Below are 113,353 nucleotides of genomic sequence, written 5' to 3'. Positions count from 1 at the left end.
CGAGCTGGTCTACGAGTGTGTGCAACCGACGCCCATGATGCTGATGTTGAACACACACTATTCGCACGCCAAAGAAGTGCTGAGTCCGGATCTGCTGACGGTCGATCCGCCCGTGCCGATCGGCCAGTATCGCGACGGCTACGGCAATCTGTGCAGCCGGATCGTCGCACCGCCGGGTCGGCTGGCCCTGTCGACGATCGCGGTGCTCGAAGTGCCGTCCGAACCCGAGCAGCGGCCGCCGTTCGTCGAGCAGCATCCGGTCGAAGCGCTGCCCGACGACACCCTGATGTTCCTGCTCGGCAGCCGTTACTGCGAAACGGATCTGCTGTCCGACTTCGCCTGGCAGATGTTCGGCACGTTGCCGCTGGGGCGCGTGCGAGTCGAGGCGATCTGCGACTACGTGCACAACCACATCGTTTTCGGCTACGACTTCGCGCGTCCGACCAAAACGGCCTGGCAGGCGTGGCAGGAGGCCAAGGGCGTGTGCCGCGATTTCGCGCATCTGGCGGTGACCTTGTGCCGCGCCATGAACATTCCGGCGCGCTACTGCACCGGCTATATCAGCGACGTCGGCGTGCCGCCGCCTTATGCGCCGATGGATTTCGCCGCCTGGTTCGAGGCGTACGTCGGCGGCTGCTGGCAAACCTTCGACCCGCGCAATAACGTGCCGCGCATCGGACGCGTACTGATGGCGCGCGGCCGGGATGCGGCGGATGTCGCGATAAGCAATGCGTTCGGTGCCACGGAACTGGTGAAATTCAACGTGATCTGCGAGGCGGTGTGAGGGCTTAGGCTCTTCGATGAAGGCGGCACGTGTAGCGCACCCCATGAAGCGCCACAAAAGCCGCGGCGGCGAGGCAAAAAAAGCCTAAAGTTTCATCTGCGAAGTGCCGAAAAAAGAGTCACCTCGCGCTGTTCGCCGCACGCTTCGCCCCATTCATCAGGATCACGTTCCATGCGTCTTACCTTCGCCACGGTTGTGGCTATTCTGCTTGCCGCGTCGCCGGCCTCGGTTCTGCAGGCCAAGCCGACCGAGCTGGCGTCCATCGCGGTCAGTCTGGTCGTGCAGGAAACCTGCGTGATCCAGTCCACGGAAGCCGCCATTACCGTGGCCAATCAGCCGGCGGTGGACTGTCTGCACGGCGCGCCGTTCCAGATTACCCAGGCGGGTTTCGATCCGGTCGCGCCCATTGCGCCGCTCGAAAAGTCCGCGGGCGCGCCGGTCGAACTAAGCTTTCTGCCGGAAACCCGGCAAACCACGGTCTGGACCGTCAATTTTTGACGGTTTTTCATGCCTTGAAACAGCCGCACGGCTGACTATTCCTTGCCTCAGAAGCTGATGGTCGCGGTGATCGTGTCGCTGTAGTTGCCCGGCATCGGCGTACTTTGTGCCGGTACGCGTCCATACACGTTGATCGAGACGGCGTTGCCGCTTCCCGTGCCGGTCGGCATGGTCGTGCCGGCGGTGCCGTCGCCCCACGCGGTCGTGAACGCCGAATCGGTGTAGAGCTGGTAATTCACGCTTCCGCCGCCACCCACGCGCTGCATTTGCCGCGCTGCCACGTTACCGCTCGAACCGGCGCTCAGCGCGATCCGGTAGGCGTCGCCATTGGTGCAGCGCGCGGTGATCGCGCCGCTCGCGCTGAGCGTCGAACTCAGTACGCCCGTCGCCGCAAAGCTGAGATTGGTGGCGCTGATGAGGCAGTTGTTCACCACGGTCGCGCTCGCCGTGAAGGCGAATGACCCGCCGCTCGACGTCAGCGCCGCGCATCCCGGCGACAGTAGCAGGAAAAAGCCGTAGTTGAGCGAGGTCTGGCTCAGCAGCTGCGTGTAGGCGGTGTTGGCGTTGCCGGTGGTCGGCACGGTCGGCTGGTTGGCGGCGACGAGGCCGTAGAACGTCACGGTCGCGGTGGCGGTGTTGCCGGTCGCCGGTTTGTCGAGGATCAGCGAGATCGGCGTGGTGCCGAGCGCGGTCGACCCCCACGGCACCGAATGCGCGGCATCCTGGTACAGGCCGTAAGCAAGCTGGCTGCTGCCGCTCGACAGAACGCGCGGCGTCGTGCCGCCCATGTTCAGGCAAACCTGGACACTCGGCGTCAGTGTGATGGCGGGCCACGTGCAGGAAATGCCGACCGTGCCGGTTGCGGCCACGGCGCCGAGGGCGATCGGGCTCACGTTGCCGAAGCTCAGCGCCGTGGGGCTCGCGGTGCACGTCTGCGCGCTCGCCCGTTGCGGCAGCGCGCCGAGCAGCACGCACACCACCACGAAGACGATGACACGCAGCAGCCGTTTCATCGCGCCGCCGCGGAACTCGTCGCGGCGCTGCCGCAGGTGAGGGGGCCGAGCGTGGGCAGGCTGTTGTCGGCGGGACGCTCGTAGTGGAACTCGACGCTGCAGCGCGTTGCGCCGGTTTCGATCTCCAGATGGTTATCGGCTTGCAGATGTTCGATGAAGGTCAGACCGTCGTAGCCGACGATCGTGTCGCTGCCGCTTTCGACGTGATGCACTCGCGTGCCCGGCGGCAGCAGTTTGCCGTCGGCGCCCTTGAGGATCAGCGAGGCGGCGCTGTAGCGCGACACCCTGAAGCTCGCCAGCACGCCCGCGTGCGACTTCGGCACGAGGTCCATCGTGGTGGTGTCGATGCGGGCGTTGGCGGGCAGGTTCATGCTGTCGATCGCGACCTGGTTGTGCTGGTAGGCGTTCAGGTCGGGGATCAACAGATGGCCGTTACGGTCGGTCGTGCCGATCACGCGGTTTTCGTGCAGCACGGGCACGCCGGCCACGCCGTCGGTGGACACCAGCGCGAAACCATCGTCGATGCGCCGCGCCGGCTGGATGCTGTTGTCCATCAGCACGACGGCGCCGGTCACATCCAGCGAGGCACTGGCGCGGCGGTCGATGTCCTGCGCGACCGCCGTCACTTCGCCGTATTTGCCGAGATACTGCGCCTGTGCCTGACGGTACGGCACCGCGCCCGTGCCGCCTGCCTGCACGCCCCAGCCCCAGCCGCCCGCGTAATCGGGCGGGCGTTGCGCGTTCACGTTGTAGGTCGACTGGCCATTCTGCCGGCCGATGTTCGCGTTGATCGAAGTGTTGTTGCCGAGGCCGATGCTCGCGCTCAGAAAGACGCCCTGCGCGTCGTGCTGCAGAAAATCCTTGTAGGTGCTCAGCGTGAGCGAGGCGAGATTGCCGAGGTTCAGCGTGTAGGAAAGCGAGCCGATGCGCGACGCAGGCGCGCCGGGATAGCGATAGCCGATGTAGCTGAGCGAGACGGTCTGACGGCTGAAGAAGGGCAGCGCGAGCGTCACGCGGTCGGTGGCGGTCGGCACGGGCGTACCGTCGCTGGCGGCGAGGTCGCCGTAATTGCCGTAGGCGCGCAGCGTTTGCGCGTCGATCGAAAAATACGGTTCGATCAGCTGATAGCCGATGCCGGCCTGGGTCCCGCTCAGTTTGCCGACGCTCGCCGACAGCGAGCCGCTCACCACGCCGGCCATGCCCAGCCGCACTAGCGCACCGGCGCCCGCGTTGGCGAGTCCGGGCGTGGCTTCCGCGTGGCCTTCGACAGTCAGCGTGTCGCTCACGCCGCGCCGCGCAGAGCCGCTCACTGCCGGACGCGGATCGTAGGAAAACGAATCGATGCCATAAGCGCGGCGCAGGAAGCCCGCTTCGAACGAATAGCTCGACAGACCCGCCGCGAGCATGCGCGTGTCCACGTAAAGCGGCAACGAAGTCGAGATCGTGCGGCCGAGCGCGTCGTGCGTGATGACGGTCGCCTCGCCGGCGCCGGTGATGCCCGGCACGTTGTTGACGATGAACGGCCCGCTCGGCACGTTGCCGGTGAACTGCCGCACGTTGTTGACGTACAGGTCCACCGACGACGGCACGACGGCGGTGCCCGACAAGGTCGGCACCGGGAAGGTCACGAGATCGGGGCGCAGCGCGAAGTTGCTGCGCCACTGGAAACCGCCGATGCGGATCGAGCGGCTCCAGTCCAGCGACGACGTGATGGTGTCGCCGACCTGCGTGGTGCTCAGCGTGGCGGGATTCGACGTGCTCCACGAGGTGTCGTATCGCACGTAGCGGTGCAGGTCGCGATACAGGTAGGCGATGCCGGTGTTGCTCAGTACGCCGTTCGAATCGAAGTAACGCTCTTCGCTCCAGAGCGCGAGTTGCGCGTTGGTGTCCGTCTGGGCGAAGGCGTCGTAGTTGATCAGAAAGCCGCGCGACGCGCTGGCGTTCGGCGTCTTCGACAACTCGCGCGTGTCGAACGTATAGGGCTTGCGAATCGCGTCGGGCACCTGCAGGTCGATGCTCTGGCTCGCGGCGTCGTAGCGGTAATGCAGGCCCGGAATGCGGTCGAGTTCGATGGAGGCGGTGCTGGTCAGCCCGAGTTTGTCGATCGCGACGCCGATTTCGCCGAGATCTTCGCCGCTTGCGCTGAGCCGTCCGCCGGCCTCGTGAAAGCGCACGATCAAGGAGGTGCGCTGGCCGTTGAGCATCACTTCCAGATACAGGTCACGGCCCGGGACGCTGCCCGCCGAACCGGACGACGCGGGCGCATCGGGGCCAGCGGGCGCGGCGGTGTGCGTGCCGCCGGCGGAAGCCGCGGTCGCTGCGGGCGTCTGCGCGCGGGCCTTCGGTGCGCTCAGCATGGCGAGCATCGTTGCAAGCGCGATAGCATGCAAAGTCCATCCATGACGTATTCGCCGTCGTGTCATTCTCATTGTTCGCGTGGCGGTGCATCGTGTCGGTTCCCGTTGACCCGCTTGCCGGCGCGGTCGGCTCGGCCGCGTGCATGGCGCGGCGCTAGTCGAGGTTCACCACGGCTTCGGCCGGCAGCGAATTGACGGCGGCGCGTACCTTCAGCGGACCGTTCTGGCCGGCGTTGTCCGGCAGCGTGACGGGCCAGTGCCGCGCGCGTCCGGCGAGCGCGTAGCCGAGCAGTCCCTTGTTGATCTGCCAGGTGTTGCCGGCCTTGTCGATCAACTGCACCGCGGCGATCTGCGCGCGCTTGTTGCCGGTGTTGTCGACGCGCAGCAGCCAGCTTTGCGCGTTGTGCGACAGATGCCACGACAGCTTCGGCTGGCCGATGTCGGCGGCCGGCTCGACGAACACCGGCACCGAATAGCGCAGGCGGATGGTCACGCCGCTGGTTGGCGCGGCATCCGGCTCGGGCAGTTCGTCGATCAGCACGCGATAGCCCTGTTCAACGGCGGAAGACGCGGTGTTCGTGCGCACCAGCCGCACCAGTTGGTCGGCGTGTCCGGCAATCTGGATCAGCGGCGGGCTGGCCACCAGGTCCTGCGTGGGCGTCAGCGTGTCTTCGCCGCTCGCCTGGTCCCAGCGGAATACCCGCACCTGACCGAACAGCGGCTTTTCGCCGGGGTTTTTCAGCGTGATGCCGGTGGCGTTCGCGTCGGCCTGCATATCGACCATGACCGGCGAGATCTGCAAGGTTGCCGCGAGCGCCGGGGCAACTGCCAGCCATCCCACGCATGCGGCCGCGAGCGGCAGTAAGCGGTCAGCGCGCATGGCGCTCGTGCGCCGCCGGGTCAAAAGTAGACCGTGGCGGTGACCGTGGTCTGGTAAGTATCCGGTTTAGGCGTGGTTTGCGACGGCACCTGGCCGTACACGACGATCGATTGCGCCGACCCGCTGCCGGTCCCGCTCACCGTATTCGTGCCCTGCGTGTTGCCCCACAAGGTGGTGTGCCCGGCGTCCTGATACAGCTGGAAGCCGACCGTGGTGGCGGTGTTGCCGGTGGCGGTGCCGGCCATCAGACGGCTGGTGACGGAGGAGCCGGTGACCGTTCCCGCGTCGAGCCCGACGTTGTAAGGCGTCGTGTTGGTGCAGGTGACGGCGACCGTGGTCTGCTGGTTGATCGCCGTGGCCAGCACGCCGTTGCTGCCGAAGTTCAGCGGATTGGCGCTGATCGAGCAATTGGCGGTCAGCGTGAGGCTGACGGTGAAGGTGGCGGTGGCCGTGCCGTTGGAGTAGACCGCTGCGCGAGCGAGTTGCAGCGGTACGCCGAACATCATGGCGACGACGAGGCTGGATGACAGCAATTTTCGTTTCATCATGAAACCTCTCAGTCCGACACACGGATTTTTATCATTTGCATGGAATGGCGAATCAAACCGGCCAGATAGCGGGATTTATTCGCGGCCCTATTCCAGCGGTGCCATGAAATTATTCGGGTCACCGTCGCATTTGTTGAAATGAGTCTACACCACAGATTCTTCATCATACAAATCTGGCTGAATAAAAATTGTGGTGTATTCGGCGAAGAACCGCGCCGTGCGTGCGTGTCAGGCAAGCGTTTGTGAATTTATTTCTGATTCTGGCATTAGGGAAATACCTGATCGAGGTATTTTTTTCTAATCGTGCGTACGAGAAATTTGTAAATAATTTCGAATTCACCGTGAAATGCTTATGCGAATCGGGTGGGTGATTTAATGCTGAATGATTCGATTAAAGCCGTGTTGATTGAAAATCAACCGCGCAGGCGAGTCAGCGCGTCGCGCTGTGTTCCGCTTTGGTCTGCTGCGGCAGGTTAGGCCGTGTCGGTTCGCGATTGCAAATTCCGGCGCGGCAACGAAACGCGAGGCAATGAAAGTATTCGCCGAGCGCCAGCGCGCGTTTGCGCCGCATCAGTGCAGAGCCGAGCGCGACCGCCGCGCCCATGCCGCCCATTGCCGCCGAGAGCGCCACGATCAGCCAGCCTGTTTGCGTGCGCGCGGAAAACACGCCGACCAGCAGACCCGCGAGCGGCTGGGTCATGTTGTTGAGCAGGATGATGACGCCCGTGGTCTTGCCGTAGTCCTGCGCAGGGATGATTTTCTGCCGTTCGCTGCGTATGTAGACGCTGAACATCTTGTCGAAGCCGACAATCAGCAGGAAGCCGAGCGCGTAGCCCCACGGCGCAGGACTCAGCCCGGCGATCACGCCGCCCGCGCAGATCGCCATAAAGCCGAAGCGGCCGAGCGTCGGCGCGGGCAAGGTGGTACGTGCCACGGTCAGCAGAACGAGCACCGTCGCGATCGCGCCCGCCGTCTGCAATCCGGCGTAGTAACGCGGCGACTGCGCGTGGATGCCGGTCACCATGGCGGCGGATGTCGCCAGCGTGACGCCGATCACCAGGTTTTCGGCGGCGGCGAGCAGCACGATGCGTTTGAGTCCCGGCAGAACCAGCACGTGACGCAAGGCGACCACCAGCGCATCGAAGATCGGCCGCACGAAGCGGCCCTTCGCCACGGCCGGCGGTTCGATGGGCACGAAGCGGCTCGTGCGTTGCCACAGCAGCAGGGCGGCATCGGCGATCAGAAAGAGACCACCCGTGCCGGCGACCACCCATTCCCAGCGCCACACGGCCAGCATCGCGGCGGCAAGCATTGGGCCGAGCACGAAACCCAACTGGTCGGCGAGTTGCGAGTACGCCAGCACGCGCTGAAACTGCTGCGTGCTGAAGATCTGCGGCAGCATCACTTCACGCGCCACCAGCCCCTGGCTCGTCAACACACCGCACAGCGCCGACAGCGCGATCAGCCAGCCAATGCCGCCGAACAATGCGTAAGCGAGCACGCCGCCGAAACAGGTCAGCGCGCGCACGGTCTGACTCACGCGCATCAGACGCAGCGGCGAGACGCGATCGCATAACGCGCCGAAGAACGGAAACACCAGATAGCGCGGCAGCGTCTCGACGAAAAACGCGAGACCGGACCACGACACCTGATGCGTGGTCTGAAACACGACGAGCGGCACGAGAAACAGCAGAATCTGATCGGCGAGACGCGCGACAAACAGGGAGTAGAAAAAAGCCTGATGAGTGAGGCGCACAGTGGAGGATCGCCGATGACAGGTCGAGACCGATCGTATCAAATGACGATGCCCCGCGTTTGCGGGGCATCGTCGGGGACTGCGGTTCATTGCGGCGTCAGGCGCCGCGATACGCCTGTTCGAGTTGCGCGATATCGAGTTTGACCATCTGCATCATGGCCTTCATGGTGCGGCTCGCCTTCGCGGAATCGGGGTCTCGCAGCATGTCGCCCAGTGCGTCGGGCACGATCTGCCACGAGACGCCGAAGCGGTCCTTCAGCCAGCCGCATTGCCATGGCGTGCCGCCGTCGAGCAGCCGGTTCCAGTAGCTGTCGATTTCCTCCTGCGAACTGCAATGCACGAACAGCGAAATGGCCGGCGTGAACGTGAAGTTCGGGCCGCCGTTCAGCGCCATGAACTCCTGACCTTCGATTTCGAACGTGACCGCGAGCACGTCGCCTTTCGGACCGGGACCGGCGTCGCTGTAGCGCATCGTGGAGGCAATGCGCGAGCGGCCGAAGACGCCCGTGTAGAAGTGGGCGGCTTCCTCGGCGTTGCCGTCGAACCACAAACAGGGTGCAATCTTTTGCATCAGGTCTTCTCCTTTGCAGAGATCGGCAGGGTTGGCGGAGTCGGCACGGCGCGCACGTCGTGCGCGCCGGCCTGGCGGCTCATTTCTGACCGCACTCCATGTTGCGCATGTTCTGCTGGATTTGTTCCGCGGTCAGGTCCTGCTTGTGCGTGGCAATCGACCAGCGATGGCCGAACGGATCTTGCACCTGGCCGTAACGGTCGCCCCAGAACATGTCGGTGACGGGCATCGTGACCGTGGCGCCGGCTTCGACCGCCTGCTTGAAACGGGCGTCCACGTCTTCGACATACTGGTGAATCGTGACCGGCGTGCCTTTCAGCGAAAGCGGGCCGAACGCCTGATGTTCGGGCCATTCGTCGGTCAGCATCAGCATGGAATCGCCGATTTTCAGGCACGCATGCATGACCTTGCCGCCGGGACCGGGCAGGCGAAACTGTTCGACGGCATCGAAAGCCTTGGCGTAGAACGCGATCGCCTCGGCGGCGTTGGCGCAGATCAGGTGCGGCGTCAGCGAATGCATTCCCTCGGGGATCGGTTTGACAGCGGGGCTGGACATGACGGCGACTCCTTGAAGTAACGGGTTCGTGAGTTGAAAGGCCGGTGACATGCGTAGCCGCAGCACATCTCGCCGCGCGCACCAGACGGATCGAACGCGGCAAGCCCGGCCTTCAACGTTACGACGACTGGACGGCCGGGAGATCGACACTCCGGAAAAAATATTTTTGCGGAGTGTCGATGATGATTGGAGACGGCTGCTAGCCAGCCGGATTGTCGTCGTCGGAGGGCGTGGCACTCGCGCCGGCCGGTGCGCCGAGAATGCTGATCTGGAACGTCGGCGTGCCGGCCAGCGATTGCAGCGCCGCGTCTTCCGGAATGTGTTCGAAAAGCGGCAGGATCACCGATCCGCCGATCACCGCGCGACGGCTGTTGTCGGCGGGGCGCAGACCCCAGACGTCCTGATACACCACCGGCACGGTCGTGCCGTTGCGCGTGGTGTTGCCGATATACAGCATCACGTGGCCGCCGATGTAGATCAGCGTACGGAATGCGACGCCGTGCTGGGCGAGATAGTCGAGCCGCTGCGCCGGTGTGGACGCCGACAGGTCGATCATGCGTCCGGCGCTCATCTGCGTCGACGAATGGCGCGGCAACCAGACGCCGAAAGTCGCGAAAATGCTCTGCAACTCCGACGAACAGTCGTTGTAGAAGCCGCTGTTGCCCCAGCCGTAGGGCCGTCCGATCAGCGCTTTCATCAGCATCGCGAGATGGCGCGGCGTGGCGGCGAGCGGCGTCGGCGCGATCTGCGTGCCGTTCAGTGGCGCGGTGCGGATCAGCGCCTGACCGTCGACGTCGCGCACGGGGATCAGCACGGTGCGCAAGGCGGCGGCCGGGTCCGTGGCCGAAGTCGGCACGGCTGGCGACGCGTCGATTTGGCCCGGCGGCCTGGCGAGCGTGCCGCTCGCGAGCGGCAGCAGCGTGCCGGCCGGCGCGTCGAAGCGGAACACGCCGCGGCTGTCGCTTATCGGCGCCGACGCCGTGATGACCGCGCCGAGCGATCTGGCGGCCGCCGCGCGCCAGCTGTCGATGAAGCGGCTGTCGGTCATGCCGACGCCTTCGCTGCGCACCCAGCCTTGCACGTCGGGCGTCTGCACGTATTGCCACGCGCCGTCGACGCTCGTGCCGAGCACGTAAAGCGGCGTGCCGGGTCGCACCGCGGAGATCTGCAGATTGTCGAACGGATAACCTTCGCCGGCGAGGCGATGGTCGTAATAAGACGGGTCCATGGTCGGCAATTCGCGCACCGGCAGGTTGCCGGTGGCGATGGCCCGGCGCTGCGGCTGATACGCGACGGTCTGACCGAACTGCGCGACGTTCATGTTCTGCGCAATCGCGTCGATCCACGCCTTGTCGTGCGGACGGAAGTTCTCGCCGTAGCCGAGCGCGGCGCCGCTTTTGCCGTCGTTGTCGAAGCGCTCGAGGCGGCGCTGCTGCAATGCGGCGATGTCGGCGCCCTGCTGGCGATAAACGCGCAGCGTGACGTAGGCCGGGTTCCAGGGCGACGGCGCGTTCGTGCCGGTGCCGAAGTAACGCGCAAAGAGGGCGCGCAAATGCGCCTGCTGCTCGACTTCGCTCAGAAACGGGGTGTCGTAGCCGGCGCTGTCCGGTTCCAGCCAGTGATCGACGTTCTGGTCGTAGCCGGTCATGGGAAACAGCGAGACGGTGTCGGCCGGAACCGGCGTGACATGCGGCGTCGCAGGATTGCTGCACGCGCCGAGCAGGGCGAGCACGGCCAGCGCACTCACGGCAAGGCCCGATCTGGCGCGCGCGGCAAGCGGACGGCGGCGGACATCCGTGGATCGGGCAAGGCGGAGCAGGTCGTCGACAGGCATGGGTTTCGGCGATAAAGGTCCAAGGGCTGGATGATACGGTGTCGCACCGCGCCCCGGGGCGTTGGCGTGTCGCAACGTTATGAGTACGTTGTCGTCACGCTTTTGTGCTTTCATTGAGATAAGACTGCCCGATCGCGGTCGCGGCGCGCTTTTCAACGCACGCCGCGCGTGCCGCCGGTCGCCGGCGTTTCGATCCGCTCAACATATTGCCCCGCGCTGTCCGCACGGGGCGCCAACATCAGGGGAACACCATGAAAACCAGCGCACGCAACCATTTCGCCGGCGAAGTCACCGAAGTCAAGCATGGCGCGGTGAACGACGAAGTCATTCTGCGCAGCGACAACGGCCTGGAAATCGTCGCGGTCATCACGCACGGCAGCGCCAGGACGCTTGGCCTCGCCGCCGGCAAGAAAGCGTTCGCGCTCGTCAAGGCATCGTCGGTGATCGTGATGGTCGACGTGGCGAAGAATCAGGTGTCGGCGCGCAACTGCATCGCCGGCACGGTGTCGGCCGTGACCAAGGGCGCGGTGAATTCGGAAGTCACGATCGACGCCAACGGCGCGCAGATCGCCGCCATCATCACGAACGAAAGCGTCGAGCGCCTCGGTCTCGCGAGCGGCAAGGCGGCAACGGCGATCTTCAAGGCGTCGAGCGTGATCGTCGGCGTCGAGTAATACGCCTCGCGCGGAGATGCGTCGGCGAGACCGGCGCATGTCTGCCCGACGGTGTGCGGGAAGAATGAAGGGAACGAAGCAGGCGCGCAGCGAGCCATGAGCGTTTTTCCGGCTTGCTTTAAAATGCAGGGCTTGCCGTTCCTCATTTGCCTTCATTCACGGACGCCGTCATGTTCGAAGTTTCCTCCGCCTCGCACCTTCCCAAAGCCGCGCAATACGAAGAACTGGTCGCTCAGGCGCGGTCGCTCCTCGCCGGCGAAACCGACTGGATCGCGAATGCCGCGAATTTTTCGTCGTTCGTGTTCCATTCGTTGAGCGATCTGAACTGGGCCGGCTTCTACTTCCACGACGGCCAGGAACTCGTGGTCGGTCCGTTTCAGGGCAAGCCCGCCTGCGTGCGCATTCCACTCGGCAAGGGCGTCTGCGGCACGGCTGCGCAAACTCGCCAGACGCAAGTGGTGCGCGACGTGCACGAATTCCCCGGCCACATCGCCTGCGATTCCGCTTCGCAGTCGGAGATCGTAGTGCCGCTCGTCGCACCGGACGGCACACTGATCGGCGTTTGGGACGTCGATAGCCCGAGCGTTGCGCGTTTCGACGCGGAAGACGCGAAAGGCATGGAAGCACTCTGCGCGGTCTTTATCGAAGCAGCATTGCCGCGCAGCGCCGCGGCCTGATCTCCCTTTGCACCGCGGCGTTTGCCGTGCATCGACCGGGCGCGACGCGTCCGGTCCGCGCGTCGAGTCTCCTGACGTCGCGCGCTTTCGTCGATCGCGAGCTTGGCCGCCGCGACTCGCATCCGGTGCAAACACCGTAAAAAACTTCAATCAGTATTTCCCGCACACCCATCGCGGCGATTTGGCGCGCGCGGGAAAGCCGCTATCATAGGCACGGTTCGCCAAACATCGGACGAACTGGCCGGCCTTGTCAAATCGTGCCGTCGGCGTCGAAAACGCGAAAAAACCGCTTGAAAGCGGGTGTTTCGCGCACTTCGCCTGTTCCGCTTACTCGCTTGTTTCAATGCTTCAGCACAATAAAGGCCGGCGCGATGCATGATTTTCCTCACGCGGATGCGCTTCCACACGAAGCCGCGCTCGCCGCGGCGCCGTACGGCATGTTCACCTGCAGCGCCGACGGCACCTTCGAAGCCGTCAACGCGGCCTTCGAGAAACTGACGGGTTTCGACGCCGACGATCTCGTCGGCAAGCGCGGTTTCGAATCGCTCATCGATCCCGCCGAACTGCTCAAGCGTCGCGGCGATCTGCCCGTGCTGGCCGACATCACCTCGCGTTACGAAGGCGAATGGACCTATCTGCGGCGCAATAACACGCCGATCCGGATCGTCTTCGCACTCGCGCCGCTGGCGCCGGAATCGTCGTCCGGCGGCCGGCTGAATGGCGCGGCGCGGCGCTTCGTCGGCATCGTCATCGACATGACGCGCTATGCGCAATCCGAAGCACGTCTGTGGTACGTCTCGCATCACGACGGCGTGACGCGTTTGCCGAATCAGACGCTGTTCACCGAACGTCTGGAACTGACGATCGAACGCTGCCATCGCAACGGCACCGGCTTCACCGTGTTGATCGCGGAACTCGACCATCTGCGCAAACTGCGTGACGCGCTCGGCCTGCACGCGGCCGAACTCGTGCTGCAAATCGTCGGCGAACGCTTGCGCGGACTTTTTCCCAATGACGGCACCATCGCGTCCATCGGCGGCACGCAGTTCGCGCTGCTGGTCAACGAAAGCGGCCCGGCCGCGGACGCCTTCGCAGCCGAAGCGCTCGGCCGCATTGCCGAGCCGATCGATTACGGCGGCACGGTGCTCAACATCACGGCGAGCATCGGCATCGTCGCGTATCCGGCCGACGGTGGCGATGCGCCCACGTTGATGCGTCGCGCGGGTGTGGCGCTGTCGGCGGCATCCGCAATTAGCGGCAATGCCGTGCGGCGTTTTTCCACTGCACTCGAAGGTCAGGCGGCGCGGCGCTTCGAACTGGAAACGATGCTGCGCGAAGCGATCGAGCGGCAGCAGTTGCACCTCGTCTACCAGCCGCAAGTGACGCTCGCCACCGGCCGCATCGCGCAGGTGGAAACGTTGTTGCGCTGGAATCATCCGCAACGTGGACTCATCAGTCCCGTCGAGTTCATTCCGGTTGCGGAAGAGGCCGGTCTGATCGAGCAGATCGGCGAATGGGTGATCCGTACCGCGTGCCGCGATGCCGGCAAGTTGCTGCGCCTGACGGGCAAGCTGCCGCGTTTTGCGGTGAACGTGTCGCCGCAGCAGTTTCAGCGACACAATCTGTTCGACACGATTCGCAGCGCCCTCGAAGACGCCGCGCTCGAACCGTCGTATCTCGAAGTGGAAATCACCGAAGGCGTGTTGCTGGGCGACACCGACCAGGCGTTGCAAACGCTGCATGCACTGCGCGAGCTCGGTGTGGAAGTCGCCGTGGACGATTTCGGCACCGGCTATTCGAGCCTCGCCTATCTCACGCGATTCCCGCTGAATCGTTTGAAAATCGATCGCTCGTTTGTGATGCGCATGAGCAGCGACGCGCAGTGCGCGGCGTTGGTGGGCGCCATCATCGCGATGGCGCATGCACTGAAGTTGCGCGTGACCGCCGAGGGTGTCGAAACGGCGGAGCAGGCCGCGCAACTCGAAGCGCTCGGCTGCGACGAGGCGCAAGGATTCTGGTTTTCACGGCCGGTCACGGTGGCCGCGTTGCGCAACCTGCTCAAGCCGCTGGGCGGTGTTTAAAACACAGTCGTCTTGATCCCGTGCGTCCCGATCCTGACGCGCGTCAATGTTTTAGCGAATGCAGCGCGTCGCCGCGATGTACTGCGTGCTTGCCGCTTTTTTCGCTTTCCACCTCGTAATGCGGGTCCGACTTCGACGCGTCGACCGTCCTGCCGTCCACCGTCGTGTGGGTAGAAATGACACGTACCACCTTGCCATGTGTCATGCCTTGCGGCGTATTCCAGCTGACCCGGTCGCCGGTCTTGAACTGTGCGGTCATGGTGTCTCTCCCTCTGATTCGATGATGCTCGCGTGCGCATGCTTCGCGCCGCTCGTCCCTTGTGCGTCACCGGTTCGACGCGTGAGTGCGCGGTTCGATTGATAGCGGACTCACGCGTCGCCCGAAAACCGTTATTGCGAGCAAGCCGCATGCCTCGCATCGCCGTTCGTAAAGGGCGGGAACGTATCCTGCTTGAGTGCATCAACAGAATATGAACCCGCAACGGAACGGATACGAACGATGAACGATCTGCTTGCTCGTCTCTTGCATTTTCAGCCGTCGCTGCTCGTCACCCTGACGCACGACGTCCTTCATATCGTGCTGGCCGCCGTGATACTGGTGGCCGGCTGGTGGCTGTCGAATCGTGTCGGCGCGCTCTTCGCGAAAGCACTGGCCCGCACGCCGGCCGACCCGACGCTCGCGCCGATGCTTGCCGGAATGGGCACGTGGGCGGTACGCGTGCTGGTCTTCATTGCCGCGTTGAGCGAGGTCGGCATTGCGACGGCCAGCGTGCTGGCGGTGCTCGGCGCCGCGGGTCTCGCGATCGGCCTTGCTTTGCAAGGCACGCTGCAAAATATCGCGGCCGGCATGATGTTGCTGATGTTGCGCCCGTTTCGCGTCGGCGACGTGATCGAAGGCAGCGGCGCGGCGGCGGGCATCGTGCGCGAAGTGGGCCTGTTCACCACGCGTATCGAACGTGGCGACGGCAACGCGGTCTTCGTGCCGAACAGCCAGATCTGGAGCAATCCGGTGATCAACTACAGCAGCGGCGGCACGCAACGCATTGAAGTGCAGGTCGAACTTGCCCAGCGTAAGGACGTGGACGCCGCAATCGGCGAACTGAAGAAGGTAGTCGCCGACGAACCGCGCGTGCTGAGCGGCACGACGCTCGCGCCGGTCATTACGGTGGCCGACTATCCCGACGAGGGCGGCGCGACCTTGCGGATCGCGGCATGGGTGCGCTCGCCGGATGCCGCGCTCGCCAGCGACGACCTGCATGACCATGCGCAGTCGGCGCTCGAACAGGCGGGCTGCCCGGTGGCGGCCTGAGCGCGACATCGTGAGCCGCCTGTCGGGGCTTGTCGTTGCGTAAGAACGCCAAGAGCGACGAGCCCATCGATCGAATGCCACCGCGTCGCTTGCGATGGTCCTGGCGCGATGTACCCATTGAATCGAAGCGCGAGACGCGAGCCACATCGTGCAACGGTCGCGCCGCGCAAGCAGCACCTCTATAATCAGACTCTGTTTTCATTCATGCTGAAGCCAACACGGTTGACCGACCCAACTGAATCCGCCCGCCGCTCCGACAGCGGCGAGAGCAGCACACGTGGCGAAGCGCAAGCGCCTGGCGTAGTGGCCGCGCTGCGTGCCGCGACAACGGAACGCCATGAGCTGCTGCACGAGATCATGCCGTTGTCCGTGGAAAGCGTTGCGCTGAGCGACTATCTCGCGCATGTCGCCGTACTGCGCGAATGGCTCGTGCCGCTCGAGGCGTGGCTGGCCGAAGCCGGCGACGGCCCGCAGTCTCCCGCGCTGCCGCCGCGCATCGACCGTGTCGCGCTGATCGATGCCGATCTCGACGACCCGAGCATCCCGCCGCAGGAACGCATTGCTGGTCGCCCGACGGCTCGTGCCTGGCATGGCGCCGAAAGTGCCGCCTACCGTTGGGGTGTCTGCTACGTGATCGAAGGCTCGCAACTCGGCGGCGCGGTTCTGTACGCGCGGCTCCACGAGCGTCTCGCGCCGCATCCGCTGCGCTTTCTTGCCGCCGGCCGCGAATCGCTCGGCCCGCGCTGGCGTGCATTCACGCAGGCCATGACGGCTGAAGTGCAATCCGGGTCCGACGTCGACGACGCGTGTCGTGGTGCGGCCGACGCCTTCGATCGTCTGATCGAGGTCGCGCAGCGTCCCACACGGGCCGCCTGCACGAGCGTCGATTGAAGCGCGCCCGGGACACGCCGATGGATAGCCGCCACCAGGACCCGAGCATCGACGCCCCGCAATTCGACGCGGCCATGGCGTTCGAATCTTTGCCGGAAGCCTATGTCATTCTCAATCGCCGGTACGAGATTCTGCTCGCCAATGCGCGCTATCTGGATCTCACCGGGCAGTCGTTGAGCGATCTGAAGGGCAGGTCGATTTTCGACATCAACCAGTTCGGCGCCGCCGAGCAACGCGAAGCACGCCGCGAGTGGCTAACCACCGCCCTGCGCGATCTCACGGTGGGCGAGTCGGCGTGGTCGCCGCTGTTCCGCTACGAAATGCCCGAGCGGCGTCAATCCGCCGATCCGGACGCGTCAACGCTGCAGCGCGTGCCGCGCTACTGGAAGATCAAGGCGAGCCTGCTCGGCGCGCGTCATGGGCAAGGCGGCAATATTGCGCTGCGCGTGAGCGAAGTCACCGAGCGCATCTCGGAGATCGAGCGAGACCAGCGCGAGCGCGCGAAGCTGCGCTCGCAGGCGCAACTGCGCCTCGTTCTCGCCGACGAAGCCCGCGCGCAACTGCGCGAGCATCAGGAGCGTTTCCAACTTGCATTGGCCTTCTCGCAACTCGGCGCGTGGGAACTCGATCCCGTCACCGGCGCGATCGAATGTACCGATCAGTGCAAGACCAATCTCGGGCTGTCGGTCAGTTCGACCCTGACCGAGCAGCGTCTGTTCGAACAGATCGTTCATCCCGACGACCGCGCACGTTTTCGCGACGCGATGAATCAGGCCATTGCGAGCCACGAGCATTTCGAAGTGGACTTCCGCATCGGCTGGGCGAGCGGCGCGATCCGCTGGATTCTCGTGCGCGGCGTGGGCCGTTTCCAGGCGGACGGCGAGGTGAATTCGGTCATCGGCTTCACGCTCGACATCACGGCGCGCAAGGAAGCGGAACTCGAACAGCGGGAAATCGCGGCATCCGAGAAACGCGCCCGTGAGCATAGCGACCGGCTCGCCATGGCCATGGATCATTTCGTCACCACGGTCAGCCATGAGTTGCGCTCGCCGCTCTCGGCCATTCTTTCGTGGACCGATCTGCTGCAGCGCGCGGCCGATCCGTCGCATGTGGCGCGCGCGTCGGGCGTGATTAGCCGCAATGCACGGCAACTGTCGCATATGGTCGACGACCTGCTCGATAGCGGCGCCATCGTGACCGGCAAACTCTCGGTGAGTCTGCAGCCCGTGGACCTCGGCGCGCTCGCGGGTATCGTCGTGGAAGACATGCGCATGCATGCCGAAGCGAAGGGACTGCAACTGGTCGCCGACGATCTCACGTCGGTCATGGTGCTCGCCGACGAAAGCCGCATGAAACAGGTCGTGTGGAATCTGTTGTCGAATGCCGTGAAGTTCAGCCCGCAAGGCACGATCGAACTGTCCGTGCGCATGCACGGGGAGCGCGTCGAACTGGCCGTGCGCGATACGGGCCAGGGCCTCGACGAGAATTTGCTGGAGAGGATTTTCGAGCGCTTCCAGCAGTTCGGTGCGGAAGGCTCGGGCCGGGTGGCCGGTCTCGGCCTCGGCTTGTGGCTCGTGAAGAATCTGCTGGATCTGCACCGCGGCACGATTACCGCGGAGAGCCCGGGTCTGGGGCAGGGCGCGACGTTCCGCGTCAGCCTGCCGGTGTACCGTCAGGCCTGACGCGAGGCGTTGATTAACGCGGGTACGGCGGCGGTTCGTTCAGCACGGCCCAGAACATGCCGAGGTCGTTGATCGCGGCCATGAAGTCGTCGAACGCGACAGGCTTTACCACGTAGGCATTCACGCCGAGATCGTAGCTGCGCAGCAGGTCCGTTTCTTCGCGCGACGAAGTGAGCATGACCACCGGAATGCGCTTGAGTTTTTCGTCGCCGCGCACGGCCTTCAGCACTTCGTGGCCATCTACTTTCGGCAGCTTCTTGTCGAGCAGGATCACGGCCGGATTTTCTTCCGGCCGATCTGCCCATTGACCTTCGCGGCGCAGGTATTGCAGCGCTTCTTCGCCGTCGCGCACGGACACGACCGGATTCGCCAGACGCGTTTTTTCCAGCGCGATCAGCGTCAGTTCCACGTCGTTCGGATTGTCTTCCACCAGCAGGATCGGTCTTAGCACGCTCGTTTCCCTTGTTCGGCTCTACTGGCTCAACGTACGTCGAGCCCGTTCAATTGTCTTTGGATTCTTTGGGCACAGGACGAAAACGCTGGCCCGGCGACAGCGCCGCGAGCCGCGCCACCGCCGCTGCGGGCGATTCCTCGCCCTGAATCGGGTCGGCGACGAATACACGCGGCAGCGAGAAATACAGCGTCGCGCCCTTGTCGACTTCGCCGAAAGCCCAGGCTTTTCCGCCGTGACGCTCGGCAATACGTTTTACGCCCGCAAGCCCGATGCCCGTACCGGGAAATTCTTCGGTGCGGTGCAGGCGCTGGAATACGCCGAACAGTTTGTCGACATAGCGCATGTCGAATCCGACGCCGTTGTCTTTGACGAAAAAGACGTCCTGACCATCCAGTTCGCCTTCGCCCGGATAGCGGCCGATTTCGATCCTTGCCTGCTCGCGGGTGGCCGTGAATTTTACCGCGTTCTCGATGAGATTACGGAGCACGACGTGCAGCAGCACTGCATCGGCATTCGCGTGACCGAGATCGCCGACCTGAAACGCGATGTCGCGCGTGCCCGCGTCTTTAGCTTCGTCGGCGATCAGGGCGTTGACCATCGCCTTGAGGTCGACCCACTGCGGATGCAGCGCGGCGCGTCCCATCTGCGAAAAGGCGAGCAGGTCGTCGACCAGTTTGCCGCCGAACGTGGCCGAGGAAATGATGCGCGCCACGAAATGCTGGCCGCGTTCCGACAGCCGCTCGTTCTCCATTTCGCGCAGCAGATCCGCGAAACCGACGATGTGCCGCAACGGCGCGCGCAGATCGTGTGAGACGGTGTACGAGAAGCCTTCGAGTTCGCGGTTCGCGCGGCCGAGTTCCAGCGCGAGTTGCGCCAGTTCTTCGGCACGGCCGAGCACGATGCCGAGCAGCGCCGTGCGGAATTCCACGGCGATTTCGAGTTCGGCGGGCCGCCACGCGCGCGAGCGTCCGCGCACGGTGTCGGTCCACACGTCGAAGCTCTTGCGCGGCGACAGCGAATCGGCGAGTCCGGCCAGTTTGGCGCGCGGATCGCCGGCCCATTTGATGGTCTGCACGACTTCCTCGCGGAACCACAGCACGTAGTTGCGGAACAGCTTGGAGATCGACACGGCCAGCACGCCGGCGTAGTCGGGATGCGCCGGCAGGACCGGGCAGGCGGTGGCGAGATCGGCGGTGTCGAAGGTTTCGTCGACGCGCGTGTCGAGCCACTCCACCAGCTTCGCCACCTCGGCTTCGGGCGGCGTCGTGCCCACTCTCAGAATGCGGCCGTCGAACACGATCGCCGCGCCGGTCGAGGCCGTCAGTCCGAGCAGATCGCGCGGCGTGTTGACGAGCGCGTCGGCGAAGCTTTCCGTGTTCGCCATGGCGGCGAGCAGGCGCGCCAGCGTGCGGCGCAGTTCGAGCCGGTATTCGGCCTCGGCGTGATCTTCTTTTGCTTCGATCTGCAGCGAGAGCACCTGCGCGATGTGTTCGCAGGCGGCGCGCACTTCGAACGGCGGCACGCGTGCGGATTCGTGGTGGCAGGAGATGAGTCCCCACAGCTTGCCGCGTATCACGATCGACATGGACATCGACGACAGCGTGCCCATGTTCTTCATGTACTGCACATGGACCGGCGACACGCTGCGCAGCGACGCGTAGGTCAGGTCGGTGGGTTTGCCCGTGGACGGATGCAGCGAAGGCACGAGCGGCGCGGCCTGATAATCGGCGTCGGCGATCAGACGGATGCGATTACGGACATACAGCGCGCGTGCTTGCGCCGGGATGTCGGAAGCGGGGAAGTGTTGTCCTTCGTAGGACGCGTAGCCCGGTTCGATGCGCTCGGCGATCACGTGGCCGGCGCCGGTTTCGTCGAAGTTGTAGACGAGCGTGCGGCCATAGCCGGTGATGCGCTGCACTTCGTCCGCGGCGAGTTGCGCGAGGGCTTCGATGGTCTGCACGTCCTGCAGACGATTGATGAAGGTGCGCACGAGCGGATACATCGACGCGAACACGTCCATCGTGCCGCGCGCCGGTTCCAGTTCGACGATGGCGAGCCCGCGATGGCGATGCACGATCACCGCGAACGGCGTCGGCCGGGCGACGTCGTTCAGGCGCGGGTCGCTCATCGAGCCGATGTAAAAGGGCAGATCGGCTTCGGGATTCTGGGCGAGGGCCTCGATGATTTTCGCGGCCCACTCCTGCCCGACCACGTCGGCGATCGGGCGGCCCAGCGCCTGCTCGGCCGTCAGGCCCGACAAGGCGCTAATGTTGGCGCTGACCTGCAGCATGCTGCCGTCCGGCGCAATGCTGAACAGAAAGCCGTGCGGCTGGATGCCGCCTGGAATGTGAATGGGCTCTCTCGCGCAGTCCGCTTCGACTGTCGAGGGTGCGGTAGACGTCAGCTCTGCCATGCATGCTCCACGAACGGTACGCATTCATTCTCGCATACCTGCTATGGGCCTGTTTCGCGACCGGCAGCTTGCCATGAACGGCGCGGCGCGCGCCGCCCGTTACGGGCGGAAGTTCAGCCGGTCGTGTGCGTCAGTGGATGCGCGAGAAAGAACTGCAGCATCCCGGCGCTGGCATCCGGTCCGGCGGGGTCCGTGTAGGAGCCGCGCGGACTGCCGCCCGCCCAGGCGTGGCCCGCGCCGTGAATCGTCCAGCATTCCGCTTCGACGCCGTTCGGCGCGGTGTATCGCTGTACGGTCGTGGCGCGCTGGCCGCCACGCGACGAGTCCGGCGCCACGGCGTGGCCAGCATCGAAACCGGCGAGCAGCGCGTTGGCATTCGACGGATGGACGGTGGAGTCGGCGTCGCCCTGAAACACGATCAGCGGACGCCGTGGCTCGACGGCGGGACGGCCCCGGTGCGCCTTGCCGCCCTTCATCGCGGCAAGCGCGGAAGGCAGGTCTTTCGCGCTGCCGTAGGCGAGTCCCGAATGCATGCCGCCGGCCGCGTACAAGTCGGGCGAGGTCTTGAGCATGATGTCCGCCATCGCCGCGCCGGCCGACAGCCCTGCCACGTAGACGCGGGCCGGATCGATCCGGTAGCGCGCCATGACTTCCCGCGTGATACCGGCAATCAGCGACGGCTCGCCCTGATCGCGTTGCTGGTCGACCGGCTTGAACCAGTTCCAGCACTTCGAATGATTGGCCGCCTGCGATTGATTCGGATACACGACGATCAGGCCGTGACGTTCCGCGAGTTCGTTCATGCGCGTGCCGGCCGCGAAGTCGTCCGCGTTCTGTGTGCAGCCATGCAGCATGACGATCAGCGGCACGGGCTGGTTGTCGTACGTGGCGGGCACGTACAGTTTGTATTGCCGCTGACCCGCGGCGTTGCTGAAACTGTGCGTGCTGAACGTGCCCGGCGTCTCGGCGTCGATTGTGCGTTCGGACGGTGCGTGCGGCTGTGGGCTGGCCTGCGCGGGTTGCGTCTGCGCTTGCGTTTGCGCCTGCATATGCCGCCAGGCTTCGGCCCACGCGTGCGGAGTCTGCGCGCTGGGCGGCGTCTGGTTTTGCGCGTTGGGCGTGTGAGCGATACCGCCTGCGAGCGCGCGCTGGACGGCGGCGGTCGCTTCTTTCGGCCCTGCGGTACGCAGCAGCTCGAAGGCATCGGTCATGGACTTCAGGAAATCTTCGTTCATCTTCATGATCGTAGTGGTTTGTGTCGGCCTGCGTGAGGTGAAATGAAGTGATTCGGCGCTCAGGTGCGCGGAAAACAGGTCACCGGCGGCAAGCTTTAATGGATACGGCCGGCCAGCGCCGCCTTGACCTGCGGCGACGCGTGGAAGGCGCCCAGCACCACCACCGATGCAATCGTGGCTGCCGCGAGTTCGGGCGGCACGTCGGCGGCAATGCTGGCGAGGCCGAGCACGTGAATATCGAGTTGCTCGCGGGCGGCCTGCGTTGCTTCGAGTTCCTGCCGCGAAAAGTGTTGCAGGCCGAGCACCATGGCGCGCCGCGTCACCGTTTCCGTGACGACCTGCGCGTGCGTTGCAAGCTGGTTGCGGATGGCCGTGCGGATCAGGTCCGTCCGGTTCGAATAAAAACCTTCTTCGACCAGCAGATCGATCTGCCCAAGGTCGATCGGGCCGAGATTGATGGTGATCTTTTCAGTCTCGCCGCCTTTGGGGCGCGAGGTGTCGACGAGTTTCAGCTTGTTCATTTTTCCTCCGTGGACGGCTGGGTTGCCATCTCCAAACCATCCAAATAACATCCAATGGGATGGTTATACGCTTCTGAGCGGATGGTGGTCAACGAGGAAATTGAGGGCGGGAAAGGTTTTTGCCGGGCAACGGCTCGCACCGCGCCGGGTGGGCGCGGAATGGTGGTGAGGCGAAGCGGGGAGGGAATTCGAAGCGTGCCGAACTACGTCGCGCAGTTCGGCAGTATGGACCGGCTTGGGGAAAGCCGGCTTACATCAAGACGATATCGTACTGTTCCTGGCTCGGATTCGACTCGACCTGCAGCGACACCGGCTTGCCGATGAAATCGATCAGCATGGCCAGATGCTGCGACTCTTCTTCGAGAAACAGGTCGATCACCTGCTGCGACGCGACCACGCGGAACTCGCGCGGATTGAACTGACGCGACTCGCGCAGAATCTCGCGCAGCACGTCGTAACACACCGTGCGCGAAGTCTTGACCTGTCCTTTGCCTTGGCAGACCGGGCACGGTTCGCACAGCACATGCGCGAGCGATTCGCGGGTGCGCTTGCGGGTCATTTCCACGAGGCCGAGTTGCGAGAAGCCATTGACCGTGACGCGCGTGCGATCTTTCGACAACGCCTTCTTCAACTCGCCGAGCACCTGATCGCGGTGCTCCAGATTTTCCATGTCGATGAAGTCGATGATGATCACGCCGCCCAGATTGCGCAGACGCAATTGCCGCGCGATGGTATGCGCGGCTTCGAGATTGGTCTTGAAGATCGTGTCGTCGAAATTACGTGCGCCGACGTAGCCGCCGGTGTTCACGTCGATGGTGGTCATCGCTTCGGTCTGGTCGATGACGAGATAGCCGCCCGACTTCAGATCGACGCGGCGCGACAACGCGCGCTGAATCTCGGCTTCGATGTTGTAGAGATCGAAGAGCGGCCGCTCGCCGGTGTAGTGATGTAGTTTGGACGACACGGCTGGCGTGAATTCGGACGCGAAGTCGGCGAGCATCTGATACGTCTCGCGCGAATCGACCTGAATGCGCGACGTCTCGTCGTTCACGAAATCGCGCAGCACACGCTGCGCGAGATTCAGATCCTGGTAGAGCAGGCTCGTGGGCGGCATGCGCTGCCCTTGCGAAATGATCGTCGCCCACGTTTTGCGCAGATACGCGACGTCGCTGGCCAGCTCTTCGCTGGTGGCGTCTTCGGCAATGGTGCGCACGATATAGCCGCCTTTTTCGTCAGCGGGCAACACGGCGGTCAGGCGCGCACGCACGGCTTCGCGTTCGGCTTCGCTTTCGATTTTCTGCGAGATTCCGATATGCGGTTCCTGCGGCAGATACACGAGCGTGCGGCCGGCGATGCTCACCTGCGTGGAAAGACGCGCGCCCTTGGTGCCGATCGGATCTTTCACGACCTGCACCATTAGCGTCTGGCCTTCGAATACGATCTTTTCGATCGGCTGATGATGTGCCTGATGTTGCGGCTCGCCCGCAATGCGCGGATGCCAGATATCCGCGACGTGCAGGAACGCGGCGCGTTCGAGACCGATGTCGATGAAAGCGGATTGCATGCCCGGCAACACGCGGACGACCTTGCCGAGATAGACATTGCCGACGCGGCCGCGCGACAGCGTTCGTTCGACGTGAAGTTCCTGGACTGCGCCTTGCTGGACGAGCGCGACGCGCGTTTCCTGCGGCGTGACATTGATCAGGATTTCTTCATTCATGGTGTTATTTTAGAAGTCGATGCGCGCTGCGCGCAGGAGGGCAGCGGTTTCAAAAAGCGGCAAACCCATGATACCTGAATAGGACCCGTCGATATGTTCGATAAACTCGGCGGCGCGTCCTTGCACACCATAGGCACCCGCCTTGCCGAGCGGCTCGCCGCTCGCCGCGTAGCGACGGATCGCGTCGGCGTGCAGTGCAGCAAAACGGACTTTCGACACCGACAGCGCGGCCGGCAGCAGGGTGCCTTCCGCGTTCACGACAGCGACGGCGGTCAGCACGTCGTGATCGCGGCCCGCGAGACGCGTGAGCATCGTAATGGCGTCTTCTGTATCGATGGGTTTGCCGAGAATCGCGTCGTCGATCGTGACGGTGGTGTCGGCCACGAGAATCGGCCGCTGCGCATGGCCGCCGGCCACGAGCCGTGCACGCGCGGCATGGGCCTTGGCGACGCACACGCGCTGCACGTAATCGCGTGCGCGCTCGCCGGGCAACTCGGCTTCGAGCGCTTCGGCATCTTCATCGGGGCGCGGCAGCAGCAGTTCGAAGCGCACGCCGAGTTGCTGCAGCAACTCCTGGCGGCGCGGACTTTGAGAAGCGAGGTAGACGAACGGATGCAGCGAGGCGGCGGGAGTCGGCATGAACGGGTCTCGACGAAGCGGATTGCGTGAACGCGCGCCGTGCTGTCAGTCGGGCAACGTGCGCGCGCCGATGCGCGCAGAGGGACGTGACTGACCGCGCAGCAGATACCGGCGGCCTCGTCCGCTCAGACGCGGTGGTAGGGGTGATTCTGCGTGATGGTCCACGCGCGGTAAAGCTGTTCGGCGAGCAGCACGCGCACCATGGCATGCGGCAAGGTCAGGCTCGACACGCGCAACAGCATGTCGGCGCGCGACTTGAGATCGGGATCGAGTCCGTCGGCGCCGCCGATCAGAAAGGCCACGTCGCGGCCGTCCTGTTGCCAGCCCGGCAGCGCGTTGGCCAGTTGCATGGTGGTCCAGTCTTTGCCGCGTTCGTCGAGTGCGACGATGCGCGCGTTCTTCGGCAACGCGGCTTCGATCTTCAGGCGTTCGGCGGCCATGACGCTTTCCGCCGGTCGTCCCGACGAACGCTGCTCGGGCTTGATCTCACGCAACTCGATACGCAACTCGGGCGGCATGCGCTTCGCGTATTCGTCGAAGCCGGTGGCGATCCAGTCGGGCATCTTGTGACCGACGGCGAGGATATGCAGTTTCATGACGTAGTCAGGCGCAAATGACGGCGCAGGCCGAGCGAGGCGGTGCGAACGACGTGCTTCGGCACGGTCTTCGAAGCGTGTGGCGAAGCTCGCGACGAGGTTCGCACGGAGGCACGCAACGAGGCTGGCAGCGAAGCATGCTTTAAAACCCGCCCCGGTCCTTGCGCCACGGCGAGCTTACTTGCGGCGCGCCGGCGTCTTGCGTGCGGGTTTCGCAGCCGGCGCTTCGTCGTCTTCCTCGTCTTCGTCGGGCTCGCTCGAACGGGCGCCGCCGAACGGATCCGGCGTGGACAGCTTGATCCGCACCGGCTTGTCGCCCCAGATCTCTTCGAGGTTGTAGTACTGACGCAGCGCCGGTTGCAGGATGTGCACGATCGCGTCGCCGCAATCGACCAGCACCCATTCGCCGATGTCTTCGCCTTCGGTGCTGATGATGTCGCCGCCGTTTTCCTTGACGCTTTCACGCACGCTCGACGCGAGCGCCTTGGTCTGGCGGTTCGAGGTGCCGCTCGCGACGATCACGCGATCGAACAGCGCGGTCAGGTGGCTGGTGTTGAACACCTTGATGTCTTGCGCCTTGACGTCTTCGAGAGCGTCGACGATCACGCGTTGCAGTTTGCGAATATCCATGGGGTTACCGGTGGTACAGATGATGTTGAAGAATATAGTCCCACACCGCGGTGGGGACATGGCTCGCGGCGGCCTGGTCTTGCGGTTCGTCGCCCACGTGGGCGAGCCGTTGAGTCACCTGTTCGCGCAGATGCGCGCGAATGTCGGTGGCCGAAACGTTGAACGCAAGCGTCGTATCGATCAGCAAGTGGCCGCACGGCGTGGCTTGCAGAACGTCGGCGCGGGCACGGCGCGCGTCGATTTCTTTTGCGACCACGGGCGGTATCGACGCAAGGTCGAAGCCGGGTCGCGTGGCCGCGCAAATATGCGCGAAGTCGAACAGGCGGCGCCAGTCGCGCCACGTGTCGAGATGCACGAGTTGATCGGCGCCGATCAGAAGCGCGATCGACGCTTCCGGACCTTCGCGTTCACGCCAGCGCTGCAGCGTGTCGATCGTGTAAGTGGGACCGTCGTGATCGATTTCGTCGGTCGCGACGCTGACGGTGACGCCCGGCAACGCCAGCTCGCTTGCCGCCGCGCGCGTCATGGCCAGGCGATGATGCGCCGGCGAGACGTCGGCTTTCTGCCAGGGCTGGCCTGCGGGCAGCAGCACCAGTTCGGTGAGCCGCAGCACCTCGGCGAACCGCCGCGCGAGCGCGAGATGGCCGTCGTGGATCGGGTCGAAGGTGCCGCCGAGCAAGCCGATACGGCGGGGCAGGGCGACGGGTTGAGCGTTCGGCTTCAGGTGAGCATCCTTTAACGTGACGGCGGCGGCCGGCTTGACGGGCCGGCAGACCGATGCCTCACACCCACTCGCGAGGCACGAGAAAATCGCTGTAGAGGCGCGCTTCCGGCGTGCCCGGCTCGGGCTGCCAGTTGTAGCGCCAGTTCACGACCGGCGGCATCGACATCAGGATCGACTCGGTGCGTCCGCCGCTTTGCAGCCCGAACAGTGTGCCACGGTCGAAGACCAGATTGAACTCGACGTAGCGCCCGCGCCGGTACGCCTGGAAATCCCGCTCGGCCTCGCCGTACGGAATGTTGCGGCGCTTTTCGATGATCGGCATATAGGCCTCGAGGAAGGCGTCGCCGACGCTCCTGAGCATGCCGAACGACTGGTCGAAGCCCGGCGCCGAGAAGTCGTCGAAGAAAATGCCGCCGATGCCGCGCGGTTCGTTGCGATGCTTCAGGAAAAAATACTCGTCGCACCAGCGCTTGAAGGTGGGGTAAAGGTCCGCCCCATAAGGCTCCAGCGCGTTGCGGCAGGTGCGGTGAAAATGCTGCGCGTCTTCTTCGTAGCCGTAGTACGGCGTGAGGTCCATGCCGCCGCCGAACCAGAACACCGGCGCTTCGCCGGCTTTGGTGGCGATCAGCAGACGCACGTTCATGTGCACGGTTGGGCAATGCGGATTGTGCGGGTGCAGCACGAGCGACACGCCCATGGCTTCGAAACCCCGGCCGGCCAGTTGCGGACGCGCCGCGCTGGCCGAACCCGGCAAGGCGTCGCCGGCGACGTCGGAGAAACCGATGCCCGCGCGCTCGAAGAAGTTGCCGCCCTCGAGGATTCGCGTGCAGCCGCCGCCGCGCAATTTCTCGCCGGGTGCGCGCTGCCAGGCGTCGGTGGCGAACGGTTTGCCGTCGAACGCGCCGAGCGTCTCTGCTATCTGCGTTTGCAGGCCTTGCAGCCAGCTGCGCACGGCCTGTGCGTCGTAGCTCGAATCGGTCATGAATGCAGGTGCTGAGGGCGGCACGCTCGACGTGCCGCGGGTTCTTCGTGAAGGGCGATGACCGCGCATTCGCCAGTCGACTGCTGGGAAGACGCGGCGGGTCGGTCGTTTCGCGGGGCAATGTCTGCACCGGCTAGCTGCTTGCCGGCGGCGCGAGGTTGCTGTGAGCGTCGCCGGCGCCGTGTGCGTTGCCTGCGGGCCGCAAAACTGCTGCAACCACGCAGCTGCACCAGCGCCGACGCTGCGCCGAGCGATACTGCGCAGGCCGCGCATCGACCACGAATTGGCCGCGAAAACCCGCAGTGTAGCGCCGTTGGCGCGACACGCGGGCAAGTGAGGTGAGGCTTAGTGCTTGCCGTCGCTCTTGACGTCGTGCTTGCGGTTCAACGCGCGATAGCCGATGTCGCGGCGATACTGCATGCCGTCGAACGAAATCTGGTTGATGGTTTCGTACGCCACCGACTGCGCGCTGCGTACCGAATCCGCCAGACCTACGACACACAGCACGCGGCCGCCCGAAGTAGTCAGCTTGCCGTCCTTGAGCGTGGTGCCGGCGTGGAACGTGACCGAATCAACGGTTTCCGCCGGGATGTCGCTGATCCGGTCGCCCTTGCGCGGCGTGTCCGGATAGTTATGCGCGGCGAGCACGACGCCCAGCGCGGTGCGGCGGTCCCATTCCAGCTCGATCGTATCCAGCGTGCCGGCAATCGCCTGTTCCACCACTTTCGAGAAGTCGCCCTTCAGACGCGCCATGATCGGCTGCGTTTCGGGGTCGCCCATGCGGCAGTTGAATTCGAGCGTCTTCGGATTGCCTTGCGCGTCGATCATCAGACCGGCGTACAGGAAACCGGTGAAGCGGATGCCTTCTTTTTCCATGCCGCGTACGGTCGGCTGGATGATTTCGCGCATCACGCGTGCGTGCAGTTGCGGCGTGACGATCGGCGCGGGCGAGTAGGCGCCCATGCCGCCCGTGTTCGGGCCCTGGTCGCCGTCGAGCAGACGCTTGTGATCCTGGCTCGATGCGAGCGCCAGCACGTGCTTGCCGTCGACCATCACGATGAAGCTGGCTTCCTCGCCGGCGAGGAATTCCTCGATCACGACGCGTGCACCGGCGTCGCCCAGCTTGTTGTCCGACAGCATCATGTCGACGGCTTCGTGCGCTTCCTGCAGCGTCTGCGCGACCACGACACCCTTGCCGGCCGCCAGACCGTCGGCCTTGATGACGATCGGCGCGCCCTTGGCGTCGAGATAGGCGTGCGCGGCGGCGACGTCGGCGAAGGTTTCGTATTCGGCCGTCGGGATGGCGTGGCGTTTCATGAACGCCTTGGCGAAATCTTTCGAGCTTTCGAGCTGGGCCGCTTCCCTGCTCGGTCCGAAAATCTTCAGACCACGCGAGCGGAACAGGTTGACGATGCCCGCCGCGAGCGGACCTTCCGGACCGACCAGCGTGAAAGCGATCTGTTCTTTCTCGACAAAATCGGCGAGCGCCGCCGGATCGGTGATGTCGATGTTGCGCAGACGCTCGTCCTGGGCGGTGCCGCCGTTGCCAGGAGCCACGTAGACGAGCTGGACCCGCGGCGATTGCGCGAGCTTCCATGCGAGCGCATGTTCGCGACCGCCGGAACCGACGACGAGTAACTTCATGTGAATCCCCGAGACTTAAAAACCATAAACGGCCGACGCTGCAAGCGAGAGCCGTGAAAATTCCAGCGAGCCAGACTCAAGGCGCGACCGTGAACGCAGAGCCGGCAGCGCCGCGGTTCGCCACATGACGAACCCGTGCGGCAGCGCGGTGCGGCGTGCAGCAACATGCCAAACGCCGAAACAAACGCCGAGATACCGCGCGACGCGAGGGCCAAACCGGCGGCTCCGGCAAACGCGCTGTGCGCCTGCCCGCCGCCGTGGCGCGCTCACTCGTCGGCGATCGCCGCGTTTGTATAGACTTCCTGCACGTCGTCCAGGCTTTCCAGCGCGTCGAGCAGCTTCTGCATTTTCACCGCGTCGTCGCCGGTGAATTCGACTTCCGTCTGAGGTTTCATCGTCACCTCGGCCAGTTCGGCCTTGAAGCCCGCAGCTTCGAGCGCGGTCTTCACCTTCGGGAAATCGTTCGGCGGGCACAGCACTTCGATACTGCCGTCTTCATTCGTGACGACGTCGTCGGCGCCGGCTTCGAGCGCCGCTTCCATCAGCTTGTCTTCCGGCGTGCCGGGCGCGAACAGGAACTGGCCGACGTGATCGAACATGAACGACACTGAGCCGTCCGTGCCCATGTTGCCGCCGTTCTTCGAGAACGCGTGACGCACGTCCGCTACCGTACGGGTGCGGTTGTCGGTCATCGTGTCGACGATCACTGCCGCGCCACCGATGCCGTAGCCTTCGTAGCGGATTTCTTCGTAGTTTGCGCCGTCGACGCCGCCCGAGCCGCGCTGGATCGCGCGGTTGACGTTATCTTTCGGCATGTTGGCGTCGTACGCCTTTTCGACCGCGAGCCGCAGACGCGGATTCGAGTCGATGTCGCCGCCGCCCATGCGGGCCGCGACCTGGATTTCCTTGATGAGCCGCGTCCAGACCTTGCCGCGCTTGGCATCGGCCGCTGCCTTCTTATGCTTGATGTTGGCCCATTTCGAATGACCCGCCATACCTTTCTCCAGAGCGCGCGCCAGCGGGGCGCACGCATAGTGCAATTGTCGTTGCGATGTCGGGCGCTTGCGCGGATGGCCGCGATCCTGCGCCTCGATGTCAAACAGCCCGGTGTCGGAGCGTTATCAGCTTGATGACCGCCGGCCCGTTCCGGCTGGCGGGACCGAAGGGTCGGCAGCGCGGTTGGGTGAAGCGGTGCGGCCAGGCGGGTCGGCAGACAGGGCGCCGGTCCCGGCAGGCCCCGCGCGAAGGCGCGATGCGCCGGGCGGTTGTGCAAGTTGAGCCGCTTTTCGAGCGGATTCGAATTTTATCACGCCGCGGGGTGCCGGCAGGGGAAGGCGTGAGTCGAAAACGCGGGCAATCGCTGCCGCCGGCGGCATTTTTCGCATGCCGCGCGGCGGTTTTCAGACGGCTGTCGGCGCAACCGTCAGCACGGCTGTCAGTTTTTCGTACCGAACAGACGGTCGCCGGCGTCGCCTAGGCCCGGCACGATGTAGGCGTGCTCGTTCAGATGCGAATCGAGCGAGGCGACATAGAGCTTGACGTCCGGATGCGCGTCCTGGAACACCTGCACGCCTTCGGGCGCGGCCACCAGGGCGAGGAACATGATGTTCTCGCCGGCCACGTTGCGCCGCTTCAGCACGTCGACCGCGTGCACCGCCGAATAGCCGGTCGCGACCATCGGATCGCACAGAATGAACACGCGGTCTTCCAGATCCGGCAGACGCACGAGGTACTCGACCGGACGATGGTCTTCCGCGCGATACACGCCGATGTGGCCCACGCGCGCCGACGGCACCAGTTCCAGCAGGCCGTCCGACATGCCGATGCCGGCGCGCAGCACCGGCACGATGGCGAGCTTCTTGCCGGCGATCACCGGCGCGTCGATGTCGACCAGCGGCGTGGTGAGGCGGCGCGTGGTCATCGGCAGGTTGCGGGTGATCTCGTAACCCATCAGCAGTGTGATTTCGCGCAGCAGTTCGCGGAACGTGCGGGTCGAGGTATCCCGGTCGCGCATGTGCGACAGCTTGTGCTGGATCAGCGGGTGATCGAGGATGAAGAGATTGGGAAAGCGGCTGTCCTGGGTCATGGCGGGGCGCAAACGGCGAAAGAGGAATCGGCTCCGGTAACGGTATGGGTTCCGGTATCGGATCGGCGGCCGGCGCCAGCTCGACAAACAGCCGGCGGGGCTCGCCACGGCGCAAGTTTACCGAAAGAGTGCCGCTCGACGATACCGGAGATTGCAGCCACCCGGGGCAGTCCGGCACCGATTCTTCTAGAATCAGGAAATCTTTGCGCCGACCGTACGCCCGGCCACCGGCAGATGGAGCCGCCGGCCGGGCCGTCGTGACGCGCCATTCACGCCATCCACGCCACGAGGACACGCACATGGACATGGGAATCGCAGGACGCACCGCGCTGGTTTGCGCGGCCAGCAAAGGATTGGGGCGCGGCTGCGCGGAAGCGCTCGCGGCCGAGGGCGTCAATCTGACGATCGTCGCGCGCACGGCGGAAACGCTGGAAGCCACCGCCGACGAAATCCGCAAGCAGAGCGGCGTGCAGGTCAAAACCGTAGCGTGCGACATCACCACGCCGGAAGGCCGCGCTGAGGCGCTGGCCGCGTGCCCGCAGCCGGACATCCTCGTGAACAACGCGGGCGGGCCGCCGCCGGGCGATTTCCGCGAGTTCACCCACGAAGCCTGGATTCGTGCGCTGGAAAGCAACATGCTGACGCCGATCGAACTGATTCGCGCCACCATCGACTCGATGAGCGCGCGCGGCTTCGGCCGCATCGTCAACATCACGAGTTCGGCGGTGAAGGCGCCGATCGACGTGCTCGGTTTGTCGAATGGCGCGCGTTCGGGGTTGACGGGTTTCCTCGCCGGCATCGCGCGCAGCAAGGTCGCATCCACCGGCGTCACGATCAACAACCTGCTGCCGGGCCTGTTCGACACCGACCGCATCGCCACCACCTTCAACGCGCAAGCGAAGGCGCAAAACATTTCCGTCGAGGAAGCGCGTCAGCAGCGCATGAAGACGATTCCCGCCGGCCGCTTCGGCAATCGCGACGAGTTCGGCCGCGCGTGCGCTTTCCTGTGCAGCGTGCACGCGGGCTATATCACCGGACAGAACTGGCTGATCGACGGCGGCACCTATCCGGGCACGTTCTAGCCTGGCGCCCGCCGATACCGCCGGAGCGCGCAGCACCGGCAGTATCGGTTCGGGCGAAAGCAGCATCGCAACATTGCTTCACCACAACAACGACAATCACAACGGTTTCAGGAGTCTTACGTCATGAGTACCCGCATTGCCCTGATCGCGCACGATCACAAGAAAAACGATATCGTCAAGCTGGCCGGCGAGTATGTGGACACGCTCAGGCGTTGCGAAATCGTCGCCACCGGCACCACCGGCACGCGCATCGGCGAGGCGCATGGCCTCACGGTCGAGCGCATGTTGTCGGGTCCGCATGGCGGCGATTTGCAGATCGGCGCGCAACTGGCCGAAGGTCGGGTAGACATGGTGATTTTCCTGCGCGATCCCATGACGCCGCAGCCGCACGAGCCGGATATCAACGCGTTGGTCCGTGCCTGCGACGTGCACAATATTCCGTGCGCAACCAATATTTCCACTGCGCGCATGATTCTCGACGTGTTGACGTTGCGCTTCACGCAGCAGGTTTGAACGATACAAAAAAGACCCCGTGGCGAAGTGAGCGCACGAGCGCGTACAGGAGCGCAGGGCCGCTCGCGACGGAACCGATCAATCAGGACGAAGCACGAACCAGGGAGACATGATGGTCAAAGCGATTCGATTCGATAAAACCGGCGGCCCGGAAGTGATGAAGTGGGTCGACGTCGAAGTGGGCGAGCCGGGTGCGGGCGAAATTCGCATTCGCCAGACGGCGGTCGGGCTGAACTATATCGACGTGTATTTCCGCACGGGTCTGTATCCGCTGCCGTTGCCGGGCGGGCTCGGCATGGAAGCGGCGGGCGTGGTGGCGGCGGTCGGCCCGGGTGTGACGGAGCTGAAAGCGGGCGACCGCGTCGCCTATGTCACGCGACCGCCCGGCGCCTATACGCAGGAGCGCGTGTTGCCGGCTACGGCGGTGGTGAAAGTGCCCGACGCCGTGAGCGACGAGCAGGCCGCCTCGGTCATGCTGCAAGGGCTGACCGTGCAATACCTGCTGCGCCGCACGTATCCGGTGAAGGCCGGCGACACGATCCTGATCCAGGCTGCGGCGGGCGGCGTCGGCCTGCTGGCGTGCCAGTGGGCCAAGGCGCTGGGCGCCACGGTCATCGGCACGGTCGGCTCGGACGAAAAAGCCGAGATCGCCAAGGCGCACGGCTGCGATCACGCCATCGTCTACACGCGCGAAAACTTCACCAAACGCGTGCGCGAGATCACCAACGGCGCGGGCGTGCCGGTGGTGTACGACTCGATCGGTAAAGACACGTTTACGGCCTCGCTCGATTGCCTCGCGCCGCTCGGCATGTTCGTGAGCTTCGGCAATGCGTCCGGTCCGTTGCCGCCGATCGACTCCTCGGAATTCGCCGGACGCGGCTCGCTGTTCTTCACGCGTCCCACGCTGTTCACGTATATCGGTAAGCGCGCCGATTACGAGTCGATGTCCGCCGAGCTGTTCGACATGCTGGTGTCGGGCAAGGTGAAGACGAGCATCAACCAGCGTCACGCACTCGCCGACGTCGGTCAGGCGCATGCCGATCTCGAAGCGCGCCGCACCACGGGCTCGACGATCCTGCTGCCGTAGTCCCACCGCGCGCCATGCCGCGCTAACCGGCGCTGGCGCAGCGCTCCGAAGCAAACACGAGGCCGTTCCATTTCGCGATGGAACGGCCTTGTCCGTTTACGCGATTTTTATACGCCCTTCAGCATCTTTGACCAGCCCTTTACGCGGATCGGCATAACGTTGCGCCTATCCAAAGTCCGTGTAGGGAGAACAAAAATGGATGTGCTGTATGTCGGGGGGCTGGTGCTGTTTTTCGCGCTGACCTTGGGTTTGATTGCGGGCTGCGAGAAGCTGATGCAGTTCCGTCGTGGTCAGGGAGCGCGCTCATGAGCTGGATTCTCTGGTTGTCCGGCGCGGCGACGCTGATGCTGTTCGTGTACCTGGTCTATGCGTTGTTGCGCGCGGAGGACATCGAATGAACTCGAACAACGTCCTTCAGGCAGGGCTGTTTATCGTCGTGCTGCTGGCAGCGGCCGTGCCGCTCTCGCGTTATCTCACGAACGTCATGGACGGCAGTTCGCGCGTGGTGCGCTTCGGCGGACCGCTCGAACGTTTGCTGTATCGCGTCGCGGGTGTCGACCCGTCGACGGAAATGAACTGGAAGCACTACGCCGTCGCGACGATCGCGTTCAATGCGCTCGGCACGCTGTTTCTTTATGCGCTGCTGCGCGTGCAGGGCTGGCTGCCCGGCAACCCGCAGCAATTCGGTCCGATGACCGTGGACGGCGCGTTCAACACGGCGGTCAGTTTCGTGTCGAACACGAACTGGCAGGACTACACGCCGGAACAGACCGTCAGCTATCTCACGCAGATGCTCGGTCTCACGGTGCAGAACTTTCTGTCCGCCGCGACCGGCATTGTGGTGGTGATCGCGCTGATTCGCGGCTTCGCGCGTCACACGGCGCAAACCATCGGCAATTTCTGGGTCGATCTCACGCGCGTCACGCTCTACGTGTTGCTGCCGATGTCCGCGATCGTCGCTGCCTTGCTGATGAGCCAGGGCGTGATCCAGAACTTCAAGTCGTACGAAGACGTGCCGACCTTGCAAACCACCACCTACGCCGCGCCCAAACTCGACGCGCAAGGCAATCCGGTGAAGGACGCCAAGGGCAATCCCGTCACGGTCGATACGCCCGTGAAAACGCAGACCATCGCGATGGGCCCGGTTGCTTCGCAGGAAGCGATCAAGATGCTCGGCACCAACGGCGGCGGCTTCTTCAACGGCAACTCGGCGCATCCGTTCGAAAACCCCACGCCGTTCTCCAACTTCCTGCAGATCTTCTCCATCCTGATCATTCCGGCCGCGCTCGCACTCGTGTTCGGTCGCATGATCATGGACCGCAAGCAGGGCGTCGCGGTGCTCGCGGCCATGACGATCGCCTTCGGCGTCTGCGTGTTCGGCGAGATTGCCGCGGAGCAGGCGGGCAATCCGGCCTTGAGCGCCTTGCATGTCGACCAGTCGGCGAATGCGCTGCAATCGGGAGGCAATGCGGAGGGTAAGGAGACGCGCTTCGGCATCGCGCAGTCGGGCATCTTCACGGTGGCGACCACGGCGGCTTCGTGCGGCGCGGTGGCCAACACGCACGACTCGCTGACGCCGATCGGCGGCCTCTATCCGATGCTGCTGATGCAACTCGGCGAAGTGATCTTCGGCGGCGTCGGCTCCGGCATGTACGGCATGCTCGTGTTCGCCTTGCTCGCCGTGTTCGTGGCAGGGCTGATGATCGGCCGCACACCGGAATACGTCGGCAAGAAGATCGAAGCGTACGAGATGAAGATGGTGTCGATCGTCGTGCTGCTGACGCCGCTGCTGGTGCTGGTCGGCACCTCGATCGCGGTACTCAGCGACGCGGGCAAGGCCGGCATTCTCAACCCCGGCGCGCACGGTTTCTCCGAGATTCTTTACGCGTTCAGCTCGGCCGCCAACAACAACGGCAGCGCCTTTGCGGGTCTGACGGTCAGCACGCCCTTCTACAACTGGATGACCGCCATCGCGATGTGGTTCGGCCGCTTCGGCACGATCGTTCCGGTGCTGGCGATCGCCGGCTCGCTGGCGTCGAAAAAACGCATCGGCGTGACGGGTGGAACGCTGCCCACGCATGGTCCGTTGTTCGTCGTGCTGCTGCTCGGCACGGTGCTGCTGGTCGGCGCGCTGACTTACGTGCCGGCGCTCGCGCTCGGTCCCGGCGTCGAGCATCTGATGATGATGGGCGCTCATTGACGCGCCGTCCATTCAGATGACCGAACCGACTCAAGTCACGCGCTAACGGGATATTCGAGGTTTCAATGACTGAACATAATGCAACGAGGTCCATGTTCGATCCGGCGCTGCTGCGCCCGGCGATCGTGGACTCCTTCAAGAAACTCACGCCGCGCACGCAGTTTCGCAATCCGGTGATGTTCTGCGTGTACGTCGGCAGCATTCTGACGACGATACTCTGGATCGCCGCGCTCGGCGGTCAGGCCGAGGCGCCCGCGGGATTCATTCTCGCGGTCACGTTGTGGCTGTGGTTCACCGTGCTGTTCGCGAACTTCGCGGAAGCGCTCGCCGAAGGCCGCTCGAAGGCGCAGGCCGCGTCGCTGCGCAGCGCGAAGAAAGACGTGATGGCCAAGAAGCTCAACGAGCCGCATCCGAAGTCGCCGATCCGTATTCTCACCGCTTCGGATCTGCGTCGCGGCGACGTGGTGCTGGTCGAAACCGGCGACGTGATTCCGGCCGACGGCGAGGTGATCGACGGCGTGGCGTCGGTGGACGAATCGGCTATCACCGGCGAATCCGCGCCGGTGATCCGCGAGTCCGGCGGCGATTTTTCATCGGTGACGGGTGGCACGCGTGTGCTGTCCGACTGGATCGTGGTGCGTGTGACGGCCAATCCGGGCGAAGCGTTCCTCGACCGCATGATCGCGATGGTCGAAGGCGCGAAGCGTCAGAAAACACCGAACGAAATCGCGCTGACCATTCTGCTGGTCGCGTTGACGATCGTGATGTTGCTCGCCACGGCCACCTTGTTGCCGTTTTCGATGTTCTCCGTCGAAGCAGCCAAAGCGGGCCATGTGGTGACCATTACCGCGCTGGTCGCCTTGCTGGTGTGTCTGATTCCGACCACGATCGGCGGCCTGCTTTCGGCCATCGGCGTGGCCGGCATGAGCCGCATGATGCAGGCCAACGTGATCGCCACGTCCGGCCGTGCGGTGGAAGCCGCCGGCGACGTCGACGTGCTGCTGCTCGACAAGACCGGCACGATCACGCTCGGCAATCGCCAGGCGTCGCAGTTCGTGCCGGCGCCGGGCGTGAGCGAAGAAGCGCTCGCGGACGCCGCGCAATTGTCGTCGCTCGGCGATGAAACGCCCGAGGGCCGCAGCATCGTCGTGCTGGCGAAGCAGCGCTTCAACATCCGTCAGCGCGACATGGCGACCTTGCACACGGTGTTTCTCGCCTTCACCGCGCAAACGCGCATGAGCGGTGTGGACCTGTCGCCCGAAGGCACGTCGCCGGGCGCGGTCGGCCGCGAAATCCGCAAGGGCGCGGCGGACGCGGTCAGGCATTACGTCGAAGCGAACGGCGGCCGTTTCCCGAGCGAGGTCAGCAACGCGGTGGCCGAAGTCGCGCGGCGCGGCAGCACGCCGCTGGTGGTGGCCGAGAAACTCGGGCAGGCAGAGGCGGGCGCGCGCGTGCTCGGCGTGATCGAACTGAAGGACGTGGTGAAGGGCGGCATCAAGGAGCGCTTTGCCGAGTTGCGCAAGATGGGCATCAAGACCGTGATGGTGACGGGCGACAACCGTCTGACCGCCGCCGCGATCGCCGCCGAAGCGGGAGTCGACGATTTCCTCGCCGAAGCCACGCCGGAAGCCAAGCTCGCGACGATTCGCGCGCACCAGGCCGAAGGCCGGCTGGTGGCGATGACCGGCGACGGCACCAACGACGCCCCGGCGCTCGCGCAGGCCGACGTCGCGGTGGCGATGAACACCGGCACGCAGGCCGCGAAAGAAGCCGGCAACATGGTCGATCTCGATTCGAATCCGACCAAGCTGATCGAGATCGTCGAGATCGGCAAGCAGATGCTGATGACGCGCGGCTCGCTCACCACGTTCTCGATCGCCAACGACGTCGCCAAATACTTCGCGATCATCCCGGCCGCGTTCGCCACCACGTATCCGGCCTTGAACGCCCTGAACGTGATGCATCTGGCCACGCCCGCGTCCGCGATCATGTCGGCGGTGATCTTCAACGCGCTGATCATCGTGCTGCTGATTCCGCTCGCGCTCAAGGGCGTGCGTTATCGCGCGCTGGGCGCCGCGATCCTGCTGCGCCGCAATCTGCTGATCTACGGGCTCGGCGGGATCGTCGTGCCGTTCATCGGCATCAAGCTGATCGATATGGTGCTGGCCGCCTTCGGCTGGGTCTGATCCACGGCTGCACACGAGTTGAGAAAGAGGAATGACCATCATGAAAAATCTGTTCCGTCCGCTGATCGTGATCTTTGCAGTGCTGACCGCGCTGACCGGGCTCGCGTATCCCGCCGTGATGACCGCGGTGGGTCAGGCGGCCTTCCACGATCAGGCCAATGGCAGCCTGCTCGAACAGGACGGCAAGGTCGTCGGTTCGAAACTGATCGGCCAGCAGTTCGACGCGCCGCAATACTTCTGGGGCCGTCTGTCGGCCACCAGCCCGATGCCGTACAACCCGCAAGGGTCGAGCGGTTCGAATCTCGGGCCGACCAATCCCGCCTTGCTCGATGAAGTCAAAGGCCGGCTCGACGCGCTGAAGGCGGCCGGCACCGACATGTCGAAGCCGGTGCCGGTCGATCTGGTGACGTCGTCGGGCAGCGGCCTCGATCCGGAAATCAGTCCGGCGGCGGCTGCGTATCAGATCGAACGCGTTGCCCAGGCCCGCAAGCTGGCCGCCAACGACGTGGCGGCGCTGGTCGATCGCTACACGACGGGCCGTCAGTTCGGCGTGCTCGGCGAGCCGCGCGTGAACGTGCTGCAACTGAATCTCGCACTCGACGAAATGAAGCGCGGCTGATCGCGTCGAGCGGCAAAGGCGGCGTCTGCGCGACGCCGCTTTTGCCATTTTTCACGAGCCATTGGGCGGCTGCTATTTGCGGCCCGCTCGCCGCCGTGCCACCATGCTGGCACCCGTCGCGTGCATCGAACCCCGAACTCGCAATTAAAACCAATGAGCCTGACTCGCCCCGATCCTGACCAGCTGCTCGACAAACTGCAGCGCGACGAAGAAAAGCGTCAGCGCGGCAGGCTGAAGATTTTCTTCGGCGCGTCGGCTGGCGTCGGCAAGACCTTCGCGATGTTGCAGGCCGCGCGTCGCCGTCACGACGAAGGCGCCGACGTGGTGGTCGGTATCGTCGAAACGCACGGGCGCGGCGAAACTGCCGCGCTGCTCGACGGCCTCGACGTGCTGCCGCTCACGCAGATCGACTATCGCGGCCGCAAGCTCGGCGAATTCGATCTCGACGGCGCGCTCGCGCGCAAGCCGCAACTGATTCTGGTCGATGAACTCGCGCATTCGAACGTGCAGGGCGCGCGTCATCTGAAGCGCTGGCAGGATGTCTACGAACTGCTCGACGCGGGCATCGACGTCTACACCACGGTCAACGTGCAGCACCTCGAAAGTCTGAACGACGTGGTCGGCCAGATTACCGGCATCCGCGTGTGGGAGACGGTGCCCGACCGCGTGTTCGATCGCGCCGACGAAGTGACGCTGGTGGACCTGCCCGCCGAGGAACTGCTCGACCGGATGCGCGACGGCAAGGTGTACATGCCGCAGCAGGCCGAGCGCGCGGTGCGCAACTTCTTTCGCAAAGGCAATCTGATCGCGCTGCGTGAGCTTGCGCTCAGGCGCACCGCCGATCGCGTCGATGCGCAGATGCGCGAGTACCGCGCGGACCGCTCGATCCAGCGCATCTGGCAGGCGCGCGAGCGTTTGCTGGTGTGCGTGGGGCCGGGGCCCGAGGCGCCGCTGCTGGTGCGCGCGGCCGCGCGCCTCGCGGCCAGCCTGAAGGCCGACTGGATCGCCGTGTATGTGGAAACGCCCGCGCTGCAGCGCCTGCCCGACGCGCGCCGCGAGCGCACGCTGAATGCGCTGAAACTCGCCGCCGAACTCGGCGCGGAAACGGCCACGCTGGCCGGTCCGGATGCGGCCGTGGCGCTGATCGGCTATGCCCAGGCGCGCAATGTGTCGAAGCTGGTGGCGGGCGCGTCGGCGCGCAGCGGCTTCAGACGCTGGCTGAGCCGGTCGCTCGGCGAGCGCATCGCCGAGCGTGTCGGCGATCTCGATCTCACGCTGATCCGCGCGTCGTCCGACAGCCATGGCGGCGAGCATCGTCATCTGCTGAACACTACCGCGAATGCCTGGCGCGACGCATTGAGCGCGGCGCGCGAACGACGTTCGCCGCCGCGCGCCTACGGTTTCGCGCTGGCGATCGGCGCGGCGATCACCTTGCTGGCGAGCCGTCTGAGCGACCATATCGATCTGACCAACCTCGTCATGCTGTATCTGCTCGGCGTGATCTTCACGGCGGTCAAGCTCGGGCGCGGGCCGGGCGTGGTGCTGTCGTTCATGAGCGTGGCCGCGTTCGATTTTTTCTTCGTGCCGCCGCGCATGTCGCTTTCGGTGTCCGACACACAATATCTGCTGACCTTCTTCGGCATGCTGCTGACCTCGCTCGTCATCAGTCACCTAACGTCGAGTCTGCGGCGCGAGGCGAGCGTCGCGCGGCGCCGCGAACAACGCACCGGCGCCATGTACGCGATGGCGCGCGAACTCGCCGCGGCGCTCACCACGGAGCAGATCGTCGGCATCGGCAGCCGGCATGTGAGTGAAGTGTTCGGCGCGCGCGTCGCGATTCTGTTGCCCGACAGCGCCGACCAGGTGAAGCAGAAAATCGAGGACCCCGACGCCGCCGTGACGCTCGACGGCGAGTTGCTCGACAGCGATGTCGGTCAGTGGGTCTACGATCAGCAGAAGGCGGCCGGGCGGGGCACCGACACGCTGCCCGCGGCTGCGGCGCTCTATCTGCCGCTGAAGGCGCCGATGCGCACACGCGGCGTGCTGGCCGTTCTGATGCGCGACCGGCGCGAGCTTGACGTGCCGGAGCAGCAGCGCATGCTCGACGCGTTCGCCGCGCAGATTGCGCTGGCGCTCGAGCGCGTGCATTACGTGGACATCGCGCGGGACGCACTCGTCAACATGGAATCGGAGCGTTTGCGCAATTCGCTGCTCTCGGCCATCTCGCACGATCTGCGCACGCCGCTCACCACCATCGTCGGGTTTTCGTCGATGCTGGCGCAGTCGCGCGACACGCATGCCGGAACGGAATCCGCCGACGACCTCGTCGACGCGATTCACGAAGAGGCGCTGCGCATGACCGGCATCGTCACGAATCTGCTGGACATGGCGCGCCTCCAGGCCGGCAGTCTGCAACTGAACCGCCAGTGGACCCTGCTCGAAGAAACGGTGGGCGCCGCTTTGCGCGCGTGCCGGCGCGTGCTGGCGCGGCATCCGGTCCAGGTGACGCTGCCTGCCGATCTGCCGCTGCTGCAACTCGACGCCGTCCTGATGGAGCGTCTCTTTTCCAATCTGTTCGAGAACGCGGCCAAATACTCGGCGCCGGACACGCCGCTCGTCATCGGCGCGCAGCGTGTCGACGCGGACGGCAAGCCGTTCGTGCGCGTTTGTGTGGACGATCGCGGGCCGGGCCTGCCGGCCGGCATGGAAGCGCGTGTGTTCGAGAAATTCACGCGCGGCGAGAAGGAATCGGCCAAGCCGGGCATCGGTCTCGGCCTTGCGATCTGCCGTGCGATCGTGGAGGCGCACGGCGGTACAATCGGCGCGCTCAACCGGCTGACGTCCGACGGCCGCGTCGAAGGCGCGCGCTTCTGGTTCACGCTGCCGGTGGAGACACCGCCGGAGACGCTGCTCGAAGCGCCGGACTCGCTCCAGGAAGAGGCGGACCTTGCGCCGGGCGATGGTCTCGGCGCGCTGCCGCACGGGTTGCCGCACGAGCCATTGCACGAAACCCCGTTCGAACTCCAATCACCGAATCATCCGCTGAGCAAGCCGACCCATGAGTGACCCGGGCATGACCGTCGTCCTGATCGAGGACGAGAAGCAGATTCGCCGTTTCGTGCGTACCGCGCTGGAAGGCGAGGGCATCGTCGTGCACGACGCCGAAACCGGCAAGCAGGGCCTTGTCGAAGCCGCGACGCGCAAACCCGATCTGGTGATCGTCGATCTCGGCCTGCCGGACACCGACGGCCTCGATGTGATCCGCGAATTGCGCGGCTGGAGTGAGCTGCCGGTGATCGTGCTGTCGGCGCGCACCCAGGAAAGCGAGAAAGTCGCGGCGCTCGACGCCGGCGCGGACGATTACCTCACCAAGCCGTTCGGCGTCTCCGAATTGCTGGCGCGGATTCGCGCGCATATGCGCCGGCGCAACCAGGGCGGCGCGAGCGAGTCGCCGGTCGTGCGTTTCGGCGCGGTGACGGTCGATCTCGCCTTGCGTCAGGTGAGCCGCGAAGGCGCGGCCGTCCATCTGACGCCGATCGAATACCGTCTGCTCGCCACGCTGGTGCGCCATGCCGGCCGGGTGCTCACGCATCGTCAGTTGCTCAAGGACGTGTGGGGACCGTCGCATGTGGAAAGCCATCACTATCTGCGGATCTACATGGCGCATTTGCGCGGCAAGCTGGAGCGCGATCCGGCGCAGCCCGAACACATCGTCACGGAGACGGGTGTCGGTTACCGGCTGGTCGGTGTGACCTGAAGACCTTGCCACGGACGGGACGGCCCTCAGCAAGCCAACCCCTATCTTGATATAATTACAGATCGTAAGGACGACCTTGCGCATCTGCTACGAACGGGGACGGCCCCATTTCACCATGGAGCTGTCTCATGTCCTGGATTCTTCTGCTGATTGCCGGATTGCTCGAAGTCGCGTGGGCGGCCGGCCTCAAAACCTCCGAAGGTTTCACCCGGCTCTGGCCGTCCGTTTTCACCGTCGTGACGGCGCTCGGCAGCTTCGTTCTGCTCGCCGTCGCGATGCGCCAGTTGCCCCTCGGCACGGCCTACGCCGTGTGGACGGGCATTGGCGCGGTCGGCGCGTTCATTTTCGGCATCGTCGTGATGGGCGAGGCTTTGAGCGTTGCGCGAGTGGCCAGCGCGGCGCTGATCGTGATCGGCCTGATCGGGCTGAAGCTCTCGTCCGGCCACTGATCCCGACACCGGAACGGATCAGGCGCGCTTTTCGCGCCCTTTTCGCGCCGGTTGCGCTTCGCGGCCTGCGTTGTTTTTAGAGCCAACCGATTGCGACCCACTCTGCGGTCTGCGAATTATCGTGGCTATAATGAGATTGAATCCAACCTGACATTGCCCGCGGCCTATTTGGCGCGGCCGGCTTGGCGCGGGTCTGACGACTTCGGTGCGTGGCTCGCGTCTTTTGCCCGTCGAAGCGCCCGGCACGCACAGCGCGCCTGGAGGCGGCCATGCTTGAATCACTTTCGCTCGCTGCTGGCCTCTCATGGGGCAGCGGTCTGCGCCTCTATCTGACGGTCCTGCTGGCCGGCGTGTTCGAACGCCTTGGCCTGATCCATCTCCCCGATACGCTGTCCGCGCTGTCCTCGCCGTGGGTCATCGGCGTCGCGGCGGTGCTCACGCTCACCGAATTTCTCGCCGACAAAATCCCCGCCTTCGATTCGCTGTGGGACGCGGTTCACACCTTCATCCGTATTCCGGCGGGCGCCGTGCTGGCCGTCGGCGCGCTCGGCCACGCCGACCCGGCCTTGCTGACAGTCGCCGCGCTCGCGGGCGGCACGCTCGCCGGCACCGCGCATCTGGCCAAAGCGGGCACACGCGCGTTGATCAATCTGTCGCCGGAACCGGTGTCGAACGTGGTCACCTCGACCGCCGAAGACGGCCTCGTGTTCGGCGGCATGCTGCTCGCGCTGTTCGTGCCCGTGCTGTTCCTGATGCTGATGGTGGGTTTTCTGATGCTGGCGGCGTGGGCGTTGCCGCGTCTGTGGCGCGGCGTTCAGGGCGGCTTTCGCGGGATGGCGACGCATATGGTGTCGCGCTTTGCGAGGAGCCGGCACGATTGAGCGATACGGCAAGCAGTTCCACGGCGCGTGACGCCAGGCCGGCGGCGAAGCCGGCAAGCCGGCTGAGTGCCGCGGACGTTTTGCGCCAGGCCATCCGCATGACGGCGCGCGACTGGCGCGCCGGCGAATTGACGATGCTGCTGCTGGCGCTGGTGCTGGCCGTCGCGGCGTTGTCGAGCGTCGGCTTCCTAGCCGACCGGCTGCATCAGGGGCTGGAGCGCGACGCGCGGCGCATGATCGCCGCCGACTTCATCGTGCGCGCGGATCATCCCGTCGACCCGCAATTCGCCCAGCAGGCCAAAGCGCTCGGCCTGAACACGGCGAGCACGGCCATCTTCCCCAGCATGATCAACTCGACCGGCGCGCAGCCGGCCTCGCGGCTCGCGGCCATCAAGGCGGTGTCGCCCGGTTATCCGCTGCGCGGCGCGTTGCGGATCGCCAGTGCGCCGGACGCGCCGGATCACGCCACCCAGGAGATTCCGCCGCCGGGCACGGTCTGGGTCGATCAGGCGCTGCTCGACGCGCTGAAATTGCACGTCGGCGACACGGTGAAAGTGGGCGGCCGCGATTTCAGGATCGGTGCGTTGATTACACGCGAACTGGACCGTGGTTTCTCCTTCGTCAATTTTTCGCCGCGACTGATGATGCGCGCCGACGACGTGCAGTCCACGGGGCTTGTCACATTCGGCAGCCGTGTCACGTACCGGTTGCTGGTGGCGGGTACGGATGCTTCCGTGGCGCGCTTCGCGCAGTTTGCGCACGACCGCGTCGACGGCGGCAAGATGCGCGGCGTTGCGCTCGAATCCCTGCAGGACGGCCAGCCGCAAGTGCGTCAAACGCTCGACCGCGCCAGCCACTTTCTCACGCTCGTCTCCCTGCTGACCGCGCTGCTCGCGGCGGTGGCGATTGCCATGGCCGCACACCGTTATATGCGCCGCCATCTCGACGGCTGCGCGGCGATGCGCTGTCTCGGCGTCAGCCAGGCCACCTTGCGCGGGCTGTTCACGCTCGAATTCGTCGGGATCGGTCTGATTGGCGGCGCGCTCGGCGTGGCGCTCGGCTTCCTCGGACATCTCGCGCTGCTGAGCTGGCTCGGCAGTCTGATCGACGTGGCGCTGCCGTATCCGACGGTCTGGCCGGCGCTGCAGGGTATCGCGGCAGGGCTCGTGCTGCTGCTCGGTTTCGCGCTGCCGCCGTTGCTGCCGCTGACTCGCGTGCCGCCGCTGCGGGTGCTGCGCCGTGAGTGGGGCGAGGCCGGCCGCACTGCATGGGCCGCGTACGCGCTCGGCATTGCGCTGTTCGCCGGTTTGCTGATTCTGGCCGCGGGGGAATTGAAGCTGGGCGGCATCGTCGCGGGCGGTTTTGCGGGCGGCATGCTGGTGTTTGCCGTGATCGCTCGGCTGGCGCTGTGGGCGGCGGCGCGTTTCGTGCGCAGCGAGCGCGTGAATGCGGGGATCGGCTGGCGTTATGCGTTGGCGTCGCTCGAACGGCGCAGCGGCGCCAGCGCCCTGCAGATCACCGCGCTCGGCATCGGCCTGATGTGCCTGCTGCTGATCGCGATGACGCGCAACGATCTGGTGGCCGGCTGGCGCAGATCGACTCCGCCCGACGCGCCGAACGAATTCGTCATCGACATCCAGCCCGACCAGCGCGACGCCGTCACGCAATATCTGAATACGCACGGTGTGCCTGGCACCGTGCTCTCGCCGATGGTGCGCGGCAGACTGATCGCGATCAACGGCAAGGCGGTCAATCCGGATTCCTTCAAGGGCGAAGACGCAAGGCGTCTCGTCGACCGCGAATTCAACCTGTCCTATACCACCACGCTGCCGGACGACAACCGTCTCGCCGCCGGCACCTGGTACGGCGAGACCCGCGTACCGCAGATTTCGATCGAGCAGGGTCTCGCCAAACTGATCGGCGTGAAGCCCGGCGACACGCTGCGTTTCGACGTGACGGGCATGCAGGTCGACGCACCGGTCACGAGTGTGCGCAAGCTGGACTGGGGCTCGTTCAAGGTGAATTTCTTCGTGCTGATGCCGCCGGCCGCGCTGCAGGATTTTCCGGCGACGTTCATCACGAGTTTCCATTTGCCGCAGGACAAACAAAGCACGATCGACGGTCTGATCGCCGCCTATCCGAATCTCACCGCCATCGATACCGGTCCGATTCTCGCGCAGGTGCAGCGCGTGTTGCAGCAGGTGATCGGCGCGGTGCAGTTCCTGTTCGCGTTCACGCTGGCGGCCGGCGTGCTGGTGCTGTACGCGGCGCTCGCCGGCACGCGCGATGAGCGTATGCGAGAATCCGCGCTGCTGCGCGCGCTGGGAGCGTCGCATCGGCAGGTGCGCGCAGTGCAGGTGGCCGAATTCGTCGCGGTGGGCGCGCTGGCGGGTCTGATGGCCGCCGTGGGCGCGCAGGTGATCGGCTGGGTGCTGGCCACGCGGGTGTTCGAGTTCTATCTCGGCTTCAATCCGTGGCTGTTGCCGGCGGGCGTCGCGGCCGGCGTGGCTTGCGCGGGTGTCGGCGGCTGGCTGAGCCTGCGCCATGTGCTGGCTCGCCCGGCGCTGCAATCGTTGCGGGATGCGTGAAGCGCAGGGCGCGTGTGACTGTTTATGCAGGTGTGAAAGGTAAGAACGGAGTATGAGCGATCTGAACGACGAAGTCGCCGCGGCACAGCCGACGGTCTTCGAACTGGTGGGCGGCGAGGCGCGCGTGCGCGAACTGGTCGACCGCTTTTACGACCTGATGGATCTCGAAGCGGATTTCGCCGGGATTCGGGCCTTGCATCCGGCGTCGCTCGACGGCTCCCGCGACAAGTTCTTCTGGTTCCTTTGCGGCTGGATGGGCGGCCCGGACCACTACATCAGCCGCTTCGGCCATCCGCGTTTGCGCGCACGGCATATGCCGTTTCCGATCGCGTCCAGCGAACGGGATCAATGGCTGCGCTGCATGGCATGGGCGATGGAAGACGTCGGGCTGTCCGAGCCGTTGCGTGAACGCCTGCTCGGTTCGTTCTACGAGACGGCCGACTGGATGCGCAACCGCAATGGTTGAAGCGGGGCGGGGGCTACCGCACGAACAATCGCACGAGCCACCGCCGGCCGAGGCTCAGGCAGTACTCGACTGCTGGTTCGGTGCCGTGGATAGTCCCACGTTCGGCGAAGCGCGTAAGCTCTGGTTCGCCCGCGACGCCGCGTTCGACGCCGTGCTGCGCGATCGTTTCGGTCACCTGATCGAAGCGGCGCGCAATGGCGAACTGGACAGATGGACTCGCAGCGCGCCCGGCGCACTGGCGCTGATCATCGTGCTGGACCAGTTCTCGCGCAATTGTCACCGCGACACGCCGCTCGCTTTCGCGGCCGATCCGAAAGCGCTGGAAGTGGCGCGGCAGATGGTGGCGAGCAATGCCGACCTGCGATTGCCCGGCGCGCATCACCGTGCCTTCGTCTACCTTCCGTTCGAACACGATGAAACGCTCGCGAGCCAGCAGGAATCGCTGCGGCTGTTCGGACGGCTGAAGTCGGAGCCGGGCGGCGCGTCGTACTACTCGTCCGCGGTGAGACACGCGAGGATCATCGAGCGTTTCGGACGCTTTCCGCATCGCAACGCGATTCTCGGACGAGCGTCGAGCGCGGAGGAAGCCGAGTTTCTGACGAAGCGCGGCTCGTCGTTCTAGCGCGCCGGGCTCAGTCGATGTCCGCGCTGTCGACGGGGGTGCGCACGAAGACCCGCAACAACTCGTCGTTATCACCCGGACGCGCCCCCGACCAATACAACCGCCAGTCGCCCGCCGGCGCGCGTGCGTCGCCGCGGCGGCTCTGGTCGATCAACCAGGTGCATCCGGTTGCCGAGGCATTCGCCGCCGGTTCGTGCAGGATGCCGGTGTAGTAGTAGAGCATCGGCGCTTCGGACTCGCCGAGTGCGATGCTGGCCATGCAGTCTCCATCGTTCCACTCGATATTGATCCGCGAGCCGAGGTCGGCGAATACCGAGCGATAGCTCTTCGCGTAATCGAGCCACGGCAGCAGCAACGTGCTGACCAATCCCCACGCGACGATCGCCCCCGCGCACCAGCTCAGCGCGCCGCGCCATTTGCCGGCGTGCTTGAAGAGCGGCAGGAGCCACAGCCAGGCGAGCGTCATCGCGAGAGCGGCGGCGATCAGCACGGGCCTCGCCGGCATCACCCAGTCGAGCGGCAACCAGCGGCCAAGACGATGCAGCGACGCATGCGTGTCCGCCGCGTCGCTCATGATCGACCAGACGATCCACGCCAGTGCCACCACGCTGCCGAACAGCACGCGGCTCGCCATGTCCCATGCGAACTGCAGGCGACGCGGCAGACGTTCGACGCCTTGCATGGCCAGCAGCGCGAGCGGCGCGATGAACGGCAGGATGTACAACTCGCGCACTGTCGCCGAACTCTGCAGAACGGCGAAGCCGGTGCCGGCGAAGATCAGCGGCAACGCAACGCGCGGCTCGCGCCAGCGTCGCCATGCGCCGCCTGCCAGTGCGGCGAGCGCCAGCGGCACGACCGGAAAGCCGACGCTCAGCACGGTGCGCAACACGAACAGACGGCTCTCGTTCTCCGAGCCGAGTTCGGCGACGGAAAAACCGAAGAAGCGGCCGATGTTGTTGTCCCACAGCCAGACCTTGAAGAGCGCGTCGGAGCGCAGGTAAAAGCAGATCGGCCAGATCAGGGCAAACGGCGCGCAGACGAGCGCGGCCAACGCCAGCGCGCCCGCGAAACCACGGCTGCGGCACGCCGGATAAAGCAGCATGACGGCAACGGTCGTGGCGCCGAAAACCAGCGGCACGAACAGACCTTTGGCGAGCAGCGAGACACCGACGCCCGCGCCGAACATCGCCGCGGCGCTGAACGTGGCACTCAAGGTGGCACGGCGGCGCGGCGGCAGTGCGTCGGCCGTAGCCGCTTCGTCACGCAGGTGGAGCAGCACGAGTTCGAACAATCCGCAGAATCCGAGCGCGGCGCCGGCCATGAGCGCGACGTCGGTCATCATGTCGTGCACGTGCTTGACGACCACCAGCGTGCCGCCGAAGAGCGCGAGTGTGCCGATCACGCGAACGTCGAACCAGCTCGACGCCGCGGTGGCCCGGCGGACGACGCGCGCCGTGTAGTAGACGGTCAGCCCGGCAAACAATGCGCTGGCAAGACGCGCGGCGTCATGCAGGGGCAGATAGCGGCCGAACATCCACGCGAGGCCGGCGGCGACCCAGTCGTAGATCGGCGGCTTCTCGACGAAGGGCTGGCCGGCATTGGTCGGCACGACCAGATCGCCGGTGTCGAGCATGTGCTGGACGATGCCGAAGGTGTAGGTCTCGTCCTGTTTCCATGGTTCGTGACCCAGCGTGCCGGGCAGAATCCACGCGCACAGAATAGCCGTCGCGATCAGCCAGGTCAGAACACGGTTCGCCAGCAGCGTGCGCAGCAACTCGATCCCGCGACCGGCGAAGCGGACCGAGTCGGCGGGCGCGGCGGTGCCGGTGGATTCGGATGCGACGGAAGATGCCGCGGCGTCGTCCGGGTTGGCGGCGCTGTCTTCGGCGAAAAGGGACGCGTCGCGCGAGTCTCGCTCCGGCGTGTCGCCGGCAGCGCCGACCGGTTCGATCCGGGCTGCCGGCGCGGCGGCGATCGCCGGGCGCCACGGCGTGGAACGGGGTTCTTGCATCAAGGTCTCTGGTCTACCGCGCGCGGCGACATGGGCCGCGCACTCGTGCTCGGGCGATGAGTCGCATGCATTGCGCACACGAACCGCCCGATTGTAGCCCGCCTTTATTACCGTGAATTACACAAAGTGTGGGGTGGATCGCACGCAATTGGGTGAATTGCGTCGGTCCGTGCGCGGCAGAAGAACAGTTGGCGTTGCGCGGTGCCCGGCAGCGGACTCATGCCGCTGAAGCCGGACGCCAGCGGCAAGCCGCCGCAATGAAACGCCGTTCCGCGACTCAGCGTCCGCCGGTGACGTCGAGCAGCGCGCCCGTCACGTAGGAGGCCGCATCGCTCAGCAGCCAGACGATCGATTCGGCGACTTCGTCCGCACTACCCGGACGGCCGAGCGGTGTGGTCGCGCCGAGTTGGGCGGCGCGATCCGGTTTGCCGCCGCTCGCGTGGATTTCCGTGTCGATCAGGCCGGGACGCACCGCGTTGACGCGCACGCCTTGCGGACCGAGTTCTCGCGCAAGACCCACCGTCATGGTGTCGACCGCGCCCTTGGAACCCGCGTAATCGACGTATTCGTTCGGCGAACCGAGCCGCGAAGCCGCGGACGACACGTTCACGATCACGCCGCCGTTCCCGCCGCGTTGCGTGGACATGCGGCGCGCCGCTTCACGCGCGCAGAGATACGCGCCGAGCACGTTGACGTCGAACATGCGCTTCAGACGCGCGAGGTCCATGTCGGCTAGCTGGCTGGACGGCGCGACAATGCCGGCGTTGTTGACGAGCGCATCGGGGCGGCCGAAATGCTGCTCCAGCGCATCGAACATCGCGATCACGTCGGCCTCGTTGGCGACGTCGCCGGCGAGCGGCACGGCACGGCCGCCCGCGCGTTCGACTTCTTCGACGGTCTGCTGCGCGGCCGCGAGATTCGCCGCGTAGTTCACGCCGACCGACCAGCCGCGCGCGCCGAGCAGACGTGCGGTGGCGCGGCCGATACCACGGCTGCCGCCGGTGATCAGAACGGTTTGGGACATGGCGACCTCATGGTGTGAAGCGGCTGCGCGGCGGGCGCAGCGCTGATGTGATGGCAGGCGTGTTTGGGTGCGCGTGGACTTGCGTGGACTCGCGCGGACCCGGTTTGGCAAGCGCGATGTCGGACTGCGATGCAGGACGGACGAAGCCGCCGTTGCCTCAAACGGCGTCGCGCCTGACGGCCCACTTGTCGTCGGCGGGCGGCTGATAGCGTTGCAGCTTGTCGATCAGCGTCACGGGTTCGGCTTCGATCTGCAGGATGTCGAGATAGGTCTTGCGCATGAAGCCTTCGTCGACCGTGTGCTGAAGCATGTTGATGAGCGGATCGTAGAAGCCGTCGATGTTGAGCAGGGCGACCGGCTTCTGGTGATAGCCGAGTTGCGCCCACGTGTAGACCTCGAACAGTTCTTCGAGCGTGCCCACGCCGCCGGGCATGGCCACGAACGCGTCGGACAGGTCGGCCATCATCTTCTTGCGATGATGCATGTCGGGCACAACGTGCAACTCGGTCAGACCGTTATGGCCGACTTCCTTGTTGACGAGCAATTCGGGAATCACGCCGATCGCGTGGTCGCCTTCGGCCATCACCGTGTCGGCGATCACGCCCATCAGCCCGACCTTGCCGCCGCCGTAGACCAGCGCGAGGTCGGCCTGCACCAGAGCGCGGCCGAACGCGCGTGCGGCCTCGGCGTACAGCGGTTTGGCGCCGTTGGAGGAGCCGCAATACACACACACCGACTTCATGCTCAAACGTCCTTCGGTTCGTTACGGGGCGCGGCGCCTTCCTTGGGCGGGAGATAGTCGTAGAACTCGCGCTTGGGCAGTTTGCCCGATACGAGGTCGTCGAAAATCTGACGCGAACGGCCGCGCAGATAAGGCGCCATCAGCGAGACGATCTGCACGCTCACCTGATGCAGTTCCGCGCGAATCGCTTCCTGCTCGTTGTACTTGCGCGGATTCATCACGAATTGATACGACAGCCAGTATGTGCCGATCACGCCGACGTTGGTGGCGATCACATGCAGTTCTTCGGGCGTCGCGACCATTTCGCCGTCGGCCACGAGCTGCTCGCAGAACTGGCTCGCGAAACGCACCTTATGGCTGATGATCTGCTTGAAGTGCGTTTCGAGCGTGCGGTTGCGCGCCAGCAGATCGTTCAGGTCGCGATACAGGAAGCGATAGCGCCATGTGAAATCGATCATGAACTGCAGATACGACCACATTTCGTCGATGGTCGCGCGGTGGTCGTCGGGGAAACGCAGACGCTTTTCGATCTCCTGCTCGAACTGGCTGAAGATGCTGTTGATGATGTCGTCTTTGTTGCGGAAGTGGTAGTACAGGTTGCCTGGACTGATTTCCATTTCCTCGGCGATGGTCGTCGTCGTGACGTTCGGCTCGCCGATTTCGTTGAACAGCTTCAACGACAGTTCGAGTATCCGTTCGCGCGTGCGGCGGGGAGGTTTGGCTTCCATGTCGTCCGGCCCTGGTGACGCCCGGCTGGGACACTCGGCGGCGTGCCGCTGTTGCGTGATCCACCCGGACGCGGTTGGTATGTTGAATCTATCGGCCGATTATAAACCGAGCGTTCTTACACCAAGCGGATACTCAGGGTTTTCATTGCAAAGCGCTGCCGGAGGCGGTTTTTCAGCGTATTTACAGCAGCATTTTCACCCAATGCACGACGAGCGGCCCGACGATCAGCACCCACGTCATCAGGCACATGCCGAGCGCCACCATCACGGCTGCGCTGCCGAGATCCTTTGCGCGGCGCGACAGTTCATGGCGTTCGAGCGAAATACGGTCGATGGCCGCTTCGACGCTCGAATTGAGCAACTCGACGATCAGCACCAGCAGCACCGAGCCGAGCAGCAGCACGCGCGAGACCGGCTCGACCGGTACCAGAATGCCGCAGGGAATCAGGATCGCGGCGAGCGTCAGCTCCTGACGAAACGCGCTTTCTTCGCGAATCGCCACGCGAAATCCCGCCAGCGAATTCTTCATCGCGTGCCATGCGCGCGTCAGGCCCCGATTGCCCTTGTACGGATTGAAGGGAAGCGGCGCGAGCGGGTCGTCGGGGCCGAGCGGCTCGTGGGCGTCGGGACCGTGCGCGTCGTGGGCGCGGTGTGTACCATGCGCGCGGTCGGCGCGCCGTCCGCCGTCCGCCGCGCCGTTCTGCCTCTGCGCGCCCGAACCATGCGCGCCGTCTGCATGTTTGGACGGGGCGTGGTCGGCCACGTCGTCGAAGGGATCGATTGCAGCGGACTCGGCTGCATGAGTCACGCCGACGGTGTGCGCGGCATCACCTGCCGGAACGGCGCGCAGCGCGCCGTTCGACGCGCGCATCGCGGAAGCATTGCTTTCTGGCATGGGCGGCTCGGCTCGCCGCATTACGCGGCGGCGCTTTCCTCACGATAGGTGCGCGGCAGCGGCTTCAGGTGCGCGGCGAATTGCGCGGAAGCTGCGGCCCAGGAGAAGCGCTCGGCCCACGCGCGCGCATGGTTGCGATCGATCTTCAGCGCTTCGAGGCAGGCTTCGCGCAGGTCTTCGTTCATCGCGCCCGCACCGCCGTCGCCCAGCACGTCGATCGGACCCGTGACCGGGTAAGCCGCGACCGGCGTGCCGCAGGCGAGCGCTTCGAGCAGCACGAGGCCGAAGGTATCGGTGCGGCTCGGAAACACGAAGACGTCGGCGGCGGCGTAGACCTTCGCCAGTTCCGCCTGCGTCAGCACGCCGAGATAGTTTGCTTGCGGATAGCGCGACTTCAGTTCGGCCAGTGCCGGACCTTCGCCCGCGACCCATTTCGAGCCGGGCAGATCGAGCTTCAGGAAAGCCTCGACGTTCTTCTCGACGGCCACGCGTCCCACGTACAGGAAGATCGGCCGCGCGCTGTTGAGCACCTTCGAGTCCATCTGGTGAAAGATGTCCAGATCGACGCCGCGCGTCCACAACACGACGTTCGTGAAGCCGAATTTTTCCAGGTCGCTCTTGACCACCGGCGTGGGCGCCATCACCGCGAGCGACGGCTTGTGGAACCAGTGGAGAAACTTGTACGTGGCGGCGAGCGGAATGCCGAAGCGCGCCTGCACGTATTCCGGAAAGCGCGTGTGATACGCGGTCGTGAAAGGCAGCTTGTGCTTGATCGCGTAGGCGCGCGCGGCCATGCCGAGTGGACCTTCGGTGGCGATATGCAGCGCGTCGGGGGCGAAGGCGTCGATCCGTTCGCGCAGCTTGCGGCCCGGCAGCAGCGACAGGCGAATCTCAGGGTAGGTCGGGCACGGGATGGTCTTGAATTCGAGCGGCGTCAGCAGATCGACGCGGTGACCGAGCGCGCCCAACTCGCGCGTGGTGTTTTTCAGCGTACGCACGACGCCGTTGACCTGCGGTTCCCATGCGTCGGTGACGATCATGATCTTCATCGATTTCGGCCCAATTGAAGTGAGGAGGGACTACGCGGTCGCCCGGGCCTTTTGCACGCCGACTTCGGGGGCGCGCATCACGGTCCAGTAGATCACTTTGAGTTCGCCTTCGTACGTCTCGACGAGCGCGGAGAGGCTTTCGACCCAGTCGCCGTCGTTGCAATACAGCACGCCGTCGATGTCGCGGATCTCGGCTTTATGGATGTGTCCGCAGACCACGCCGTCGCAGCCGCGGCGGCGCGCCTCGTCGGTCATCACGCGTTCGAACGAGGAGATGAAGTTGACCGCGTTCTTCACCTGATGCTTCAGATACTGCGACAGCGACCAGTACGGAAACCCGAGGCGGCTGCGGATCCGGTTGAACCAGCGGTTCAGGATCAGGATCATCGTGTAGAGCGTGTCGCCGAGGTAGGCGAGCCATTTGGCGTGCTGGATCACGCCGTCGAACAGGTCGCCGTGCACGATCCACAGACGCTTGCCGGCGAGCGTGGTGTGAAACGCTTCGCCGCGCACGTGGATGTCGCCGAACGCGAGGTCGCAGAACTGGCGCGCGGCTTCGTCGTGATTGCCCGGCACGTAGATCACCTGCGTGCCTTTACGCGCTTTACGCAGCACCTTCTGCACGACGTCGTTGTGCGCCTGCGGCCAGTACCAGCCTTTTTTCAGCTGCCAGCCGTCGATGATGTCGCCGACGAGGTACAGATACTCCGACTCGTTATGACGCAGGAAGTCGAGCAGATAGGGCGCCTGACAACCACTCGAACCGAGATGGATGTCGGACAGCCAGATGGTGCGATAGCGATGCGGCTCGGAGTGATCGTCGTCGGGCTGGCTGGCCTGAGCGTCGAGTGGCAGGTTCGGCACAGGCAACGGAAATCCGTGACTGGAGGTGGGTTCCGGACGGAACGCGACGGTGTCGACGCTCGGGCCGGTCTGGCGGAACAGGGAAGTCGCGGACGTTTTCGGGTCCATGGCTCACGCGTCGAGTTGCGGTGCCCGTATTGCGCCAGTTGCGCGTGACTGTGCCGTGACAGTCACGAGAAGTTCTTATTACTGCGAGGGGAGAGGCGTGGAAGCGAGGCGGTTGCGGCGGGGGTTGGGGCGGGCGTTGTGGCGGGGTTGTACAGCGCGTAGCGAAAGAAACGTGTGCTCTGAGCTAGCGCGCGACGCCGATCACGCGCGAGCCGGCCAGGCGGTCGTGCAGGAATTGACGTTGCGGATCGAAGCGGCCGGTTGCGGCCCACAGCACGATCCAGATCGCCGCGATCACGAGCGTTTGCGGCAGCGCCAGATGGAGCAGCGGATGCAAGGCGAGCGGCGGCAGGAACCACAGCCACGCGAGCACGTAGCGAAGGATCGCGCGGCCCGTGGAGAGCGGCGCGCCGTTTGCCGCGACGACACGCAGACGCCAGGTTTTCATGGGCAGCGTCTGACCGCCATGCGTCCAGAACCACACGAAGTACAGACCGACCACGAGACCGATCCATGCGGCGAGCAGATTGTGGTGAGTCAGACCGTTGCGTTGCTGGGTCAGCGTGCTGAAAAGATAGCCCGCGATGAACACGACGCCGAACAGAATCAGCGCTTCGTAGGTCGCGGCGGCAAGACGCCGGCGAACCGTGGGTGCCGCGCCGGATGGACCGGCGTAAGCGGTGGCGGTAGCGAGCGACTCGGACACGGGCGCCCCGCTCAGGAACCGTTGAAAATCGAAGGCGCTTCGGCTGGGGAAACCGGCACCGGCGTGGCGGGGACGAAACTGCCCGCTGCCGGAATTGCCGGCGTAACGGCCGGACCCGGCAGGGCGGCAGCCGACGCACCGACGGCGGCGCTCACGGCCGCGGCGCCGCTTGCGCCATGTTCGCGGGCATTGACCAGGCGGTCGAGCCCCTTGATTTCACTGCGTCCCGACGGCGGCGCGCTGACCACGCTCGGCCGGCGTTTGCGTTCGCTGGCGGCCAGCCGTTCCTTCTGCTCTTCGGGCAACTGCTGGTAAGCCTTCCAGGCATTCTGGCGGGCTTCGCGCGGCAGTTCTTTCGAAACCTGGTAATTTTCGCGCGCCACTTTTCGCTGATCGGGCGTCATGCGTGCCCATTCGGTCATGCGATCGTGCAGACGCTTTTGCGCTTCAGGCGACAATTTGGGGTAACGCGACGCGATCTTCAGCCATTTTCGCTTGCGCTCTTCGCTGAACGAATCCCATTGGGCGGCGAACGGGGCGAGCGCCGCGTGATCGGCCGCGCTCAGACGAGCCCACGCGAGCGGACTATTGCTGCCAGGCAGACTGGGTAATTCGACGGCGAGCGTGGGCGCTGGCGCCTTGGCGGTCGCGTTGCTGCCCGTGGCGGGCGCGCTGGAGGTTGACGGGCTCGGGTAAAAGCGCGGATACGTGGCGGCGAACGACACGAGCGCTGCGATCGCACATCCGAAAACAACGGCCAGGCCGCGCTTGTAACTCACCCGAAGAATCTCCCGCTCAGTGGGCGCGTGAAAGATACGCGTTGAAACCGTGGTCGAGATAGGCATTGAGCGGCAGGTCGTCGCTTAGCATGGCGGCATCGATGTCGGCGAGTTCGGCCGTACGCTGATGATCTTCCCAGTAGGCAATGCCCACGAGGCTCACAACCAGCGCGGCGAGCGGCCACGCGAGCGCAAAGCGGCGCAGCGGCGAACGGCGGCGTTGCGGCAGTTCGACTTGCGGCATACCCGCGCCGGCGAAAGCGGGAACGAACACCGGCGCGCTGACCGGCTCGGGCTTCTTGCGCGCGAGCGCGGCACGGCGCGCCATGGCGAGCCGGTCGACAGTGGCGGGCGGAATGCTGGCAGCGGTTTCGTCGAGCGCGCGGCGCACCTGGCGGGCGAACTCGAGTTCTTTGGTTTCTAGGGAGCTCATAGCGTGATTCCTTTGGCCTTGAGCGCTTGCGCCAGCGTGTGCGTGGCCCGCGAGCAGTGCGTTTTCACGCTGCCCTCGGAGCAGCCCATCGCGGCGGCAGTCTCGGCGACATCCATATCTTCCCAATAACGCATGAGAAACGCCTCCCGTTGACGTGCCGGTAACTTTTGGATCTCGTCGTCGATCAGCTGCAGCACCTGTTCGCGTTCGAGTTTTTGTTCGTTGCTCTCGGAGCCGGCCGAACCTTGTTGTGCCTCGAAGGTTTCGAGGGGATCGAATTCGTCGTCGTCGGCATTGCCGAGCGAGGAGAACAGACTCACCCAAGTATTGCGTACTTTCGCACGACGGAAATAGTCGTGCATCGCATTTTGCAGAATACGCTGAAACAGCAGGGGAAGTTCGGCCGCCGGACGATCGCCGTATTTTTCGGCGAGTTTGATCATCGCGTCCTGCACGATGTCGAGCGAGGCGTCGTCGTCCCGCACGGCGTAGACCGTCTGCTTGAATGCGCGCCTTTCGACGCCCGCCAGAAAATCGGCGAGTTCCTTGTCTGATGCCATCCGTTTGGGGGTCGGCGCAGCGAGCGTGCGCGTAATCGGTCGAAAAATGTCGTAAAACTCGCGGATGCTAACAAACTTTTCGCGCGACCGGGGCGAAACCTCGTGAACCTTGCATTCCGGTAACGCGGTTTCGGTCATTAGCGCGATTCGCGAGCGGGCATCGAGGCAATAATTGCTTGACCGCGCCGGCATCTGCAGATATCGTCGCTGGTTCGCAACATAAGTGACTTGTCTCAATTGAGGTGTGGCCCAAGAAGCTCACCTGTCAACTGGACGCGCCGCTTGAACCCGAGCCACAAGCCCGGCAGAGAGCACCCGATCAATTTTTTGCCGAAAATTCGAAAGGTGAATAAATGAATATGCCCAGCGCGGAATTCTCCACGTCGGATACGACTCCCCATCTCGAAGCTGACTCTATCGGCGCCACCGTGCTCATGAAGGCACTGGCCGACGAAGACGTCGAGTTTGTGTGGGGCTATCCCGGCGGCTCGGTACTCTACATTTACGACGAGCTGTACAAGCAGGACAAATTCCAGCACGTCCTCGTGCGTCACGAACAGGCCGCGGTCCACGCCGCCGACGCCTACGCGCGTTCCACCGGCAAGGTCGGTGTGTGTCTCGTGACCTCCGGTCCCGGCGTGACCAACGCGGTCACCGGCATCGCCACTGCCTATATGGACTCGATTCCGCTCGTCGTGATCAGCGGCCAGGTGCCGACTGCCGCGATCGGCCAGGACGCGTTCCAGGAGTGCGATACGGTCGGCATCACGCGTCCTTGCGTGAAGCACAACTTCCTCGTGAAAGATGTGCGCGATCTCGCTGCTACCGTCAAGAAAGCTTTCTATATCGCCCGTACCGGCCGGCCCGGCCCGGTGTTGATCGACATTCCTAAAGACGTGTCGAAAACGCCTTGCCAGTACGAGCCGATCAAATCCGTTTCGCTGCGTTCGTACAACCCGGTCACGAAGGGGCACTCTGGTCAGATCCGCAAGGCCGTGTCCTTGCTGCTGTCGGCCAAGCGTCCTTATATCTACACCGGCGGCGGCATCATTCTCGCGGACGCTTCGCGTGAACTGAACCAGTTCGCCGACCTGCTCGGCTATCCCATCACCAATACGCTGATGGGTCTGGGCGGCTACCGCGCGAGCGACAAGAAATTCCTCGGCATGCTCGGCATGCACGGCACGTACGAAGCCAACATGGCGATGCAGCACTGCGACGTGCTGATCGCGATCGGTGCGCGCTTCGACGACCGTGTGATCGGCGACCCGGCGCACTTCGCGTCGCGTCCGCGCAAGATCATCCATATCGACATCGATCCGTCCTCCATCTCCAAGCGCGTCAAGGTCGACATTCCGATCGTCGGCGACGTGAAGGAAGTGCTGAAGGAACTGATCGAGCAGTTGCAGACGGCCGAGCATGGTCCGGACACCGCGGCGCTCGCCGACTGGTGGAAGGACATCGAAGCCTGGCGCGCCAAAGACTGCCTCAAGTTCGACCGCAAGAGCGACATCATCAAGCCGCAGTACGTGGTGGAAAAGGCGTGGGAACTGACCGACGGCAATGCCTTCGTGTGTTCCGACGTCGGTCAGCACCAGATGTGGGCGGCGCAGTTCTATCGCTTCAACAAGCCGCGTCGCTGGATCAATTCCGGCGGTCTCGGCACGATGGGCTTCGGCCTGCCGGCGGCGATGGGCGTGAAGATGGCGCACCCGGACGACGACGTGCTCTGCATCACGGGCGAAGGCTCGATCCAGATGTGCATTCAGGAGCTCTCCACCTGCAAGCAGTACGAAACGCCGGTGAAGATCATCTCGCTGAACAACCGTTATCTGGGCATGGTGCGCCAGTGGCAGCAGATCGAATACAGCAAGCGTTACTCGCATTCGTACATGGATGCATTGCCTGATTTCGTGAAGCTCGCCGAAGCGTACGGCCACGTCGGTATGCGTATCGAACGCACGGCAGACGTGGAGCCGGCGCTGAAAGAAGCGTTGCGCCTGAAAGATCGCACGGTGTTTCTCGATTTCCAGACCGATCCGACCGAAAACGTCTGGCCGATGGTCCAGGCCGGCAAGGGCATCACCGAGATGCTCATGGGTTCGGAAGATCTATAACGACGGCGCGTTGAGTTGAACGCGGCGCCGGCTTCGTCACGCACGCCTTCAAAAAGGGCGAACGCGGACGAAGCGGTGCAGACCCGCTCGCATACATCGACAAATCATCTGGAAGAAGCGAAACATGAGACACATCATTTCCGTCCTGCTGGAAAACGAACCGGGCGCGTTGTCACGCGTGGTTGGTCTCTTCTCGGCACGCGGCTACAACATTGAAACCTTGACGGTGGCTCCGACCGAAGACCGTTCGCTGTCGCGCATGACCATCGTCTCCATTGGCTCGGACGACGTGATCGAACAGATCACGAAGCATCTGAACCGCCTGATCGAGGTGGTGAAAGTGGTCGACCTTACCGAGGGCGCCCACATCGAGCGCGAGCTGATGTTGATCAAGGTGAGGGCGGTCGGCAAGGAACGTGAGGAAATGAAGCGGATGTCGGATATTTTCCGCGGCCGCATCATCGACGTCACCGAAAAGACCTACACGATCGAACTGACGGGCGCGAGCGAAAAACTCGACGCCTTCATCGAAGGGCTCGACGCCACCGCGATTCTCGAAACCGTCCGAACCGGCGGATCGGGTATCGGCCGCGGCGAGCGGATCCTGAAGGTCTGACGCCGGAGGCAATTTCTCCGCGTCATGAGCCGTTGCCCGGCACGGCCGGATGCTTCAGAAGTCCGGTCAGCAACACACTATTCGCAGTATTTGAATTTCACTGAATCATCGAATTTAGCCAAGGAACCGACATGAAAGTTTTCTACGACAAGGACGCTGACCTCTCCCTCATCAAGGGCAAGCAAGTCACCATCATCGGCTATGGCTCGCAAGGCCATGCACACGCGCTGAACCTGAGCGAAAGCGGCGTCAAGATCACGGTCGGTCTGCGCAAGGGCGGCGCATCGTGGAGCAAGGCCGAGAACGCCGGCCTGCAAGTGAAGGAAGTGGCGGAAGCCGTCAAGGGCGCAGACGTCGTCATGATGTTGCTGCCGGACGAGCAGATCGCCGACGTCTACGCGAAGGAAGTCCACGCCAACATCAAGCAGGGCGCAGCGCTGGCCTTCGCACACGGCTTCAACGTGCATTACGGCCAGGTGATCCCGCGCGCGGATCTGGACGTCATCATGATCGCGCCGAAGGCACCGGGCCACACGGTTCGTGGTACGTACTCGCAAGGTGGCGGCGTGCCGCACCTGATCGCAGTCGCGCAAGACAAGTCGGGCGCAGCACGTGACATCGCGCTGTCGTACGCAGCAGCGAACGGCGGCGGCCGTGCCGGCATCATCGAAACGAACTTCCGCGAAGAAACGGAAACCGACCTGTTCGGCGAACAGGCCGTGCTGTGCGGCGGTACGGTCGACCTGATCAAGGCCGGCTTCGAAACGCTGGTCGAAGCAGGCTACGCACCGGAAATGGCGTACTTCGAATGCCTGCACGAACTGAAGCTGATCGTGGATCTGATCTACGAAGGCGGCATCGCGAACATGAACTACTCGATCTCGAACAACGCCGAATACGGCGAGTACGTGACGGGTCCGCGTATCGTGACGGCTGAAACGAAGAAGGCGATGAAGGCCGTGCTGACCGACATTCAAACCGGCGAGTACGCAAAGAGCTTCATCATCGAAAACAAGGCCGGCGCACCGACGCTGCAATCGCGTCGCCGTCTGACGGCTGAACACCAGATCGAAACGGTCGGTGCGAAGCTGCGTTCGATGATGCCGTGGATCGCAGCGAACAAGCTCGTCGACCAGTCGAAGAACTAAGCTGCTGCTGGCTGAAGTCCGGTGCGGCGACATGCCGTAATAGCCGGACAGATCAAAAAGCCGCCCAAGGGTGCTGAACCCTGGGCGGCTTTTGCTATCCTACGGTTTTACGTGCGACACGCGTCGCATCGACTGGACGGCGAAAGCCGTCCCATTTGGTGGCACCTTGTGGCCACCCCTGTGTAGCGAAGCGAGACTGGGTGAAGTTGCCTGGAATCGCTGCCGTAGGCGGGTCCGATACTCGTATCGACGCCCGCATTTGCATTGACCTGATTACCGTCAGGTTCCGCCGAGTTAGCGGCTTCAATTCCGCTAACAAAGCGGATTGTCGTATGTATCTCCCAAGCCTTAGGGCGCGGATCGCTGCAAGTACGAGCGCAAGCTCGGTGTGTCATTGTTCGGGCACGTCTGCAGTATGGCGTGTGAAGTGAACCTGCTGTACGACCAGCAGTAGCCTACGAAGACATGCGTCACTGGCAACGGTGGGGTGTGAAGCTCTTCTGACAATGTAGCCCCCAGAAGTAATGGGTGCGTGAATGCCGCGAGGTATTCATTCAGAGACTCCGAGCAGCAAAAGGGGGTTGAGGCGCTAGGCTGGCTGATACGGTTAATGCAAGTGAACTGCTGATAAACCTCGTAAGTAGGACGGTGCCAAAGCTGCTGACAGGCATCAACCAAATAGGTGTGCGGTCGGATAACCCGCTGTAAATTCGGGTTACGTCGTCATCGGACCGCCGGGGAATAGGCAGAACCTAAGTCAGTCGTGTGACATGCCGGGAACGTGGTAAGCCTGTATGGTTGCCGGTCGCAGTTTGACTGGCAGGCGAACCGTGAGGGACGCTGTTGATTGTGCAGGTATGGGATGACGGAGAACGCGAAAGCCGGTCTGTAATGGATCGGATAGGGGTTGAGACATTACCCCGCGCGAAAGCGAGCAGACTTCCGTCTGGTCTACCGTCGCAAGATGGCTGACTAACCCTTTAGCTGGAAGATGATTGCTGTTGGGCTTCTGGACCTTCAGCATATGTTTTTACCCCCTTGCGGGAGCAGATCGCTCCCGCAAGGGGCGATCTGTTCTCTGCTCGGGATTCACTTCTTCGAGTAGGAGAGCAGCATGAGAGTATCTGTCCGAAAGGATGGATCTGCGCTTTCCCACGCGCCGGACAATTGGTACGCCGTAGATTGGCGTCGGGTTGAACGGAACGTGAGAGGGATGCAGATTCGAATTGCGAAGGCGACGCGGGAAGGCAAATGGCGCAGAGGGAGAGCTCTGCAAAGGATGCTGACCCGCACGTTGTCCGCGAAGCTGTATGCGGTACGACGTGTTACGCAGAATCAGGGTGCGCGAACGGCTGGAGTCGATCGCGAACTTTGGGACTCGCCTGAGAGCCGATGGCATGCTGTCGGCAGGTTGAAGCGGCGTGGATATAAGCCTCTGCCTTTACGGAGAGTCTTTATCCCCAAAGCCAATGGAAAGGAGCGCCCGCTGGGCATTCCGACCATGCGGGACAGGGCGATGCAAGCCTTGTATCTGCTGGCTCTGGAGCCGGTGTCAGAATCGACGAGTGACCCGAACTCTTATGGGTTCAGGACAAACCGCTCGACGGCTGATGCTATGTCGCAGATATTCGTCGCCATGTCCCAGAAGGGCTCAGCCCGCTGGGTGCTGGAGGCGGACATCAAGGGATGCTTCGATCATATTAGTCACGACTGGTTGGAGACTCATGTTCTGATGGACAGGGAAATCCTCCGGAAATGGCTGAAAGCTGGCCTGATTTACAAAGGGCAGCTTCAGGCGACAGAGGCCGGTACGCCGCAAGGAGGGATCATCTCTCCGACGCTGGCGAATGTGACGTTGAACGGGCTGGAGCGAGAACTGCTGGCGCACCTCAGTGCGAAGTATGGGATCGCAAAAGCCAACAAGCTTAAGGTCAATGTAGTGCGGTACGCGGACGACTTCGTGATCACCGGTGACTCGCAAGAGTTGCTGGAGCAGGAAGTTCGGCCTTGGGTGGAAGCATTCCTTGCCGTTCGAGGTCTGCAACTGTCCGAAGAGAAAACGCGCATCACGCACATCGACTCGGGCTTCGATTTCCTTGGGTGGAATTTCCGCAAGTATTCGGGGATTTTGCTCATCAAGCCGAGCAAGAAAAACGTGCAAACGTTCTATCGCAAGGTGGCGGATACGATCAGCGGTCACAAGACGGTGAAGCAGGAGAATCTGATTCGATTGCTGAACCCGATGCTACGAGGCTGGGCGCAATATCACAGCCCCGTGGTCGCCAAAGAGGCATACAGCCGGATGGAGTCTTTGATTTTCCGAAGACTCTGGCGGTGGTCGAAGAGGCGGCACCTGAACAAGAATGCCGACTGGGTGAAGAAGAAATATTTTCACTCAGAGGGTAATCGAAATTGGGTGTTTGCTGTTCCTGTAGCTCGTGACGACGGTAGTAAGGGGTTGCTTAGCCTGTACCAACTTAGCGGTACCGAGATTAAGCGGCACAGAAAGGTCAAGGGAGCATTCAATCCCTTTGATCCTGAGTGGGAGCAGTACGGAGAACAGTTGCGACAGACGCGCATGGAACACTCGATGCGTTATCGGAAGCAATGGGTCTCGCTGTATATGTCGCAAGACGGGCTTTGCTCGCATTGTGGCTGTGCCCTGACAAAAGAGACCGGCTGGCATGACCATCATCTGGAATATCGGATGCACGGTGGTACGGACGCTCTCTCGAACAGGGTTCTGCTTCACCCGCACTGCCATCAGCAAGTGCACGCAGGTAAAATTGCGGTAACTAAGCCGGCCCGGTCCTAAGACCGGGCTTTGTTTGTAGATTTGAGCCGTATGCGGGGAAACTCGCACGTACGGTTCTTAGGGGGCCCTTCTTCCGCGAGGAAGGGGGGCTACCCTCCAAAAATACAGAAGCCATCCATGAATTACCCTCATCCGATCATCGCGCGAGAAGGCTGGCCGTTCATCGCCATCGCGGCCGTCGTTGCTTTACTGGTTCACGCCTTCGCGGGGTTCGGCTTTGCATGGCTGTTCTGGCTGATCCTGATCTTCGTGGTGCAGTTCTTCCGCGATCCGGCCAGACCGATTCCCACGCAGGCCAATGCCGTGCTGTGTCCCGCCGACGGTCGTATCGTCGCAGTGGAAACCGCGCATGATCCGTATGCCAACCGTGAAGCGCTGAAGATCAGCGTGTTCATGAACGTCTTCAACGTCCACTCGCAACGCTCGCCGGTGGATGGCGCGATCTCCAAGGTCGAATATTTCCCCGGCGCGTATCTGAACGCGGCCGTGGACAAGGCTTCCACCGAGAACGAACGCAATGCCGTGGTGATCGAAATGGCCGGCGGCCAGACCGTGACCTCGGTGCAGATCGCCGGTCTGATCGCGCGGCGCATTCTTTGCTACGTAAGAGCGGGTGAGCCGCTCACTCGCGGCCAACGTTATGGATTCATCCGTTTCGGTTCGCGCGTCGACGTGTATCTGCCGGTTGGCAGCCGTCCGCGTGTGTCGATCGGCGAGAAGGTTTCCGCGTCGTCCACGATCCTCGCTGAACTCTAAAGCGGCATCAAGGAGGTTTCCCGAATGGCCGCATTCAAACCGCGTCGACCCCGCAACAGTGGACCGCTGCCGCGTCCGTTCCGACGCAACAAGCCGATGGTGACGGAGTCGTCCGCCGTCGACAGCCGGCGCGCGCAGCGTCAGCAGTTCCTGAGAAAGCGCGGCATCTATCTGCTGCCGAACGCGTTCACGACAGCGGCGTTGTTCTGCGGCTTTTTCGCCGTGGTCCAGGCCATGAACGTGCGCTTCGAAATCGCGGCTATCGCGATCTTCGTGGCAATGGTGCTCGACGGCATGGATGGGCGCGTCGCCCGTATGACGCATACCCAAAGCGCATTCGGCGAACAGTTCGACAGTCTCTCCGACATGGTGTCGTTCGGCGTCGCGCCGGCGCTCGTCATGTACGAGTGGATCCTCAAGGACCTCGGCCGGTGGGGCTGGCTGGCGGCGTTCGTCTATTGTTCGGGCGCGGCGCTGCGTCTCGCGCGCTTCAACACCAACATCGGTGTCGTCGACAAACGTTTCTTCCAGGGTATGCCGAGCCCGGCCGCGGCGGCGCTGATCGCGGGTTTCGTGTGGCTCGCCACCGACAACCGCGTGCCGCTCAAGCTGGTCTGGCTGCCGTGGGTCGCCTTCGTGCTCACCATCTATGCCGGCGTGACGATGGTGTCGAACGCGCCGTTCTACAGCGGCAAGGCGCTCGACGTTCGTCATCGCGTGCCGTTCGGCGTGATCCTGCTGGTAGTGGTGGCGTTCGTGCTGGTGTCGTCCGATCCGCCTCTCATGCTGTTCGGCCTGTTCGTGCTGTACGGTTTGTCGGGCTACGCGTTCTGGGGATATCAGGCGCTTCGGGGCAGGGCGAATCCGGCCCGCTCCGTGCAACGGGACAGATAAAAACGGCGGCCTCCGGGCCGCCGTTTTTCGTTGTGAGTGTCACGCCGCGCGCCACTCTACGGCAGGTTCGACGCCAATTGCACGGCCAGGGGAATGTCGTTATAGTCGTTGGGTGCATGCGTCTGCGCGCGCCCCGTGTGGTTTAGCTCGCGGGATCAAGCCGGGCTCCAGCGAGCCGGCGCGTCTGCCGCGCCAATCGGTTGATCCGCCATTCGCCTCCGACCTCCGTTTGCCTTGTCCGTCGAGTGCCGGCGGTAGCGCAAGCGTCCCAATTCCAATATCCGATCCCACAATCGACCGACTCCTCAGGAGATCCGACATGTCCGACAAACTGATCATATTCGACACGACCTTGCGCGACGGCGAGCAATCGCCCGGCGCCTCGATGACGAAAGAAGAAAAAATCCGCATCGCGAAGCAACTCGAACGGATGAAGGTGGACGTGATCGAGGCGGGTTTCGCCGCCAGTTCCAATGGCGACTTCGATTCGATCCACACGATCGCGGGTCTGGTCAAAGACAGCACCGTCTGCTCGCTCGCCCGCGCGAACGACAAAGACATTCAACGCGCAGCCGACGCGCTGAAACCCGCCGACCATTTCCGCATCCACACGTTCATCGCGACGTCGCCGCTGCACATGGAAAAGAAGCTGCGCATGACGCCGGATCAGGTGTTCGAGCAGGCGAAACTGGCGGTGCGTTTCGCGCGCAAATTCACGGACGACGTCGAGTTCTCGCCCGAAGACGGCAGCCGCTCCGACATGGATTTTCTGTGCCGCGTGCTGGAAGCCGTGATTGCCGAAGGCGCAACCACCATCAATATCGCGGACACGGTGGGTTACGGCGTGCCCGAACTGTACGGTCAGCTCGTCAAGACGTTGCGCGAACGCATTCCGAACTCGCACAAGGCGGTGTTCTCGGTGCACTGCCATAACGACCTCGGCATGGCCGTCGCCAATTCGCTGGCCGGCGTGCAGATCGGCGGCGCGCGTCAGGTGGAATGCACGATCAACGGTCTGGGCGAGCGCGCGGGTAACACGTCGCTCGAAGAAATCGTGATGGCCGTGAAAACGCGCAAGGATTATTTCGGTCTCGATGTCGGTCTCGACACCACGCAGATCGTGCCGGCGTCCAAACTGGTTTCGCAGATCACCGGTTTCGTGGTGCAGCCAAACAAGGCGGTGGTGGGCGCCAATGCGTTCGCGCATGCGTCGGGCATTCACCAGGACGGCGTGCTGAAGGCGCGCGACACCTACGAAATCATGCGGGCCGAAGACGTGGGCTGGAGCGCCAACAAGATCGTGCTCGGCAAACTGTCGGGACGCAACGCGTTCAAGCAGCGTCTGCAGGAACTGGGCGTCGCACTGGACAGCGAAGGCGAGCTGAACACGGCGTTCGCGCGCTTCAAGGAACTGGCCGACCGCAAGTCGGAAATTTTCGACGAGGACATCATCGCGATCGTCACCGAAGAGTCGGCCGAGGCGCAGGAGAAGGAGCACTACAAGTTCCTCTCGCTGTCGCAGCGTTCGGAAACCGGCGAGCAGCCGCACGCGAAGATCGTGTTTTCGGTCGAGGGTAAAGAGGTAACCGGCGAGGCGCGCGGCAATGGTCCCGTGGACGCCACGCTCAATGCGATCGAGACGGAAGTGGGCAGTGGCTCGGAGTTGCTGCTTTACTCGGTCAACGCAATCACGACCGGCACCCAGGCGCAGGGCGAAGTGACCGTGCGGCTCTCGAAGAGCGGGCGTATCGTCAATGGCGTGGGTACGGACCCGGACATCGTCGCGGCATCCGCGAAAGCCTACATTTCCGCGCTGAACAAGCTGTATTCGAACGTCGACAAGCTCAATCCGCAGCGTTCCGAATGAAGCGAAAGCGGCGCGGTTCGCGTTTGAAGCCGTGACGTCACGACAAAGCCCCGTGCGCTGGAAACGCACGGGGCTTTGTGTTTAAGGCGTCGGCTCTGAGCGCGAAGCCGCTTCAGAACAGGCCGCGGCGGTCCGGATCGTGCAACGGATCGGGCGTTTTCTGCGTGAGCCGCACGACGCCCTGTTCGTCGAAATAGAAGCTGTACATCATGTACCAGACGTTGTCTTCCAGATAACGGTAGGTCCAGACTTCGCGCTTCATCAGCGGGAAGTACATGGTTTCGACCGGGCGGCCGAAGTTGACCAGCACGTCGCTCTTGGTCGACTTGCCGATTTCCATGCGATAGAACTCGTTGGGCTGCAACACCTGACGCACGTTGACGATCTTGCCGGACCCGTCGATGTCGGCGGCGGTGGTGGTTTCACCCATTGGCTGGGTCGGCCACATGAGGCGCTTGCCGCCGTTCGGCAGGTCGTAGCTTTCGCGCGGCGTGCCGAGTTTCGCGACGATGGTCGATTCGTCCTGGCCCTGCTGGAACTGTTGCCACGGTTGCGCGCAGCCGGCCAGCGCGAGCGCGCTCAGGCCGACCAGCGCGGCGCGGCGCAGACGCGCGGTGAACGGCGCGCCGATCGAGGCCGCCGTGGAGTGGTGGCGGTTGAACATGAATTCCTCCGATGGCATCTGATTAGCGGTTTTTATCATCGAGACGCATTATTCTGACATGCGCGGCGTCAAAAAACGCACGTCATGTCTCGTACCCGCTCAAAGACGATAACGAACGGGCCGGCTTGCTTATTCCGTCCCGCTGCACCTATGATCCGCGCTTCGAACGATTCTGGCGGGATTGCGACAATGGCAAAGTGGCAACGTGCGGCGAACACGGCGCGAGCAGCGCTAGCGGCGGTGGCAATGGCAGCGGCGGCGCACGCGCCGGCTCAGGTGGCGGCCAGGGTTCCGGTTCAGGCGGCAAAGCCTGCCGGCTCTCCGATCCAGCTTGCGTTGATCGAAGGCATGTCCGGTCCGTTCGCGAACGCGGGCGCGATGGTGGAGCGCAATGTTCGCTACGGCGTCGATCAGGTGAACGCGCAAGGCGGTGTGAAGCTGGCCGACGGCACGCATCCGTTCGAGCTGGTGGTGCTGGACAGCAAGGGCAGCATGGAAGAAGCGCTGGTGCAGCTGCGTGCGGCCGCCGACCGTCACATCGGCTACGTCATGCAGGGCAACAGCTCGGCGGTCGCTGCGGCGCTCCTTGGCGCCATCGACAAGCAGAATAGCCGCGAGCCCGCCAATCGCGAGCTGTTCCTCAACTACTCCGCCGACGATCCCGCGCTGACCAACGCCGGTTGCAGCTTCTGGCATTTCCGCTTCGACGCGCACGCCGGCATGCGGATGGACGCATTGGCCGACGTGATCCAGCGCGACAAGACGGTCAAAAAGGTCTATCTCCTGAACCAGGACTACAGTTTCGGGCACGACGTCAGCAGCCTCGCGCGCTCGGCGTTGAGCGCAAAGCGCCCGGATATCGCCGTGGTGGGCGACGAGTTTCATCCGATTGGTCGCGTGAAGGACTTCGCGCCGTACATCGCGAAGATCCGGGCAAGCGGCGCCGACGCCGTGATCACCGGCAACTGGGGCAACGATCTGACGCTGCTGGTCAAGGCCGCGCGAGAGCAGGGCCTCGACATACGCTTCTACACTTTCTATGGCAACAGCCTCGGCGCGCCCGCCGCATTGGGCGACGCGGGCGTCGGGCACGTCGTCGCGGTGGCCGACTGGCATCCGAACGCCGGCGGCACGGCGTCCGACGCCTGGTACGCCGCGTATCGCGCCCGGTTTCCCGCGCCGCAGGACGATTACCCGGTGCTGCGCATGCCGCTGATGATCGAAACGCTCGCCGCGGCCATGAATCGCGCGGGCAGCGCCGATCCGACCCGCGTCGCGCGGGCACTCGAGGGCATCCGCCTCGACAACGGCTTCCACGCCTCGTGGATGCGCGCCGACGACCATCAGCTGATCCAGCCCCTTTACGTCATGGAGATGGACAAGGCGGGCACGCCCGGCGTCAAGTTCGACAACGAAGGTTCGGGCTACGGTTTTCGCACGGTGCTGGCGCTCACGCCCGAACAGACCGTCGCGCCGACAGTCTGCCGGATGAAGCGCCCCTGACCATGTGGTGGCCAGCGAAACGCCCCGGCGCGACGGGGTTCGCGGCCGGTTTGTGCTGTGCTACAATACGCGTCCCGTTGTGAGGCGAAGCGCAAGTTTCTTTGCAATGCACACATCGGGTAACCCACGGCACGGCCTTTCTTCCGTGACCGCCTGTCTAGTTCTTAAGGAAATCGACATGTCCGCAGTTGAAACAAGCAAGAAGTCCGAAGTCGTTGCGCAATTCGCACGCGCAGCTAACGACACCGGCTCCCCCGAAGTTCAGGTCGCGCTGCTCACGACCCGTATCAACGAACTGACCGTTCACTTCAAGGCACACACGAAGGATCACCACAGCCGCCGCGGTCTGCTGCGCATGGTGAGCCGCCGTCGTAAGCTGCTCGACTACCTGAAGGGTAAGGACGCGGATCGTTACCGCGCACTGATCGAGAAGCTGGGTCTGCGTAAGTAATCGGCCAGTCGTTCAGCAAGATGCCTGTGTCAGTTCCACTGATACAGGCATTTTGTTTTTGCGCGGTGCGCTTCATGTGATGCGCATCGTCCGGCGGCCGCAGTAGCGTGACGATTCATGTAGCGGCCTCGGGAAAGCAGCAAAAAAGCAGCAGCAACAGGCAGCAAAACAGCAGTAAAAAAGGAAATGCGGCCGGGCTTCAGGGCAGAGCTTTGTGTCATTCCAGCGGTTCGCGCGCGTACATCACGTAGGGCGTGGTTCTCTGGAATGGCATAACACTACTCTTCCATGCGGCGCCGGTCCTGGCGTTGCCGCGCCGCTTCTGTCCGCGCGGCATTACGAAGAGGAAAAGCAATGACTATGTTCAATAAGATCGTCAAAGAATTTCAGTGGGGACAGCATAAGGTCCGCCTCGAAACGGGCGAAATCGCTCGTCAGGCGAGCGGTGCGGTGATCGTCGACGTCGAAGACACCGTCGTGCTGGCAACCGTGGTCGGCGCCAAGACCGCCAAGCCGGGTCAGGACTTTTTCCCGCTGACGGTCGATTACCTCGAAAAAACCTACGCCGCCGGCAAGATCCCGGGTGGCTTCTTCCGCCGTGAAGGCCGTCCGTCGGAAGGCGAAACGCTGATCTCGCGCCTGATCGATCGTCCGCTGCGTCCGCTGTTCCCGGAAGGTTTCTACAACGAAGTCCAGGTCGTCATTCACGTCCTGTCGCTGAACCCGGAAGTTCCTGCCGACATCCCCGCGCTGATCGGCGCGTCGGCAGCGCTCGCCGTGTCCGGTCTGCCGTTCAACGGCCCGGTCGGTGCAGCACGCGTGGCGTACATCAACAACGAATACGTGTTGAACCCGACGCGTCCGCAAATGAAGGAATCGGCGCTGGACCTGATCGTCGCCGGTACGGAACGCGCGGTGCTGATGGTCGAATCCGAAGCACAGCAACTGACCGAAGAAGTCATGCTCGGCGCAGTGGTGTTCGGTCACGAACAGATGCAGATCGCGATCAACGCGATTCACGAACTGGTCAGCGAAGGCGGCAAGCCTGAGTGGGACTGGCAGCCGGCAGCGAAGAACGAGCCGCTGATCGCGCGCGTGACGGAATTGGCGCAGGCGAACCTGCTCGCCGCTTACCAGATTCGCGACAAGCAAGCCCGTTCGACCAAGCTGAAGGAAGTCTACGCAGCAACGTCGAAGTCGCTGGAAGAAGACGCCGCGGCGGCCGGTACGGTTGCAGCGGACAAGGCCACGGTCGGCAACGTGCTGTTCGATATCGAAGCAAAGATCGTCCGTTCGCAGATCCTGAACGGCGAGCCGCGTATCGACGGCCGCGACACGCGCACCGTTCGTCCGATCGAAATCCGTACCGGCGTGTTGCCGCGTACGCACGGTTCGGCACTCTTCACGCGTGGCGAAACGCAGGCGCTGGTGGTGGCAACGCTCGGCACGAAGGGCGACGAGCAGAACATCGACGCGCTCGAAGGCGAATACCGCGAGCGCTTCATGCTCCACTACAACATGCCTCCGTTCGCAACCGGCGAAACCGGCCGCGTCGGTTCGCCGAAGCGCCGTGAAATCGGTCACGGCCGTCTCGCCAAGCGCGCGCTGGCTGCATGCCTGCCGAGCGCAGACGAATTCGGCTACTCGATTCGCGTCGTGTCGGAAATCACGGAATCGAACGGTTCTTCGTCGATGGCTTCGGTGTGCGGCGGCTGCCTCGCACTGATGGACGCCGGCGTGCCGATGAAGGCGCACGTCGCCGGCATCGCGATGGGCCTGATTCTCGAAGGCAACAAGTTTGCCGTGCTGACCGACATCCTCGGCGACGAAGATCACCTCGGCGACATGGACTTCAAGGTAGCGGGTACGGAACAAGGCGTGACCGCGCTGCAGATGGACATCAAGATCCAGGGCATCACCAAGGAAATCATGCAGGTCGCTCTCGCGCAAGCGAAGGAAGGCCGTATGCACATCCTGGGCAAGATGACCTCGGCTGTGTCGGGCGCGAACACGGTGCTGTCGGACTACGCACCGCGCATGATCACCATCAAGATCAACCCGGAAAAAATCCGTGACGTGATCGGCAAGGGTGGTTCGGTGATCCGCGCGCTGACCGAAGAAACCGGCACGACGATCGATATTTCGGACGACGGCGTCGTCACCATCGCCAGCACGAGCAGCGAAGGGATGGCCGAAGCGAAGAAGCGTATCGAGAACATCACGCTGGAAGTCGAAGTGGGTCAGGTCTACGAAGGCACGGTGCTCAAGCTGCTCGATTTCGGCGCGATCGTGAACATCCTGCCGGGCAAGGACGGTCTGCTGCACATCTCCGAAATCGCCAACGAGCGTATCAAGGACATCAACGACTACCTGAAGGACGGCCAGCAAGTGAAGGTCAAGGTCATCCAGACGGACGAAAAGGGCCGCGTGCGTTTGTCGGCCAAGGCGTTGCTGAACGAAGGCACAAACGGCGCGCCGCAAGGCGAACCGACGCCGCAGTAATGCGGTAGCAGGACGAACGGCCGGTAGCGCATATGCGTGCCGGCCGTTTTTCATGCAGGATGGATTGTGTTGCGTGCACGCCTTTCGAGTGCGTGTCGTGATTGCGATGTGTGTTTGGTTTATCGTGCATGGCGGCCGTCAATCAGCGGCAGGCAACCCAATCCAATCTTGGAGTTGACGCAGATGAAAGCGATCGAAATCACCGAATTCGGAGCGCCAGAGGTCCTGAAGCTGGCGGAGCGGCCGACGCCGCAGCCGAAAGCAGGCGAAGTGCTGATCAAGGTGGCGGCTTCGGGCATCAATCGTCCAGACGTGTTTCAGCGCAAGGGCGGTTATGCGCCGCCGCCGGGCGCGTCGGACCTGCCGGGGCTAGAGGTGGCGGGTGAAATCGTCGGCGGTACGATCGACGAGAAGAACAATCCGTTCGGCCTGAAAATCGGCGATCGCGTGTGCGCGTTGCTGGCAGGCGGCGGTTACGCCGAATACGCGGTCGCACCGCTGTTGCAATGCCTGCCGGTGCCGGTGGGGTTGTCCGACGTCGAGGCGGCATCGCTGCCCGAAACTTTTTTCACGGTCTGGAGCAATGTTTTCGACCGCGCTAGACTCGGTCAGGGCGAGGGCGCGCCGAACGAAACCTTGCTGGTTCAGGGTGGTTCGAGCGGTATCGGCGTGACGGCCATCCAGATTGCGCATGCGCTCGGTTTTCGCGTCTTCGCTACCGCGGGCTCGGACGAAAAATGCCGCGCGTGCGAAGCGCTCGGTGCCGAGCGCGCGATCAACTATAAAACCGAGGATTTCGTCGAAGTCATCAAGTCGTTGACCAACGATCGTGGCGTGGACGTCATTCTCGACATGGTGGCGGGCAGCTATGTGCCGCGCGAACTCACGGCACTCGCCGACGGCGGCCGCATCGTCCTGATTGCGCTGCTTGGCGGCGCCAAAGCAGAGCTGAATCTGAATGAAGTGCTGCGTCGACGCCTGACTGTTACGGGTTCGACCTTGCGTCCGCGGCCCGTCGAATTCAAGGCAAAGATTGCGGCGCAGTTGAAAGAGCGCGTCTGGCCGCATCTCGAAGACGGTCGGATCAAGCCGGTCATACACCGTGTGTTCCCGGCGGCGCAGGCGGCCGAAGCGCATACGTTGATGGAGAGCAGCACGCATGTCGGGAAGATCGTTCTGAGCTGGGGTCAGGACGCTTGAGGCGGTCGGTTTGACACGGCCGGTTTGACCCGATCCACCCCACGCAGTAAAATTGCGCGTTTTGCGCACGCCGCGTGAATCCGAAAGGCGGACTGAGGGCGCAAGTTGGCGCATACAACGTCCGCCGCCAAGACAAGACGAGACGATGTCGAAACAACGAGCCAAGCTGGTAATCGGGAACTGGAAGATGCACGGGCGCCTCGCCGAGAACGCTGCGCTGTTGCAGGCAGTGGCGCAGGGGGCAGCCGGATTGCCGGCGGAAGTGGGTGTCGGCGTGTGCGTGCCGAGTCCGTATCTCGCGCAAACGCAGTCGTTACTCGAGGGCGGCCGCGTCCTGTGGGGCGTGCAGGATGTTTCGGCATTTACGCACGGTGCCTACACGGGTGAAGTGGCTGCGCCCATGGTGGTGGATTTCGGCGCGTCGCTTTCGATCGTCGGGCATTCTGAGCGTCGCGCGTACCATCGCGAAAGCGCCGAGCTCGTGGCGGTCAAGACGCAGCGTGCATTGGAAGCAGGTTTGACGCCGGTCGTCTGCGTAGGCGAGACGCTCGAAGAGCGCGAGGCCGGTTCCACGGAGCAGGTAGTCGGCGACCAGTTGGATGCTGTGCTGGTCAAGCTGTCCGAGGCTGAAGCGGCGCGTATCGTCGTTGCCTACGAGCCGGTCTGGGCGATCGGCACGGGCCAGAGCGCCACGTCGGATCAAGCGCAGGCGGTTCATGCGTTCCTGCGTTCACGGCTCACGGCAAAAGGCGCAGCAGTGGCGGATGTGCCGCTGCTGTACGGTGGTAGCGTAAAGCCGGACAATGCGGAAGAGTTGTTCCGTCAACCGGATATCGACGGCGGCCTGATCGGCGGCGCGTCGTTGAAAGCGCAGGATTTTCTGGCGATCTGCAAAGCGGCGGCTGCAACGAGCGTCGTCAGCTAAGCAGGGTGCGCCGGCAAGGATAGCCCCATTCCGCGCGGCACACATTGTGTGGCGCGGTTAAATAAAGAATCAGGTGAGTGTGATGCTGTATTTGAAAACTTTGATTATCGTCGTTCAGTTGCTGTCGGCACTTGGGGTCATTGGCCTTGTCTTGTTGCAGCACGGCAAAGGTGCCGATATGGGCGCTGCTTTTGGTAGCGGCGCGTCCGGCAGTCTGTTCGGCGCAACCGGCTCGGCAAACTTTTTGTCGCGTACAACGGCGGTCCTCGCGGCCGTGTTTTTTGTCACTACTTTGACGCTGACTTATCTCGGCGCATATCGTTCGAAGCCTTCCGCAGGTGTGCTGGGCGCGGCTGTGACCGCTCCGGTTGCTGCATCGGCTGCGTCTGCGCCGGTGGGTGGTTCGGCTGCGCTGGCGGCATCGGCTGCGTCCGTTCCCGCTACCGACGTGCCGAAATAAATTTTCGTCGAAAGTGCCTTTTGTGCGTTGAACAAACTGTTTAAACCAGTTACAATTCAAGTCTTGAAGCGATTCGCGGGTTTTACAAGTTGTTTTCCCGGATTGCAGTTAGTGCCGACGTGGTGAAATTGGTAGACACGCTATCTTGAGGGGGTAGTGGCGAAAGCTGTGCGAGTTCGAGTCTCGCCGTCGGCACCAAATGTTATCTAAATGCCAGCCGCTTGCTTCGCTTCGGCTGGCATTTTCACTTCTGGATCGCTGTTTGCGTTGTGCGTGTCCCGAAGTGAATTCGCGTCAAGAGTGCTATGCTCTTGGCGGCACTCAGAACCAACCGATTGAGGATAGTCTTGAACCTCGCAGCCTATTTCCCCGTCTTGTTGTTCCTCGTTGTGGGCACCGGTTTAGGCGTAGCACTGGTCAGTATCGGCAAGATCCTCGGTCCGAATAAGCCCGATACCGAGAAAAACGCACCGTACGAGTGCGGCTTCGAAGCATTCGAAGATGCGCGCATGAAGTTCGATGTGCGCTATTACCTCGTCGCCATTCTTTTCATCATCTTCGACCTTGAAACCGCGTTCCTGTTCCCGTGGGGTGTGGCCCTGCGCGACATTGGCTGGCCGGGCTTCATGGCGATGATGATTTTCCTGCTCGAGTTCCTGCTTGGCTTTGCCTATATCTGGAAGAAGGGCGGCCTCGACTGGGAATGATGGTTTAATCGCCGGTTTGCGTGGGTGGCCAAGGCTTGCCGCCCCGTCTGGAGTGGAAAGCAAATGAGTATCGAAGGGGTCTTGAAGGAAGGGTTTGTCACCACTACGGCTGATAAACTGATCAACTGGACGCGCACTGGCTCCTTGTGGCCGATGACGTTCGGTCTTGCGTGCTGCGCGGTCGAGATGATGCATGCGGGTGCTGCCCGTTATGACCTCGACCGTTTTGGCGTGGTGTTTCGTCCGAGTCCGCGTCAGTCGGACGTGATGATCGTCGCTGGCACGCTGTGCAACAAGATGGCGCCGGCTCTGCGCAAGGTCTACGATCAGATGGCCGAGCCGCGCTGGGTGATCTCGATGGGCTCGTGCGCGAACGGCGGCGGCTACTACCATTATTCTTACTCGGTGGTGCGCGGTTGCGATCGGATCGTGCCGGTCGACGTCTATGTGCCGGGTTGTCCGCCAACTGCTGAAGCGCTGGTGTACGGCGTGATCCAGTTGCAGGCGAAGATCCGCCGGACCAATACAATCGCCCGTCAATAAGGCCAAAGCCACCCCACAATATGGCAAGCAAACTCGAGACCCTGAAAGCGAACCTCGAGGCGGCCTTTGGCGGCCTCCTGCTGAGCACTACCGAAGCTATCGGTGAGTTGACGATCGTCGTCAAGGCTGGCGACTACCTCAACGTGGCAACGCGTCTGCGTGACGACCGCACTCTCGGTTTCGAGCAGTTGGTCGATCTGTGTGGCGTCGACTACCAAACTTACGCCGATGGCGCTTACGACGGTCCGCGTTTCGCGGCCGTTCTGCATTTGTTGTCGGTGCAGAACAACTGGCGTCTGCGTCTGCGCGTGTTCGCTCCGGACGACGAAGTGCCGATCGTCCCCTCGGTTGTCGATATCTGGAATTCGGCCAACTGGTACGAGCGCGAAGCGTTCGACCTCTACGGCATCGTCTTCGAAGGCCACCCCGACCTGCGCCGCATCCTGACCGATTACGGTTTCATTGGTCACCCGTTCCGTAAAGATTTCCCTGTCTCCGGTTACGTCGAAATGCGTTACGACCCGGAAGAAAAGCGCGTCGTCTATCAGCCTGTGACGATCGAGCCGCGGGAAATCACGCCGCGCGTGATCCGCGAAGATCGCTATGGCGGTCTGAAACACTAAGAGAACGCCATGGCAGAGATCAAGAACTACACGCTCAATTTCGGTCCTCAGCACCCGGCTGCGCACGGCGTGCTGCGCCTCGTGCTCGAGCTCGACGGCGAAGTCATCCAGCGCGCCGATCCGCATATCGGTCTGCTGCATCGTGCTACGGAGAAGCTCGCCGAAACGAAGACGTTCATTCAGTCCGTGCCGTACATGGATCGTCTCGACTACGTGTCGATGATGGTCAACGAGCACGGTTACGTGATGGCAATCGAGAAGCTGCTCGGCATCGAAGTGCCGGAGCGCGCGAAGTACATTCGCGTCATGTTCGACGAAGTCACGCGCGTGCTGAACCACCTGATGTGGATCGGCGCTCACGCGCTCGACGTTGGCGCGATGGCGGTGTTTCTGTATGCGTTCCGCGAGCGTGAAGATTTGATGGACGTGTACGAGGCCGTGTCGGGCGCGCGCATGCACGCGGCTTACTATCGTCCGGGTGGCGTGTATCGCGATCTGCCCGACGCCATGCCGCAGTACAAGGCTTCGAAGATTCGCAATGCGAAGGCTTTGTCGAAGATGAACGAAACCCGTCAGGGTTCGCTGCTCGACTTCATCGACGACTTCTTCACGCGCTTTCCGAATTGTGTCGACGAATATGAAACGCTGCTTACCGACAACCGCATCTGGAAGCAGCGGCTGGTCGGCATCGGCGTGGTGTCGCCGGAGCGCGCGCTGAACCTCGGGATGACCGGCGCCATGCTGCGCGGTTCGGGTATCGAGTGGGATCTGCGCAAGAAGCAACCGTACGAAGTTTACGACAAGCTGGATTTCGATATCCCAGTTGGCGTGAATGGCGATTGCTACGACCGCTACCTGGTTCGCGTCGAAGAAATGCGGCAATCCACGCGTATCGTGAAACAGTGCATTGAGTGGCTGCGTAAGAATCCTGGCCCTGTGATGATCGACAATCACAAGATTGCGCCGCCGTCGCGAGTTGGCATGAAGTCGAACATGGAAGAGCTGATCCACCACTTCAAGCTTTTCACCGAAGGCTTCCATGTGCCCGAAGGCGAAGCGTACGCGGCGGTCGAGCACCCGAAGGGCGAGTTCGGCATCTATCTGATCTCGGACGGTGCAAACAAGCCGTACCGTTTGAAGATTCGCGCGCCGGGCTATGCGCACCTGTCCACGCTCGATGAAATGGCGCGCGGTCACATGATCGCCGACGCCGTGACGATCATCGGTACGCAGGACATAGTGTTCGGCGAAGTGGATCGCTAGGACGTATTCATCGGCGCGTGTCTTCAGGTTGCACCGAAGCGCGCGTCAAGCAAAGGAACGCCGGGTCTGTCGCAGCACGAAGTGAGCGGCGGGTTTTCGTTCGGTAGGAATTGAAAGAGTCGTGTCTGAAAATGATCTCAGCTGAAGGCCTGAAAGAAATCGATCGTGCGATCGCGAAGTATCCCGCCGATCAGAAACAGTCCGCCGTGATGTCGGCGCTGGCTACTGCTCAGGAAGAGCATGGCTGGCTGTCGCCCGAACTCATGCAGTTCGTCGCGGACTATCTCGGCATGCCGGCAGTCGCCGTGCAGGAGGTTGCAACCTTCTACACGATGTATGAGACCTCGCCGGTCGGCAAGCACAAGATCACGCTCTGTACGAACCTGCCGTGCCAACTCGGCCCGGACGGAGGCGCCGACAGCGCCGCTGAATATCTGAAGAAGAAGCTCGGCATCGACTTCGGCGAAACCACGCCCGACGGCAAATTCACGCTCAAGGAAGGTGAGTGCATGGGTTCGTGCGGCGACGCGCCGGTGATGCTGGTGAACAACCATCGCATGTGCAGCTTCATGAGCCGCGAGAAGATCGACCAGCTGCTCGAGGAACTTTCGAAATGACGTCTTTACACGATCGTCACATCAAACCGCTGATTCTCGCCGGCCTGAACGGCGACAACTGGCATCTCGAAGACTATGTGGCGCGCGGCGGTTACGCCCAGCTGCGTCGCATTCTCGAAGAAAAAATTCCGCCCGAGCAGGTGATCGCCGACGTCAAGGCGTCGGGTTTGCGTGGACGCGGCGGTGCGGGCTTTCCGACCGGTTTGAAGTGGAGCTTCATGCCGCGTCAATTCCCGGGACAAAAATATCTCGTCTGCAATTCGGACGAGGGTGAACCGGGTACGTTCAAAGACCGCGACATCCTGCGCTTCAATCCGCATTCGCTGATCGAAGGCATGGCCATTGGCGCATACGCCATGGGCATTACGGTCGGCTACAACTATATCCACGGCGAAATCTGGGAAGTCTACAAACGCTTCGAAGCAGCGTTGGACGAAGCTCGCCGTGCAGGGTTCCTCGGCGAAAACATCATGGGTTCGGGCTTTTCGTTCGAACTGCATGCGCACCACGGTTACGGCGCCTACATCTGTGGCGAAGAAACCGCGTTGCTCGAATCGCTGGAAGGCAAGAAAGGTCAGCCGCGCTTCAAGCCGCCGTTCCCGGCGAGCTTCGGCGTGTACGGCAAGCCGACCACGATCAACAACACCGAAACGTTCGCTGCCGTGCCGTTCCTGCTGGCAGTCGGTCCGCAGAATTACCTCGAAATCGGCAAGCCGAATAACGGTGGCACCAAGATTTTCTCGGTGTCGGGTGACGTCGAGCGTCCGGGCAACTACGAAATTCCGCTCGGTACGCCGTTCGCGACCCTGCTGGACCTCGCCGGCGGCATGCGCGGCGGCAAGAAGATCAAGGCGGTGATTCCTGGTGGTTCGTCGGCTCCGGTGATTCCGGGCGAGATGATGATGAACACCGACATGGACTACGACTCGATCGCCAAGGCCGGTTCGATGCTGGGTTCGGGCGCGGTGATCGTCATGGACGAAACGCGCTGCATGGTGCGCTCGCTGTTGCGTCTGTCGTACTTCTATTACGAAGAGTCGTGCGGTCAATGCACGCCTTGCCGTGAAGGTACGGGCTGGCTGTATCGCGTCGTGCACCGCATCGAACACGGGCTTGGCCGTCCGGAAGATCTGGACCTGCTGAACTCGGTCGCCGAGAACATCATGGGCCGCACGATTTGCGCGCTCGGCGACGCAGCGGCCATGCCGGTTCGCGGCATGCTCAAGCACTACTGGGACGAATTCGAATACCACGTCGCGCACAAGCATTGCCAGGTCGGCGGTCACGCCGGCGCGGCGGCAGCTTCGGAAACAGTGGCTGCCTGAGCACGTAACCGGTAACGCGCCAGACGCGCGAAACTGCGCGCATCAGAACACGTCATCCGCAGGATTCATTGCCGCCAACAGGCGATGATCCGGCGAGCGATTGAGCGGTAACAGGTTAAGGAAGATTGACCATCATGGTTGAACTTGAAATAGACGGCAAGAAAGTAGAGGTGCCTGAAGGCAGCATGGTGATCCAGGCTGCGCATAAGGTCGACACGTACATTCCTCACTTCTGCTATCACAAGAAGCTGTCGATTGCGGCCAATTGCCGGATGTGTCTGGTCGATGTCGAGAAGATGCCGAAGGCCGTGCCTGCATGCGCCACGCCGGTGTCGAACGGCATGATCGTGCGCACCAAGTCGGACAAGGCGGTGAAAGGCCAGCAAGCCGTGATGGAATTCCTGCTGATCAACCATCCGCTGGATTGCCCGATTTGCGATCAGGGCGGTGAGTGTCAGTTGCAGGATCTGGCCGTGGGCTACGGCAAGTCGGCGTCGCGCTATAGCGAAGAAAAGCGCGTGGTGTTCCACAAGAACGTCGGTCCGCTGATCTCGATGGAAGAGATGTCGCGTTGCATTCACTGCACGCGTTGCGTCCGTTTCGGTCAGGAGGTGGCCGGCGTGATGGAACTCGGCATGCTGGGCCGCGGCGAGCACTCGGAAATTACGTCCTTCGTCGGCAAGACGGTGGATTCGGAAATGTCGGGCAACATGATCGATCTGTGCCCGGTCGGCGCGTTGACCAGCAAGCCGTTCCGCTACAGCGCCCGCACGTGGGAATTGTCGCGTCGCAAGTCGGTGAGCCCGCACGATTCCGTCGGCGCAAACCTCGTGGTGCAAGTGAAGAACAACCGCGTCATGCGTGTTCTGCCGTTCGAAAACGAATCCATCAACGAATGCTGGATTTCGGACAAGGACCGCTTCTCGTACGAAAGCCTGAACAGCCCGGAACGTCTCACGCAGCCGATGCTCAAGCAGGGCGGCAAGTGGATCGAAACCGACTGGCAATCTGCGCTGGAATACGTCGTCAAGGGACTGAAGGGCATCAAGGGCGATCACGGTGCAAGCGCGCTGGCCGCTCTGGGTAGCGCTCACAGCACGGTCGAAGAACTGTTTTTGCTGAAGCAACTGGCGCAAGCGGTCGGCACGCCGAACGTCGACTTCCGTCTGCGTCAATCCGATTTCTCCGCGCCGGTGAATGGCGCGCCGTGGCTCGGCACCGCGATTGCCAACCTGTCGAATCTCGATTCCGCGCTGGTGATCGGCTCCGACTTGCGTCGCGATCACCCGCTGTTTGCCGCGCGTCTGCGTCAGGCTGCGAAGAACGGCACGAAGCTCACGCTGGTGCAAGCCACTAACGACGACGCCTTGATCCCGCAAGCGCAACGCGTGGTCGCCGCGCCGTCGGCATGGCTCGACGCGCTGGCTGGTATTGCCGGCGCTGTGTCGGAGTCGAAGGGTGTTGCGTTGCCGGAGGCTTTTGGCGGCACGCAGCCGAACGACGCCGACCGTCAGGTCGCGAAATCGCTGGTCACCGGCGAACAACGTGTGGTTCTGCTAGGCAACGGCGCGGTACGTCATCCGGACTTCGCCGCGATTCATGCCGCTGCGCAGTGGATCGCCGAAGCAACGGGCGCGACGCTCGGCTTCCTGAGCGAAGCAGCCAACACCGTGGGCGCGCATCTGGTGAACGCGTTGCCGGGCGAGGGCGGTCTGAACGCTCGCGAAGTATTCGAACAACCGCGTAAGGGCTATGTCCTGCTCAACGTCGAACCTGAGTTCGACACGGCTAATCCGGCGCAAGCGCTGGCTGTCTTGAAGCAGGCTGAGATGGTCGTCGTGATGTCGCCGTTCCAGACCGGTGCCGACTACGCCGACGTATTGCTGCCGATCGCGCCGTTCACGGAAACGGCAGGCACGTTCGTCAACGCCGAGGGTACGGTGCAGACGTTCAACGGTGTCGTGCGTCCGCTGGGCGATACGCGTCCCGCATGGAAGGTCTTGCGCGTGCTGGGCAGCCTGCTCGGTCTGCCGGGCTTCGAATTCGACACGGCAGAAGAAGTGCGCGCGGCCGCTCTGGGCGACGGCGAACTGACAACGCGTCTGTCGAACAAGACGGGTGCAACGGTTGTGCGCGGCAAATTGACGAAGGCCGCGGAAGGCAAGTTCGAGCGTATCGCCGACGTGCCGATCTATCACGCCGATTCGATGGTGCGTCGTGCGGAATCGCTGCATCTCACGGCAGCGGCGCGCGTCGCGAACTCGGTCGGTCTGCCGGCCGGGCTGTTCGACAAGCTGGGTTTGAAAGCGGGCGACGCCGTGCGCGTTCGTCAGGGCGAGCAATCGGTGCAGTTGCCGGCCGTGCGCGACGCGAATCTTGCGGAGACGGTCGTCCGCGTGTCGGCGGCTACGCCAGCCGGTGCGGCGTTGGGCAGCCTGTTCGGTGAACTGGTGGTGGAGAAGGCGTAAATGAGCTTGTTCGATACGATCAACTCGGGCGGCACCCAGCTTCTCGGTGTGGCATGGCCCACGGTGTGGGCACTCGTGCGCATCCTGGTGGTGGCCGTCGTGATCCTGCTGTGCGTGGCTTACCTGATTCTTTGGGAACGTAAGCTGATCGGCTGGATGCACGTGCGTCTCGGCCCGAACCGCGTCGGCCCGGCCGGTTTGCTGCAGCCTATCGCCGACGTGCTGAAGCTGTTGCTGAAGGAAGTGATTCAGCCGGCGCAAGCCAGCCGCTGGATCTACATGATCGCGCCGATCATGGTGGTGGTGCCGGCGTTCGCGGTCTGGGCGGTGATTCCGTTCCAGGCTGGCGCAGTGCTCGGCGACATCAACGCCGGTCTGCTGTACGCCATGGCAATTTCGTCGATCGGCGTGTACGGCGTGATTCTGGCGGGCTGGGCGTCGAACTCGAAGTACGCCTTCCTCGGCGCGATGCGCGCGGCCGCACAGATGGTCTCGTACGAAATTTCGATGGGCTTCGCGCTGGTCGTGGTGCTCATGACGGCCGGTACGCTGAACCTGTCGGGCATCGTCGGTTCGCAGGAGCACGGCTTCTTCGCCTCGCACGGCCTGAACTTCCTGTCGTGGAACTGGCTGCCGCTGCTGCCGATGTTCGTCGTGTACTTCATCTCGGGCATCGCCGAAACGAACCGTCACCCGTTCGACGTGGTGGAAGGTGAGTCGGAAATCGTCGCGGGCCACATGATCGATTACTCGGGTATGGCGTTCGCGCTGTTCTTCCTCGCCGAGTACATCAACATGATCGTCATCTCGGCATTGGCTGCAACCTTGTTCCTTGGCGGCTGGAGCGCACCGTTCGGCTTCCTGTCGTTTGTCCCGGGCATCGTATGGCTCGTCGCCAAGGTTTTCTTCCTGTTGTCGGTGTTCATCTGGGTGCGTGCTACGTTTCCGCGCTATCGCTACGACCAGATCATGCGTCTGGGCTGGAAGGTTTTCATCCCGGTCTGCGTGGTGTGGCTGATAGTGGTCGGCTTCTGGATCATGTCGCCGTTGAACATCTGGAAATAAAGGGCGGATGAACCCATGACCGCAATCCAAAATTTTTTCAAGACCTTCTTTCTGACGGAACTGCTGAAGGGCCTCGCGTTGACGGGACGTTATACGTTCCAGCGCAAGGTGACCGTGCAGTTCCCGGAAGAGAAGACCCCGATCTCGCCGCGTTTCCGCGGTCTGCATGCGCTGCGCCGTTATGAAAACGGCGAAGAGCGCTGCATCGCCTGCAAGCTGTGCGAGGCAGTGTGCCCGGCGCTCGCGATCACGATCGAATCGGAAACGCGTGCGGACAATACGCGCCGTACCACGCGTTACGACATCGACCTCACCAAGTGCATCTTCTGCGGTTTCTGCGAAGAAAGCTGCCCGGTCGATTCGATCGTCGAAACGCACATCCTCGAATATCACGGTGAAAAGCGCGGCGACCTGTATTTCACGAAAGAAATGCTGCTGGCCGTCGGCGATCGCTATGAATCGGAAATCGCTGCAAACAAGGCAGCAGACGCACCGTATCGTTGAAGCGGTAAATGCAGCAGTAATACGGCCTGTTGTCGGGCCGGACGCCACGGCCTGAACGCCGCGGCACGGCGCACCTGTGGCGGTTTTGCCGCACACGTGCCAAAGAACAATGCCTGACGATGGCCTAACGATGAACCGGTAATCATGGAATTCACGACCGTACTGTTCTACATCTTCGCGCTGCTCCTGGTGGTTTCAGGGCTGAAGGTGATCACCTCGCGCAACCCGGTTTCGTCCGCACTCTTTCTGGTGCTGGCGTTCTTCAACGCAGCCGCCATCTGGATGCTGCTGCAAGCCGAGTTCCTCGCGATCCTGCTGGTGCTGGTCTACGTCGGCGCGGTGATGGTGCTGTTCCTGTTCGTGGTGATGATGCTGGACATCAACATCGACGTGCTGCGCAAAGACTTCAAGCGCTTCGTGCCGATGGCGACGGTGGTCGGCGCGATCATCGTGATCGAGACCGCGCTGATTCTGTGGCACGGCTACGGCGCGACCGCCACGGCGCTGCGTGACACCACGGCAGCGGCGAACGGCATGGGCGACTGGTCGAACACGCGCCTGATCGGCAAGATCATCTACACCGATTACATCTTTGCGTTCGAAGTAGCCGGCCTCGTGCTGCTGGTCGCAATCATCGCGGCAATCGCACTGACTACGAGCCACAAGAAGGACAGCAAGCGTCAGACGGTCAGCGAGCAGGTGAAGGTGCGTGCTCAGGACCGCGTACGCGTGGTGAAGATGGCGTCGGAAAAGACCGCGGCAACTGTCGCGGCAGAAGAAGCTGCCGCGGCGGCAGCGGCGGCCGACTCGGCACCTGCTAAAAACAGCTGAGCGGACAGGAGATAGATATCATGTTGACCCTTGCTCATTACCTCGTCCTCGGTGCGATCCTGTTTGCGATCAGCATCGTCGGCATTTTCCTGAACCGTCGCAACGTCATCATCATCCTGATGGCGATCGAATTGATGCTGCTGGCGGTGAACACCAATTTCGTCGCCTTCTCGCATTACCTCGGTGACGTGCATGGGCAGATCTTCGTTTTCTTCGTGCTGACGGTTGCGGCAGCCGAAGCGGCGATTGGCCTCGCAATTCTGGTGACCCTGTTCCGTAGCCTCGACACGATCAATGTCGAGGATCTCGATCAGCTCAAAGGTTAATTTCAGGTAAAGCGGTTATGTCAACGACACTCAATGAAAACCTGCTGCTGGCGATCCCGCTGGCACCGCTGGCCGGCTCCCTGATTGCGGGCCTTTTCGGAAAAGCGGTGGGGCGAGCGGGCGCGCACTCCGTCACGATCCTCGGCGTCGCGATCTCGTTCATTCTTTCGGCCATCGTCTTTTTCGATGTGCTGAACGGCGCGAGTTTCAACGCGACCGTCTATGAATGGATGACGATCGGCAAGTCGAAGTTCGAGATTGGTTTCCTGGTCGATTCGCTGACCGCGATGATGATGTGCGTGGTGACCTTTGTGTCGCTGATGGTGCACATCTACACGATCGGCTACATGTCCGACGACGACGGCTACCAGCGCTTCTTCTCGTACATCTCGCTGTTCACGTTCTCGATGTTGATGCTCGTGATGAGCAACAACTTCCTGCAACTGTTCTTCGGCTGGGAAGCGGTGGGTCTGGTGTCGTACCTGCTGATCGGCTTCTACTTCACGCGCCCCACTGCGATCTACGCCAACATGAAGGCGTTCATCGTCAACCGCGTCGGCGACTTCGGTTTCCTGCTCGGCATCGGCCTGCTGTTCGCGTTCGCAGGTTCGATGAACTACGGCGACGTCTTCGCGAAGCGTACCGAACTGGCGGCGTTGACTTTCCCCGGCACGGATTGGGGTCTGTTGACGGTATCGTGCATTTGCCTGTTCATCGGCGCGATGGGTAAGTCGGCGCAGTTCCCGCTGCACGTCTGGCTGCCCGATTCGATGGAAGGCCCGACGCCGATCTCCGCACTGATTCACGCGGCAACCATGGTGACGGCCGGTATCTTCATGGTCACGCGTATGTCGCCGCTGTTCGAACTGTCGGACACGGCGCTGTCGTTCATCACGGTTATCGGTGCGATCACCGCGCTGTTCATGGGCTTCCTCGGGATCGTCCAGAACGACATCAAGCGGGTGGTGGCTTACTCCACGCTCTCGCAACTCGGCTACATGACGGTCGCGCTCGGCGTGTCCGCTTATCCGGTTGCGGTGTTCCACCTGACCACGCACGCGTTCTTCAAGGCGCTGCTGTTCCTCGGCGCGGGTTCGGTGATCATGGGCATGCACCACGATCAGGACATGCGCAACATGGGCGGCCTGCGCAAGTACATGCCGATTACCTGGATCACCTCGTTGATCGGTTCGCTGGCACTGATCGGTACGCCGTTCTTCTCCGGCTTCTATTCGAAAGACTCGATCATCGACGCCGTGAAGCTCTCGCATCTGCCGGGCTCGGGCTTCGCGTATTTCGCGGTGGTGGCGAGCGTGTTCGTTACTGCGCTGTATTCGTTCCGTATGTACTTCATGGTGTTCCACGGCAAGGAGCGCTTCCGTGGTCCGAAGCATCCGGAATCGCCGATGGGCATCGAAGCCGCAGCGCATGCACATGACGCTCATGGTCACGACGCGCATGGCCACGGCCATGGTCACGACGACCACGCTCACGAACCGCACGAAACGCCGTGGGTGGTGTGGGTGCCGCTGGTGCTGCTCGCCATTCCGTCGATCGTGATCGGCGCGATCGGTATCGGCCCGATGCTGTACGGCGATTTCTTCCAGCATGGCGTGGCGTTCGACAAGGTGATCTTCATCGGCGAGAACCATCCTGCGCTGCATGAAATGGCCGAAGAATTCCAGGGCTGGGCGTCGATGGGCCTGCACTCGGTTTCGGGCCTGCCGGTGTGGCTGGCACTCGCGGGTGTCATGGTCGCGTGGTTCCTGTATCTGGTTCGTCCCGATCTGCCGGCGGTTATCAAGCGCGCGGCCGGTCCGATCTACACGTTGCTCGATAACAAGTACTACATGGACAAGATCAACGAAATCGTGTTTGCGCGCGGTGCGGTGGCAATCGGCCGTGGTCTCTGGAAGGAAGGCGACGTGGTGGTCATCGACGGCATCGTCAACGGTAGCGCGCGCTTCATCGGCTGGTTTGCCGGCGTGATCCGCTTCCTGCAGTCGGGCTATATCTACCACTACGCGTTTGCCATGATTATCGGCATGCTGGGGCTCCTGACCCTGTTTGTAACGCTCGGCGGCAAATAAGGCGAGGGATACTAATGCACGCTTATCCGATTCTCAGTATCGCGATCTGGTTACCGATCCTCGTAGGTCTGCTGGTTCTGGCTATCGGTTCCGACCGGAACCCGGCTCCGGCGCGTTGGATCGCGCTGATCGGCTCGGTCGTCAGCTTCATCGTGACGATCCCGCTGATCACCGGTTTTGATTCGAGCACGGCCGATCTGCAGTTCGTTGAAAAGGCGAACTGGATCGAGCGCTTCAACATTACGTATCACCTCGGCGTCGACGGTATTTCGATGTGGTTCGTCGTGCTGACCGCGCTGATCACGGTGATCGTCGTGATCGCGGCATGGGAAGTGATTACGAAGAACGTTGCGCAGTACCTCGCTGCGTTCCTGATTCTCTCGGGAATCATGGTTGGCGTGTTCAGCTCGGCCGACGGCATGCTGTTCTACGTGTTCTTCGAAGCGACGCTGATCCCGATGTACATCATCATCGGTGTGTGGGGCGGGGCGAACCGCGTGTATGCGGCGTTCAAGTTCTTCCTGTACACGCTGATGGGTTCGCTGCTGATGCTGGTTGCGTTGCTCTATCTGTACATCCAGACCGGCACGTTCGATCTGGCTACGTGGCAGAACGCGCAGATCGGTATGACGCCGCAAGTGCTGCTATTCATTGCGTTCTTCATGGCGTTCGCCGTGAAGGTGCCGATGTGGCCGGTTCACACGTGGTTGCCCGATGCGCACGTGGAAGCGCCGACGGGCGGCTCGGTGGTGCTGGCCGCCATCATGCTGAAACTCGGCGCGTACGGTTTCCTGCGGTTTTCGATGCCCATCGCTCCCGATGCCAGCCACTTTCTCGCGCCGGTCGTCATTACGCTGTCGCTGGTCGCGGTGATCTACATCGGTCTGGTCGCGATGGTGCAGGCCGACATGAAGAAGCTGGTGGCGTATTCGTCGATCGCGCACATGGGTTTCGTGACGCTCGGCTTCTTTATCTTCAATCAACTCGGCGTCGAAGGCGCGATCGTGCAGATGATCTCGCACGGCTTCGTGTCGGGCGCGATGTTCCTGAGCATCGGCGTGTTGTACGACCGTATGCACTCGCGTCAGATCGCCGATTACGGCGGCGTCGTGAACGTCATGCCGAAGTTCGCTGCGTTCGTGATGCTGTTCTCGATGGCGAACTGCGGCCTGCCGGGCACCTCCGGTTTCGTCGGCGAGTTCATGGTGATTCTGGCGGCAGTGCAGTACAACTTCTGGATTGCCGGCGGCGCTGCCGTCACGCTGATTCTCGGCGCGGCCTACACGCTGTGGATGTACAAGCGGGTGTACTTCGGCGCGATCGTCAACGATCACGTGAAGAGCCTGCTGGACATCAATCGCCGCGAGTTTTTCATGCTGGCAGTGCTTGCTGCACTGACGCTGTTCATGGGCCTGTATCCGAAGCCCTTTACCGATGTGATGCACGTATCCGTGGAAAACCTCCTCTCCCACGTTGCGCAGTCGAAGCTGCCGTTGCCACAGTAATGTAGAGCGGAGGAATTTAAAGATCATGCAAAACGCCCCTATGACTGCCCTGTTACCTGACGCACTGGTGATGCTCGCCGTTGTCGTCGCGTGGCTCAACGACACGTTCGTCGGCCAGGCCGGTCGCCGCACCACGTATTTCATCGCCTTCGTTTCGACGGTCGTCGCCGGTATCTGGTTCGCGTTCAACGCGTTCGATCCGCAAGTGCGCTACTACTTCGGGCACATGTACGTCGTCGACTCGTTCGGCAGCGTGATGAAAGCGGTGGTGACGCTCGGTTACGCGGTGTCGATCGTCTATTCGCGTCGTTATCTCGAAGACCGCGGCCTGTTCCGCGGCGAGTTCTTCCTGCTGGGAATGTTCTCGCTGCTCGGTCAACTCGTGATGATCTCGGGCAACAATTTCCTGACGCTGTATCTGGGTCTGGAACTGATGTCGCTGTCGCTGTATGCGGTGATCGCGCTGCGTCGCGAAGTGCCGCAGTCGAACGAAGCGGCCATGAAGTACTACGTGCTCGGCGCGCTGGCTTCCGGTTTCCTGCTGTACGGCATCTCGATGCTGTATGGCGCGACCGGTTCGCTCGACCTGAACGAAGTGTTCAAGGCGATCGGCACGAGCCACTACGACCCGAGCGTTCTGCTGTTCGGCGTGATCTTCATCGTGGCAGGGGTTGCGTTCAAGATGGGCGCGGTGCCGTTCCACATGTGGGTGCCTGACGTGTATCAGGGCGCACCGACTGCAATGACGCTGATCGTGGGCGGCGGCCCGAAGGTGGCGGCATTTGCGTGGGGCCTGCGCTTCCTCGTGATGGGCCTGCTGCCGCTGGCAGTGGAATGGCAGCAGATGCTGGTGATCCTCGCCGCGCTGTCGCTGATCGTCGGCAACATCACCGGTATCGTGCAACGCAACGTCAAGCGCATGCTCGCGTACTCGGCCATCTCGAACATGGGCTTCGTGCTGCTCGGGTTGCTCGCTGGTGTCGTCGACAGCAAGACTGCCGGCGCGGCCAACGCGTATGGCTCGGCGATGTATTACAGCATCGTCTACCTGATCACCACGATGGGTACGTTCGGCGTCATCATGCTGCTAGCGCGCCGTGACTTCGAAGCGGACACGCTCGAAGACTTCAAGGGCCTGAATCAACGCAGCCCGGTTTTCGCGTTCGTGATGATGGTGATGATGTTCTCGCTCGCCGGCATTCCGCCCGCGGTCGGTTTCTATGCCAAGCTCGCCGTACTGCAGGCAACCATGAACGCCGGTTTGACGTGGCTGACCGTGCTGGCCGTGATCACGTCCCTGTTCGGCGCGTTCTACTACCTGCGTATCGTGAAGCTGATGTACTTCGACGAGCCGCAAGACAAATCGCCGATCGTCGCCGACACGAGCACGCGTGCTTTGCTGGCGGTGAACGGTGTGGCCGTGCTGGTGCTCGGTATCGTCCCCGATCCGCTGTTGAAGGCCTGTCTGCAGGCGATCCAGCACACGCTGCTGCTCTGATGTCGGCGGCGGGTTGGTTTATCGTGCTGTTGGCGCTGGTCGGCGCCAACCTGCCGTTTCTGAATCAGCGCCTCTTCGCCGCCGTACCGTTGAAAGCGGCGAGGAAGAGCGCCTGGATCCGGATCGCCGAATTGATCGTGTTGTACTTCGTGGTCGGCGCGCTCGGTTTTCTGCTTGAAGCACGCGCGGGTAACCGCTTCGAGCAGGGCTGGCAGTTTTACGCCATCACCTTCGCGCTGTTCATCGTATTCGCGTTTCCCGGCTTCACTTTCCAGTATCTCGTCAAACGCCGCTGACGGCGTCTCGCCGTCGCGCACCAAGCTGTCCTGAGGTCGCACATGGCTGAACTCCCCGATCACGACGCTGCGCTCACCGAGACATGTCTCGAGAGCAAAACGATCCATCAAGGACCGTTTCTTACGCTCAAGTGTGACACCGTTCGTTTGCCCGATGGCAAACAGGCCACGCGCGAATATGTCCAGCATCCGGGCGCCGTGATGGTGATCCCGCTTTTCGACGACGGCCGCGTGTTGCTGGAGAGCCAGTACCGCTACCCGATGGGCAAGGTGATGGTGGAGTACCCAGCGGGCAAGCTCGATCCCAATGAAGGTGCGCTCGCGTGTGCCAAACGCGAATTGCGAGAGGAAACAGGCTATACGGCGCGCGAGTACGTTTATCTGACGCGAATCCACCCGATCATTTCCTACTCGACGGAATTCATCGATATTTACCTGGCGCGCGGCCTGACAGCCGGTGAGCGGAAGCTCGACGAAGGCGAGTTTCTCGAACTGTTTACGGCGAACGTCGCGGATGTACTCGAATGGGTGCGCACCGGCAAGATCACGGATGTGAAAACGGTGATCGGCACGTTCTGGCTGGAGAAAATGTTGTCGGGCGCGTGGCCGACTGCCGCACCCGAATAGTCGTCGTCAAGCCTTTAAAAAGCCCTTGGTGGTCCATGACCACCAAGGGCTTTTTTGCGTTCTGCGGTAGCCATTCCTAACGGCGCTGCGCTCGTCCTATGCCATCCGACAGTCTCGCGGACGGATCCCCACATCTCTAGTATCGATGTCCAGTCTCGCGAATCGGGCATGCGTGTCGCTGGCCGACGCAGCCGAGGTCGACGGTGATTTTTGATGAATCAGGTTGTCGATTGACAACCTGATTGGAGTGGATTAAATTGGAGGCCTTAGATGGTGCGCGGAACACACGCCAAAAAAGAAGTGGAAGAAGCGCTGTCGTATGCGGAGAGCCTGGGTTGGCGCGTCCTAAGTGGTGGCAAAGGTCACGCATGGGGAAGGATCTACTGTCCGTATAACGAAGCAGATTGTCGCTGTGGCGAGTTTTGCATTGCGAGCGTCTGGAGCACGCCGAAAAACCCCGGCAATCACGCCAGACATTTGCGGCGCATTGTCGAGAATTGCACGGCTCGGCGCTAGGGATCATGCCCGGCACGACGGGCACGAAGCAGAACGAAAGTGGGAGTAGCTCATGGAATATGTATTCACCCTGAAATACCGTCTTGCAGCAGAAGACAGCGATCTCGACGCGATTGTCGAGCGGCTGGGCGAGGCGGGGTGTGATGACGCAACGATCGGTGTCGGCCAACCGGGACGGATGGCGCTGGTTTTCACGCGCGAAGGCGTGTCCGCGTTCGAGGCACTGATTAGCGCGCTCGAAGACATCAAGCGGGTGGTGCCGTCGGCGCGGCTTGTCGAAGCCGGCCCCGACTTCGTCGGCCTCACAGACGTCGCGGAGCTGGCCGGCGTCACGCGGCAGAACATGCGCAAACTGATGCTGAGTCACGCAATCGACTTCCCGCCGCCCGTTCACGAGGGCAGTGCTTCGGTCTGGCATCTTTCAGATATTCTGGGCTGGCTCACCGCACGCGGTGGCTACGACATCAAGCCCGATGTGCTCGACATTGCGGAATCGGCAAAGCAGATCAATCTTGCAAAGCAGGCGCGCGAACTGGTACCGACGCTGGATCGTCAGCTTCAGGCTCTGGTTGCATAGCGTCGCGCAACGGTAGGCGCTCACAGAACAGGAATTCGGCCGTCGGCAGGCTATTCTGCAAAGCGTTAGAATCGCCCACCGCGTCCAATTCGATTTGGACGTTCGGCGTCGACGGGTCGTTGATGAAATTTACGAACGACCGTTCACAAATTTACGTTTTGCGCTAAACTGGCACGCAAGCCCTGATTCCACATGAAGGTCCTCGATTTACAGTGTCCGCATGGCCATCGGTTCGAAGGTTGGTTCGCTTCGGCTGATGACTTCGAGTCGCAGCAGTCCCGCAAGCTCGTCGAATGTCCGATCTGCGGTGCGAATGAAGTGAGCCGTTTGCCGTCGGCGCCCCGGCTGAATCTGTCGGGTGCAACCGGCGCCAAAGCCCCGGCGGAAGCGGGAGATAGCCAGGCGCGCCTGATGCGCGCGTTGCGCGAGGTACTGGAAAAGACCGAGAACGTGGGCGACCGCTTCGCCGAGGAAGCGCGGCGCATTCACTACAACGAAGCGCCGGCTCGCAATATTCGTGGCGTAACAACGCCCGAAGATGCGCGAGCCTTGGTCGAAGAAGGCATCGAAGTGATGCCGCTGCCGGTCCCGGCTGCCCTGAAAGAACCGCTGCAATAGCGCAGTCGGGCTTCTGGCGGCGGGTGGTAGCGGCCAGGAGACACGACGCATGAATCTGGACTACTCTTCCGCCGACGAGGCCTTCCGCGCCGACGTCCGTGCCTGGCTCGAAGCGAACCTGCCTCGCGAGCTGAGCCACAAAGTACTCAATCACAAACGTCTCGACCGGGATGACTTCGCGAGCTGGCACAAGTTGCTGGGCACGCGAGGCTGGTCGGTCGTCGCGTGGCCGAAAGAATATGGCGGCCCGGGTTGGGACGCGACGCAGCGCCATATCTGGGACGAAGAGTGCGCACGCGTCGGCGCACCGTCGGTGTTGCCGTTCGGTGTGTCGATGGTGGCGCCCGTGTTGATGAAATACGGTAGCGAGGCGCAAAAACGCCACTACCTGCCGCGCATTCTCGACGGTAGCGACTGGTGGTGCCAGGGCTACTCCGAGCCAGGCTCCGGCTCCGACCTCGCTTCGTTGCGCACGCGCGCCGAGCGCGTCGGCGATCACTACGTGGTCAACGGACAAAAAACCTGGACGACGCTCGGGCAGTACGCCGACATGATGTTCTGCCTCGTGCGCACCGACAGCGGCGCGAAGAAGCAGGAAGGTATCTCGTTCCTCTTGATCGACATGAAAACGCCCGGTATCACCGTGCGCCCGATCATCACGCTCGACGAAGATCACGAAGTCAACGAAGTCTTTTTCGAAGACGTGAAGGTGCCGCTGGAGAATCTGGTCGGCGAGGAAAATCGCGGCTGGACTTATGCCAAGTACCTGCTCGGACACGAGCGCACGGGAATCGCGCGTGTCGGTCAGTCTAAACGCGAACTCGTATTTCTCAAGCGTCTGGCGCTGAATCAGAAAAAGAATGGCAAGCCGCTGCTGGAAGACCCGGTATTCGCCGCGAAGATCGCGAGTCTCGAGATCGAATTGATGGCGCTCGAGGTCACCGTGCAGCGCGTCGTGGCCAATGAAACTGGCGGCCGCGGGCCCGGTCCGGAAGCGTCGATGCTCAAGATCAAGGGCACGGAAGTGCAGCAATGGCTCACGGAGTTGATGTTCGAAGCGGTCGGTCCGCTTGGCGCGCCGTTCGACGTGCCGTTCCTGGAAGGCCAGAGCGAGCACAGTCTCGCGGGCGACGACGATGCCGCCCCGCTGGCGGCCTACTACTTCAACTTCCGTAAGACGTCGATTTACGGCGGCTCGAACGAAATTCAAAAGAACATCATCGCGCAGATGATTCTGGGTCTTTGAGGAGCGGCGCATGGACTTCAATTTCAACGAAGAGCAACAGCAATTCGCCGACGCGCTGCGCCGCTATCTGGACAAGAGCTATGGCTTCGAGGCTCGCCAGGCGATCGTCAGATCGGAAACCGGCATTTCAGACACGCATTGGGCCGCCTTCACGGAACTCGGCCTGACGGCATTGCCGGTGCCCGAGGCGCAAGGCGGCTTCAACGGCAGCCCGATCGACATGCTGGTCGTCATGCAGGAGTTGGGCCGCGCGCTGGTGGTCGAGCCGTATTGGGCGACGTCGGTCGGCATCGAAGCGCTGCGGCTGGCCGGGTCGGGCGCCGGCGAAGACGCGGCCTTGCTCGAACGTGCGGCGCAGGGTGAACTCAGGCTGGCGGTGGCGTTTCACGAGCCGCATGCGCGCTACGACCTGTTTGCCGTCGAGACGTCGGTGAAGGGCGAGGAAGGCAGGCAAACGCTCAGCGGTACGAAGTCGGTCGTGTTGCACGGTGCGCAAGCCGATTTCTGGATCGTGCCGGCGCGATTGAATGGCGAGATCGCGCTGTTTGTCGTGGCGCGCGACGCGGCGGGCGTCGAGGTCACGGACTACCGCACCATCGACGGACAACGCGCGGCGACGCTCGAGTTCAGCGAGACGCCGGCGCGTCGGCTGGCGGGGCGGCATGCCGGTGCGGCCGCGCTCGAACACATCGCGGATTACGGCACGCTGTTGTTGTGCGCCGAGGCCGTCGGCGCGCTCGACGCGTTGAATCACGCCACTGTCGAGTACACAAAAACGCGTCAGCAATTCGGCCAGCCGATTGCGCGTTTCCAGGCCTTGCAACATCGCATGGTCGAGATGCTGATTCATGCCGAGCAGGCACGTTCGCTCACTTACCTGGCCGCGATGCGCTACAGCAGTACGGATGCCGACGAGCGTCGTCGCGCGGTGTCGGCGGCCAAGGTACGGGTCGGGCAGGCCGCGCGATTCGTCGGTCAGCAAGCCGTCCAACTGCACGGCGGGATGGGCGTGACTAACGAGGTCGCAGCCGCGCATCTCTTCAAGCGTCTCGCTATCATCGAAACGACCTTGGGCGATGTCGATCACCATCTCGCGCGTTTTGCCGCGCTGCCTGGGTTTGCCGTCGCCGAAGTCTGATCTCTGTTCGAATCCAATGCGAGGTGTGACGATGAATTTGAGTTTCGAGGACATGACGGTCGGCACGAACACCGAAATCGGCAAGCACACGTTCACGCGTGAGGAGATCGTCGAGTTCGCGCAAAAGTTCGATCCGCAACCTTTCCATCTCGACGAGGCGGCGGCCGCCGAATCGCCGTTCGGCGGTCTCGTGGCGAGCGGCTGGCACACCTGTTCCGTCATGATGGGGCTGCTGGTGCGTAACGTATTGGCGGGTTCCACGTCGATGGGCTCGCCCGGAATCGACGAGATCAGATGGTTGAAACCCGTGCGCGTGGGCGACACCATCACGATGAAGAACGCGATTCTCGACAAGCGCGTCTCGGCCAGCAAGCCGGATCGCGGCCTTGTGTCGACGCAGTGGGAAGGCATCAACCAGCATGGTGAGACGGTGGTTGTGGTGCGCTCGAAAGGCCTCTTCGGTCTGCGCAATCCCGATGCCGCCGGCACGCCGTCATGACGCAGGAATCGACGGGCGATCAGGTGTACGCTAACGCCGCTTCGCTGCGCGCGCTAGTCGGTGCTCAGGCGCTGGTGAGCGAATGGTTGACGGTGGACCAGGCGAGTGTCGATCGTTTTGCCGAGGCGACCGGCGATCATCAATGGATTCACGTCGACCCCGAACGGGCGCGACGCGAGTCGCCGTTCGGTGGCCCTATCGCCCATGGCTTCATGACGCTGTCGTTGATACCGGCATTGCTCGGCGAAACGGTGACGCTCAAACAGCGCATGGGCGTGAACTACGGGCTCAATCGCGTGCGGTTCACTTCGCCGGTACTCGTGGGTTCGCAGTTGCGCGCCCGCTTCGAGGTCCTGTCCGTTGAAGATATCGAACAGGGCGGCGTGCAGGTCGTGTGGAACGTAACGTTGGAACGGCAGGGCAGTGACCGGCCGGTATGCGTCGCGGAATTCATCACGAGGCATTACTTCTAGCGATTCACGAAAGCCTGCACGCTAAAAAAGCGCGGGGAGACCCGCGCTTTTTTCGCCTGGTGCCGCTGAATAACGCTTTCCGTGACATAGATGCGGTGCGACTCGAACGAACGGATCGCACCGGCAAAACCCAGCCGATCTCACACTCGCGTTATCGGCGTCTCCACCCGGTCGCTCGCACCGGGTTCCATGTAGCGCGCCAGTTCGAGTTTGGCGATAGCGTTGCGGTGTACTTCGTCCGGGCCATCGGCAAAGCGCAGCGTGCGCGCCGACGTGTACGCGTACGCCAGCGGGAAATCGTCGCTCAGGCCACCGGCGCCGTGCGCCTGAATCGCCCAGTCGATCACCTGGCACGCCATGTTCGGCGCCACGACCTTGATCATCGCAATCTCGCCGCGGGCGCCTTTGTTGCCGACCGTGTCCATCATGTACGCGGTTTTCAGTGTCAGCAGACGCGCCTGCTCGATCATGCAGCGTGCTTCGGCCAGACGCTCCTGCGTGACGCCTTGCGCGGCCACGGGTTTGCCGAACGCGACGCGCTGCAGCGAACGCTTCGCCATCAGTTCGAGCGCGCGTTCGGCCAGGCCGATCAGCCGCATGCAATGGTGGATGCGTCCCGGTCCGAGACGGCCTTGTGCAATTTCGAAGCCGCGTCCTTCGCCGAGCAGCATGTTGGTGGCGGGCACGCGCACGTTGTCCAGCGTGATTTCCATGTGACCGTGCGGTGCGTCGTCATAGCCGAACACGGTCAGCGGACGGTGCACGGTGATGCCGGTTGCGTCGGCGGGAACCAGGATCATCGACTGCTGCTGGTGACGTGGCGCTTCCGGATCGGTCTTGCCCATCACGATATAGATCTTGCAGCGCGGATCGCCGGCGCCCGACGACCACCATTTGTGGCCGTTGATGACGTAGTAATCGCCATCGCGCACGATGCTCGTCTGGATGTTCGTTGCATCGGACGATGCCACCTCGGGTTCGGTCATCAGAAACGCTGAGCGAATCTGTCCTTGCAAGAGTGGTTCGAGCCATTCGCGCTTGTTCTCTTCGCTGCCGTAGCGCTCGATCGTTTCCATGTTGCCGGTGTCCGGTGCATTGCAGTTGAACACCTCCGGTGCCCAGGGCACACGGCCCATGATTTCGCAGAGCGGCGCGTATTCGAGATTCGTCAGGCCGGCGCCACGCGCCGACTCAGGCAGAAAGAGATTCCACAGGCCGGCGTCGCGTGCTTGCTGTTTGAGTTGCTCGATCAGCTCCGTAGGTTGCCAGGCGTTGCCTTCGTGGCGGTTGCGCGCGATCTCGGCGTAGAACGCCTGTTCGTTCGGATAGATGTGCTCGTTGAAGAACGCGAGCAACTTTTCGCGCAGTGCCTGAACCTTCGGGGTGTAATCGAAATTCATGTATGACCTCGCGGATGACGAATGACGTTTGAGCAGCGGCGCAATTTATACGCCACGCCGTTTAGCTGACTTTCTGGGCATAGCGCCAGGCGAGTTCGGCCATCGGTTTGGCGCGGCGGCCGGCATCGAGTGCGAGTGCGCTGGCTGCGGTGCCGTCGACGACACGCTTCATGATCCCTTGCAGGATCGCGGCGATGCGGAACATGTTGTAGGCGAGATAGAAATTCCAGTCGCCCTGGATGTCGAACCCCGTGCGTTTGCTATAGCGCTCTACGTACTGCGCTTCGTCGGGAATGCCGAGGGCGGCCCAGTCGAGTCCTGCAATGCCGCGAAACTGCGTGGGATCGACGTGCCACGCCATGCAGTGATAGGCGAAGTCGGCAAGCGGATCGCCGAGCGTCGACAGTTCCCAGTCGAGCACGGCCAGCACGCGCGGCTCGGTCGGGTGGAAGATCAGATTGTCGAGCCGATAGTCGCCGTGTACGACCGACACGCGCGAACCCGTTTCGTCCGGAAGGTGCTGGGGCAGCCAGTCGATCAGACGATGCATCGCCTCGATCGACTCCGTTTCCGAGGCCAGATACTGCTTGCTCCAGCGACCGATCTGCCGCGTGAAATAGTTGCCCGGCTTGCCGTAATCGGCGAGGCCCGCTTTCGCGACATCGACGCTATGCAAGGCGGCAATCACACGATTCATCTCGTCGTAGATCGCGCCCCGTTCCGCCGACGACATGCCCGGCAGAGACTGGTCCCACAGCACGCGGCCTTCGACGAACTCCATCACATAGAACGCGCGGCCGATCACGCTTTCGTCCTCGCAAAGCGCGAGCATGGTCGCGACCGGCACTTCGCTGTCGGCGAGCGCGCGCATGACGCGGTATTCGCGCTCGATCGCATGGGCGGAGGGCAGCAGTTTGGCCGCGGGGCCGGGCTTCGCCCGCATCACGTAAGCGCGCGACGGCGTGGTGAGTTTGAAGGTGGGATTGGATTGGCCGCCGGCGAACTGCTCCAGCGTCAGCGGCCCTGAAAATCCTTCCACGTGCCGGCCAAGCCAGGCGGCCAGTGCTTCGGTGTCGACGCGCTGCCGTTCATTGACGGGACGCGTGCCCTCGAAGGCCGAATAGTCCTGCTTTTTGTCGGGCTCGCCGCTCTGTGTGCTCTGCGCCATGTGTCTCCTCCAGTTCGGTGTCAGCTACGCTTGTATTGAACGAATTGTGCGTAGAGCATTTCCATCGTGGTATTGCGGACGTCGCGATGCAATGGCGACGGCGGTGAGTAGTTGATCGTGCGCAATACCCAGTCGCGCGCTTCGACGCCGACATCGAGCGCGTTGATGCACCCGGTTGCCTGCGCCAGATGCCCGAAAAAGGTGCGGCCGCCGGCCGTGAGCGCGTGCGAGAGAATGGCGCGGTTCACGCCACCGTGCAGCACCAGCAGCACGGTGTCCCACGACGTATCTTCACGCAGCGCGGCCAGTGCTGGCAATACGCGGTCGAACAGTGAGCCGATGGTTTCGCCGTCCAGAAAACGCGTGCTTTCCGGCACGATGCCGTCGAACACGCCGAGAAACGCGGCTTCGATATCCTGCGGCGGAATCTGGCTCAGCCTGCCGCCGCGAATCTCCTGCCAGGCGGACTCGATTTCCAGTTCGACGTGCTGGTGCGTTTCCGCCAGCACGCGCTGCGCGGTTTCGACGGTGCGCGGCAAGCCGCTCACGATCACCCGGTCGAAGCGCACCTGTTGTTCCGCGAACACGCGACCCGCCGCGCTCGCCTGTTCGCGGCCGTTCGCATTGAGCGGCACGGTTTCCGGGTCGATTGCGCGGCCGGAATCGTCGAAGTAAGTCACGTCGCCGTGACGCATCAGGAAAATGCGCCGGCGTTTCGGAAGCTGATAGTCGGGCATGGCTCTTCGCTGTTTATTTGTAGACCGGCGCGCGCTTTTCGAGGAACGCGGAAATGCCTTCGAGCCCGTCGCGATGATGCAGCGACGCGACGAAGCTGTCGCGCTCGGCCACCAGATGGTCGGCAAGCGGCTGCGCGCCTGCCGCGCTGACGAGCGACTTGATGCGCGCGACCGAATTCGGCGAAATCTTGCCGAGTTCGTCGGCCCAGCTCACCGCCGCATCCAGAACCGCGCCTGTCTTCGCGAGTCTGTTCACCACGCCGAGTTCGTGCAGGCGGGCAGCGCCGATCGGCTTGCCTTCGATCAACACTTCCGTTGCGATCTGACGCGGCAACGCCTGCGCCAGAAACCAGGAGCCGCCGCCGTCCGGTGTCAGACCGACGCGCGCGTAAGACATCACGAATTTGGCGTCTTCGGCGGCTACGATCAGGTCGCAGGCCAGCGCAAGCGAGAATCCCGCGCCCGCGGCGGCGCCATCTACAGCGGCAATAATCGGCTTCGACGACAAACGCAGCGCCGAGATCCACTCGCCGAGCAGATCGATGCTTGCGGCCTGCACCGAAGGATCTTTCGCGCGGTTTTCCAGCAGACGGTTGAGATTGCCGCCGGCGCAGAAAAAGTTGTCCGCGCCGGCGATGACGACCGCGCGGATCGACGGATCGCGTTCGACCGAGTCGAGCGCTTCGATGCCGGCGGCGTACATGTCGGGATGCAGCGCATTGCGTGCGCCGGGATTGGACAGCGTGAGGACCAGGGTCGATTCGCTTCCGGTCGGGCGCGAGGTCAGCAGTTCGGCGCTCATTGTTGCGTCTCCGTTCGAGTGTCGGCGGCGTCGCCCTGTGTGAGCGACAGCCCGAGTTGTGCGCGCCGCGAAAGCCACGGCGAAGGACGATAGCGCGGGTCGTCCAACACGCTGAAGATATTGCGCAGGATTGTGAGAATGGTTTGTGCGCCGAGCGAGTCGCCGAGCGCCAGCGGGCCGCGCGGATAGCCGAGGCCGAGCGTGACGGCGAGGTCGATGTCCGCTGGCGTGGCGATCTGCTTTTGCGCGATGTCGCAGCCGATGTTCACGATCGTCGCCACCACGCGTTGCGACACGAAGCCGGTCGAATCGCGAATCACCGTGACCGGCACGCTGTCTGCGGCGAACAGCGCATGAGCGGCGTCGCGCGCCGCGCGAGTGGTGGCGGGCGTGGTCATTAGCGTGCGGCGGCGTGCGCCTTGCAGCGGGAAAAGCGTGTCGATGGCGACGACGCGTGTTGCGTCGAGCGCTTCGTCGACCGCGGCCGTGGTTGCGTCATGGCCGTACGGCGTCACGACGATCAGCGAGTCCGCCGCGGGTAGCGCGCCTTCGTCGAGTTCGACGCCTGCTTTCGCGACGAGTTGAACGACTGCTTCGCGCGCTTGCGGATAGCGCCCGCTGATCCACACTTTGCGCGGCAACGTGGTGGGCGCGGGCGCTTCGGGCGGCACCTGCTGTTTGCCGTCGTCGTAGCGATAAAAACCTTCGCCTGCCTTGCGGCCGATCAAACCGCCCGCGAGTCTCGTGCCCGTGATGGGCGAGGGCGTGAAGCGCGGCTCTTCGTAGAACTGGTGATAGATCGACTCCATGACCGGATGCGAAACGTCGAGCGCCGTCAGGTCCAGCAATTCGAACGGGCCGAGGCGGAAGCCGGCCTGCTCGCGCATGATGCGGTCGATATCCGCGAAACTCGCCACGCCTTCGCTCGCGACGCGCAAGCCTTCCGTATTCATGCCGCGGCCCGCATGATTCACGATGAAGCCGGGCATGTCTTTCGCGCGCACCGGCGTGTGTCCCATGCGGCGCGCGAGGTCCATCAGCGCGTCGCCGGCGGCGGGATCGCTACGCAGTCCGTCGATCACTTCGACCACTTTCATCAGCGGCACGGGATTGAAGAAGTGATAGCCGACCACGCGCGAGGGATTCGTGCACCCTGCCGCGATGGCGGTAATGGAGAGCGACGAGGTATTCGACGCCAGCACGCAGCTGCCGCTCACCACCGTTTCGAGTTCGCGAAAGAGCGACTGCTTCACGTCGAGTTTTTCGACGATCGCCTCGATCACCAGATCGCAATCGGCGAGATCGGCAATGGCCTGCGCGCCGCTCACGTTCGCCAGCGCGGCCAGCGAGCGCGCCTGCTCGAGCTTGCCTTTGGCGGTCAACCTGGCGAAAGTTTCGGCGAGATAGTCGCGCGCCGCGCCGATGGCCGAGAAGTTGCTGTCGTAAAGACGCACCTTGAGGCCGGCGAGCGCCGCGATCTGGGCGATGCCGCGGCCCATTGCTCCGGTCCCGACAATGCCGATAGTCTCGATACTGCGATTGCGAGAGGTCATTGTGATGCTCGACTCCATGGTTATTTTAGAATAGCACGATCGTGCAATTTATTGGATGATGGGTAAAAGCCGGCCGCGCCACGCTCGACGAGCGGTCTCGAACAACTCGAAGGAAGGAGACACCCGATGATCAAGCTGTGCGGTTTTGCGCTGTCCAACTACTACAACAAGGTGAAGTTCGTGCTGCTCGAACACGGCATTCCGTTCGAGGAAGTATCCGTTATGCCGAGTCAGGACGAACTCATGCTCGAACATTCGCCGCTCGGCAAAGTGCCTTACCTGCAGACCGAAAACGGCGACCTGTGCGAGTCGCAATGCATTGTCGAATATCTCGCGGCGCGCTATCCCGACAAGGCGATTTTTTCGGCTGATCCATGGGAGGCCGCCAAGGAGCGCGAGATGATCATGTTCGTCGACGTTCACCTCGAACTTACCGTGCGCAATCTCTACAAGGAAGCGTTTTTCGGCGGCACGGTCACGGACGCCACGAAGGGCCGTATCGAGAAGCTGCTCGCGCATCATGTCGCCGGGTTCAAGCGGATCGCAAAGTTCGCGCCGTACCTGTGCGGCGAGCGTTTTAGCGTGGCCGATGCGGCGGGCTACGTGAGTTTGCCGCTGGTAGGCATGGCGTCGCAGGCCATCTACGGGCGCGATTTTCTGCTCGACGCCGGGATCGACTGGAAAAGCTATGTGAAGACGGTTGGCGAGCGGCCGGCCGCGCAGCGCGTGACAGACGATCGCAAGGCCTATGTCGCGTCGACGCGTACGGCCTGAGTGCGCGAATTGCGCTGCGGTCCGGCCTGAAGGCGGACGTGATGAAGCGGTGTGGCGAAGGCGGCGAGCACGCGTCTTAGCCACAGGGCGCGATGGCGAGGAACATGGGTTCGTTCGCAACATCGCGCCGTGCATCTCAGAGCCGCGCCAGCCGTTCGAGCGCGGTGGCCAGCGTGGCTTCCTGCTTGGCAAAGCAGAAGCGCACCACGCCGGACTCGTGGGCCTCGTGATAGAAGGCCGACACCGGAATGGCCGCCACGCCGATCTCGCCGGTTAGCCAATGCGCGAATTCGGCCTCGGGCAGGTCGCTGATTGCCGAGTAATCCACGCACTGGAAGTACGTGCCGGTGCAAGGCAGCAGCCTGAAGCGCGAATTGGCGAGGCCGGCACGGAAGAAGTCGCGCTTCTTCTGATAGAACGCGGGCAGGTTCAGGTACGGCGCCGGGTCCTGCATGTATTGCGCGAGTCCGATCTGCATCGGCGTGTTGACGGTGAACACGTTGAACTGATGCACCTTGCGAAATTCGGCGGTCAGCGCCGCCGGTGCCGCGACGTAGCCGACTTTCCAGCCCGTGACGTGATACGTCTTGCCGAAACTCGACACCACGAAGCTGCGCTGCGCCAGTTCCGGGTAACGGGCGACGCTTTCGTGCGGCGCGCCGTCGTAGACCATGTGTTCGTACACTTCGTCGGAGAGAATCAGCACGTTGGTGCCGCGCACGATCTCTTCGAGCTTGCGCATGTCTTCGGCGCGCCAGACCGTGCCGGTCGGGTTGTGCGGCGTGTTGATCAGCAGCAGCCGCGTTTTCGGCGTGATGGCGGCGGCCAGCTTGTCGAACGGAATCGCGTAGTCCGGTGCGTCGAGCGTGATGAAGACCGGCTTGCCGCCCGCCAGTTCGATGGAGGGCAGGTAGCTGTCGTACGTCGGCTCGATCACGATCACTTCGTCGCCGGGGTGCACGGTGCAAAGAATGGCGGTCAGCAAGGCTTGCGTGGCGCCCGCGGTGACCGTGATTTCGGTGTTGGCGTCGTAGCGGCGGCCGTACAGGCTCGCGATCTTGTCCGAGATGGCCTGACGCAGCGGCGCGGCGCCGGCCATGGGCGGATACTGGTTATGACCGTCGCGCATCGCGTTCGAGACGGCATCCACGATTTTCGGATCGCAGCCGAAATCGGGAAAGCCCTGGCCTAGATTCACCGCGCCTTTTTCGGCGGCGAGCGCGCTCATCACGGTGAAAATCGTCGTGCCGACATTCGGCAGGCGAGACGGAAACGAGGGACTCGTGGGCGTATCGTGCGGTGCATTCATGGCGCTGTCCGGAGCGTGAGCGGTGAGTGGGTGGATGGGCAAGGCGGCGTCGGTTGAAAACGGACGAAGCCTGATTGTAGGGAATCGCGGCGCGGCATGTGCACCTCGGGTCCCGCGTTGGCCATTCGGCCAGGGGTCATGCGGAGGCCGGCGCGTTTGCGCACGCGCTCGCCGCGCTCTCGAAGACAGCGACAAAGGGCGCCGGCTGGGCGATCTGAAAGCCGAAATCGCGCGCAATCCGTTTCGCGAGCTTTAACACCGCGCGGTCTTTCGACACCAGCCAGTCGGCGCCGGCCGCATGCGCGAGTTCCAGAAACTTCTGGTCGTCGCGATCCTTGCATTTGGGCAGCGGCTTCGCGTCTTGTGCCGGCGGCGCGGGTTGCACCAGTTCGGCAAGACGCTCGACCACGGCGAGCGCCGCGGCCTTGTCGACGTTGCGGTGCACGAACTGCGGGTAGTCGAGCACGTACGTGAGTTCGGCGAGACAGCGCGCGTCGATCAGCGCGGCGAGCGCGCCGCTTTCGAGTGCCGCGCGGATCGGCCGCGTGTGCGGGTCGTCGAACACGAGAATATCGATCCACACATTGGAATCGAGAACGACGCGCAAAGCGCCGCGTGAGGCATGGGAACCGGGCATTCGATACAATCTGGCTTTCGTCTTTGACCGCCAGGCACGGCGTGCCTGCAAGCCTCTATGATAATCGTTCTGTCGCCGGCGAAATCGCTCGACTACGAAACCCCTCCGCACGTCAAAAAGCACACGATCCCCGATTTCGTCGACGATGCCGCTGAGTTGATCGGCGGGCTGCGCCGTTTGTCGCCGCAGCAGATCGCCTCGCTCATGAGCATTTCCGATCAGCTCGCGCACCTGAATTTCGAGCGTTACGCGCATTGGTCGCCCGAATTCAACACGCACAATGCCAAACAGGCGGTGCTCGCGTTCAACGGCGACGTGTACGAGGGTTTCAACGCGAAAACTTTGTCGTCGGCCGATCTCGACTACGCGCAAAACCATGTGCGCGTGTTGTCCGGTCTCTACGGATTGCTGCGTCCGCTCGATCTGCTGCAGCCGTACCGCCTCGAAATGGGTACGCGCTTTGCCAATACGCGGGGCAAAGACCTCTACGCGTTCTGGGGCGAGCGCATCACGCAGGCGCTGAACGCGCAGTTGAAGAAGAATGCCGTGGCGTCGCGCGTGCTGGTGAATTGCGCGTCCGGCGAGTATTTCAAGTCGGTGAAGCCGAAGCTGCTCGACGCGCCTGTGGTCACGCCGGTTTTCGAAGACTGGAAGGGCGGCCGCTACAAGATCATCAGCTTCCACGCGAAACGCGCGCGCGGCCTGATGGCGCGCTATGCAGTCGAAAACCGGCTGACCACGCCGGAGCAACTCAAGGGTTTCGACTCGGAAGGCTATGCGTTCGACGCCGAGGCCTCGAACGACGCCACCTACGTATTCCGCCGCCGCCTGGCAGACTGAGCGACCAGGCGATTGCGACGCAACCAGGCAGGAAGAACATGACGACGTTATCGATTACGAGCAATTTCGACGCAGGCGCGATCGAAGTTCTGTCTTGCGAAGAGGCAGCCAATATCCGCTTGCGCGTGCGCCCGGACAGCCACGCCGAGTTCGCGCAGTGGTTCTATTTCCGCCTCTCCGGCGCGGCGGGCGAGCGCTGTGTGATGACTTTTGAAAATGCCGCCGCGTGCGCGTTCGCCGAAGGCTGGCGCGACTATCAGGCAGTGGCGAGCTACGACCGCGTCAACTGGTTCCGCGTGCCGACGTCTTACGACGGCCGCGTGTTGACCATCGACCACACGCCGGATTTCGACCGCATCTACTACGCGTATTTCGAACCGTACAGCGAGGAGCGTCATTCGGAGTTTCTCGGCGCCGTGCAGCAGATGCCGCAGGCCACGCTCACCGAGTTGGGCAAGACGGTCGAAGGCCGGCCCATGTCCTTGCTGACGCTCGGTACGCCGCAGGAAGGCGACAAGCCGAAGAAAAAGATCTGGCTGATCGCGCGGCAGCATCCGGGCGAGACGATGGCCGAATGGTTCATCGAAGGGCTGGTCAAACGGCTTGCCGGTTGGGGCGACTGGGCAGGTGACCCGGTGGCGCGCAAGCTCTACGACCATGCAGTGTTCTACATCGTGCCGAACATGAATCCGGACGGCAGCGTGCACGGCAATCTGCGCACCAACGCGGCCGGCGCGAATCTGAACCGTGAATGGATGGAGCCGGACGCCGCGCGCAGCCCCGAAGTGCTGGTTGTGCGCGATGCGATTCATGCCACCGGTTGCGACCTGTTCTTCGACATTCATGGCGACGAGGCGCTGCCGTACGTTTTCGTAGCCGGCTCCGAAATGCTGCCGGGCTTCACCGAACGGCAGGGCGAAGAGCAGAAGGCGTTTATCGAAGCGTTCAAGCAGGCGAGTCCGGACTTCCAGGACAAGTACGGCTACGCCGCCAGCAAGTATCGTGAAGACGCGCTCAAGCTGGCTTCGAAATATATCGGCAATGAGTTTGGTTGCCTGTCGCTGACGCTGGAAATGCCGTTCAAAGACAACGCCAATCTGCCCGACGAGCGTGTGGGCTGGAGCGGCGAGCGCAGCGCCGCTCTGGGCGCCGCCATGCTGCAGGCCATTTTGCGGCATGTAGAGACATTCGCTTGACGCCAGGCTGATCGAGTCGCGCCCGCAGACGGGCGTGCGAGATAAAAAAAGAGGCGTCCACGTTAGTGGGCGCCTCTTTTTATTTGCGCTTCGGCTGACGCGTCTCCCGCGGCGGCTGGGCCCGGAGCCGGGCGAAATGCTGTGAGCGTTGAGTATTAGCGCGCCTCAGTGCGTCTGCTCAGTGCGTCTTTTTGGCGGGCGCCTTTTTCGAACTCGATTTACTCGACGTGGCTTTGCCCGAGCTCGACTTCGAAGATTTGCCGCTCGACTTCCTGGTGCTCTTGCCGCTGGCCGAGTGTTTGCCCTTCGCGCTCTTGTGCTTGCCAGACGCCGACGACCCTGAGGACCGGCTGCTCTGCGCCCGGGCCGGCGGCACCGGATCGTTCCAGCTGAACGCCAGCATCTGGGCACCGACATAACCGCAGCGGAATTTCAGATCGGCGGGGTCGCCGTCGCCGTTTTGCCGGATGCCGAGCCCTTCGACGGTGACGATATTGTCGACCTTGACGCGCTGTTTGCCCTGGTCGAACGAATCGTTCCAAGGCGTGACCGATGCATGCGCGGTATCGAACGAGCTTGGAGGGAATTCGACGCGGTCGAAGGCGGTCGAGGTGCTGGCGACAAAGTTGCCATGTGCTGCGCAATCCGCGACGAGCGGGTCTGCGTGCATGTCATTGACAAATCTGTTGACGAGATCGTTGTGCTGTTCGAGTTGATCGGCGAATGCGGGAGCAGGGCACGTGAGCGAAAAAACTGCTGCAAGTGTTGCCAACCGGCCGACCAACCGCAGCAATCGGCGCGGTACGTTGGTGCGATCCATCTAGTTCGTTAGACGCTATTGAGACATGAGGCACGTAAGATGCCCGGCAGGCGGGTGGAGTTCAATCCTGGCATAAATATTTTGTTCTGTGGTGGTGTCCGCACTCGGCCTCTATGTCGCGAACGACACGACGTCACGCACCGATCACGTGCGCGGACCGCCCAAGCGGTAGCGACGCACGTCATAGGTCGTGACCCACGCGGGACGATAGACCGCGATCAGTGCAGTCGACATGCCGGTGAACCACGCCTCGCCCGTGGCGAGCAGAAGCACGCTGAATGCGTAGCCGACCGGCACGACGGTCAGCGACCCATCGGCGAGCGCGATATGGAGACCGAGTGCCGCCGCCGCGGTGAGCGATACGGCGATGGCCGGCGAGACGAAGCCCTGGCCGAAGATGAACATGAAAAGGTTGCGAGGCAGCCAGGCGATGCTGGCGCGCTGAACCAGAGTGGAAATGCCGACGGGCAATGCGCCGAATACGAGGAAGGTCAGCGCGATGCCTTGCCAGGGCGCGTCGAATACGACGGCGGCCAGACCTGTCACGATTGCCATGGCGATGAGGGCGAGAGCCCAGTCGAATAGCGTGACGACGAGTGTGGCGCCGAGCAGATGCATGACCGTGCCGTCGTCGAGCCACGCATTGCTCGCCCACAGCACCGACACCGCGACGATGATCGCGAGCCAGACATGCTGAAGGGTGCCGTCCTGAAGTCGTTTGAAAGGATTTTTCCACAGCGCGAGCGCGACCACGATCGCAGTGGCGGTCCAGCCACTGACTGCGACCCAGAACGGAAGCGGTGTGTAGAGGAAACCCATGTGTCTCATATTACTCGTTGGACGGAAAAAGGTGTGAGCGGATTCCATGCCAGCAGGCGCCAACGTCGTCGGCGCGCGTGTCTCGCGTCGCGCGTTCGCGCCTGTCGGTCTCAGGTGGAATCTTCTCCCGGCGCCTTCGTCGTCGGGCCTGGCGCCGGCGAGTCGACATAGTTCGCGAGCGGTTCCGCCGCCATGGGCAGTTCGGCGGGCGTGTCGTTCGCAGGCAACGGATACTGGAAGCGCCGCCGCTTTGCGCGTCGCAACGGGACCGCGCCGGCTTGTCCCATGACAGGGCGCGGCGGTGCGTCGCCGTCGTTGTAGAGCACGCGCAGATGAGCCGACAACCAGCCGTTGTAAAGCGCCACGGCGGCCGCGCGATTGGCTGCGCCGAGTTGCTGGAATATGCTGGTCAGATGGATCTTCACGGTGCCCTCGCTAATGCCCAGCGTGCGCGCGATCATCTTGTTGGTGCTGCCCATGTGCACGCAGCGCATGATCTGCTCCTGACGCGGCGAGAGTCCGCTGGACAGTCTGGCGCGCCGGGGCGGCGGGGTCTTTTCGTCGAACGGCCTGACGGCGGCGTCCGGCGGCAGCGGCGGGTTGATCGACAGCGCGCCGGGCGGCACGTAATGGCCACCCAGCAGCACCATCTCGAATGCGCGCACGATCAGGCATGGATCGGTTTCGCGCGCGACCACGCCGAGCACACCTTCATCCATCAGATTTCGCACGACGACCGGTGAGACATGATCGGCCAGCACGGCCACGCGCAGGCCCGGATCGAGGCTGAGCAGATGACGGACGTCCGCGATGGTCATCCATTCCTGCCAGTCGACCACCAGCAGGTCGGGGCGCTGACGCTTGAGCGAGCGCTCTACCTGCCGCCAGTCCTGTGCTTCGTTAAAGCGCGCGAGGCGGTCGATCTGACGCAGTAGCGCCTTGAGGCCGTCGCGTCGTTCCGCGTCGGAGTTGAGTATTGAGAATCGCATGCCATGTCTCCAGGTGAATCGGGCGAGGCGACGCGATGCATAACGAACCGGCTGATACCGGACGCGCTACGATGCGTCGCCAGGTCCTATGATGACAAATTCCCTTCAACTTGACGGCCTGTCCAGAAGGCATAGGAAGAACGCCATAAAAAAAGCCCCGCACATGGCGGGGCTTCGTGACGGCGCGCCGGTTGACCGGCGCTGCTGCTTTAGTGGAAATGAGGCTGGGCGGGCTCTGCGTCTTCCGGCATTTCCGCGTGGACGATTTCGCCGAGCGGGTCGGCGTAGAGCGGCACGCCGCAGTCGTCGCAATATTCCGGTTCGAATCTGCCTGCGTGACGACGCACGTCTGTCACGCCGCTTTCCTTGAGCAGGGCGACGATTTCTTCGAGCGGATCGTCCGACGCCGCGACTTCCTGCGGCTCCTCGTCGATACCGGGCTCACCGTTTTCGCGGCCGTACAGCGGCCACACGACGCCGTAAATCACATCGTTGCTGCCGCGACGTGTGAAGCCGACGCGATATTCGTCGATCCGGCGTTCGCCGAAGCCGGCGACCACCGCGCGTAATTCCTGTGGCGCGGCACCAATTGTGTCGAATAGATAACGAACCGCGGTACGAACCGTGTGCGGACGCACGCGTTCGTCTGCGTCACGGCATGCCGAATAGTAAGCGTCCGGGAGAAGACACTCGAATTCGCAGCCGGGCAAGACCAGCGACAGGTTGGCGCCGCCTTGCGTGGCCCATTGCTCGAGACACTGGCCGCGTTCGATCCGGCTGCCGTGCTCTTCTTCCTGCCAGCGGAACACCGGTTCGCCGACGGGCGCCGCCACGACGGCCAGCAGGAAACGCGGATCGGCGAGAATCGGCGAGGTTTCGGGCAGTTCGCCAAAATTCAGTTTGACGTTGCCGCCGGCCATCGCCGCCTGCGCGAGTTGCTGTGCGATACGCCATGTTTCGACATGGTGACGCGGCAATTGGTCGATGCTGTACAGGAACGGTGCCATGGCCACGCGCGTATTCGCGGCGAGGACGTGCGCCTGTAGATGCGCGCGCAGTGCGTCGGAAGCGTCGCCCTTGAGCGGTCCCGAGGGAATCATGTAGCGAGTCCAGGCAAGCACCGGCGCGGCGATCAGCAGCGCCTCGTAAGGCACGCCCTCGTGCTCGACGACGAACGACTCGCTGTGCGTTTCCGCCATGTCTGCGAGTGCGCCGTAGGCGTCGGGATGATTCTGCTGCAGATGGTCGAGCGCGGCGTCCAGCGTGGTCTGGTTAGCGTTGCGGACGATCTTGGCCAGCAGCGCGTCAAGCTTGGCTTCCCAGAAGCGGTCCTCGGTGCGGCTGCCCGACGCGAAAAGCGCGAGCGAGAGACCGACGAGTTTGTCGGCATCGGGGGGGAGACGTTTGGCGATTCGCGAGCGCATAAATCCGGAAGTTGGGTGCACAGAACCTTATATTCTAGTCTTTTCTATGCCGCCATATTGTTTGGCGGACAACGCGAGGTGAATTCGGACGTTTCTACGTCAAGAATAAGTCCGTCGTCAGCGAATCCGGCGCATTGTTTTGCGCCTTGGCCAGAAGATATACGGGGAGCCCGGTCGTGCGACTCGCTTCTATACTGACATCACTCGGGCATAAAACTCATACGTATGCCTGATCGCCGCCGTGGCAGGGCACAACAGGAGAGATATCGTGAAATCGGACCAACTGATCGAGCGGCTCGCGGCCGTGTTCGCGTTGATCGTTCTCGTCGGCGGCTCTCTGCTCGTGCTCGCACCGTTCACCACGGCGCTATTGTGGGGCGCCATTCTGAGTTACAGCTCGTGGGGTTTATACCGGCGCTTGAGCACCGCACTCGGCGGGCGGCGCAAATGGGCCGCCACGTTGATTGTGATCATCATTCTGATCGTCGTGCTCGGGCCATTCGTCTATGCGGGCTTTGCGTTCGGCGCGCATGTGCATGACATCGTGGCGCTGGTGCAGCGGCTTTTCGAAGCCGGTCTGCCGGATTTGCCGCCGTGGGTTGCGCGCATTCCGCTGGTCGGGCCGAACATCGAAGGTTTTTGGGAGCGCATGACAAGCAGCAATTCGGAGCTGATTTCGCAATTGCGCACCCTGGCTGCGCCGGCCGGCAAATGGATTCTGGCGGCAGCGCTTGCCGTTACGCACGGTCTGGGGTTGCTGGCTCTGAGTATCGTGCTCGCGTTCTTCTTCTATACAGGGGGCGAGGGCGCTGCCGCCTGGCTCAATGCGGGCATGCGCCGTATTGCCGGCGAACGGGCGGATTATCTGCTGGCGCTTGCAGGCAGCACGGTAAAGGGCGTGGTGTACGGAATCCTCGGTACGGCGCTCGTGCAAGGAATTCTCGCCGGCTTCGGATGCTGGATTGCGGGTGTTCCGGCGCCTGCCTTGCTCGGTCTCGCAACCTTCTTCCTATCTGTGATTCCTGCCGGCCCGGTGGTGGTCTGGTTGCCCGCGGCGATCTGGCTGTATCACGGCGGCGATACCGGTTGGGCGATCTTCCTCGTCATTTGGGGCGTGCTGGTGGTCGGCATGTCCGACAACGTTATCAAGCCGATACTGATCGGCAAGAGCAGCGACATGCCGCTCATTCTCGTGATGTTGGGGATTCTGGGCGGCGCGTTCGCCTTCGGTTTTCTCGGCGTTTTCATCGGACCAACCTTGCTGGCAGTCGCTTATACCGTCTTGCACGACTGGACGATCGGTGCCACGACGACTCGTGCCGCGACGCCTGAGCTTACGGCACCGGTCATCGACGACCCTGCGCAAGCAAAAAAGGCGCCTTGAATTAATTCCAGATAACGCTTGCCAGGCCTGTCGTGGGTCGCTAGAATCTCGCTCTTTCGTGCTTCGGATACCGGGGCACGGGGAAGCGGGAGAGCCAGCAATGGCGGGGGTTTGCGGTGAGTCG

108 protein-coding genes and 1 tRNA gene (1 of these 109 cut by a window edge) are annotated in these 113,353 nt (G+C 63.1%); 64 read left to right on the top strand and 45 right to left on the bottom strand.

Annotated features, from left to right (window positions below):
- Both P3T18_RS35855 and P3T18_RS35850 read left to right on the top strand, forming a co-directional pair.
- Positions 1–784, top strand: the 3' portion of a protein-coding gene (locus P3T18_RS35855) for a transglutaminase-like domain-containing protein (protein WP_429304686.1). It extends 20 nt beyond the left edge of the window; 784 of the gene's 804 nt are visible here — the last part of the coding sequence; its start codon lies off the left edge, out of view; its stop codon occupies positions 782–784.
- Between the two features lie 171 nt (positions 785–955).
- A complete protein-coding gene (locus P3T18_RS35850) occupies positions 956–1,282 on the top strand; it encodes a hypothetical protein (protein ID WP_429304685.1) in 327 nt (108 codons plus the stop codon).
- Positions 1,283–1,329: 47 nt separating this feature from the next.
- Here the strand turns inward: P3T18_RS35850 and P3T18_RS35845 are convergent, their stop codons facing one another.
- The 8 genes from P3T18_RS35845 to P3T18_RS35810 form a co-directional block, all read right to left on the bottom strand.
- Positions 1,330–2,295, bottom strand: coding sequence for a Csu type fimbrial protein (locus P3T18_RS35845; protein WP_429304684.1), 966 nt, complete (start codon positions 2,293–2,295; stop codon positions 1,330–1,332).
- Positions 2,292–4,652, bottom strand: coding sequence for a fimbria/pilus outer membrane usher protein (locus tag P3T18_RS35840; RefSeq protein WP_429304683.1), 2,361 nt, complete (start codon positions 4,650–4,652; stop codon positions 2,292–2,294). Before P3T18_RS35840 ends, P3T18_RS35845 begins: the two co-directional genes overlap by 4 nt.
- Positions 4,653–4,806: 154 nt before the next feature.
- Positions 4,807–5,532, bottom strand: a complete 726-nt coding sequence (locus tag P3T18_RS35835; RefSeq protein WP_429304682.1) for a fimbrial biogenesis chaperone — start codon at positions 5,530–5,532, stop codon at positions 4,807–4,809.
- A gap of 20 nt (positions 5,533–5,552) precedes the next feature.
- Positions 5,553–6,038: a Csu type fimbrial protein gene (locus tag P3T18_RS35830; protein WP_429304694.1), complete on the bottom strand. Its 486-nt coding sequence runs from the start codon at positions 6,036–6,038 to the stop codon at positions 5,553–5,555.
- Between the two features lie 472 nt (positions 6,039–6,510).
- Positions 6,511–7,836 (bottom strand): MFS transporter, encoded by a 1,326-nt coding sequence (locus P3T18_RS35825; protein ID WP_429304681.1) that lies wholly within the window; start codon positions 7,834–7,836, stop codon positions 6,511–6,513.
- A gap of 97 nt (positions 7,837–7,933) precedes the next feature.
- Positions 7,934–8,407, bottom strand: coding sequence for a VOC family protein (locus P3T18_RS35820; RefSeq protein WP_429304680.1), 474 nt, complete (start codon positions 8,405–8,407; stop codon positions 7,934–7,936).
- Between the two features lie 79 nt (positions 8,408–8,486).
- Entirely contained in the window at positions 8,487–8,963 is a 477-nt protein-coding gene (locus tag P3T18_RS35815) for a VOC family protein (RefSeq protein WP_429304679.1), read from the bottom strand.
- A 199-nt stretch (positions 8,964–9,162) separates the two neighbouring features.
- On the bottom strand, positions 9,163–10,797 hold the full coding sequence (locus P3T18_RS35810; RefSeq protein ID WP_429304678.1) for an SH3 domain-containing protein: 1,635 nt from the start codon (positions 10,795–10,797) through the stop codon (positions 9,163–9,165).
- 251 nt (positions 10,798–11,048) lie between these two features.
- Between P3T18_RS35810 and P3T18_RS35805 the strand changes: the two genes are divergently transcribed.
- The 3 genes from P3T18_RS35805 (at position 11,049) to P3T18_RS35795 (ending at position 14,229) form a co-directional block, all read left to right on the top strand.
- Positions 11,049–11,471, top strand: a complete 423-nt coding sequence (locus P3T18_RS35805) for a TOBE domain-containing protein (RefSeq protein ID WP_429304677.1) — start codon at positions 11,049–11,051, stop codon at positions 11,469–11,471.
- Between the two features lie 170 nt (positions 11,472–11,641).
- Complete coding sequence (locus P3T18_RS35800; RefSeq protein WP_429304676.1) at positions 11,642–12,148, top strand: GAF domain-containing protein; 507 nt, start codon at positions 11,642–11,644, stop codon at positions 12,146–12,148.
- 371 nt (positions 12,149–12,519) lie between these two features.
- Positions 12,520–14,229, top strand: coding sequence for a putative bifunctional diguanylate cyclase/phosphodiesterase (locus P3T18_RS35795; RefSeq protein ID WP_429304675.1), 1,710 nt, complete (start codon positions 12,520–12,522; stop codon positions 14,227–14,229).
- Between the two features lie 43 nt (positions 14,230–14,272).
- On the opposite strand, the gene P3T18_RS35790 is transcribed toward P3T18_RS35795, so the two are convergent.
- Complete coding sequence (locus tag P3T18_RS35790; protein ID WP_429304674.1) at positions 14,273–14,488, bottom strand: DUF2945 domain-containing protein; 216 nt, start codon at positions 14,486–14,488, stop codon at positions 14,273–14,275.
- Between the two features lie 240 nt (positions 14,489–14,728).
- Here P3T18_RS35790 and P3T18_RS35785 point away from each other — a divergent pair, with 240 nt between their 5' ends.
- The 3 genes from P3T18_RS35785 to P3T18_RS35775 all read left to right on the top strand — a co-directional run bounded on the left by P3T18_RS35785 (position 14,729) and on the right by P3T18_RS35775 (position 18,111).
- Positions 14,729–15,538 carry a mechanosensitive ion channel family protein gene (locus tag P3T18_RS35785; RefSeq protein WP_429304673.1) on the top strand — a complete coding sequence of 270 codons (810 nt, stop codon included), beginning with the start codon at positions 14,729–14,731 and terminating at the stop codon, positions 15,536–15,538.
- Between the two features lie 222 nt (positions 15,539–15,760).
- Positions 15,761–16,429 carry a biliverdin-producing heme oxygenase gene (locus P3T18_RS35780; RefSeq protein WP_429304672.1) on the top strand — a complete coding sequence of 223 codons (669 nt, stop codon included), beginning with the start codon at positions 15,761–15,763 and terminating at the stop codon, positions 16,427–16,429.
- Between the two features lie 20 nt (positions 16,430–16,449).
- Positions 16,450–18,111, top strand: coding sequence for a PAS domain-containing sensor histidine kinase (locus P3T18_RS35775; protein ID WP_429304671.1), 1,662 nt, complete (start codon positions 16,450–16,452; stop codon positions 18,109–18,111).
- Between the two features lie 13 nt (positions 18,112–18,124).
- Here P3T18_RS35775 and P3T18_RS35770 read toward each other — a convergent pair whose 3' ends face one another.
- The 13 genes from P3T18_RS35770 to upp form a co-directional block, all read right to left on the bottom strand.
- Positions 18,125–18,562 (bottom strand): response regulator, encoded by a 438-nt coding sequence (locus P3T18_RS35770; RefSeq protein ID WP_429304670.1) that lies wholly within the window; start codon positions 18,560–18,562, stop codon positions 18,125–18,127.
- 49 nt (positions 18,563–18,611) lie between these two features.
- Positions 18,612–20,978, bottom strand: coding sequence for an ATP-binding protein (locus P3T18_RS35765; protein WP_429304669.1), 2,367 nt, complete (start codon positions 20,976–20,978; stop codon positions 18,612–18,614).
- Positions 20,979–21,091: 113 nt separating this feature from the next.
- Complete coding sequence (locus P3T18_RS35760) at positions 21,092–22,219, bottom strand: extracellular catalytic domain type 1 short-chain-length polyhydroxyalkanoate depolymerase (protein ID WP_429304668.1); 1,128 nt, start codon at positions 22,217–22,219, stop codon at positions 21,092–21,094.
- Between the two features lie 89 nt (positions 22,220–22,308).
- Entirely contained in the window at positions 22,309–22,734 is a 426-nt protein-coding gene (locus P3T18_RS35755; RefSeq protein WP_429304667.1) for a CopG family transcriptional regulator, read from the bottom strand.
- A gap of 250 nt (positions 22,735–22,984) precedes the next feature.
- Positions 22,985–24,454 (bottom strand): ribonuclease G, encoded by a 1,470-nt coding sequence (gene rng / locus P3T18_RS35750; RefSeq protein WP_429304666.1) that lies wholly within the window; start codon positions 24,452–24,454, stop codon positions 22,985–22,987.
- 9 nt (positions 24,455–24,463) lie between these two features.
- Positions 24,464–25,093 (bottom strand): Maf family protein, encoded by a 630-nt coding sequence (locus P3T18_RS35745; protein ID WP_429304665.1) that lies wholly within the window; start codon positions 25,091–25,093, stop codon positions 24,464–24,466.
- A gap of 125 nt (positions 25,094–25,218) precedes the next feature.
- Positions 25,219–25,689, bottom strand: coding sequence for a 23S rRNA (pseudouridine(1915)-N(3))-methyltransferase RlmH (rlmH, locus tag P3T18_RS35740; RefSeq protein ID WP_429304664.1), 471 nt, complete (start codon positions 25,687–25,689; stop codon positions 25,219–25,221).
- Positions 25,690–25,866: 177 nt separating this feature from the next.
- A complete protein-coding gene (gene rsfS, locus P3T18_RS35735; protein ID WP_429304663.1) occupies positions 25,867–26,319 on the bottom strand; it encodes a ribosome silencing factor in 453 nt (150 codons plus the stop codon).
- A gap of 4 nt (positions 26,320–26,323) precedes the next feature.
- On the bottom strand, positions 26,324–27,043 hold the full coding sequence (locus P3T18_RS35730; RefSeq protein ID WP_429304693.1) for a nicotinate-nucleotide adenylyltransferase: 720 nt from the start codon (positions 27,041–27,043) through the stop codon (positions 26,324–26,326).
- 58 nt (positions 27,044–27,101) lie between these two features.
- Positions 27,102–28,025, bottom strand: a complete 924-nt coding sequence (gene hemF / locus P3T18_RS35725; RefSeq protein WP_429304662.1) for an oxygen-dependent coproporphyrinogen oxidase — start codon at positions 28,023–28,025, stop codon at positions 27,102–27,104.
- 345 nt (positions 28,026–28,370) lie between these two features.
- On the bottom strand, positions 28,371–29,669 hold the full coding sequence (gene purD, locus P3T18_RS35720; protein ID WP_429304661.1) for a phosphoribosylamine--glycine ligase: 1,299 nt from the start codon (positions 29,667–29,669) through the stop codon (positions 28,371–28,373).
- A 266-nt stretch (positions 29,670–29,935) separates the two neighbouring features.
- Entirely contained in the window at positions 29,936–30,664 is a 729-nt protein-coding gene (locus tag P3T18_RS35715) for a YebC/PmpR family DNA-binding transcriptional regulator (protein ID WP_429304660.1), read from the bottom strand.
- Positions 30,665–31,104: 440 nt separating this feature from the next.
- Positions 31,105–31,755 (bottom strand): uracil phosphoribosyltransferase, encoded by a 651-nt coding sequence (gene upp / locus P3T18_RS35710; RefSeq protein WP_429304659.1) that lies wholly within the window; start codon positions 31,753–31,755, stop codon positions 31,105–31,107.
- A 299-nt stretch (positions 31,756–32,054) separates the two neighbouring features.
- Between upp and P3T18_RS35705 the strand changes: the two genes are divergently transcribed.
- The 15 genes from P3T18_RS35705 (at position 32,055) to P3T18_RS35635 (ending at position 48,205) form a co-directional block, all read left to right on the top strand.
- Positions 32,055–32,837 (top strand): SDR family oxidoreductase, encoded by a 783-nt coding sequence (locus P3T18_RS35705; protein ID WP_429304658.1) that lies wholly within the window; start codon positions 32,055–32,057, stop codon positions 32,835–32,837.
- Between the two features lie 123 nt (positions 32,838–32,960).
- Positions 32,961–33,350, top strand: coding sequence for a methylglyoxal synthase (locus tag P3T18_RS35700; RefSeq protein ID WP_429304657.1), 390 nt, complete (start codon positions 32,961–32,963; stop codon positions 33,348–33,350).
- 112 nt (positions 33,351–33,462) lie between these two features.
- A complete protein-coding gene (locus tag P3T18_RS35695) occupies positions 33,463–34,437 on the top strand; it encodes a quinone oxidoreductase family protein (RefSeq protein ID WP_429304692.1) in 975 nt (324 codons plus the stop codon).
- Positions 34,438–34,632: 195 nt separating this feature from the next.
- On the top strand, positions 34,633–34,746 hold the full coding sequence (locus P3T18_RS35690) for a potassium ABC transporter ATPase (protein WP_429304656.1): 114 nt from the start codon (positions 34,633–34,635) through the stop codon (positions 34,744–34,746).
- Positions 34,743–34,835, top strand: coding sequence for a K(+)-transporting ATPase subunit F (gene kdpF / locus P3T18_RS35685; RefSeq protein WP_429304655.1), 93 nt, complete (start codon positions 34,743–34,745; stop codon positions 34,833–34,835). Before P3T18_RS35690 ends, kdpF begins: the two co-directional genes overlap by 4 nt.
- Positions 34,832–36,637, top strand: coding sequence for a potassium-transporting ATPase subunit KdpA (gene kdpA, locus P3T18_RS35680; protein WP_429304654.1), 1,806 nt, complete (start codon positions 34,832–34,834; stop codon positions 36,635–36,637). Before kdpF ends, kdpA begins: the two co-directional genes overlap by 4 nt.
- A 65-nt stretch (positions 36,638–36,702) precedes the next feature.
- Positions 36,703–38,823 (top strand): potassium-transporting ATPase subunit KdpB, encoded by a 2,121-nt coding sequence (kdpB, locus tag P3T18_RS35675; RefSeq protein WP_429304653.1) that lies wholly within the window; start codon positions 36,703–36,705, stop codon positions 38,821–38,823.
- A 40-nt stretch (positions 38,824–38,863) separates the two neighbouring features.
- On the top strand, positions 38,864–39,442 hold the full coding sequence (gene kdpC / locus P3T18_RS35670) for a potassium-transporting ATPase subunit KdpC (protein ID WP_429304652.1): 579 nt from the start codon (positions 38,864–38,866) through the stop codon (positions 39,440–39,442).
- Between the two features lie 159 nt (positions 39,443–39,601).
- The gene (locus P3T18_RS35665) at positions 39,602–42,508 is read left to right on the top strand and encodes a DUF4118 domain-containing protein (protein WP_429304691.1); all 2,907 of its coding nucleotides are present in this window, start codon (positions 39,602–39,604) and stop codon (positions 42,506–42,508) included.
- Positions 42,501–43,199: a two-component system response regulator KdpE gene (kdpE, locus tag P3T18_RS35660; RefSeq protein ID WP_429304651.1), complete on the top strand. Its 699-nt coding sequence runs from the start codon at positions 42,501–42,503 to the stop codon at positions 43,197–43,199. Before P3T18_RS35665 ends, kdpE begins: the two co-directional genes overlap by 8 nt.
- Positions 43,200–43,327: 128 nt before the next feature.
- A complete protein-coding gene (gene sugE / locus P3T18_RS35655; RefSeq protein WP_429304650.1) occupies positions 43,328–43,648 on the top strand; it encodes a quaternary ammonium compound efflux SMR transporter SugE in 321 nt (106 codons plus the stop codon).
- A gap of 269 nt (positions 43,649–43,917) precedes the next feature.
- Entirely contained in the window at positions 43,918–44,529 is a 612-nt protein-coding gene (locus P3T18_RS35650) for a DUF4126 domain-containing protein (RefSeq protein WP_429304649.1), read from the top strand.
- Positions 44,526–47,117 (top strand): ABC transporter permease, encoded by a 2,592-nt coding sequence (locus P3T18_RS35645; protein ID WP_429304648.1) that lies wholly within the window; start codon positions 44,526–44,528, stop codon positions 47,115–47,117. The genes P3T18_RS35650 and P3T18_RS35645 overlap by 4 nt, the downstream gene beginning before the upstream one ends.
- A gap of 52 nt (positions 47,118–47,169) precedes the next feature.
- On the top strand, positions 47,170–47,583 hold the full coding sequence (locus P3T18_RS35640; RefSeq protein ID WP_429304647.1) for a group II truncated hemoglobin: 414 nt from the start codon (positions 47,170–47,172) through the stop codon (positions 47,581–47,583).
- Positions 47,576–48,205: a DUF924 family protein gene (locus tag P3T18_RS35635; RefSeq protein ID WP_429304646.1), complete on the top strand. Its 630-nt coding sequence runs from the start codon at positions 47,576–47,578 to the stop codon at positions 48,203–48,205. The genes P3T18_RS35640 and P3T18_RS35635 overlap by 8 nt, the downstream gene beginning before the upstream one ends.
- Before the next feature lie 10 nt (positions 48,206–48,215).
- On the opposite strand, the gene P3T18_RS35630 is transcribed toward P3T18_RS35635, so the two are convergent.
- The 11 genes from P3T18_RS35630 to P3T18_RS35580 all read right to left on the bottom strand — a co-directional run bounded on the left by P3T18_RS35630 (position 48,216) and on the right by P3T18_RS35580 (position 58,104).
- Entirely contained in the window at positions 48,216–50,216 is a 2,001-nt protein-coding gene (locus tag P3T18_RS35630; RefSeq protein WP_429304645.1) for an ArnT family glycosyltransferase, read from the bottom strand.
- A 277-nt stretch (positions 50,217–50,493) separates the two neighbouring features.
- Complete coding sequence (locus P3T18_RS35625; RefSeq protein ID WP_429304644.1) at positions 50,494–51,240, bottom strand: SDR family oxidoreductase; 747 nt, start codon at positions 51,238–51,240, stop codon at positions 50,494–50,496.
- Positions 51,241–51,397: 157 nt separating this feature from the next.
- Positions 51,398–51,982, bottom strand: a complete 585-nt coding sequence (locus P3T18_RS35620; protein WP_429304643.1) for a TIGR00730 family Rossman fold protein — start codon at positions 51,980–51,982, stop codon at positions 51,398–51,400.
- 2 nt (positions 51,983–51,984) lie between these two features.
- Positions 51,985–52,710, bottom strand: coding sequence for a TetR/AcrR family transcriptional regulator (locus P3T18_RS35615; RefSeq protein WP_429304642.1), 726 nt, complete (start codon positions 52,708–52,710; stop codon positions 51,985–51,987).
- Between the two features lie 181 nt (positions 52,711–52,891).
- Positions 52,892–53,605, bottom strand: a complete 714-nt coding sequence (locus P3T18_RS35610) for a diacylglycerol kinase (RefSeq protein ID WP_429304641.1) — start codon at positions 53,603–53,605, stop codon at positions 52,892–52,894.
- 20 nt (positions 53,606–53,625) lie between these two features.
- Positions 53,626–54,654 carry a glycosyltransferase family 4 protein gene (locus P3T18_RS35605; protein WP_429304640.1) on the bottom strand — a complete coding sequence of 343 codons (1,029 nt, stop codon included), beginning with the start codon at positions 54,652–54,654 and terminating at the stop codon, positions 53,626–53,628.
- 30 nt (positions 54,655–54,684) lie between these two features.
- Entirely contained in the window at positions 54,685–55,626 is a 942-nt protein-coding gene (locus tag P3T18_RS35600) for a UDP-2,3-diacylglucosamine diphosphatase (RefSeq protein WP_429304639.1), read from the bottom strand.
- 184 nt (positions 55,627–55,810) lie between these two features.
- Positions 55,811–56,332 (bottom strand): RDD family protein, encoded by a 522-nt coding sequence (locus P3T18_RS35595; RefSeq protein ID WP_429304638.1) that lies wholly within the window; start codon positions 56,330–56,332, stop codon positions 55,811–55,813.
- An 11-nt stretch (positions 56,333–56,343) separates the two neighbouring features.
- The gene (locus tag P3T18_RS35590; RefSeq protein WP_429304637.1) at positions 56,344–57,111 is read right to left on the bottom strand and encodes a DUF3106 domain-containing protein; all 768 of its coding nucleotides are present in this window, start codon (positions 57,109–57,111) and stop codon (positions 56,344–56,346) included.
- A gap of 16 nt (positions 57,112–57,127) precedes the next feature.
- Positions 57,128–57,544: a DUF3619 family protein gene (locus P3T18_RS35585; protein WP_429304636.1), complete on the bottom strand. Its 417-nt coding sequence runs from the start codon at positions 57,542–57,544 to the stop codon at positions 57,128–57,130.
- Positions 57,541–58,104, bottom strand: coding sequence for an RNA polymerase sigma factor (locus P3T18_RS35580; protein ID WP_054034971.1), 564 nt, complete (start codon positions 58,102–58,104; stop codon positions 57,541–57,543). Before P3T18_RS35580 ends, P3T18_RS35585 begins: the two co-directional genes overlap by 4 nt.
- A 353-nt stretch (positions 58,105–58,457) precedes the next feature.
- On the opposite strand from P3T18_RS35580, the gene P3T18_RS35575 reads away from it, so the two are divergent.
- The 7 genes from P3T18_RS35575 to P3T18_RS35545 all read left to right on the top strand — a co-directional run bounded on the left by P3T18_RS35575 (position 58,458) and on the right by P3T18_RS35545 (position 68,317).
- On the top strand, positions 58,458–60,221 hold the full coding sequence (locus P3T18_RS35575) for an acetolactate synthase 3 catalytic subunit (protein WP_429304635.1): 1,764 nt from the start codon (positions 58,458–58,460) through the stop codon (positions 60,219–60,221).
- 124 nt (positions 60,222–60,345) lie between these two features.
- On the top strand, positions 60,346–60,837 hold the full coding sequence (gene ilvN, locus P3T18_RS35570) for an acetolactate synthase small subunit (protein ID WP_007588180.1): 492 nt from the start codon (positions 60,346–60,348) through the stop codon (positions 60,835–60,837).
- A 131-nt stretch (positions 60,838–60,968) separates the two neighbouring features.
- Complete coding sequence (gene ilvC, locus P3T18_RS35565) at positions 60,969–61,985, top strand: ketol-acid reductoisomerase (protein WP_408522586.1); 1,017 nt, start codon at positions 60,969–60,971, stop codon at positions 61,983–61,985.
- 1,114 nt (positions 61,986–63,099) lie between these two features.
- Positions 63,100–64,800: a group II intron reverse transcriptase/maturase gene (gene ltrA / locus P3T18_RS35560; RefSeq protein WP_429304634.1), complete on the top strand. Its 1,701-nt coding sequence runs from the start codon at positions 63,100–63,102 to the stop codon at positions 64,798–64,800.
- 117 nt (positions 64,801–64,917) lie between these two features.
- Positions 64,918–65,556, top strand: a complete 639-nt coding sequence (locus P3T18_RS35555) for a phosphatidylserine decarboxylase (RefSeq protein ID WP_325043831.1) — start codon at positions 64,918–64,920, stop codon at positions 65,554–65,556.
- A 24-nt stretch (positions 65,557–65,580) separates the two neighbouring features.
- Positions 65,581–66,450 carry a CDP-diacylglycerol--serine O-phosphatidyltransferase gene (gene pssA / locus P3T18_RS35550; RefSeq protein ID WP_429304633.1) on the top strand — a complete coding sequence of 290 codons (870 nt, stop codon included), beginning with the start codon at positions 65,581–65,583 and terminating at the stop codon, positions 66,448–66,450.
- 319 nt (positions 66,451–66,769) lie between these two features.
- Positions 66,770–68,317, top strand: a complete 1,548-nt coding sequence (locus P3T18_RS35545) for a 2-isopropylmalate synthase (protein WP_429304632.1) — start codon at positions 66,770–66,772, stop codon at positions 68,315–68,317.
- Between the two features lie 112 nt (positions 68,318–68,429).
- Here the strand turns inward: P3T18_RS35545 and P3T18_RS35540 are convergent, their stop codons facing one another.
- Entirely contained in the window at positions 68,430–68,981 is a 552-nt protein-coding gene (locus P3T18_RS35540; RefSeq protein WP_429304631.1) for a hypothetical protein, read from the bottom strand.
- A gap of 189 nt (positions 68,982–69,170) precedes the next feature.
- Between P3T18_RS35540 and P3T18_RS35535 the strand changes: the two genes are divergently transcribed.
- From P3T18_RS35535 to P3T18_RS35390, 30 genes are all read left to right on the top strand, one after another.
- Positions 69,171–70,484: a branched-chain amino acid ABC transporter substrate-binding protein gene (locus tag P3T18_RS35535; RefSeq protein WP_429304630.1), complete on the top strand. Its 1,314-nt coding sequence runs from the start codon at positions 69,171–69,173 to the stop codon at positions 70,482–70,484.
- A 178-nt stretch (positions 70,485–70,662) separates the two neighbouring features.
- Positions 70,663–70,935, top strand: coding sequence for a 30S ribosomal protein S15 (gene rpsO / locus P3T18_RS35530; RefSeq protein WP_011487489.1), 273 nt, complete (start codon positions 70,663–70,665; stop codon positions 70,933–70,935).
- Between the two features lie 354 nt (positions 70,936–71,289).
- Positions 71,290–73,437: a polyribonucleotide nucleotidyltransferase gene (gene pnp / locus P3T18_RS35525; protein ID WP_429304629.1), complete on the top strand. Its 2,148-nt coding sequence runs from the start codon at positions 71,290–71,292 to the stop codon at positions 73,435–73,437.
- A 183-nt stretch (positions 73,438–73,620) separates the two neighbouring features.
- Positions 73,621–74,637, top strand: coding sequence for an NAD(P)H-quinone oxidoreductase (locus P3T18_RS35520; RefSeq protein WP_429304628.1), 1,017 nt, complete (start codon positions 73,621–73,623; stop codon positions 74,635–74,637).
- Positions 74,638–74,782: 145 nt separating this feature from the next.
- The gene (tpiA, locus tag P3T18_RS35515; protein WP_429304627.1) at positions 74,783–75,562 is read left to right on the top strand and encodes a triose-phosphate isomerase; all 780 of its coding nucleotides are present in this window, start codon (positions 74,783–74,785) and stop codon (positions 75,560–75,562) included.
- Between the two features lie 82 nt (positions 75,563–75,644).
- Complete coding sequence (secG, locus tag P3T18_RS35510; RefSeq protein ID WP_429304626.1) at positions 75,645–76,022, top strand: preprotein translocase subunit SecG; 378 nt, start codon at positions 75,645–75,647, stop codon at positions 76,020–76,022.
- A 113-nt stretch (positions 76,023–76,135) separates the two neighbouring features.
- Positions 76,136–76,220 (top strand) — tRNA-Leu (locus P3T18_RS35505).
- A gap of 149 nt (positions 76,221–76,369) precedes the next feature.
- Positions 76,370–76,729 (top strand): NADH-quinone oxidoreductase subunit A, encoded by a 360-nt coding sequence (locus tag P3T18_RS35500; protein ID WP_013339872.1) that lies wholly within the window; start codon positions 76,370–76,372, stop codon positions 76,727–76,729.
- Between the two features lie 63 nt (positions 76,730–76,792).
- Entirely contained in the window at positions 76,793–77,272 is a 480-nt protein-coding gene (locus P3T18_RS35495; RefSeq protein ID WP_006052903.1) for a NuoB/complex I 20 kDa subunit family protein, read from the top strand.
- A 20-nt stretch (positions 77,273–77,292) separates the two neighbouring features.
- Positions 77,293–77,895 carry an NADH-quinone oxidoreductase subunit C gene (locus tag P3T18_RS35490; RefSeq protein ID WP_429304625.1) on the top strand — a complete coding sequence of 201 codons (603 nt, stop codon included), beginning with the start codon at positions 77,293–77,295 and terminating at the stop codon, positions 77,893–77,895.
- 9 nt (positions 77,896–77,904) lie between these two features.
- Positions 77,905–79,158 carry an NADH-quinone oxidoreductase subunit D gene (locus P3T18_RS35485; RefSeq protein ID WP_429304624.1) on the top strand — a complete coding sequence of 418 codons (1,254 nt, stop codon included), beginning with the start codon at positions 77,905–77,907 and terminating at the stop codon, positions 79,156–79,158.
- A gap of 131 nt (positions 79,159–79,289) precedes the next feature.
- Positions 79,290–79,775 carry an NADH-quinone oxidoreductase subunit NuoE gene (gene nuoE / locus P3T18_RS35480; RefSeq protein WP_429304623.1) on the top strand — a complete coding sequence of 162 codons (486 nt, stop codon included), beginning with the start codon at positions 79,290–79,292 and terminating at the stop codon, positions 79,773–79,775.
- The gene (gene nuoF / locus P3T18_RS35475) at positions 79,772–81,100 is read left to right on the top strand and encodes an NADH-quinone oxidoreductase subunit NuoF (protein WP_429304622.1); all 1,329 of its coding nucleotides are present in this window, start codon (positions 79,772–79,774) and stop codon (positions 81,098–81,100) included. Before nuoE ends, nuoF begins: the two co-directional genes overlap by 4 nt.
- A gap of 134 nt (positions 81,101–81,234) precedes the next feature.
- Entirely contained in the window at positions 81,235–83,568 is a 2,334-nt protein-coding gene (nuoG, locus tag P3T18_RS35470) for an NADH-quinone oxidoreductase subunit NuoG (protein WP_429304621.1), read from the top strand.
- The gene (gene nuoH / locus P3T18_RS35465; RefSeq protein WP_429304620.1) at positions 83,569–84,633 is read left to right on the top strand and encodes an NADH-quinone oxidoreductase subunit NuoH; all 1,065 of its coding nucleotides are present in this window, start codon (positions 83,569–83,571) and stop codon (positions 84,631–84,633) included.
- A gap of 15 nt (positions 84,634–84,648) precedes the next feature.
- Positions 84,649–85,137 (top strand): NADH-quinone oxidoreductase subunit NuoI, encoded by a 489-nt coding sequence (gene nuoI, locus P3T18_RS35460; protein ID WP_429304619.1) that lies wholly within the window; start codon positions 84,649–84,651, stop codon positions 85,135–85,137.
- Between the two features lie 144 nt (positions 85,138–85,281).
- The gene (locus P3T18_RS35455; RefSeq protein WP_429304618.1) at positions 85,282–85,968 is read left to right on the top strand and encodes an NADH-quinone oxidoreductase subunit J; all 687 of its coding nucleotides are present in this window, start codon (positions 85,282–85,284) and stop codon (positions 85,966–85,968) included.
- Positions 85,969–85,988: 20 nt separating this feature from the next.
- Positions 85,989–86,294, top strand: a complete 306-nt coding sequence (nuoK, locus tag P3T18_RS35450) for an NADH-quinone oxidoreductase subunit NuoK (RefSeq protein WP_006052894.1) — start codon at positions 85,989–85,991, stop codon at positions 86,292–86,294.
- Positions 86,295–86,311: 17 nt separating this feature from the next.
- Positions 86,312–88,384, top strand: coding sequence for an NADH-quinone oxidoreductase subunit L (gene nuoL / locus P3T18_RS35445; RefSeq protein WP_429304617.1), 2,073 nt, complete (start codon positions 86,312–86,314; stop codon positions 88,382–88,384).
- A gap of 14 nt (positions 88,385–88,398) precedes the next feature.
- Positions 88,399–89,889 (top strand): NADH-quinone oxidoreductase subunit M, encoded by a 1,491-nt coding sequence (locus P3T18_RS35440; protein ID WP_429304616.1) that lies wholly within the window; start codon positions 88,399–88,401, stop codon positions 89,887–89,889.
- A gap of 25 nt (positions 89,890–89,914) precedes the next feature.
- Positions 89,915–91,387 carry an NADH-quinone oxidoreductase subunit NuoN gene (gene nuoN, locus P3T18_RS35435; protein WP_429304615.1) on the top strand — a complete coding sequence of 491 codons (1,473 nt, stop codon included), beginning with the start codon at positions 89,915–89,917 and terminating at the stop codon, positions 91,385–91,387.
- Positions 91,387–91,683 (top strand): DUF2818 family protein, encoded by a 297-nt coding sequence (locus tag P3T18_RS35430; RefSeq protein ID WP_429304614.1) that lies wholly within the window; start codon positions 91,387–91,389, stop codon positions 91,681–91,683. The genes nuoN and P3T18_RS35430 overlap by 1 nt, the downstream gene beginning before the upstream one ends.
- A gap of 42 nt (positions 91,684–91,725) precedes the next feature.
- A complete protein-coding gene (locus P3T18_RS35425; RefSeq protein ID WP_429304613.1) occupies positions 91,726–92,310 on the top strand; it encodes an NUDIX domain-containing protein in 585 nt (194 codons plus the stop codon).
- Between the two features lie 270 nt (positions 92,311–92,580).
- On the top strand, positions 92,581–92,826 hold the full coding sequence (locus P3T18_RS35420; protein WP_429304612.1) for a hypothetical protein: 246 nt from the start codon (positions 92,581–92,583) through the stop codon (positions 92,824–92,826).
- Between the two features lie 52 nt (positions 92,827–92,878).
- Positions 92,879–93,403, top strand: a complete 525-nt coding sequence (locus P3T18_RS35415; RefSeq protein ID WP_429304611.1) for a helix-turn-helix transcriptional regulator — start codon at positions 92,879–92,881, stop codon at positions 93,401–93,403.
- A gap of 192 nt (positions 93,404–93,595) precedes the next feature.
- Entirely contained in the window at positions 93,596–94,021 is a 426-nt protein-coding gene (locus P3T18_RS35410; RefSeq protein WP_429304610.1) for a DUF1178 family protein, read from the top strand.
- Between the two features lie 49 nt (positions 94,022–94,070).
- A complete protein-coding gene (locus P3T18_RS35405; protein WP_429304609.1) occupies positions 94,071–95,267 on the top strand; it encodes an acyl-CoA dehydrogenase family protein in 1,197 nt (398 codons plus the stop codon).
- A 10-nt stretch (positions 95,268–95,277) separates the two neighbouring features.
- Positions 95,278–96,405 (top strand): acyl-CoA dehydrogenase family protein, encoded by a 1,128-nt coding sequence (locus P3T18_RS35400; RefSeq protein WP_429304608.1) that lies wholly within the window; start codon positions 95,278–95,280, stop codon positions 96,403–96,405.
- A gap of 31 nt (positions 96,406–96,436) precedes the next feature.
- Entirely contained in the window at positions 96,437–96,904 is a 468-nt protein-coding gene (locus P3T18_RS35395) for a MaoC family dehydratase (RefSeq protein ID WP_429304607.1), read from the top strand.
- Entirely contained in the window at positions 96,901–97,377 is a 477-nt protein-coding gene (locus P3T18_RS35390) for a MaoC family dehydratase (RefSeq protein ID WP_429304606.1), read from the top strand. The genes P3T18_RS35395 and P3T18_RS35390 overlap by 4 nt, the downstream gene beginning before the upstream one ends.
- 140 nt (positions 97,378–97,517) lie before the next feature.
- On the opposite strand, the gene P3T18_RS35385 is transcribed toward P3T18_RS35390, so the two are convergent.
- The 5 genes from P3T18_RS35385 to P3T18_RS35365 form a co-directional block, all read right to left on the bottom strand.
- A complete protein-coding gene (locus P3T18_RS35385) occupies positions 97,518–98,777 on the bottom strand; it encodes an acyl-CoA dehydrogenase family protein (protein WP_429304605.1) in 1,260 nt (419 codons plus the stop codon).
- Positions 98,778–98,838: 61 nt separating this feature from the next.
- Positions 98,839–99,945 carry a phosphotransferase gene (locus P3T18_RS35380; protein ID WP_429304604.1) on the bottom strand — a complete coding sequence of 369 codons (1,107 nt, stop codon included), beginning with the start codon at positions 99,943–99,945 and terminating at the stop codon, positions 98,839–98,841.
- 20 nt (positions 99,946–99,965) lie between these two features.
- Complete coding sequence (locus P3T18_RS35375) at positions 99,966–100,682, bottom strand: histidine phosphatase family protein (protein WP_429304603.1); 717 nt, start codon at positions 100,680–100,682, stop codon at positions 99,966–99,968.
- Positions 100,683–100,695: 13 nt separating this feature from the next.
- On the bottom strand, positions 100,696–101,484 hold the full coding sequence (locus P3T18_RS35370) for an oxepin-CoA hydrolase, alternative type (protein WP_429304602.1): 789 nt from the start codon (positions 101,482–101,484) through the stop codon (positions 100,696–100,698).
- A complete protein-coding gene (locus tag P3T18_RS35365; protein WP_429304601.1) occupies positions 101,481–103,037 on the bottom strand; it encodes a 3-hydroxyacyl-CoA dehydrogenase in 1,557 nt (518 codons plus the stop codon). The genes P3T18_RS35370 and P3T18_RS35365 overlap by 4 nt, the downstream gene beginning before the upstream one ends.
- A gap of 126 nt (positions 103,038–103,163) precedes the next feature.
- Between P3T18_RS35365 and P3T18_RS35360 the strand changes: the two genes are divergently transcribed.
- Positions 103,164–103,811 (top strand): glutathione S-transferase, encoded by a 648-nt coding sequence (locus P3T18_RS35360; RefSeq protein WP_429304600.1) that lies wholly within the window; start codon positions 103,164–103,166, stop codon positions 103,809–103,811.
- 136 nt (positions 103,812–103,947) lie between these two features.
- Here P3T18_RS35360 and P3T18_RS35355 read toward each other — a convergent pair whose 3' ends face one another.
- Both P3T18_RS35355 and P3T18_RS35350 read right to left on the bottom strand, forming a co-directional pair.
- A complete protein-coding gene (locus P3T18_RS35355; RefSeq protein ID WP_429304599.1) occupies positions 103,948–105,120 on the bottom strand; it encodes a pyridoxal phosphate-dependent aminotransferase in 1,173 nt (390 codons plus the stop codon).
- A 136-nt stretch (positions 105,121–105,256) separates the two neighbouring features.
- Positions 105,257–105,757 carry a putative toxin-antitoxin system toxin component, PIN family gene (locus tag P3T18_RS35350; RefSeq protein ID WP_429304598.1) on the bottom strand — a complete coding sequence of 167 codons (501 nt, stop codon included), beginning with the start codon at positions 105,755–105,757 and terminating at the stop codon, positions 105,257–105,259.
- 57 nt (positions 105,758–105,814) lie between these two features.
- Here P3T18_RS35350 and yaaA point away from each other — a divergent pair, with 57 nt between their 5' ends.
- Positions 105,815–106,597, top strand: coding sequence for a peroxide stress protein YaaA (gene yaaA, locus P3T18_RS35345; RefSeq protein WP_429304597.1), 783 nt, complete (start codon positions 105,815–105,817; stop codon positions 106,595–106,597).
- Positions 106,598–106,635: 38 nt separating this feature from the next.
- The gene (locus tag P3T18_RS35340; protein WP_429304596.1) at positions 106,636–107,793 is read left to right on the top strand and encodes a M14 family metallopeptidase; all 1,158 of its coding nucleotides are present in this window, start codon (positions 106,636–106,638) and stop codon (positions 107,791–107,793) included.
- 178 nt (positions 107,794–107,971) lie between these two features.
- Here P3T18_RS35340 and P3T18_RS35335 read toward each other — a convergent pair whose 3' ends face one another.
- The 4 genes from P3T18_RS35335 to P3T18_RS35320 all read right to left on the bottom strand — a co-directional run bounded on the left by P3T18_RS35335 (position 107,972) and on the right by P3T18_RS35320 (position 111,845).
- Positions 107,972–108,613, bottom strand: coding sequence for a BspC domain-containing protein (locus P3T18_RS35335; RefSeq protein WP_429304595.1), 642 nt, complete (start codon positions 108,611–108,613; stop codon positions 107,972–107,974).
- A 144-nt stretch (positions 108,614–108,757) separates the two neighbouring features.
- Complete coding sequence (locus P3T18_RS35330) at positions 108,758–109,432, bottom strand: energy-coupling factor ABC transporter permease (protein WP_429304690.1); 675 nt, start codon at positions 109,430–109,432, stop codon at positions 108,758–108,760.
- A 110-nt stretch (positions 109,433–109,542) separates the two neighbouring features.
- Entirely contained in the window at positions 109,543–110,421 is an 879-nt protein-coding gene (locus tag P3T18_RS35325; protein ID WP_429304594.1) for a LuxR C-terminal-related transcriptional regulator, read from the bottom strand.
- Between the two features lie 209 nt (positions 110,422–110,630).
- The gene (locus P3T18_RS35320; protein WP_429304593.1) at positions 110,631–111,845 is read right to left on the bottom strand and encodes a DUF2863 family protein; all 1,215 of its coding nucleotides are present in this window, start codon (positions 111,843–111,845) and stop codon (positions 110,631–110,633) included.
- Positions 111,846–112,113: 268 nt separating this feature from the next.
- On the opposite strand from P3T18_RS35320, the gene P3T18_RS35315 reads away from it, so the two are divergent.
- Entirely contained in the window at positions 112,114–113,229 is a 1,116-nt protein-coding gene (locus tag P3T18_RS35315; RefSeq protein ID WP_429304592.1) for an AI-2E family transporter, read from the top strand.
- Positions 113,230–113,353: the final 124 nt, after the last annotated feature.

Origin of the sequence: Paraburkholderia sp. GAS199, assembly GCF_050436585.1 — a bacterium.
Lineage (GTDB): Bacteria > Pseudomonadota > Gammaproteobacteria > Burkholderiales > Burkholderiaceae > Paraburkholderia.
Note: the sequence above shows the minus strand (reverse complement) of the source record. Positions and strands in the feature narration are given on the sequence as shown.

What these genes read in the sequence shown, in the direction of transcription:
- P3T18_RS35850 (WP_429304685.1), top strand. Translation starts at nt 956, where the DNA reads ATGCGTCTTACCTTCGCCACGGTTGTGGCTATTCTGCTTGCCGCGTCG.
- P3T18_RS35845 (WP_429304684.1), bottom strand. Translation starts at nt 2,295, where the DNA reads ATGAAACGGCTGCTGCGTGTCATCGTCTTCGTGGTGGTGTGCGTGCTG.
- P3T18_RS35840 (WP_429304683.1), bottom strand. Translation starts at nt 4,652, where the DNA reads ATGCTGAGCGCACCGAAGGCCCGCGCGCAGACGCCCGCAGCGACCGCG.
- P3T18_RS35835 (WP_429304682.1), bottom strand. Translation starts at nt 5,532, where the DNA reads ATGCGCGCTGACCGCTTACTGCCGCTCGCGGCCGCATGCGTGGGATGG.
- P3T18_RS35830 (WP_429304694.1), bottom strand. Translation starts at nt 6,038, where the DNA reads ATGATGTTCGGCGTACCGCTGCAACTCGCTCGCGCAGCGGTCTACTCC.
- P3T18_RS35820 (WP_429304680.1), bottom strand. Translation starts at nt 8,407, where the DNA reads ATGCAAAAGATTGCACCCTGTTTGTGGTTCGACGGCAACGCCGAGGAA.
- P3T18_RS35815 (WP_429304679.1), bottom strand. Translation starts at nt 8,963, where the DNA reads ATGTCCAGCCCCGCTGTCAAACCGATCCCCGAGGGAATGCATTCGCTG.
- P3T18_RS35810 (WP_429304678.1), bottom strand. Translation starts at nt 10,797, where the DNA reads ATGCCTGTCGACGACCTGCTCCGCCTTGCCCGATCCACGGATGTCCGC.
- P3T18_RS35805 (WP_429304677.1), top strand. Translation starts at nt 11,049, where the DNA reads ATGAAAACCAGCGCACGCAACCATTTCGCCGGCGAAGTCACCGAAGTC.
- P3T18_RS35800 (WP_429304676.1), top strand. Translation starts at nt 11,642, where the DNA reads ATGTTCGAAGTTTCCTCCGCCTCGCACCTTCCCAAAGCCGCGCAATAC.
- P3T18_RS35795 (WP_429304675.1), top strand. Translation starts at nt 12,520, where the DNA reads ATGCATGATTTTCCTCACGCGGATGCGCTTCCACACGAAGCCGCGCTC.
- P3T18_RS35790 (WP_429304674.1), bottom strand. Translation starts at nt 14,488, where the DNA reads ATGACCGCACAGTTCAAGACCGGCGACCGGGTCAGCTGGAATACGCCG.
- P3T18_RS35785 (WP_429304673.1), top strand. Translation starts at nt 14,729, where the DNA reads ATGAACGATCTGCTTGCTCGTCTCTTGCATTTTCAGCCGTCGCTGCTC.
- P3T18_RS35775 (WP_429304671.1), top strand. Translation starts at nt 16,450, where the DNA reads ATGGATAGCCGCCACCAGGACCCGAGCATCGACGCCCCGCAATTCGAC.
- P3T18_RS35765 (WP_429304669.1), bottom strand. Translation starts at nt 20,978, where the DNA reads ATGGCAGAGCTGACGTCTACCGCACCCTCGACAGTCGAAGCGGACTGC.
- P3T18_RS35760 (WP_429304668.1), bottom strand. Translation starts at nt 22,219, where the DNA reads ATGAAGATGAACGAAGATTTCCTGAAGTCCATGACCGATGCCTTCGAG.
- P3T18_RS35755 (WP_429304667.1), bottom strand. Translation starts at nt 22,734, where the DNA reads ATGAACAAGCTGAAACTCGTCGACACCTCGCGCCCCAAAGGCGGCGAG.
- rng (WP_429304666.1), bottom strand. Translation starts at nt 24,454, where the DNA reads ATGAATGAAGAAATCCTGATCAATGTCACGCCGCAGGAAACGCGCGTC.
- P3T18_RS35745 (WP_429304665.1), bottom strand. Translation starts at nt 25,093, where the DNA reads ATGCCGACTCCCGCCGCCTCGCTGCATCCGTTCGTCTACCTCGCTTCT.
- rlmH (WP_429304664.1), bottom strand. Translation starts at nt 25,689, where the DNA reads ATGAAACTGCATATCCTCGCCGTCGGTCACAAGATGCCCGACTGGATC.
- rsfS (WP_429304663.1), bottom strand. Translation starts at nt 26,319, where the DNA reads ATGGATATTCGCAAACTGCAACGCGTGATCGTCGACGCTCTCGAAGAC.
- hemF (WP_429304662.1), bottom strand. Translation starts at nt 28,025, where the DNA reads ATGACCGATTCGAGCTACGACGCACAGGCCGTGCGCAGCTGGCTGCAA.
- purD (WP_429304661.1), bottom strand. Translation starts at nt 29,669, where the DNA reads ATGAAGTTACTCGTCGTCGGTTCCGGCGGTCGCGAACATGCGCTCGCA.
- P3T18_RS35715 (WP_429304660.1), bottom strand. Translation starts at nt 30,664, where the DNA reads ATGGCGGGTCATTCGAAATGGGCCAACATCAAGCATAAGAAGGCAGCG.
- upp (WP_429304659.1), bottom strand. Translation starts at nt 31,755, where the DNA reads ATGACCCAGGACAGCCGCTTTCCCAATCTCTTCATCCTCGATCACCCG.
- P3T18_RS35705 (WP_429304658.1), top strand. Translation starts at nt 32,055, where the DNA reads ATGGACATGGGAATCGCAGGACGCACCGCGCTGGTTTGCGCGGCCAGC.
- P3T18_RS35700 (WP_429304657.1), top strand. Translation starts at nt 32,961, where the DNA reads ATGAGTACCCGCATTGCCCTGATCGCGCACGATCACAAGAAAAACGAT.
- P3T18_RS35695 (WP_429304692.1), top strand. Translation starts at nt 33,463, where the DNA reads ATGGTCAAAGCGATTCGATTCGATAAAACCGGCGGCCCGGAAGTGATG.
- P3T18_RS35690 (WP_429304656.1), top strand. Translation starts at nt 34,633, where the DNA reads ATGGATGTGCTGTATGTCGGGGGGCTGGTGCTGTTTTTCGCGCTGACC.
- kdpF (WP_429304655.1), top strand. Translation starts at nt 34,743, where the DNA reads ATGAGCTGGATTCTCTGGTTGTCCGGCGCGGCGACGCTGATGCTGTTC.
- kdpA (WP_429304654.1), top strand. Translation starts at nt 34,832, where the DNA reads ATGAACTCGAACAACGTCCTTCAGGCAGGGCTGTTTATCGTCGTGCTG.
- kdpB (WP_429304653.1), top strand. Translation starts at nt 36,703, where the DNA reads ATGACTGAACATAATGCAACGAGGTCCATGTTCGATCCGGCGCTGCTG.
- kdpC (WP_429304652.1), top strand. Translation starts at nt 38,864, where the DNA reads ATGAAAAATCTGTTCCGTCCGCTGATCGTGATCTTTGCAGTGCTGACC.
- kdpE (WP_429304651.1), top strand. Translation starts at nt 42,501, where the DNA reads ATGAGTGACCCGGGCATGACCGTCGTCCTGATCGAGGACGAGAAGCAG.
- sugE (WP_429304650.1), top strand. Translation starts at nt 43,328, where the DNA reads ATGTCCTGGATTCTTCTGCTGATTGCCGGATTGCTCGAAGTCGCGTGG.
- P3T18_RS35650 (WP_429304649.1), top strand. Translation starts at nt 43,918, where the DNA reads ATGCTTGAATCACTTTCGCTCGCTGCTGGCCTCTCATGGGGCAGCGGT.
- P3T18_RS35640 (WP_429304647.1), top strand. Translation starts at nt 47,170, where the DNA reads ATGAGCGATCTGAACGACGAAGTCGCCGCGGCACAGCCGACGGTCTTC.
- P3T18_RS35635 (WP_429304646.1), top strand. Translation starts at nt 47,576, where the DNA reads ATGGTTGAAGCGGGGCGGGGGCTACCGCACGAACAATCGCACGAGCCA.
- P3T18_RS35630 (WP_429304645.1), bottom strand. Translation starts at nt 50,216, where the DNA reads ATGCAAGAACCCCGTTCCACGCCGTGGCGCCCGGCGATCGCCGCCGCG.
- P3T18_RS35625 (WP_429304644.1), bottom strand. Translation starts at nt 51,240, where the DNA reads ATGTCCCAAACCGTTCTGATCACCGGCGGCAGCCGTGGTATCGGCCGC.
- P3T18_RS35620 (WP_429304643.1), bottom strand. Translation starts at nt 51,982, where the DNA reads ATGAAGTCGGTGTGTGTGTATTGCGGCTCCTCCAACGGCGCCAAACCG.
- P3T18_RS35615 (WP_429304642.1), bottom strand. Translation starts at nt 52,710, where the DNA reads ATGGAAGCCAAACCTCCCCGCCGCACGCGCGAACGGATACTCGAACTG.
- P3T18_RS35610 (WP_429304641.1), bottom strand. Translation starts at nt 53,605, where the DNA reads ATGCCAGAAAGCAATGCTTCCGCGATGCGCGCGTCGAACGGCGCGCTG.
- P3T18_RS35605 (WP_429304640.1), bottom strand. Translation starts at nt 54,654, where the DNA reads ATGAAGATCATGATCGTCACCGACGCATGGGAACCGCAGGTCAACGGC.
- P3T18_RS35600 (WP_429304639.1), bottom strand. Translation starts at nt 55,626, where the DNA reads ATGGACCCGAAAACGTCCGCGACTTCCCTGTTCCGCCAGACCGGCCCG.
- P3T18_RS35585 (WP_429304636.1), bottom strand. Translation starts at nt 57,544, where the DNA reads ATGAGCTCCCTAGAAACCAAAGAACTCGAGTTCGCCCGCCAGGTGCGC.
- P3T18_RS35580 (WP_054034971.1), bottom strand. Translation starts at nt 58,104, where the DNA reads ATGGCATCAGACAAGGAACTCGCCGATTTTCTGGCGGGCGTCGAAAGG.
- P3T18_RS35575 (WP_429304635.1), top strand. Translation starts at nt 58,458, where the DNA reads ATGAATATGCCCAGCGCGGAATTCTCCACGTCGGATACGACTCCCCAT.
- ilvN (WP_007588180.1), top strand. Translation starts at nt 60,346, where the DNA reads ATGAGACACATCATTTCCGTCCTGCTGGAAAACGAACCGGGCGCGTTG.
- ilvC (WP_408522586.1), top strand. Translation starts at nt 60,969, where the DNA reads ATGAAAGTTTTCTACGACAAGGACGCTGACCTCTCCCTCATCAAGGGC.
- ltrA (WP_429304634.1), top strand. Translation starts at nt 63,100, where the DNA reads ATGAGAGTATCTGTCCGAAAGGATGGATCTGCGCTTTCCCACGCGCCG.
- P3T18_RS35555 (WP_325043831.1), top strand. Translation starts at nt 64,918, where the DNA reads ATGAATTACCCTCATCCGATCATCGCGCGAGAAGGCTGGCCGTTCATC.
- pssA (WP_429304633.1), top strand. Translation starts at nt 65,581, where the DNA reads ATGGCCGCATTCAAACCGCGTCGACCCCGCAACAGTGGACCGCTGCCG.
- P3T18_RS35545 (WP_429304632.1), top strand. Translation starts at nt 66,770, where the DNA reads ATGTCCGACAAACTGATCATATTCGACACGACCTTGCGCGACGGCGAG.
- P3T18_RS35540 (WP_429304631.1), bottom strand. Translation starts at nt 68,981, where the DNA reads ATGTTCAACCGCCACCACTCCACGGCGGCCTCGATCGGCGCGCCGTTC.
- P3T18_RS35535 (WP_429304630.1), top strand. Translation starts at nt 69,171, where the DNA reads ATGGCAAAGTGGCAACGTGCGGCGAACACGGCGCGAGCAGCGCTAGCG.
- rpsO (WP_011487489.1), top strand. Translation starts at nt 70,663, where the DNA reads ATGTCCGCAGTTGAAACAAGCAAGAAGTCCGAAGTCGTTGCGCAATTC.
- pnp (WP_429304629.1), top strand. Translation starts at nt 71,290, where the DNA reads ATGACTATGTTCAATAAGATCGTCAAAGAATTTCAGTGGGGACAGCAT.
- P3T18_RS35520 (WP_429304628.1), top strand. Translation starts at nt 73,621, where the DNA reads ATGAAAGCGATCGAAATCACCGAATTCGGAGCGCCAGAGGTCCTGAAG.
- tpiA (WP_429304627.1), top strand. Translation starts at nt 74,783, where the DNA reads ATGTCGAAACAACGAGCCAAGCTGGTAATCGGGAACTGGAAGATGCAC.
- secG (WP_429304626.1), top strand. Translation starts at nt 75,645, where the DNA reads ATGCTGTATTTGAAAACTTTGATTATCGTCGTTCAGTTGCTGTCGGCA.
- P3T18_RS35495 (WP_006052903.1), top strand. Translation starts at nt 76,793, where the DNA reads ATGAGTATCGAAGGGGTCTTGAAGGAAGGGTTTGTCACCACTACGGCT.
- P3T18_RS35490 (WP_429304625.1), top strand. Translation starts at nt 77,293, where the DNA reads ATGGCAAGCAAACTCGAGACCCTGAAAGCGAACCTCGAGGCGGCCTTT.
- P3T18_RS35485 (WP_429304624.1), top strand. Translation starts at nt 77,905, where the DNA reads ATGGCAGAGATCAAGAACTACACGCTCAATTTCGGTCCTCAGCACCCG.
- nuoE (WP_429304623.1), top strand. Translation starts at nt 79,290, where the DNA reads ATGATCTCAGCTGAAGGCCTGAAAGAAATCGATCGTGCGATCGCGAAG.
- nuoF (WP_429304622.1), top strand. Translation starts at nt 79,772, where the DNA reads ATGACGTCTTTACACGATCGTCACATCAAACCGCTGATTCTCGCCGGC.
- nuoG (WP_429304621.1), top strand. Translation starts at nt 81,235, where the DNA reads ATGGTTGAACTTGAAATAGACGGCAAGAAAGTAGAGGTGCCTGAAGGC.
- nuoH (WP_429304620.1), top strand. Translation starts at nt 83,569, where the DNA reads ATGAGCTTGTTCGATACGATCAACTCGGGCGGCACCCAGCTTCTCGGT.
- nuoI (WP_429304619.1), top strand. Translation starts at nt 84,649, where the DNA reads ATGACCGCAATCCAAAATTTTTTCAAGACCTTCTTTCTGACGGAACTG.
- P3T18_RS35455 (WP_429304618.1), top strand. Translation starts at nt 85,282, where the DNA reads ATGGAATTCACGACCGTACTGTTCTACATCTTCGCGCTGCTCCTGGTG.
- nuoK (WP_006052894.1), top strand. Translation starts at nt 85,989, where the DNA reads ATGTTGACCCTTGCTCATTACCTCGTCCTCGGTGCGATCCTGTTTGCG.
- nuoL (WP_429304617.1), top strand. Translation starts at nt 86,312, where the DNA reads ATGTCAACGACACTCAATGAAAACCTGCTGCTGGCGATCCCGCTGGCA.
- P3T18_RS35440 (WP_429304616.1), top strand. Translation starts at nt 88,399, where the DNA reads ATGCACGCTTATCCGATTCTCAGTATCGCGATCTGGTTACCGATCCTC.
- nuoN (WP_429304615.1), top strand. Translation starts at nt 89,915, where the DNA reads ATGCAAAACGCCCCTATGACTGCCCTGTTACCTGACGCACTGGTGATG.
- P3T18_RS35430 (WP_429304614.1), top strand. Translation starts at nt 91,387, where the DNA reads ATGTCGGCGGCGGGTTGGTTTATCGTGCTGTTGGCGCTGGTCGGCGCC.
- P3T18_RS35425 (WP_429304613.1), top strand. Translation starts at nt 91,726, where the DNA reads ATGGCTGAACTCCCCGATCACGACGCTGCGCTCACCGAGACATGTCTC.
- P3T18_RS35420 (WP_429304612.1), top strand. Translation starts at nt 92,581, where the DNA reads ATGGTGCGCGGAACACACGCCAAAAAAGAAGTGGAAGAAGCGCTGTCG.
- P3T18_RS35415 (WP_429304611.1), top strand. Translation starts at nt 92,879, where the DNA reads ATGGAATATGTATTCACCCTGAAATACCGTCTTGCAGCAGAAGACAGC.
- P3T18_RS35410 (WP_429304610.1), top strand. Translation starts at nt 93,596, where the DNA reads ATGAAGGTCCTCGATTTACAGTGTCCGCATGGCCATCGGTTCGAAGGT.
- P3T18_RS35405 (WP_429304609.1), top strand. Translation starts at nt 94,071, where the DNA reads ATGAATCTGGACTACTCTTCCGCCGACGAGGCCTTCCGCGCCGACGTC.
- P3T18_RS35400 (WP_429304608.1), top strand. Translation starts at nt 95,278, where the DNA reads ATGGACTTCAATTTCAACGAAGAGCAACAGCAATTCGCCGACGCGCTG.
- P3T18_RS35395 (WP_429304607.1), top strand. Translation starts at nt 96,437, where the DNA reads ATGAATTTGAGTTTCGAGGACATGACGGTCGGCACGAACACCGAAATC.
- P3T18_RS35390 (WP_429304606.1), top strand. Translation starts at nt 96,901, where the DNA reads ATGACGCAGGAATCGACGGGCGATCAGGTGTACGCTAACGCCGCTTCG.
- P3T18_RS35385 (WP_429304605.1), bottom strand. Translation starts at nt 98,777, where the DNA reads ATGAATTTCGATTACACCCCGAAGGTTCAGGCACTGCGCGAAAAGTTG.
- P3T18_RS35380 (WP_429304604.1), bottom strand. Translation starts at nt 99,945, where the DNA reads ATGGCGCAGAGCACACAGAGCGGCGAGCCCGACAAAAAGCAGGACTAT.
- P3T18_RS35375 (WP_429304603.1), bottom strand. Translation starts at nt 100,682, where the DNA reads ATGCCCGACTATCAGCTTCCGAAACGCCGGCGCATTTTCCTGATGCGT.
- P3T18_RS35370 (WP_429304602.1), bottom strand. Translation starts at nt 101,484, where the DNA reads ATGAGCGCCGAACTGCTGACCTCGCGCCCGACCGGAAGCGAATCGACC.
- P3T18_RS35365 (WP_429304601.1), bottom strand. Translation starts at nt 103,037, where the DNA reads ATGACCTCTCGCAATCGCAGTATCGAGACTATCGGCATTGTCGGGACC.
- P3T18_RS35360 (WP_429304600.1), top strand. Translation starts at nt 103,164, where the DNA reads ATGATCAAGCTGTGCGGTTTTGCGCTGTCCAACTACTACAACAAGGTG.
- P3T18_RS35355 (WP_429304599.1), bottom strand. Translation starts at nt 105,120, where the DNA reads ATGAATGCACCGCACGATACGCCCACGAGTCCCTCGTTTCCGTCTCGC.
- P3T18_RS35350 (WP_429304598.1), bottom strand. Translation starts at nt 105,757, where the DNA reads ATGCCCGGTTCCCATGCCTCACGCGGCGCTTTGCGCGTCGTTCTCGAT.
- yaaA (WP_429304597.1), top strand. Translation starts at nt 105,815, where the DNA reads ATGATAATCGTTCTGTCGCCGGCGAAATCGCTCGACTACGAAACCCCT.
- P3T18_RS35340 (WP_429304596.1), top strand. Translation starts at nt 106,636, where the DNA reads ATGACGACGTTATCGATTACGAGCAATTTCGACGCAGGCGCGATCGAA.
- P3T18_RS35335 (WP_429304595.1), bottom strand. Translation starts at nt 108,613, where the DNA reads ATGGATCGCACCAACGTACCGCGCCGATTGCTGCGGTTGGTCGGCCGG.
- P3T18_RS35330 (WP_429304690.1), bottom strand. Translation starts at nt 109,432, where the DNA reads ATGGGTTTCCTCTACACACCGCTTCCGTTCTGGGTCGCAGTCAGTGGC.
- P3T18_RS35325 (WP_429304594.1), bottom strand. Translation starts at nt 110,421, where the DNA reads ATGCGATTCTCAATACTCAACTCCGACGCGGAACGACGCGACGGCCTC.
- P3T18_RS35320 (WP_429304593.1), bottom strand. Translation starts at nt 111,845, where the DNA reads ATGCGCTCGCGAATCGCCAAACGTCTCCCCCCCGATGCCGACAAACTC.